At 72.2% G+C, this 115343-nt stretch carries 94 protein-coding genes, 14 tRNA genes, 1 other RNA gene and 1 pseudogene; 61 read left to right on the top strand and 49 right to left on the bottom strand.

Going from position 1 to position 115343, the window contains the following annotated elements; all coding sequences use genetic code 11:
• Positions 1-114: 114 nt before the first annotated feature.
• Positions 115-717: an ATP-binding protein gene (locus IE207_RS19420; protein ID WP_190185512.1), complete on the bottom strand. Its 603-nt coding sequence runs from the start codon at positions 715-717 to the stop codon at positions 115-117.
• Between the two features lie 85 nt (positions 718-802).
• A complete protein-coding gene (locus IE207_RS19415) occupies positions 803-1633 on the bottom strand; it encodes a glycerophosphodiester phosphodiesterase (protein WP_190185511.1) in 831 nt (276 codons plus the stop codon).
• A 204-nt stretch (positions 1634-1837) separates the two neighbouring features.
• Here IE207_RS19415 and IE207_RS19410 point away from each other — a divergent pair, with 204 nt between their 5' ends.
• The 14 genes from IE207_RS19410 to IE207_RS19345 all read left to right on the top strand — a co-directional run bounded on the left by IE207_RS19410 (position 1838) and on the right by IE207_RS19345 (position 16108).
• The gene (locus tag IE207_RS19410; protein ID WP_190185510.1) at positions 1838-3394 is read left to right on the top strand and encodes a S1C family serine protease; all 1557 of its coding nucleotides are present in this window, start codon (positions 1838-1840) and stop codon (positions 3392-3394) included.
• Between the two features lie 214 nt (positions 3395-3608).
• Positions 3609-4514, top strand: a complete 906-nt coding sequence (locus IE207_RS19405; protein WP_190185509.1) for a LysR family transcriptional regulator — start codon at positions 3609-3611, stop codon at positions 4512-4514.
• A gap of 112 nt (positions 4515-4626) precedes the next feature.
• Positions 4627-5181 (top strand): cysteine dioxygenase family protein, encoded by a 555-nt coding sequence (locus tag IE207_RS19400; RefSeq protein WP_190185508.1) that lies wholly within the window; start codon positions 4627-4629, stop codon positions 5179-5181.
• Between the two features lie 32 nt (positions 5182-5213).
• Positions 5214-6251, top strand: coding sequence for a YeiH family protein (locus tag IE207_RS19395; protein WP_190185683.1), 1038 nt, complete (start codon positions 5214-5216; stop codon positions 6249-6251).
• Positions 6252-6421: 170 nt separating this feature from the next.
• A complete protein-coding gene (locus IE207_RS19390; protein WP_190185507.1) occupies positions 6422-7381 on the top strand; it encodes a trypsin-like serine peptidase in 960 nt (319 codons plus the stop codon).
• 45 nt (positions 7382-7426) lie between these two features.
• Positions 7427-7514: transfer RNA gene (locus IE207_RS19385), tRNA-Ser, on the top strand.
• A gap of 234 nt (positions 7515-7748) precedes the next feature.
• A complete protein-coding gene (locus tag IE207_RS19380) occupies positions 7749-8171 on the top strand; it encodes a DUF6344 domain-containing protein (protein ID WP_229873827.1) in 423 nt (140 codons plus the stop codon).
• A gap of 712 nt (positions 8172-8883) precedes the next feature.
• Positions 8884-10044 (top strand): acyl-CoA dehydrogenase family protein, encoded by a 1161-nt coding sequence (locus IE207_RS19375; protein WP_190185506.1) that lies wholly within the window; start codon positions 8884-8886, stop codon positions 10042-10044.
• Positions 10041-10976 carry a bifunctional MaoC family dehydratase N-terminal/OB-fold nucleic acid binding domain-containing protein gene (locus IE207_RS19370; protein ID WP_190185505.1) on the top strand — a complete coding sequence of 312 codons (936 nt, stop codon included), beginning with the start codon at positions 10041-10043 and terminating at the stop codon, positions 10974-10976. The genes IE207_RS19375 and IE207_RS19370 overlap by 4 nt, the downstream gene beginning before the upstream one ends.
• On the top strand, positions 10976-12061 hold the full coding sequence (locus IE207_RS19365; protein WP_190185504.1) for an acyl-CoA dehydrogenase family protein: 1086 nt from the start codon (positions 10976-10978) through the stop codon (positions 12059-12061). The genes IE207_RS19370 and IE207_RS19365 overlap by 1 nt, the downstream gene beginning before the upstream one ends.
• Complete coding sequence (locus tag IE207_RS19360) at positions 12048-12446, top strand: MaoC family dehydratase (protein WP_190185503.1); 399 nt, start codon at positions 12048-12050, stop codon at positions 12444-12446. The genes IE207_RS19365 and IE207_RS19360 overlap by 14 nt, the downstream gene beginning before the upstream one ends.
• On the top strand, positions 12443-13609 hold the full coding sequence (locus IE207_RS19355; protein ID WP_190185502.1) for a lipid-transfer protein: 1167 nt from the start codon (positions 12443-12445) through the stop codon (positions 13607-13609). Before IE207_RS19360 ends, IE207_RS19355 begins: the two co-directional genes overlap by 4 nt.
• A 135-nt stretch (positions 13610-13744) precedes the next feature.
• A complete protein-coding gene (locus tag IE207_RS19350) occupies positions 13745-14278 on the top strand; it encodes a SigE family RNA polymerase sigma factor (RefSeq protein ID WP_190185501.1) in 534 nt (177 codons plus the stop codon).
• A gap of 180 nt (positions 14279-14458) precedes the next feature.
• Positions 14459-16108 (top strand): long-chain fatty acid--CoA ligase, encoded by a 1650-nt coding sequence (locus IE207_RS19345; RefSeq protein ID WP_190185500.1) that lies wholly within the window; start codon positions 14459-14461, stop codon positions 16106-16108.
• A gap of 17 nt (positions 16109-16125) precedes the next feature.
• On the opposite strand, the gene IE207_RS19340 is transcribed toward IE207_RS19345, so the two are convergent.
• The 3 genes from IE207_RS19340 to IE207_RS19330 form a co-directional block, all read right to left on the bottom strand.
• Entirely contained in the window at positions 16126-16701 is a 576-nt protein-coding gene (locus IE207_RS19340) for an antibiotic biosynthesis monooxygenase (protein ID WP_190185499.1), read from the bottom strand.
• Between the two features lie 13 nt (positions 16702-16714).
• Positions 16715-20125 (bottom strand): PAS domain-containing protein, encoded by a 3411-nt coding sequence (locus tag IE207_RS19335; protein WP_190185498.1) that lies wholly within the window; start codon positions 20123-20125, stop codon positions 16715-16717.
• Between the two features lie 119 nt (positions 20126-20244).
• A complete protein-coding gene (locus IE207_RS19330) occupies positions 20245-20670 on the bottom strand; it encodes an SSI family serine proteinase inhibitor (RefSeq protein WP_190185497.1) in 426 nt (141 codons plus the stop codon).
• Between the two features lie 249 nt (positions 20671-20919).
• Between IE207_RS19330 and IE207_RS19325 the strand changes: the two genes are divergently transcribed.
• Positions 20920-21010: transfer RNA gene (locus IE207_RS19325), tRNA-Ser, on the top strand.
• A 231-nt stretch (positions 21011-21241) separates the two neighbouring features.
• Positions 21242-21314, top strand: a tRNA-Arg gene (locus IE207_RS19320).
• Between the two features lie 80 nt (positions 21315-21394).
• On the opposite strand, the pseudogene IE207_RS19315 reads toward IE207_RS19320, so the two are convergent.
• Together IE207_RS19315 and IE207_RS19310 are read right to left on the bottom strand one after the other, a co-directional pair.
• Positions 21395-22302 (bottom strand): annotated as a pseudogene (locus tag IE207_RS19315) (site-specific integrase); the annotation flags it as partial.
• A gap of 125 nt (positions 22303-22427) precedes the next feature.
• A complete protein-coding gene (locus IE207_RS19310) occupies positions 22428-23351 on the bottom strand; it encodes a nuclease-related domain-containing protein (RefSeq protein WP_190185496.1) in 924 nt (307 codons plus the stop codon).
• 668 nt (positions 23352-24019) lie between these two features.
• Between IE207_RS19310 and IE207_RS19305 the strand changes: the two genes are divergently transcribed.
• The 9 genes from IE207_RS19305 (at position 24020) to IE207_RS19265 (ending at position 33437) form a co-directional block, all read left to right on the top strand.
• Positions 24020-24208 (top strand): DUF3117 domain-containing protein, encoded by a 189-nt coding sequence (locus IE207_RS19305; protein ID WP_190185682.1) that lies wholly within the window; start codon positions 24020-24022, stop codon positions 24206-24208.
• 718 nt (positions 24209-24926) lie between these two features.
• Entirely contained in the window at positions 24927-25361 is a 435-nt protein-coding gene (locus tag IE207_RS19300; RefSeq protein WP_190185495.1) for an Lrp/AsnC family transcriptional regulator, read from the top strand.
• Positions 25358-26236, top strand: coding sequence for a DUF2797 domain-containing protein (locus IE207_RS19295; RefSeq protein ID WP_190185494.1), 879 nt, complete (start codon positions 25358-25360; stop codon positions 26234-26236). The genes IE207_RS19300 and IE207_RS19295 overlap by 4 nt, the downstream gene beginning before the upstream one ends.
• A 102-nt stretch (positions 26237-26338) precedes the next feature.
• A complete protein-coding gene (locus IE207_RS19290) occupies positions 26339-26680 on the top strand; it encodes an antibiotic biosynthesis monooxygenase family protein (RefSeq protein ID WP_190185493.1) in 342 nt (113 codons plus the stop codon).
• On the top strand, positions 26661-27596 hold the full coding sequence (locus IE207_RS19285; protein WP_190185492.1) for an amidohydrolase family protein: 936 nt from the start codon (positions 26661-26663) through the stop codon (positions 27594-27596). Before IE207_RS19290 ends, IE207_RS19285 begins: the two co-directional genes overlap by 20 nt.
• A gap of 40 nt (positions 27597-27636) precedes the next feature.
• Positions 27637-28404 carry a response regulator transcription factor gene (locus tag IE207_RS19280; RefSeq protein ID WP_190185491.1) on the top strand — a complete coding sequence of 256 codons (768 nt, stop codon included), beginning with the start codon at positions 27637-27639 and terminating at the stop codon, positions 28402-28404.
• A gap of 95 nt (positions 28405-28499) precedes the next feature.
• Entirely contained in the window at positions 28500-30008 is a 1509-nt protein-coding gene (locus IE207_RS19275) for a sensor histidine kinase (protein ID WP_229873826.1), read from the top strand.
• A 25-nt stretch (positions 30009-30033) separates the two neighbouring features.
• Positions 30034-31308 carry a bifunctional glycosyltransferase family 2/GtrA family protein gene (locus tag IE207_RS19270; protein WP_190185490.1) on the top strand — a complete coding sequence of 425 codons (1275 nt, stop codon included), beginning with the start codon at positions 30034-30036 and terminating at the stop codon, positions 31306-31308.
• Positions 31305-33437, top strand: a complete 2133-nt coding sequence (locus IE207_RS19265) for a glycosyltransferase family 39 protein (protein ID WP_190185489.1) — start codon at positions 31305-31307, stop codon at positions 33435-33437. The genes IE207_RS19270 and IE207_RS19265 overlap by 4 nt, the downstream gene beginning before the upstream one ends.
• A gap of 98 nt (positions 33438-33535) precedes the next feature.
• Here the strand turns inward: IE207_RS19265 and IE207_RS19260 are convergent, their stop codons facing one another.
• Together IE207_RS19260 and IE207_RS19255 are read right to left on the bottom strand one after the other, a co-directional pair.
• On the bottom strand, positions 33536-35164 hold the full coding sequence (locus IE207_RS19260) for an MDR family MFS transporter (RefSeq protein ID WP_190185488.1): 1629 nt from the start codon (positions 35162-35164) through the stop codon (positions 33536-33538).
• 15 nt (positions 35165-35179) lie between these two features.
• The gene (locus IE207_RS19255; protein WP_190185487.1) at positions 35180-35623 is read right to left on the bottom strand and encodes a MarR family winged helix-turn-helix transcriptional regulator; all 444 of its coding nucleotides are present in this window, start codon (positions 35621-35623) and stop codon (positions 35180-35182) included.
• A 117-nt stretch (positions 35624-35740) separates the two neighbouring features.
• On the opposite strand from IE207_RS19255, the gene IE207_RS19250 reads away from it, so the two are divergent.
• Positions 35741-35968 (top strand): hypothetical protein, encoded by a 228-nt coding sequence (locus IE207_RS19250; protein ID WP_190185486.1) that lies wholly within the window; start codon positions 35741-35743, stop codon positions 35966-35968.
• 43 nt (positions 35969-36011) lie between these two features.
• Here the strand turns inward: IE207_RS19250 and IE207_RS19245 are convergent, their stop codons facing one another.
• The 9 genes from IE207_RS19245 to IE207_RS19205 all read right to left on the bottom strand — a co-directional run bounded on the left by IE207_RS19245 (position 36012) and on the right by IE207_RS19205 (position 43274).
• Positions 36012-36758 (bottom strand): hypothetical protein, encoded by a 747-nt coding sequence (locus IE207_RS19245; protein WP_190185485.1) that lies wholly within the window; start codon positions 36756-36758, stop codon positions 36012-36014.
• A gap of 76 nt (positions 36759-36834) precedes the next feature.
• Positions 36835-37674 (bottom strand): RNA polymerase sigma factor SigF, encoded by an 840-nt coding sequence (locus IE207_RS19240; RefSeq protein ID WP_190185484.1) that lies wholly within the window; start codon positions 37672-37674, stop codon positions 36835-36837.
• A gap of 223 nt (positions 37675-37897) precedes the next feature.
• Positions 37898-38923, bottom strand: coding sequence for an RNA polymerase sigma factor SigF (locus IE207_RS19235; RefSeq protein ID WP_229873825.1), 1026 nt, complete (start codon positions 38921-38923; stop codon positions 37898-37900).
• 240 nt (positions 38924-39163) lie between these two features.
• The gene (locus IE207_RS19230) at positions 39164-39325 is read right to left on the bottom strand and encodes a hypothetical protein (protein WP_190185482.1); all 162 of its coding nucleotides are present in this window, start codon (positions 39323-39325) and stop codon (positions 39164-39166) included.
• A 440-nt stretch (positions 39326-39765) separates the two neighbouring features.
• On the bottom strand, positions 39766-40053 hold the full coding sequence (locus IE207_RS19225; protein ID WP_190185481.1) for a hypothetical protein: 288 nt from the start codon (positions 40051-40053) through the stop codon (positions 39766-39768).
• 305 nt (positions 40054-40358) lie between these two features.
• Positions 40359-40445, bottom strand: a tRNA-Ser gene (locus IE207_RS19220).
• Positions 40446-40523: 78 nt separating this feature from the next.
• On the bottom strand, positions 40524-40952 hold the full coding sequence (gene tadA, locus IE207_RS19215; RefSeq protein ID WP_229873838.1) for a tRNA adenosine(34) deaminase TadA: 429 nt from the start codon (positions 40950-40952) through the stop codon (positions 40524-40526).
• A 65-nt stretch (positions 40953-41017) separates the two neighbouring features.
• Positions 41018-41566: a tRNA adenosine deaminase-associated protein gene (locus IE207_RS19210; protein WP_190185479.1), complete on the bottom strand. Its 549-nt coding sequence runs from the start codon at positions 41564-41566 to the stop codon at positions 41018-41020.
• 775 nt (positions 41567-42341) lie between these two features.
• Complete coding sequence (locus IE207_RS19205; RefSeq protein WP_190185478.1) at positions 42342-43274, bottom strand: universal stress protein; 933 nt, start codon at positions 43272-43274, stop codon at positions 42342-42344.
• Between the two features lie 188 nt (positions 43275-43462).
• Here IE207_RS19205 and upp point away from each other — a divergent pair, with 188 nt between their 5' ends.
• Positions 43463-44098 carry a uracil phosphoribosyltransferase gene (upp, locus tag IE207_RS19200; protein ID WP_190185477.1) on the top strand — a complete coding sequence of 212 codons (636 nt, stop codon included), beginning with the start codon at positions 43463-43465 and terminating at the stop codon, positions 44096-44098.
• 36 nt (positions 44099-44134) lie between these two features.
• Here upp and IE207_RS19195 read toward each other — a convergent pair whose 3' ends face one another.
• Both IE207_RS19195 and IE207_RS19190 read right to left on the bottom strand, forming a co-directional pair.
• A complete protein-coding gene (locus tag IE207_RS19195) occupies positions 44135-44779 on the bottom strand; it encodes a LytR C-terminal domain-containing protein (RefSeq protein ID WP_229873823.1) in 645 nt (214 codons plus the stop codon).
• 132 nt (positions 44780-44911) lie between these two features.
• Positions 44912-45208 (bottom strand): type II toxin-antitoxin system VapB family antitoxin, encoded by a 297-nt coding sequence (locus tag IE207_RS19190; protein ID WP_190185476.1) that lies wholly within the window; start codon positions 45206-45208, stop codon positions 44912-44914.
• Positions 45209-45297: 89 nt separating this feature from the next.
• Here IE207_RS19190 and IE207_RS19185 point away from each other — a divergent pair, with 89 nt between their 5' ends.
• The gene (locus tag IE207_RS19185) at positions 45298-46920 is read left to right on the top strand and encodes a helicase HerA-like domain-containing protein (RefSeq protein WP_190185475.1); all 1623 of its coding nucleotides are present in this window, start codon (positions 45298-45300) and stop codon (positions 46918-46920) included.
• A 96-nt stretch (positions 46921-47016) separates the two neighbouring features.
• Positions 47017-47949, top strand: a complete 933-nt coding sequence (gene opcA / locus IE207_RS19180; RefSeq protein ID WP_190185474.1) for a glucose-6-phosphate dehydrogenase assembly protein OpcA — start codon at positions 47017-47019, stop codon at positions 47947-47949.
• Here the strand turns inward: opcA and IE207_RS19175 are convergent.
• Together IE207_RS19175 and IE207_RS19170 are read right to left on the bottom strand one after the other, a co-directional pair.
• A complete protein-coding gene (locus tag IE207_RS19175; RefSeq protein ID WP_190185473.1) occupies positions 47898-48371 on the bottom strand; it encodes a cupin domain-containing protein in 474 nt (157 codons plus the stop codon). The genes opcA and IE207_RS19175 overlap by 52 nt on opposite strands.
• A gap of 110 nt (positions 48372-48481) precedes the next feature.
• The gene (locus tag IE207_RS19170) at positions 48482-49096 is read right to left on the bottom strand and encodes an HhH-GPD-type base excision DNA repair protein (protein ID WP_190185472.1); all 615 of its coding nucleotides are present in this window, start codon (positions 49094-49096) and stop codon (positions 48482-48484) included.
• 111 nt (positions 49097-49207) lie between these two features.
• Here IE207_RS19170 and IE207_RS19165 point away from each other — a divergent pair, with 111 nt between their 5' ends.
• Positions 49208-50020 (top strand): VOC family protein, encoded by an 813-nt coding sequence (locus IE207_RS19165; RefSeq protein ID WP_190185471.1) that lies wholly within the window; start codon positions 49208-49210, stop codon positions 50018-50020.
• A 135-nt stretch (positions 50021-50155) separates the two neighbouring features.
• Here IE207_RS19165 and IE207_RS19160 read toward each other — a convergent pair whose 3' ends face one another.
• From IE207_RS19160 to IE207_RS19145, 4 genes are all read right to left on the bottom strand, one after another.
• Entirely contained in the window at positions 50156-50836 is a 681-nt protein-coding gene (locus tag IE207_RS19160; RefSeq protein WP_190185470.1) for a scabin-related ADP-ribosyltransferase, read from the bottom strand.
• Positions 50837-51003: 167 nt separating this feature from the next.
• Positions 51004-51471, bottom strand: a complete 468-nt coding sequence (locus IE207_RS19155; protein WP_190185469.1) for a hypothetical protein — start codon at positions 51469-51471, stop codon at positions 51004-51006.
• A gap of 244 nt (positions 51472-51715) precedes the next feature.
• Entirely contained in the window at positions 51716-54142 is a 2427-nt protein-coding gene (locus IE207_RS19150; protein WP_190185468.1) for a helicase-associated domain-containing protein, read from the bottom strand.
• 283 nt (positions 54143-54425) lie between these two features.
• Positions 54426-54510: transfer RNA gene (locus tag IE207_RS19145), tRNA-Ser, on the bottom strand.
• A gap of 107 nt (positions 54511-54617) precedes the next feature.
• Here IE207_RS19145 and ffs point away from each other — a divergent pair.
• From ffs to IE207_RS19115, 6 genes are all read left to right on the top strand, one after another.
• Positions 54618-54716: signal recognition particle sRNA small type (gene ffs, locus IE207_RS19140), an RNA gene on the top strand.
• 65 nt (positions 54717-54781) lie between these two features.
• Positions 54782-56905, top strand: a complete 2124-nt coding sequence (locus tag IE207_RS19135) for a DNA polymerase III subunit gamma and tau (protein ID WP_190185467.1) — start codon at positions 54782-54784, stop codon at positions 56903-56905.
• A 60-nt stretch (positions 56906-56965) separates the two neighbouring features.
• Entirely contained in the window at positions 56966-58219 is a 1254-nt protein-coding gene (gene purD, locus IE207_RS19130) for a phosphoribosylamine--glycine ligase (protein ID WP_190185466.1), read from the top strand.
• A gap of 277 nt (positions 58220-58496) precedes the next feature.
• Entirely contained in the window at positions 58497-60092 is a 1596-nt protein-coding gene (locus tag IE207_RS19125; protein ID WP_190185465.1) for a M48 family metalloprotease, read from the top strand.
• A gap of 323 nt (positions 60093-60415) precedes the next feature.
• Entirely contained in the window at positions 60416-61894 is a 1479-nt protein-coding gene (locus tag IE207_RS19120; RefSeq protein ID WP_190185464.1) for a N,N-dimethylformamidase beta subunit family domain-containing protein, read from the top strand.
• A 76-nt stretch (positions 61895-61970) separates the two neighbouring features.
• Positions 61971-62915 (top strand): phosphoribosylaminoimidazolesuccinocarboxamide synthase, encoded by a 945-nt coding sequence (locus IE207_RS19115; RefSeq protein ID WP_190185463.1) that lies wholly within the window; start codon positions 61971-61973, stop codon positions 62913-62915.
• Positions 62916-62960: 45 nt separating this feature from the next.
• On the opposite strand, the gene IE207_RS19110 is transcribed toward IE207_RS19115, so the two are convergent.
• The 6 genes from IE207_RS19110 to IE207_RS19085 all read right to left on the bottom strand — a co-directional run bounded on the left by IE207_RS19110 (position 62961) and on the right by IE207_RS19085 (position 65619).
• A tRNA-Gly gene (locus tag IE207_RS19110) sits at positions 62961-63033 on the bottom strand.
• A 22-nt stretch (positions 63034-63055) separates the two neighbouring features.
• Positions 63056-63667, bottom strand: a complete 612-nt coding sequence (locus IE207_RS19105) for a response regulator transcription factor (RefSeq protein ID WP_190185462.1) — start codon at positions 63665-63667, stop codon at positions 63056-63058.
• On the bottom strand, positions 63664-64920 hold the full coding sequence (locus tag IE207_RS19100; protein WP_190185461.1) for a sensor histidine kinase: 1257 nt from the start codon (positions 64918-64920) through the stop codon (positions 63664-63666). The genes IE207_RS19105 and IE207_RS19100 overlap by 4 nt, the downstream gene beginning before the upstream one ends.
• A gap of 68 nt (positions 64921-64988) precedes the next feature.
• A tRNA-Gly gene (locus tag IE207_RS19095) sits at positions 64989-65061 on the bottom strand.
• Positions 65062-65141: 80 nt separating this feature from the next.
• Positions 65142-65213: transfer RNA gene (locus IE207_RS19090), tRNA-Gly, on the bottom strand.
• A gap of 88 nt (positions 65214-65301) precedes the next feature.
• The gene (locus tag IE207_RS19085) at positions 65302-65619 is read right to left on the bottom strand and encodes a histone-like nucleoid-structuring protein Lsr2 (RefSeq protein WP_190185460.1); all 318 of its coding nucleotides are present in this window, start codon (positions 65617-65619) and stop codon (positions 65302-65304) included.
• 327 nt (positions 65620-65946) lie between these two features.
• Here IE207_RS19085 and purS point away from each other — a divergent pair, with 327 nt between their 5' ends.
• The 5 genes from purS (at position 65947) to IE207_RS19060 (ending at position 70621) form a co-directional block, all read left to right on the top strand.
• Positions 65947-66207 carry a phosphoribosylformylglycinamidine synthase subunit PurS gene (gene purS, locus IE207_RS19080; protein ID WP_190185459.1) on the top strand — a complete coding sequence of 87 codons (261 nt, stop codon included), beginning with the start codon at positions 65947-65949 and terminating at the stop codon, positions 66205-66207.
• Positions 66208-66209: 2 nt separating this feature from the next.
• A complete protein-coding gene (gene purQ / locus IE207_RS19075; protein WP_190185458.1) occupies positions 66210-66890 on the top strand; it encodes a phosphoribosylformylglycinamidine synthase subunit PurQ in 681 nt (226 codons plus the stop codon).
• A complete protein-coding gene (gene purL / locus IE207_RS19070) occupies positions 66887-69136 on the top strand; it encodes a phosphoribosylformylglycinamidine synthase subunit PurL (RefSeq protein WP_190185457.1) in 2250 nt (749 codons plus the stop codon). Before purQ ends, purL begins: the two co-directional genes overlap by 4 nt.
• 92 nt (positions 69137-69228) lie before the next feature.
• Positions 69229-70020, top strand: a complete 792-nt coding sequence (locus tag IE207_RS19065) for a maleylpyruvate isomerase family mycothiol-dependent enzyme (RefSeq protein ID WP_190185456.1) — start codon at positions 69229-69231, stop codon at positions 70018-70020.
• Between the two features lie 46 nt (positions 70021-70066).
• Positions 70067-70621 (top strand): META domain-containing protein, encoded by a 555-nt coding sequence (locus IE207_RS19060; protein WP_190185455.1) that lies wholly within the window; start codon positions 70067-70069, stop codon positions 70619-70621.
• 4 nt (positions 70622-70625) lie between these two features.
• Here the strand turns inward: IE207_RS19060 and IE207_RS19055 are convergent, their stop codons facing one another.
• Both IE207_RS19055 and IE207_RS34110 read right to left on the bottom strand, forming a co-directional pair.
• Complete coding sequence (locus tag IE207_RS19055; protein ID WP_229873822.1) at positions 70626-72047, bottom strand: sulfatase family protein; 1422 nt, start codon at positions 72045-72047, stop codon at positions 70626-70628.
• 152 nt (positions 72048-72199) lie between these two features.
• Positions 72200-72295, bottom strand: a complete 96-nt coding sequence (locus IE207_RS34110; protein ID WP_373304733.1) for a putative leader peptide — start codon at positions 72293-72295, stop codon at positions 72200-72202.
• A 146-nt stretch (positions 72296-72441) separates the two neighbouring features.
• Between IE207_RS34110 and purF the strand changes: the two genes are divergently transcribed.
• Positions 72442-73959 carry an amidophosphoribosyltransferase gene (gene purF, locus IE207_RS19050; protein WP_190185454.1) on the top strand — a complete coding sequence of 506 codons (1518 nt, stop codon included), beginning with the start codon at positions 72442-72444 and terminating at the stop codon, positions 73957-73959.
• Between the two features lie 132 nt (positions 73960-74091).
• Complete coding sequence (gene purM, locus IE207_RS19045) at positions 74092-75162, top strand: phosphoribosylformylglycinamidine cyclo-ligase (protein WP_190185453.1); 1071 nt, start codon at positions 74092-74094, stop codon at positions 75160-75162.
• 93 nt (positions 75163-75255) lie between these two features.
• On the opposite strand, the gene IE207_RS19040 is transcribed toward purM, so the two are convergent.
• Together IE207_RS19040 and IE207_RS19035 are read right to left on the bottom strand one after the other, a co-directional pair.
• Positions 75256-75519, bottom strand: coding sequence for a DUF3073 domain-containing protein (locus tag IE207_RS19040; protein ID WP_136210589.1), 264 nt, complete (start codon positions 75517-75519; stop codon positions 75256-75258).
• 311 nt (positions 75520-75830) lie between these two features.
• Positions 75831-76940, bottom strand: coding sequence for a Leu/Phe/Val dehydrogenase (locus tag IE207_RS19035; RefSeq protein WP_190185452.1), 1110 nt, complete (start codon positions 76938-76940; stop codon positions 75831-75833).
• A 195-nt stretch (positions 76941-77135) separates the two neighbouring features.
• Between IE207_RS19035 and IE207_RS19030 the strand changes: the two genes are divergently transcribed.
• Both IE207_RS19030 and bldC read left to right on the top strand, forming a co-directional pair.
• Positions 77136-77990, top strand: a complete 855-nt coding sequence (locus tag IE207_RS19030; RefSeq protein WP_190185451.1) for a DUF8083 family protein — start codon at positions 77136-77138, stop codon at positions 77988-77990.
• A 614-nt stretch (positions 77991-78604) separates the two neighbouring features.
• The gene (gene bldC, locus IE207_RS19025; protein WP_003949541.1) at positions 78605-78811 is read left to right on the top strand and encodes a developmental transcriptional regulator BldC; all 207 of its coding nucleotides are present in this window, start codon (positions 78605-78607) and stop codon (positions 78809-78811) included.
• Between the two features lie 579 nt (positions 78812-79390).
• Here the strand turns inward: bldC and IE207_RS19020 are convergent.
• Positions 79391-79464: transfer RNA gene (locus tag IE207_RS19020), tRNA-Asp, on the bottom strand.
• A gap of 72 nt (positions 79465-79536) precedes the next feature.
• The gene (hrpA, locus tag IE207_RS19015) at positions 79537-83469 is read right to left on the bottom strand and encodes an ATP-dependent RNA helicase HrpA (RefSeq protein ID WP_190185450.1); all 3933 of its coding nucleotides are present in this window, start codon (positions 83467-83469) and stop codon (positions 79537-79539) included.
• Positions 83470-83587: 118 nt separating this feature from the next.
• Here hrpA and IE207_RS19010 point away from each other — a divergent pair, with 118 nt between their 5' ends.
• The 3 genes from IE207_RS19010 to IE207_RS19000 are packed head-to-tail and all read left to right on the top strand — an operon-like array spanning position 83588 to position 85634.
• Complete coding sequence (locus tag IE207_RS19010) at positions 83588-84028, top strand: hypothetical protein (protein WP_190185449.1); 441 nt, start codon at positions 83588-83590, stop codon at positions 84026-84028.
• 59 nt (positions 84029-84087) lie between these two features.
• Complete coding sequence (locus IE207_RS19005; RefSeq protein ID WP_190185448.1) at positions 84088-84807, top strand: DsbA family protein; 720 nt, start codon at positions 84088-84090, stop codon at positions 84805-84807.
• A complete protein-coding gene (locus IE207_RS19000; protein WP_190185447.1) occupies positions 84804-85634 on the top strand; it encodes a cytochrome c biogenesis CcdA family protein in 831 nt (276 codons plus the stop codon). Before IE207_RS19005 ends, IE207_RS19000 begins: the two co-directional genes overlap by 4 nt.
• A gap of 38 nt (positions 85635-85672) precedes the next feature.
• Here IE207_RS19000 and IE207_RS18995 read toward each other — a convergent pair.
• The 3 genes from IE207_RS18995 to IE207_RS18985 all read right to left on the bottom strand — a co-directional run bounded on the left by IE207_RS18995 (position 85673) and on the right by IE207_RS18985 (position 85956).
• Positions 85673-85749, bottom strand: a tRNA-Phe gene (locus tag IE207_RS18995).
• A 22-nt stretch (positions 85750-85771) separates the two neighbouring features.
• Positions 85772-85845 (bottom strand) — tRNA-Asp (locus IE207_RS18990).
• 38 nt (positions 85846-85883) lie between these two features.
• Positions 85884-85956, bottom strand: a tRNA-Glu gene (locus IE207_RS18985).
• A 111-nt stretch (positions 85957-86067) separates the two neighbouring features.
• Here IE207_RS18985 and IE207_RS18980 point away from each other — a divergent pair.
• From IE207_RS18980 to IE207_RS18960, 5 genes are all read left to right on the top strand, one after another.
• Entirely contained in the window at positions 86068-86418 is a 351-nt protein-coding gene (locus tag IE207_RS18980) for a metallopeptidase family protein (RefSeq protein WP_190185446.1), read from the top strand.
• The gene (locus IE207_RS18975; RefSeq protein ID WP_190185445.1) at positions 86415-86891 is read left to right on the top strand and encodes a FluC/FEX family fluoride channel; all 477 of its coding nucleotides are present in this window, start codon (positions 86415-86417) and stop codon (positions 86889-86891) included. Before IE207_RS18980 ends, IE207_RS18975 begins: the two co-directional genes overlap by 4 nt.
• The gene (gene crcB / locus IE207_RS18970) at positions 86888-87262 is read left to right on the top strand and encodes a fluoride efflux transporter CrcB (protein WP_190185444.1); all 375 of its coding nucleotides are present in this window, start codon (positions 86888-86890) and stop codon (positions 87260-87262) included. Before IE207_RS18975 ends, crcB begins: the two co-directional genes overlap by 4 nt.
• An 89-nt stretch (positions 87263-87351) precedes the next feature.
• Positions 87352-87924, top strand: coding sequence for a hypothetical protein (locus tag IE207_RS18965; RefSeq protein ID WP_190185443.1), 573 nt, complete (start codon positions 87352-87354; stop codon positions 87922-87924).
• A gap of 277 nt (positions 87925-88201) precedes the next feature.
• The gene (locus IE207_RS18960) at positions 88202-90331 is read left to right on the top strand and encodes a DEAD/DEAH box helicase (protein WP_229873821.1); all 2130 of its coding nucleotides are present in this window, start codon (positions 88202-88204) and stop codon (positions 90329-90331) included.
• A gap of 147 nt (positions 90332-90478) precedes the next feature.
• Here the strand turns inward: IE207_RS18960 and IE207_RS18955 are convergent.
• Positions 90479-90551: transfer RNA gene (locus IE207_RS18955), tRNA-Lys, on the bottom strand.
• A 278-nt stretch (positions 90552-90829) separates the two neighbouring features.
• Here IE207_RS18955 and IE207_RS18950 point away from each other — a divergent pair.
• From IE207_RS18950 to IE207_RS18940, 3 genes are all read left to right on the top strand, one after another.
• Positions 90830-90903, top strand: a tRNA-Met gene (locus tag IE207_RS18950).
• Positions 90904-91074: 171 nt separating this feature from the next.
• Positions 91075-92247 carry a PP2C family protein-serine/threonine phosphatase gene (locus IE207_RS18945; protein ID WP_190185441.1) on the top strand — a complete coding sequence of 391 codons (1173 nt, stop codon included), beginning with the start codon at positions 91075-91077 and terminating at the stop codon, positions 92245-92247.
• A gap of 317 nt (positions 92248-92564) precedes the next feature.
• Positions 92565-93626 carry a M23 family metallopeptidase gene (locus IE207_RS18940; protein WP_190185440.1) on the top strand — a complete coding sequence of 354 codons (1062 nt, stop codon included), beginning with the start codon at positions 92565-92567 and terminating at the stop codon, positions 93624-93626.
• Here the strand turns inward: IE207_RS18940 and IE207_RS18935 are convergent.
• The 4 genes from IE207_RS18935 to IE207_RS18920 all read right to left on the bottom strand — a co-directional run bounded on the left by IE207_RS18935 (position 93535) and on the right by IE207_RS18920 (position 99256).
• Positions 93535-94848 carry a PrsW family intramembrane metalloprotease gene (locus IE207_RS18935; protein ID WP_190185678.1) on the bottom strand — a complete coding sequence of 438 codons (1314 nt, stop codon included), beginning with the start codon at positions 94846-94848 and terminating at the stop codon, positions 93535-93537. The two genes, IE207_RS18940 and IE207_RS18935, sit on opposite strands and share 92 nt — an antisense overlap.
• Before the next feature lie 124 nt (positions 94849-94972).
• Positions 94973-95785: a tRNA (guanosine(46)-N7)-methyltransferase TrmB gene (trmB, locus tag IE207_RS18930; protein WP_229873820.1), complete on the bottom strand. Its 813-nt coding sequence runs from the start codon at positions 95783-95785 to the stop codon at positions 94973-94975.
• A 527-nt stretch (positions 95786-96312) separates the two neighbouring features.
• Positions 96313-97515: an L-2-hydroxyglutarate dehydrogenase gene (gene lhgD / locus IE207_RS18925; RefSeq protein WP_190185676.1), complete on the bottom strand. Its 1203-nt coding sequence runs from the start codon at positions 97513-97515 to the stop codon at positions 96313-96315.
• 67 nt (positions 97516-97582) lie between these two features.
• Positions 97583-99256: an NsdA family TPR-like regulatory protein gene (locus IE207_RS18920; RefSeq protein WP_190185439.1), complete on the bottom strand. Its 1674-nt coding sequence runs from the start codon at positions 99254-99256 to the stop codon at positions 97583-97585.
• A 655-nt stretch (positions 99257-99911) separates the two neighbouring features.
• On the opposite strand from IE207_RS18920, the gene IE207_RS18915 reads away from it, so the two are divergent.
• Together IE207_RS18915 and IE207_RS18910 are read left to right on the top strand one after the other, a co-directional pair.
• Positions 99912-102170: an asparagine synthase-related protein gene (locus tag IE207_RS18915; RefSeq protein ID WP_229873819.1), complete on the top strand. Its 2259-nt coding sequence runs from the start codon at positions 99912-99914 to the stop codon at positions 102168-102170.
• Positions 102171-103214: 1044 nt separating this feature from the next.
• Entirely contained in the window at positions 103215-106400 is a 3186-nt protein-coding gene (locus IE207_RS18910; RefSeq protein ID WP_190185437.1) for an ATP-binding protein, read from the top strand.
• On the opposite strand, the gene IE207_RS18905 is transcribed toward IE207_RS18910, so the two are convergent.
• Both IE207_RS18905 and IE207_RS18900 read right to left on the bottom strand, forming a co-directional pair.
• Positions 106387-108312 (bottom strand): sigma-70 family RNA polymerase sigma factor, encoded by a 1926-nt coding sequence (locus tag IE207_RS18905; RefSeq protein WP_190185436.1) that lies wholly within the window; start codon positions 108310-108312, stop codon positions 106387-106389. The genes IE207_RS18910 and IE207_RS18905 overlap by 14 nt on opposite strands.
• A gap of 214 nt (positions 108313-108526) precedes the next feature.
• On the bottom strand, positions 108527-109294 hold the full coding sequence (locus IE207_RS18900) for a TetR/AcrR family transcriptional regulator (protein ID WP_190185435.1): 768 nt from the start codon (positions 109292-109294) through the stop codon (positions 108527-108529).
• 342 nt (positions 109295-109636) lie between these two features.
• On the opposite strand from IE207_RS18900, the gene IE207_RS18895 reads away from it, so the two are divergent.
• Positions 109637-111064 (top strand): NAD(P)/FAD-dependent oxidoreductase, encoded by a 1428-nt coding sequence (locus IE207_RS18895; protein WP_190185434.1) that lies wholly within the window; start codon positions 109637-109639, stop codon positions 111062-111064.
• Between the two features lie 156 nt (positions 111065-111220).
• A complete protein-coding gene (locus tag IE207_RS18890; RefSeq protein ID WP_190185675.1) occupies positions 111221-112951 on the top strand; it encodes an ATP-binding SpoIIE family protein phosphatase in 1731 nt (576 codons plus the stop codon).
• A gap of 99 nt (positions 112952-113050) precedes the next feature.
• Here IE207_RS18890 and IE207_RS18885 read toward each other — a convergent pair whose 3' ends face one another.
• On the bottom strand, positions 113051-114352 hold the full coding sequence (locus IE207_RS18885; protein ID WP_229873835.1) for an MFS transporter: 1302 nt from the start codon (positions 114350-114352) through the stop codon (positions 113051-113053).
• 124 nt (positions 114353-114476) lie between these two features.
• Here IE207_RS18885 and IE207_RS18880 point away from each other — a divergent pair, with 124 nt between their 5' ends.
• Complete coding sequence (locus IE207_RS18880; RefSeq protein ID WP_190185432.1) at positions 114477-115010, top strand: MarR family winged helix-turn-helix transcriptional regulator; 534 nt, start codon at positions 114477-114479, stop codon at positions 115008-115010.
• Positions 115011-115343: the final 333 nt, after the last annotated feature.

The following is a 115343-nucleotide window of genomic DNA, read 5'->3' as shown; positions in this document are numbered from 1 at the left end:
GCGGCGGTACGGCGGGTTCTGGGCGCGAGCCTAGCCGTTGGTACCGCCGGAACCGGTGGGGTGCGGCCGGGAGCACGGTCGGCGTGCGCTCCCGGACGGCCGCCAGCTGCCCTCTCAGGTCTCCAGGTCGTCGAAGGCCGTACTGAAATCGATCGCCGGGGACGCAACGCGCGTAGCGAAATCCTCGTGCCGGGTCCCACAAGCGACGATCACCCATACGGTGACCTCACCGGCCGCACCGTCCCGGACACCCCAGTCCTGGGCCAGGGCGCTGATGATGTTCAGCCCCCGACCGCCCCGTGCGGTGACCGAGGGTGTCGCCGGGACCGGGCGGGTGGGCCCGCCGCCGTCCGTGACTTCGACCGTCAGCCGTCCCGCCTTGTCGACGCCCCATGCGGCGCGTATCTCCCCGTCCCCGATTTCCCGCGCGCCCAGTGGCCGGCCGTGTCGGCAGGCGTTGCTGAGCAGTTCGGAAAGGATCAGTACGGCGTCGTCCACGACCGAATCCGACACCCCGCAGATGCGCAGCTCCTGGCGCATCCGGTGCCTCGCCTCGCCCACGCCCGCAGGGCCATGGCGTACGCCCATGCACGACGACGTGGGCACTTCCTGTGCCATCACCAACGCCACCCCCGGAACCTCCTTAGCCCCACGCCATGATCTGGATGCCCCAATGGCCTGGACCGGAAACCGCCGCGGCCGGGCCCTCTGACGCATTCACAACGGACAGATGCGGAGCGGATGCGCCGGTGCACACCCTGTTACGGAGGGGCCGGGGGAAGCGGATGTGCAAAACGGGACGTCAGCGCCCCAGCTGTGACAGAACCTGGCGGGGTCTGTTCGTGATGATCGCTTCTACGTCCAAATCAGCGCAGAGCTGAACGTCCTCGGGTTCGTTTACGGTCCACACGTGAACGGGGTGTCCCGCGGCTTGAAGCCGGCGGATGTAGCCGGGGTGGTTGCGCACGATCCGCAGCCCCGGTCCCGCGATGCTGACACCGGCCGGCAGCCGCCCGTCCCGCATCCGCGGTGAGATGAACTGCATCAGGTAGACGGTCGGGATCGTCGGGGCGGCCGCCCGGACCCGGTGCAGGGAGCGGGGGGAGAAGCTCATGACCCGGACGGGGTGGGGGCCCTCGGCGGCCGGGGCGTCCAGTCCGAAGCGCTTGAGGAGGAAGAGGAGGCGCTCTTCCACCTGTCCGGCCCAGCGGGTGGGGTGTTTCGTCTCGATCGCCAGCTGCACCGGGCGGCCGGCATCGCAGACCAGCTCCAGCAGCCGTTCCAGGGTCAGCACGGAGGTGCGCTCGGGGTCGGCGTCCCAGTCGGGTGCCTCCTCGCGGTCCTTCCAGGATCCGAAGTCGAGGGCGGCGAGGTCGGCCAGTTCCAGGGCGGAGACGGCGCCCCGGCCGTTGGAGGTGCGGTTGACCCGACGGTCGTGGACGAGCACGAGGTGGCCGTCGGCGGTGAGCCGGACATCGCATTCGAGGCCGTCGGCGCCGTCCTCGATGGCTTTCCGGTAGGCGGCCAGGGTGTGCTCGGGGGCATCCTCCGAGGCGCCGCGGTGGGCGACGACCTGGATGGGGCGCGGCGTTGCGTGGGTCACCGGGTCATGGTGCCACCGCGGAGGCCTCATGCGTCGGGGTGAGTCCTGTCGATGCATGTGAAATGTCGGATATAAAGAATAGTGGAAGATGCACAGGTCCGGCTTACAGTGCTCTGACGGGTCATGGGAAAGGCTCTGTACTGGAACTTGTGCGGCACGTCGAACGTTCAGGCGGACCGGTACCACCAGATGTCCAGCACCAGTAGCCGTGTGTGTGAACGAGGAGAGAGCGCTGTGAGCACCGAGAACGAGGGCACCGCGGCCCCGACGCCCCCCGCGGTCCCGTCCGCACCTCCTGTGCCCGTGGCCCCTTCCACCACCCCCGAGACCGCGTCGGCCACAGAGTCCGGCGTGGCACATGCCGACGCGCCCCCGGTGCACCCTCCGGCGCAGCCGACCGGTACCGCGCCGACCCAGCCGATCCCGGCAGCGGCCCCCGCCGCGCCGCCCGCTGCTGCGGCCTACGGTCAGACGCCCCCGGGGGCGCAGGACGCGTACGGGCAGGCCCAGCAGGGGCAGGCGCCCTACGGGCAGGCACCCGCCCCGGCGGCGCACGGCGCGGAGGGCTGGCCCCCGCCGCCCCCCACCGTCCCGGCGTACGGCGCGGACGGCGGCCACGGCGGTGGCGCCTGGGGAACCCCGCTGACCGCCCACGGTGCCCCGGCCCCCAAGCCCAAGGGCAGGGGCGGCCTGGTCGCCGGCGTGCTCGTCGCGGCCCTCCTCGCCGGTGGCGTCGGCGGTGGCGTCGGCTACTGGGCGGCGGAGCGCGGCAACGACGGAGCCGGCTCGACCACGATCACCGCCAGCACCCCCAAGGACCTCAAGCGCGAACCCGGCTCGGTCGCGGGACTGGCGGCGGGCGCGCTCCCCAGCGTGGTCACCATCGAGGCCTCTGCCGGAGACGGCGAAGGCGGCACCGGCACCGGGTTCGTCTACGACGAAGAGGGCCACATCCTCACCAACAACCACGTCGTCGCCTCCGCCGCCAACGGCGGCAAGCTCACCGCGACCTTCTCCAACGGCAAGAAGTACGACGCCGAGGTGGTCGGCCGGGCGCAGGGCTACGACGTTGCCGTGATCAAGCTCAAGAACGCGCCGGCCGGACTCAAGCCGCTTCCGCTCGGCGACTCCGACAAGGTCGCGGTCGGCGATTCGTCGATCGCGATCGGCGCGCCCTTCGGCCTGTCCAACACCGTCACCACCGGCATCATCAGCGCCAAGAACCGCCCGGTGGCCTCCGGTGACGGCTCGGGGGGCAAGAACTCGTACATGAGCGCGCTCCAGACCGACGCCTCCATCAACCCGGGCAACTCCGGCGGCCCGCTCCTCGACGGTCGCGGCGCGGTCATCGGCATCAACTCGGCGATCCAGTCCGCCGGAAACAGCGGGTTCGGCGGCGGGCAGGCCGGTTCGATCGGCCTCGGCTTCGCCATCCCGATCAACCAGGCGAAGAACGTCGCCCAGTCGCTGATCAAGACGGGCAAGCCGGTCTACCCGATCATCTCGGTCTCGGTGGACCTCCAGGCCAAGGTCGAAGGGGCCAAGATCTCCGAGCAGGGCGCCTCCGCCAACGAGCTGGTCGACCCGAACGGCCCGGCGGGCAAGGCGGGCCTCAAGCCCGGCGACATCATCACCCAGTTCGGCGGCAAGCCGATCGACAGCGGCCCGACGCTGATCAGCGAGATCTGGACGTACAAGCCGGGCGACACGGTGAAGCTCACCTACCTTCGCGACGGCAAGCCGAACACGGTGGACATCACGCTCGGCTCGCGGGTGGGCGACAAGCCCTGACGGGCCCTGACGTGGGGACTCGGCGACCCTGACGCCGGGGCCTCAGCGCCCGTGACGCCGAGGCCTCAGCGCCCGTGACGCCGGGTCGCAGCGCCCCTCACGCGTTCGCAGCACGGGTGGCCGCTCGACACACGCTGGGCGATGGCTTGATGGAGAGGGGCCGTGGGCGGGATTCTGCCTACGGCCCCTCCCAACGTCCGCTTATGCTTCCTTCGTGTTCGATTCTCGGCACATACGGACATTCCACGAAGTAGTCGCCTCCGGGTCCTACTCGGCGGCAGCGCGCGTTCTGGGTTACACCCAGCCCGCGATCACCCAGCAGATGAAGGCGCTGGAACGCGCCGTGGGTACCCCGCTCTTCACCCGGGTCGGCCGGACGATGCAGCTCACCGAGGCCGGTAAGTCCCTGGCCCGGCACGCCGAATACATCCTCGGCAGTCTCTCGGCGGCCGAAGCGCAGCTCAAGGCGTATGCGCGGCTGCGCACCGGACGCGTACGGGTCTGTGGCTTCCCCAGCGCCAATGTCACCCTCGTCCCCGAGGCGCTCAGCGGATTGGCGAAGGAGCATCCGGGCGTCCAGGTCGAGCTGTTGGAGGATGAACCGCCGGAGTCCTTGCGCCGGCTCCAGCGCGGGGAGTGCGACATCACCCTGGCCTTCACCTATCCCGGGCTGCACGAGGAGATTCCGGAGGAGGTCGCCGAGGTCAAGCTACTGGAGGACCAGCTGACGGTGCTCCTGCCGACCGGGCACCCACTGGCCCGGCGCCGGGCCGTCCAGCTGGCCGATCTCTCCGAGGAACGGTGGATCGCGGGGTGCCCCCGCTGCCGGGCCAACCTGCTGCACGAGTGCGCGGAGCTCGGCTTCGTCCCGGACATCCGGTTCGCGACCGACGACAACCTCGTGGTGCAGAGCCTCGTCGCGCAGGGCCTGGGCGTGGCGATGATGCCCGCCCTGGTGCTTCCCTCGCTCTCGCTGACCCGGGTCTGCGGCCGTCCGCTCCAGCCGGCCGCGCGCCGCCACATCGCCGCGTACGTATACCGGGACCACCTGCGGATCCCCGCCACTTCGGTGGTCCTGGACGAGCTGAAACGGGTGGCGGAGAACCGCATCGGCTGCTGACTGCGACGCCCGGCGGCGGCCGGCGGCGGCCGGCCAACCCATAAGCGCAGCTTGGGATTTCGGGTCGGAACTGTCGTTGGACGTGATGGGTGGGCTGCCGGACGCTCCCTGTATGACCACCACCACACCGGCCCGTACGACCACGGGCATGGCCGCCCTCGTCAGTGAGATCCGCGCAGTCGTGGAGCGTGGGCTCGTCCCCGAGCTGACCGCCCACCTCGTCGGTGAGCGGCTCGCCCCGTACCTGCGCGAGGCCGGTCTGCTCACCCATGAGCAGCGTGAGGGGCACGCGGACCGGTACCGGCAGCACGTGCTGCACTCCGAGCCGGACGGCAGCTTCTCGGTGGTGGCGCTGGTGTGGTTACCGGGTCAGGAGACCGCTATCCACGATCACGTGGCGTGGTGTGTGGCGGGCGTCTACGAAGGAGCCGAGAGCGAGCTCCGCTATCGGCTGGCCCCGGCCACCGCGACGGCGGGCGCGCGGCTGGTACCCACCGAGGAGGTGGTCAACGGACCCGGTGACGTCTGCGGTTTCGCCCCGCCCGGCGACATCCACAAGGTCCGCAACTCTTGTCGCGCGACGGCCATATCCATCCACGTCTACGGAGCCGACGTCGCCCGCCTGGGCAGCAGCGTCCGCCGTGTCTACACGATCCCGGCCGGCTGATGGCCCTGCTGAACCGGCCCATCCACCGCCCGATGTGGGACCGGCTACGCCATGTTTCACGTGAAACATCTCCCTCTGCCCCCTCCTCTTGGCCCGGACTGGCACTCGCCGGCTCCGGCGCCTTCCTCGGTTGGTGCGTGCACACGGTGGTGCCGGCCGTGCCGATGCTGACCGCGTCGGTGGTGCTGGGGATCTCCGTTGCGCACCTCCCGGTGACCCGGGCCGTCGTACGTGGTCCCGGGCGCCAGGGACTGTCCCTGGCGGGACGGAGGCTGATGCGGATCGGCATCGTCCTGCTCGGGCTGGGCCTGGGCTTGGACCAGGTGCTCCGCCTGGGCTGGTCGACGGTGGCGATGGTGAGCGGGGTGGTCGCGGCCACCTTCTTCGGCACCCTCTGGCTGGGCCGGCGCCTGGGGCTGCCGGGCGACCAGCCGTTGCTGATCGCCACCGGGTACTCGATCTGCGGGGCCTCGGCGATCGGCGCGGTGAGCGAGGTGTCCGGCAGCGACGAGGAAGACGTGGCCTCCTCCGTTGCGCTGGTCACCCTGTGTGGAACATTGGCCATCGCTGTACTCCCGCTGCTCCAAGGGCCATTAAGCCTCTCCGACCTGGAATTCGGGCGATGGGTGGGTGCGAGCGTCCACGATGTCGGCCAGGTGGTGGCGACCGCGCAGACCGCCGGGCCCGGCGCGCTCGGCGAGGCGGTACTGGTCAAGCTCATGCGCGTCGCGCTGCTGGCCCCGCTCGTAGCGGCAGTGGCGTTCTCCGTACGTGCCGGGCGGCGGGGAGTGCGCACGCCCTCGGGACGACGGCCCGCCCCCGTGCCCCTCTTCGTGGCCGGCTTCCTGCTGGCGGCCGCCGTGCGGGCCACCGGCGTACTGCCCGATGTGGCGCTCGACTGGGCGCACACCGCCCAGGAGGCGCTGTTGGCCGCAGCCCTGTTCGGCCTGGGCACCGCGGTCCACCTGCCCACCCTGGCCCGGACCGGGGGCCGGGCGGCGGTGCTGGGCCTCGGTGCCTGGGTGGTGGTCGCCGGCGTCTCCTACGGGGGCGTGCTGCTCACCGTATGACGGTGCCGCAGAGGGGAGTTGGCCATTTCCTGGCCGGAACCGACCGAACGGTCACTGTGGCCTGACATCTCATCCCGGCCGTGCCACCCTGCACCCGATCCGCACCGACCACTCTTCACCCCCACCCTGCCCGGTTCTTGCCGGACCGGGCACGGCAGAAGGAGTCCTGCGTGAATCGACACCGCCCGGCCGCATCCGTTCTCCTCGCGGCGGCCGCCCTGCTCGCCGGCGCCCTGACGGCCGCCACACCCTCGGCCGCCGTGGAGGCGCCTTCGTCCCCGTCCTCCTTCCGGCAGCAGCAGACGCCGGACTTCTGGACCGCCGAGCGCATGCGGGCGGCCACCCCGCTCGACGTCACGGCGGCGCCGGGAACCGGGACCCGAAGCCCGGCCTCGCACGTGAGTCGCCCCACCTCTGTCCCGCCGACGCCCGCGGCCTCCCCCGCCTCGTTCCCGCAGGCGGGCGGCGCCTGGACGGGCGGCGGCGCGATAGTGAAGACCTCGGGCCGGGTGTTCTTCACCTTCAACGGCCGGACCGCTTCCTGCTCCGGCGACTCCATCACCAGCGCCAACGGCAGCACGGTCATCACGGCCGGGCACTGCGTGAAGTACCAGGGCGCCTGGCACACCAACTGGATCTTCGTTCCGGCGTACGAGAACGGCAACGCGCCGTACGGTCAGTGGTCGGCGACCAAGACTTTCGCGACCACGCAGTGGGCGGCGAGCGAGGACATGAACATGGACGTCGGGCTCGCCGTCGTGGCGCCCCTGAACGGCCGCAATCTCAGCCAGGTCGTCGGCGCCCAGGGCATCCAGTTCAACGGTGGTTACAACAAGAAGATGTACTCCTTCGGCTTCCCGGCGGCCGCGCCGTACGACGGCACCAAGCTGATCTACTGCAGCGCCAACAGCGGCAAGGACTTCCTGCTGACCAAGGACCACAGCGTGGCCTGCAACATGACGGGCGGCTCCAGCGGCGGCCCCTGGCTCCAGGACTTCAACGAGGCCACCGGCCTCGGCACCCAGGTCTCGGTCAACAGCTTCGGCTACAACTTCCTGCCGAACACGATGTTCGGGCCGTACTTCGGCAACGAAGCCAAGGCGGCCTACGACCAGGCCCAGTCCGCCTGAGCCGGCCCCCAGCCACCCCCACCGCCCGGTACTCTGTACCGGCCAGGTGGGTTGCCCGAGCGGCCTAAGGGAACGGTCTTGAAAACCGTCGTGGCGCGAGTCACCGTGGGTTCAAATCCCACACCCACCGCCACAGGTCGGCCAATGCGCTGATCGGAAGGGGCACCCCGGTCCGGGGTGCCCCTTCGTCGTGGGCGGGGTGGGGTCGGGGCGTCGCAGGTGACGCCGATCCTGAGGGCTATTGGTCCCTTTGAGTGGTGTTTGTCGGAAGATCGGCGTGCGTGGTGGGGTTCGTGCGGTTGCGGAACCATCATGACGAATGTATTCAGATCCGCCCTTCGGAACATCGCGAAATGAGGGACCCGTCATGGCTCTCCGCAGCACCGTCACGTCGTTCTGGACCGCCGTCCTCACCGCGGTAGCCGCACTCCTCGCCGCTCTCGGCTTCGACGTGAAGGCCCCCGCCGCCGTCCCCGCCGCCCTGGCCACCCCCGCGGTTCCGTCGGCGGTCCGGCGCCGGCCGGCGATGATGGCGCGGCGGACGTGGCGGGCGATGATGCGCGGAGGGTCCCTCCCGCCCACGATCAAGCAGCGGATCCGCGCCGAGGCGCACGGCAAGACCCCTTCCGTCCGCCGTTCGACCACGGCCCTCGCGGCGGGTGGGCTCGGTGGAGTCGCCGGGCAGCCGACCGCGCTCCCCGCCGTCAGCGGTCCCGCCCGGCAGATCTCCGCCGTCGCCGCCGGTGGGTGCGGCCCGGTCGCCGTCCGGCAACTGGGGCTCGCCGCGTAGGACGGGCGTGCGGGTCGAAGCGGAGCAGCGGGTGCTGGAGCCCGGCCGGTCGCGGCCGCGGATCGCGCCCAAGGCACCCCGGCAGCGGGGCGCGGTGGATTAAGCCCCGGCGGCGCCGGGGCGCACGGGGTCCGCGAAGTGTGGCATCGCAGGGTCGCAGAGCCGGGAGATAGCGGGATTCCCGGATGGCGCGGCCCCTTTTGCATGTCCGGACCGAGCTGATTGACGAAACGATTCTTCTCGCCTGGGGCGGGAGCGGCGCCCGGCGCAAGGGTGCCGCCCTGGGGCCGTGGGGGCGTGAATCAGGTCTACCCGATGTTGCGACGACGGATCGAATGTGAGCGTCGCCAGCGTCATCGGCAGCGGTGCGGGTGGCAACACCACGGCAACTCCTCCACCTCGCAGCAGGTCGCCACGGGTGCCGGCGCGTCCAAGCAGAACAACACCGCGAAGGTCGACAGCTCGGCCTGGACCGCGATCCGGCAGCACAACGCCAACGTGGCGGTGAACTTCCTGCCGTGGCGGTTACCCCACCTGATCGGGTCTGATCGCCGAGGGCGTCCGTGCCACCGGACCGGCTGGGGTCCGGTAGCGCGGGTGCTCCCGTTCGTTGGCGCCGTTCACCGGGCCGCTCGTCGGCCACCTTGACACCGACCTGAAATCTGACGGACAGTCAGGTCTACTCGTCGATGTGAAGCCGGGAGGCCCGCGCGTGCACCTCGCCCCGACCGGAAGCCATTTGAGGCTCCGCTGCGAACTGCGGGAGTACTTCCGCCAGCTCCTTCCTGACGGACCGCCCGAAGACCCCGCCGCCCAGCGGGCAGTGCTGCGGCGCATCGGTGAAGACGGGCTGCTCGGTCTCGGCTGGCCCGTCGAATACGGCGGCCAAGGGCGCGGCGCCGACGAGCAGTTCGTCTTCTTCGACGAGGCCTACCGGGCCGGCGCCCCCGTCTCCATGGTGACCCTCAACACCGTCGGGCCGACCCTGATGAGGTACGGGACGCAGGCGCAGAAGGACAGGTTCCTCCCGGGCATCCTCAAGGGCGAGCTGGTCTTCGCCATCGGCTACTCGGAGCCGGAGGCCGGCACCGACCTCGCCTCGCTGCGCACCAGGGCCGTGCGCCAGGGCGGTCCCGAAGGGGACTGGCTGATCGACGGGCAGAAGATCTTCACCTCCAACGCCCAGAACGCCGACTGGATCTGGCTCGCCTGCCGCACCGATCCGCAGGCCCCCAAACACAAGGGGATCTCGATCATCCTCGTCCCCACCGACGCCCCGGGCTTCGGCTGGACCCCGATCGAGACGGTCGGCGGACTCACCACCACGGCCACCTACTACGACTCCGTCCGCGTGCCCGCCGACCACCTCGTCGGACCCGAACACGGCGGCTGGGGGCTGATCACCAACCAGCTCAACCACGAGCGCGTGGCCCTTGCAGCCATCGGCATGCAGGCCGAGGACTTCTACGAGCGCGCCCTGGCCCACGCCCGGACCCCGGACCCCGTCACCGGCGAGCGCCCGGCGGACGAGGCCTGGGTACGGTCGCGCCTGGCCGAGGCCCATGCGCGGCTGGCCGCCCTACGCCTCCTCAACTGGCGCCTCGTCCAGGACGTCGCCGACGGCACCCTCGCCCCGGGAGACGCGAGCGGCGTCAAGTTCCTGGGTACCGAGTCCACCGTCGAGGTGTACCGGATGTGCCAGGAGGCGGTGGGCGAGGAAGCCCTCGTACGCGGGCCCGCGGGCTTCGCAGGGGGTGAACTGGAGCGGATGAACCGGGCCGCCCAGATCAACACCTTCGGTGGCGGGGTCAGCGAGGTCCAGCGGGAGATCGTCGCCATGATGCGGCTCGGCATGAAGGGGAGGAAGCGATGAGCGCGGACCCGGCCGGGGACGCCGATGAGGCGGCCCGCTTCCACGCGCTGCTGAAAGACTTCGAAGGGCGCCCCGCCGCCTCCGGAGGTCGCGCCAAGGACCTCGTGAACGAACCGATGATCCGGCACTGGTGCGAGGCGATGGGCGACACCAACCCCGCCTACACCGGTCCCGACGCCATCGCCCCGCCCACCATGCTGCAAGCCTGGACGATGGGCGGCCTCTCCGGCCACGGCGACCGCTCCTACGCCTATGACGAACTGTTAGCGCTCCTGGACGGCGCGGGATGCACCTCGGTGGTCGCCACCGACTGCGAGCAGGAGTACCTCCGCCCGTTGCGCCCCGGCGACGCCGTCACCTTCGACGCCGTGATCGAGTCGGTCTCACCGCGCAAGACGACCAAGCTGGGTACCGGCCACTTCGTGACGACCCGGATGGACGTACACGCCAACGGGGAGCCCGCCGGTACCCACCGCTTCCGGATCCTCAAGTTCGCGCCCGCCCAGCGGGCCGCGCAGAAACGACCACCCGCGACGCGCCGCCCGAGGCCCGTGATCAACCGCGACAACCAGGGCTTCTGGGACGGGGTGCGCGAACACAAGCTCCTGATCCAGCGCTGCACCGCCTGCGCCACCCTCCGCTTCCCCTGGCTCCCCGGATGTCACGCCTGCGCCGGTCCCGACTGGGACACCGTCGAGGCGAGCGGAGCCGGCACGGTGTTCAGCTACGTCGTCATGCACCACCCGCCCTTTCCGGCGTTCGACCCTCCTTACGCGGTCGCACTCGTGGAACTCGCCGAAGGAGTCCGGATCATCAGCAACATCACCGGTGTCCCCTACGACAAGGTGCGCATCGGCCTGCCCGTCCGGCTGGAGTTCCTGCGCGTGGACGAGGACCTGGAACTGCCCGTCTTCCGAGGGAGCGAAGGCTGATGGACTTCCGGCCCACCGAGGAGCAGACCGCCGCGGCCGGCCTCGCCGCCCGCATCTTCCGCGACCTCGCCACCCACGAGCGCCTCGCGGCCGCCGGTAGCGGCAGCGACGCCGAACTGTGGAAAGCCCTGACGAGCGCCGGGCTGACCACCGCCGTCGAGGACGTCGGCCTGCTCGGCCTGGTGCTCCTGCTGGAAGAACAGGGCCGTACGACCGCCCAGGTGCCGTACGCCGCGACCTGCGCCTACGGGATCCTCCCCCTGATCCGGCACGGCAGTGCGGACCAGCGCGCCCGGCTGCTGCCGGCCCTCGGGGCGGGCGAGGCGGTGGCCACGGGTGCCTTCCCCGTCCGGGGCAGGATCACCGCCGCACCGGACGGGCGGCTCACGGGAACCGCCCCCGTCGTGCCCTGGCTGCGCGGCGCGACGCATGTCCTGGTGCCGGACGCGGACCGATCCCTGTGGCTCGTACGGACCGACCTGCCCCGTGTCGAGACCTCGGCGGTGGAGACCACCGCGCCGTGGGCGGCAGGCCGGCTGACGCTGACCGGCGCGCGGGGCGAACGGCTCGGGCGGGGCCCGCAGGCATACGAGGACGTCCTCGCCGTTGCCCGTACCGCTTTCGCCGGCCTCCAGGCGGGCGTTTGCGCGGGCTCGCTGGCCCGCGCCGTCGAGTACACCTCCGCCCGCGAACAGTTCGGCCGGCCCCTCTCCACGAACCAGGCCGTCATGCTCCGCGCCGCCGACGCCCACATGGACACGGAGGCGATCCGGGTCACCTCGTACGAGGCGGCCTGGCGCATCGACGAGGGCCTTCCCGCGGGCGAGCACGCGCTGACGGCGGCCTGGTGGGCCTCGGAGGCGGGCAAGCGGGTCGTGCACGCCGGCCAGCACCTGCACGGCGGCTTGGGCGCCGACCTGGACCACCCCGTCCACCGCCACTTCCTCTGGGGGCGCCAGCTGGACGCCTACCTCGGCTGCGGCAGCGAGCTGCTGGCGGAGCTGGGCACGCTCCTGGCCGAGAGCCCAGCGCAGGCGCGGGCAGGCGTGACATCGACCAACGGGAGGCATCGTGAGGGTCGGTGACGCACTGCCGCAGCTGGAGATCCCGGTCACCCGCACGCTCATCGTCGCGGGCGCCATCGCCTCCCGGGACTACCAGGACGTGCACCACGACGCCGAGCTCGCACGCGAGAAGGGCTCCCCGGACATCTTCATGAACATCCTGACCACGAATGGCCTGGTCGGCCGGTACATCACCGACCACCTCGGCCCCACCGCCACCCTGCGCAAGGTGGCCATCCGCCTCGGCGCTCCCAACTACCCCGGCGACACCATGGTCCTCACCGGGACCGTCACCGCCCTCGACGGGGACACCGCCGAGATCGGGGTGGTCGGCGCCAACGGCATCGGGTACCACGTCACCGGCACCGTCACGGTGTCCCTGGATGCGCGGGAGGCGGGAGAGTGAGCGTCCGTACCCGGGACGAACTGGGCGGCCGGGCCGCCATCGTCGGCATCGGCGCGACCGAGTTCTCCAAGGATTCCGGCCGCAGCGAGCTCAAGCTCGCCGTCGAAGCCGTCCATGCAGCCCTCGACGACGCCGGGCTGACCCCCGCCGACGTCGACGGCATGGTCACCTTCACGATGGACACCAGCCCCGAGATCACCGTCGCCCAGGCGGCCGGAATCGGGGAGCTCTCCTTCTTCTCCCGGATCCACTACGGCGGCGGCGCGGCCTGTGCCACCGTCCAGCAGGCCGCCCTGGCCATCGCCACAGGGGTCGCCGAGGTGGTGGTCTGCTACCGCGCCTTCAACGAGCGCTCCGGGCGCCGCTTCGGGTCCGGGGTCCAGCAACGCGAACCTTCCGCGGAAGGCGCGGCCCTCGGCTGGTCACTGCCATGGGGCCTGCTCACCCCGGCGTCCTGGGTCGCCATGGCAGCCCAGCGCTATCTGCACGCCTACCACCTGACTCCCGAGGCCTTCGGGCACGTCGCGGTCACCGGCCGCAAGCACGCGGCGAACAACCCCGCCGCCTACTTCCACGGCAAACCGATCACCCTCGCCGACCACGCCGCATCGCGCTGGATCGTGGAGCCTTTGCGTCTTCTGGACTGCTGCCAGGAGACCGACGGCGGTCAGGCCCTGATCGTCACCAGCACCGAGCGGGCCCGCACCCTGCGGCAGGCGCCCGCCGTGATCACCGCGGCGGCCCAGGGAGCCGGCCGCCGCCAGGAGGCCATGACCTCCTTCTACCGGGACGACCTGACGGGGCTGCCCGAAATGGACGTCGTCGCACGTCAGCTGTGGCGGACCAGCGGACTGCGGCCCTCGGACATCGACGTCGGCATCCTCTACGACCACTTCACCCCGTTCGTCCTCATGCAGCTGGAGGAGTTCGGCTTCTGCGGACCCGGGGAGGCCGCTGACTTCGTGGCCGCCGACGCGCTCCCTCTCAACACCCACGGCGGCCAGCTCGGGGAGGCGTACCTGCACGGCATGAACGGTATTGCCGAGGCTGTCCGGCAACTGCGCGGTACCTCCGTCAACCAAGTCGCGGGCGCCGTCCACAGCCTGGTCACGGCCGGTACGGGCGTACCCACATCCGGCCTGATGCTCAGCGCCGACGCCTGACCCGGGAGCCGGGTGCGGACACCGTCCCTCCACCTACAGGTGGTGCGGCCGGGCCCGGCCCTACAACCTGAGACGGATCCCGCTTCGGCACCTGCGGCCGATCCCAGGGCCGCCCCGCGCTCCTAGCGTTGAGGCATGACCACGCCTGTCTGCACGCTCGCCTCGAACCCGACGTCGTACCCGTCGTTCTCGGCGTACGTCAGGACCCGCGGCACGACCCTGATGCGCACCGCGCGCTCGCTCACCGCCAACCCCTGCGACGCCGAGGACCTGCTGCAGACGGCCCTCGCCAAGACCTACGCCGCCTGGGACCGCATCGAGGACCACCGGGCGCTGGACGGATACGTCAGGCGGGCCCTGGTCAACACCCGCACCTCCCAGTGGCGCAAGCGCAAGGTCGAGGAATTCTGCTGCGAGGAGATCCCGGAGGCCGAGCAGGAGCCGTCCATGGACGCCGCGGAGGCGCAGGCCCTGCGCGACGCGATGTGGCGTGCCGTGACCCGGCTGCCGGACCGGCAGCGGGCGATGGTGGTGTTGCGCTACTACGAAGACCTCAGCGAGGCGCAGACCGCCGAGCTGCTCGGAGTCTCCGTCGGCACGGTCAAGAGCGCCGTCTCCCGCGCCCTCGGAAAGCTCCGCGAGGACCCGGAACTCGCCCCGGTCCGCTGATCCGCCACCCGGACCAGTCCCGGCGTTTCACGTGAAACATCGCGGTACCGGATGTTTCACGTGAAACGTGAGGGATCACGTACGCGGTTTCTACCTCCGGGTAGTGACATACCGCGTGGTACGTGCGCAGAATCCTTGCAATGTCGCGACGGAGCGATAGCGCCCACCGGGAGGACGCCAGTGCTCAGCACCATGCAGGATGTACAGCTCAACATCAGCCGGATTCTGGAGCATGGCCGGAAGGTCCACGGTCGCTCGACCGTGACGACATGGACCGGTGAGGCAGAGCCCCACCGCCGGACGTTCGCCGAGATCGGCGACCGCGCCGCACAGCTCGCCAACGCCCTGCGCGATGAACTGGGTGTCGAGCCCGGAAGTGTTCTGGCCACGCTGATGTGGAACAACGCCGAGCACGTGGAGGCGTACTTCGCGATCCCCTCCATGGGCGCCGTCCTGCACACGCTCAACCTGCGGCTCCCCCCCGAGCAGCTGGTCTTCATCGTCAACCACGCCGCGGACCGGGTCGTGCTCGTCAATGGCACCCTCCTGCCGCTCCTCGCGCCGCTGCTGCCGCAGCTGCCCACCGTCGAGCACGTGGTCGTCTCCGGTGCCGGTGACCGTTCCGTGCTCGACGGCCTCGACGTGCGCGTGCACGACTACGAGGCACTCCTGGCCGGACGCTCCGACCACTACGACTGGCCCGAGCTGGACGAGCGCCAGGCCGCGGCCATGTGCTACACCTCGGGCACCACGGGGGACCCCAAGGGCGTCATCTACTCCCACCGGTCCATCTACCTGCACTCCATGCAGGTCAACATGGCCGAGTCGATGGGTCTGACGGACCGGGACACCTCCCTCGTCGTGGTCCCCCAGTTCCACGTGAACGCCTGGGGCCTGCCCCACGCCACCTTCATGACCGGCATCAACCTGCTGATGCCGGACCGCTTCCTGCAGCCCGCCCCGCTCGCGGAGATGATCGAGCGGGAGAAGCCGACGCACGCCGCGGCCGTCCCCACCATCTGGCAGGGGCTGCTCGCCGAGGTCACCGCGCGCCCCCGCGACCTGACCTCGATGAAGCAGGTCACCATCGGAGGCGCCGCCTGCCCGCCGTCCCTGATGGAGGCGTACGAGAAGCTGGGCGTGCGCCTGTGTCACGCCTGGGGCATGACCGAGACCTCCCCGCTCGGCACGATGGCGCACCCGCCGGCCGGCCTGAGCGCCGAGGAGGAGTGGCCGTACCGGATCACCCAGGGCCGCTTCCCCGCGGGTGTCGAGGCACGCCTGATCGGCCCCGGCGGTGACCGTCTGCCGTGGGACGGCGAGTCGGCGGGCGAGCTGGAGGTACGCGGCACGTGGATCGCGGGCGCCTACTACGGCGGCGCATCCGGCGAACCCCTGCGCCCCGCGGACAAATTCAGCGCGGACGGCTGGCTCAAGACCGGCGACGTGGGCGTGATCAGCGCCGACGGCTATCTGACGCTGACCGACAGGGCCAAGGACGTCATCAAGTCGGGCGGCGAGTGGATCTCCAGCGTGGAGCTGGAGAACGCGTTGATGGCGCACCCGGAGGTGGCCGAGGCGGCGGTGGTCGCCGTACCCGACGACAAATGGGGCGAGCGTCCGCTGGCGACCGTCGTGCTCAAGGACGGTGCGACCGTGGACTACACGGGTCTGCGCACCTTCCTCGGACAGTCGATCGCCAAGTGGCAGCTGCCCGAGCGCTGGACGTTCATCGAGGCCGTGCCGAAGACGAGCGTCGGCAAGTTCGACAAGAAGGTGATCCGCAGGCAGTACGCGGACGGCGTGCTGGACGTGACGAGGCTGGCCTGACCGGCGGCCCGGAAGCCTCAACCACGCGTGAGCCATGGCCGCAGCAGCTTGCTGACGGCGGGCATGGCCACGTAGGTCATCAGGGTGCTGAAGACCACTGTGAAAGCCGCTGTCCGCAGCACGAACGGCAGGTCCACCAGGTACGGACCGAGCACCGCGTTGCCGAGCAGCGAGATCGGGAAGATGGCCAGCCCCGAGCTGATCACCATCTTCCAGCGAGGGGGCGCGGGCCGGGTCGTGCCCGGCTTGGCGAACCACGTCTCCATACCGTGCAGTTCGCGCCGCGCTATCTCGTGGTGGTGGTGACCTTGGCAGTTGGCGAAGAACGCGGCACGCTCCGCGGACTGCTGCCAGGCCTCGAAGGCCGCCTGGTTGCGGAAGCGGTGCACCAGGAACCACGGGGCACCCTCCGCGGCCGGCCGGAAGAGCCCGTATCCGAGGTGGTCGGGGAAGCCCGCTGCGGTCTCCAGGATCCCGCGCGCCCAGGCCTCGAAGTCCTCCTCGTGGCCCGGCTCGACCTGCCGGGCTATGAGGAGGCTCACCTCCCCGTTGTCGGCGGGAACGCTGTGTTCGGTCGTGTCGGTGATGGCCATCGGGCCAGGATGACTAGTTGGTGCCGATCTTGGCCAGCAGGTCCACGATGCGGCCCTGGACGTCGGCGGTCGTGGCCCGCTCGGCGAGGAACAGCACGCTCTCGCCGGAGGCCAGGCGCGGCAGTTCGGCCGGGTCGATCCCGGTGGCCGTGTAGACGACGAGCGGGGTGCGGTTCAGCTGCCCGTTGGCGCGCAGCCAGTCCACGATCCCGGCCCGTCGGCGGCGCACCTGCATCAGGTCCATGACGACGAGGTTGGGCCGCATTCGGGTGGCCAGTTCCACGGCGTCGGTGTCGGCGCCCGCCCGCGCGACCTGCATGCCGCGCCGTTCCAGGGCGGCGGTCAGCGCGGTGGCGATCTCGTCGTGCTCCTCGATCAACAGGACCCGCGAGGGGTGCTGCTCGCTGTCGCGCGGTGCGAGCGCCTTGAGCAGGACGGCCGGGTCGGCGCCGTACGCGGCTTCGCGCGTGGCGTGCCCCAGTCCGGCCGTCACCAGGACGGGTACTTCCGCGGCCACCGCGGCCTGACGCAGCGACTGGAGGGCGGTGCGGGTGATGGGCCCGGTCAGCGGGTCCACGAACAAGGCCGCGGGGAACGCGGCGATCTGTGCGTCCACCTCCTCGCGGGAGTGCACGATCACCGGACGGTACCCGCGGTCGCTCAGCGCCTGCTGGGTCTGGGCGTCGGGCGCGGGCCACACCAGCAGCCGGCGCGGGTTGTCCAGCGGCTCCGGCGGAAGTTCGTCGTCCACGGGCAGCGGTACGGGACGGTTGACCACCTCGACCGCGCCACCGGGCCCGTCGAGCGGCTCGGGCCCCTCGTCGGAGCCCGCCTCGGGCGCCCCTATGGCGAAGGCGCGGCCCTGCGGTGCGGGCTCGGACAGCCGGCGGCGACGGCCGGAGCCGCCCGCCTCGACCGAGATGCCCTGGCCCAGCGTGCCCAGAGCGCGCACGCTGATCGGCTGCGAGGCCTCACCCGGAGCGTCCTGCGGCTGCCTCGCACCGGGTACGGGAGCGGGGCCCGCACCGGGGGCCGCCGCGGGCTCGCCGTCCTCGGTGGCGGTACGGGCCGCGGGCACCGGCCAGGCGGGAACCTCGGGCAGGGCCCGACGCCGACCGGTCGGCGGTACCGGCCCGGGCGCCTCCGGGGCAGCCGCGGGGGCGGCTTCGGGGGCGTCGGCCACGGGGGCGCCGAGCACCCGACGCCCACGGCGGCCACCCGGGGCCTCCGGATCGGCCTCGGCCGGCGCGGGTACCGCACCGGCGGCCTGGGCGGGCGTCGGTCCGGCGGGCAGCGCGAAGCCGCCTTCCGGGGCGATGGGGCGCTGGGGAACGGGAGCTGCGAGCCCGGCCGCCGGAACGGGACCGCCCGGCTGCGCGAACGGACCCGCCGCGGGTGCGGCCGGCGCAGCCGGGCCCAACGCGCGGCGGCGTCCCGCCGGATGCTGGGTCAACGGCACGGGCGGCACCGCGGGCACGGGCGGCAGCGCAGGCATCCCGGTCCCCTGCGGGGGCACGGGCTGCTGCGGCGCGGGGTGAGGGGCGACGGGCTGAGAGGGAACCGGCTGCGGAGGCACGGGCTGCGGTCCGCCGGGGCGCCGGGAAGCGTCCGGGCCGCCGTTGCCCTCCGCACTGCCGTCGCCGTCGCGGCCACGCCGGCGCCCGGTACCCAGCCCGGCCGGGTTCACCGGGGACTGCGCCAGCTCGGGGCCGCCCGCCCCGGCGCCGTCGAGCGTGCCGTCCGCGCGGCGCCGCCCCGAGGACAGCGCGAGCGCACCGCCGCCCTCCCGGGGCACCTTCGTCTCATCGGCGGAGTCGTCCAGGAACGCGTCCACCCCGCGCCTGGCCCGCCGGCCCCCGGACTCTGCCCTGGCACCGGCGCCGTCCTTGGCGTCCGGCTTCGCACCGGCCCCGGCAGCCGGGGGCTCCACCGGCTCCGGCTCCGGCTCGGGCTCGGGCAGCGTCACCGTCCCGGCTCCCGCACCCAGCGGCAGCTCCAGTACGTACGCACCGCCCGGCGCCCCGGGCACGTCGACGGTCTGCAGGACACCGCCGTGCGCGGCGACGACGCCCCGCACGATCGGCTCGTGCACCGGGTTGCCGCCTTCGTACGGCCCGCGCACCTCGATCCGTACGACGTCACCGCGCTGCGCGGCGGCCACGACGATCGTCGAGTCGCTGTAACCGCTGCCCTGACGGGTCTTGCCGGTGGCGTCCACCCCGGCGACGTCGGCGACCAGGTGCGCGAGCGCGGTCGCGATCCGCTCCCCGTCCACCTCGGCCTCGATCGTCGGTGCGTGCACGGCGAACTGCACCCGGCCCGGCCCGATCAGCTCCACCGCGCCGTCGACACCGGCCGCGACGACCTTGTTGATCAGCGTCTTTTCCTTGGCGAGCTTGTCGCTGCCCGCGTCCAGCCGCTGGTAGCCCAGCACGTTGTCCACGAGCGTGGTCATCCGCGAGTAGCCGGCCGCCAGGTGGTGCAGCAGCTGGTTCGCCTCGGGCCACAGCTGGCCCGCGTCATCGGCGGCCAGCGTCGCCAGCTCACCGCGCAGTTCCTCCAGCGGCCCGCGCAGCGACTCGCCGAGGACCGCCAGCAACTGCGCGTGCCGCGCGGCGAGGGCGTCGTAGGGGCGCCGGTCGGTGAAGGTCATGACGGCCCCGACGAGCAGCTCACCGTCCCGTACGGGCGAGGTGGTCAGGTCGACGGAGACCGGCTGCCCGGCCTTGTTCCACAGCACCTGGCTGCGCACCCGGTGCTTGCGGCCGCTGCGCAGGGTGTCGGCGAGCGGGGATTCCTCGAAGGGGAACGGCGAACCGTCCGCGCGCGAGTGCTGGATCAGCCCGTGCAGCTCGCGGTTCCCGAGATCGGTGGCCCGGTAGCCGAGGATCTGCGCGGCGGCCGGGTTGACGAGTACGACCCGGCCGTCGGTGTCCGTGCCCACCACGCCTTCCGCGGCGGCGCGCAGGATCATCTCGGTCTGCCGCTGGGAGCGGGCGAGCTCGGCCTCGGTGTCCACGGTCTGGGAGAGGTCCCGTACGACGAGCATCAGCAGTTCGTCGCCGGTGTACGCGGGCTGCGGCTCGCGGTAGGCGTCGCGGCCGTCGAGGTGGGCTGCGGTGACCTCGACGGGGAACTCGCTCCCGTCGGTCCGCCGGGCCGTCATCCTCTTGGGCTTCGCCCGGCCTTCTTCGTCGTCCCCGGGACGGCGCATCGAGCCGGGGATGAGCTTCGAGTCGAACTCGGGCAGGAGGTCCAGCACTCCGCGGCCGACGAGGCCGGTGCCGGGACTCTCCATGATTTCGAGGGCGATCGAATTGGCGTTCACCACGGTGCCGTTGGCGTTGACGAGCAACAGCGCGTCAGGAAGCGCGTCGAGTATTGCTGCGAGGCGAGCAGCGCCTCGGGATGGCCTGCTGCTCACGACGAGCTTCCTCCCTGACCACGACTACCGGCATGTCACGGGAGGAGTCTAAGGGCACCGCCCCGCGGCGGGATGGCCGATGCGGGGCGGAAAACGCACATCCTTCGCATCCTCCCAGGTCAGGAACGCCCACTCGGAAGCACAGGTTCCAGGGTGTTCCACCGGTCGATCTCGCATCCGTTCTTCCGCCGGAACGTGGTGTCCACCTTCTTGCCGTGCCACGTTCCCTTGATCCGGGCGGTGGCCGGACCGCCGTCCACCATGGTGCAGATCCGGCGATCGGAGACGGGGGCGAAGGGGTCCTTGCCCTGCCGCGCGAGCGTGTCGAGGCGGGCGCAGGCGTCCTCCGCCTTCGGGTGGTTCCCGCCGACGGGGTCGCACTCCAGCCGGTACTCGCCGTCGGTGCGCGGGTTGCCCGTGTCGGACACGTCGATGGTGAGCCGGTCGGGCGTCGACAGCAGCCTCTCCAACGGCAGCGGTGGCAGCGGCCCGGCGGCCGCGGCGGCCAGGGCGGAGGTGACGGCGAAGGCGGCGAGACGCAGCATGGGGCACTCCAGGTCGTCCGTACGTCGTACGCCTGACAAACGACCCGTGCGCCCCGACGTTGCGTGCGGTCCGACGCGTGCGTGTGTACGTGCGCCACATGCGGGACGCTCCGGCCTTGGAACTCGTCCCGGGTGTGCCATTAAGGCTTTGCCCCGGGCCCGCCGTTCCTTGTACCGTGGGAGCGGATTGGTGACCGGCCCCGCGCCTGTGTCATCATCTGCACGCACCTTCGTACGCGAGGGTGTGCTGGAGGCGTCGCCTAGTCCGGTCTATGGCGCCGCACTGCTAATGCGGTTTGGGGCTTACCCCCCATCGAGGGTTCAAATCCCTCCGCCTCCGCACCTCGCCGAAGCCCCGGTCCTCATGGACCGGGGCTTCGGTGCGTTTCGAACGCTTCACGAGGGGTACCGCGCTCGCCGCCGAGAGCCGCGCGAGAACTTCCGGATGATCTCCCTCCGCCCTGTTTTCGCAGGTCAGCAGCGGTGGAGCTAATGGATTTCGCGTCCCGCCGAGGTCCATGTATTGTTGTTCTCGCAAGGCCAACGGGGCGCAAAACCCCGAACAGCCCAAGCACTCGTAGCTTAACGGATAGAGCATCTGACTACGGATCAGAAGGTTGCAGGTTCGAATCCTGCCGAGTGCACAGCAGGCCAGAGGCCCCGGACGACAGTCCGGGGCCTCTGCCGTTTCCTGCCGTACAGCAGCGAAGTACAGCAACCACCCTCAGCCGCTGCCACCCATCGCTTCGGACAGCTTGCCGAGAGCGTCGCGTACGGCTTCCTCGCTCGCTTCGGCGTAGACCTCCATCGTCATGGCGATCTGCGAGTGCCGCAGGATCCGCTGGGCCACCTTCGGGTGGACTTTGAGCGCGACGAGGAGCGCGGCGCAGGTGTGCCGGGTGTTCCGGAGGGGGATCACACGCAGGCCGGTCCGGCGAGCGCGCAGGCCGAACATCCGGGTGAGGTTCCCCGGCTCGATCGGGGTCCCGTACTTCGTCGTGAACACCAGGCCGTGACTGTCCTGCCACAGCTCCCCGGCGGCTTTCCGGTCCCCGAGCTTCTGGGCCCGGCGCATCCGGAGGGCCTTGAGGCAGAGCGCCGGCAGCGGCAGGAAGTCGTCGGAGTCCTCCGTCTTGGTCTCCCGGTGCAGGATCTGCCTCCCGGCCCGCTGGATCTGGTGATCGACGTACAGCTCCCGGCCTCGAAGTCGATCGACTTCCAGGTCAGCCCCAGCACCTCCCCGCGCCGGAGCCCGAGGCACAGCACGAGCATCCACGCGGCGAAGAGGTGATCCTCCCGGGCGACTCCGTCGGCGAGGAACCGACCTGCTTCGACCACGGACCACGGCTTGATCCGCTTGCGGCGGGGCTTGGGCACCTTCACCAGCGAGGCGACGTTCTTGCCGATCTCCTCCTCGGCCACGGCGTGCGTGAGGGCGGCTCGCAGCGCGTCGCGGGAGCCCTGGATCACGCGTCGGGAGGGGTATGCCTCGCAGCACTCCCCGATCGCACAGCACCGACGGCGCGCGGCGGATCGCTTGGCGTCCTTGCCCTGGGCGCAGCACTGGCAGATGGCCACCAGCTTGGTCAGCCACTCCCGGACGTCCCGGACGGTCAGCTTGTCCAGCCGCTTCGTCCTGTTGATCTACCCGGAACAGGGCTTCGTGATCAGCCAGCAGGTGCCGGACGACGTGGTCGCGGCGTACGACGGCTGTGCCGGCGAGGCTTCACAAGCCGCCTCCTGCGAGACGCACGGAGTCAGGCTCGGAGCCAGACGCGCCGGTGACGGGCGACTGTGTACACCTGCTCCACCTGCTCCGGGGTGAGCTTGCCAGTCAACGGCCCCAGAGCCGCTACCTCCCGCTCCTGGTAGACGCGAACGGTGTACTGCGTAGCGGCCCGATTCAGGGCGGTAACGCCCACGAAGACCAGAACCGGTTCGACAGGCACCTCGAAGGCGCAGTACCGCCCCAGCACCCTCCGCACGAAGTCCGCCTCAGCCTGGCTTGCCGCAGCGTACGGGCGTGGCGGTCCCCCGTTGACTTTGGCCATCGAGTCGCCGATCCAGACCGAGGCGTCCCGATGGTTTTTGGTGTTGATGCTGAACACGCCGCCAGGGCCGATCAACAGGTGGTCGATGTCGCCGCCATTGCCCTTCTCGATGCCGTGAAGCACTCGCCAACCGAGTGGGGTGAGGCGTTCCAGCTCACGTCCAACCCGCCGTTCCCCTTCCAGGCCGGCGTACCAGCTGTCCCACTCCGAGGACTGCCGCAGTAACTTCGACTTGAGCCGTTGAACTGTCGACGGGCCCCTCTCGGCGATCACCCCGACGACTCGGGAGCCGGGCCGGTTCCTCGCCAGGTCCTCACTAGGGCTGAGGAGTGGGAGAGAGGCCGGGCGTTCGGGTCGCTTTTTCGGGGTCGCGTGACGGGGTTGCCCTTGCTGCCGCGAAGGGGCCGCGGGGCGCGGCGCGTGGGCAGGCGAAGGGGTGGAGCTGACAGTAAGCCCCTCCCCAAGGTGCCGCCTGAGAAGAGCCAGAGCCTCGTCCTGGTACTTCCGAAGCTTGATCGTCACGGTCTTGGTCGCCCGATCCGCCCAGGCGACAGCCGTTCCGTCCGGCAGGTTCACATAGAGCCGATCCTTGCCATGCTTCTTCCACGGATGCACCGTCAGATCGCTCATCAGCCGCCCCCCTGCGTGCCGTCCCCACCCATATGCCAACAGCTGGTGGCCCGGTCGGCAAGACCGCCAGTTACAGAGCCAGCTGTTACAGGTTTCTCCACCTCATCAAGCACCCGGCTGCGCTCCGCTCCGCCGGGCGGGCTTCCCGGCTCCGGGATGGCGGGGCGCCGTACGCGGGTGCCGGCCCGTGGATGGCTGGGCCGACGGCAGACGGGACGGGAGTTGAGGGGGCACCTGTGGTGAGGTGCTGGGCCTGTCCGCCAGGAGGGCTCACATGGCGGTCCGGTCGACACCCGGTTCGGGGAGGGGGAGCATGGATGGAGTGGCGCCTTTCCGATCAGTCGGGCGCCACAGTGGTGCCGCAGCTGGACATTCGTTGTCGCTGTGGCTGGAGGGCCCAATCCCCGGAGCGCTGGCGTGGCGACTTGCCCCCGTGTCTCCGCGGCGCCCTCCACTCATCGAGAGGGAGGACATCCATCATGGCCCGGTGCATCCGACGCAACGCTGTCATCTCGCTCGTTGCCTCATCGTTCGTTCTGGGGGCGCTCGTCCTAACGCCTGTGGCCACCGCGACACCCGCTTTGGGGACGTACGCAGTCAAGACCGAGGGCAACGGGACGCGGGCACTGTCTTTCAACAACGGTGTCTCCATTCAGCCGGCTGGCAAGATCAGGCCGCGAACGGGTGACGGACCGCTCGAGGCCGTCAAGGAGGGGCAGAACATCGTGATGCGCATACCGCTCGAAGGCGGCGGTCGGCTCGTAGTCGAACTGACCCCGGAGGAGGCCAGTGCCCTCGCCGACGCACTCAACGCACCGGCGGAAGCCGAGACACCAGCGGAAACCGAGCAGCCGTAACAACGCCCAACCCAGCTCCAGCCAATGCGGCCGCCGGGAACAGTCAGAAACTGTCGTACGTGAGCATGATCCCGCTGACCGGGGAGACAGGACTGCCCAGGGCTGGTGCTGGAGGCGGTCCGCCCAACGGGCCGCAGGCCGGGACCGAGTGGAAGCGTCACGCCTACCTGCCACTCTCATGCCAGATGTGTCGGTGAACTACGGTCACGGTCACCGACGGCGCACTCCGAGAACATCTCGGTTCCGCCTTGACGTGCAGGTTCCCTGTCAGAGCTACGGATCAGAAGGTTGCAGGTTCGAATCCTGCCGAGTGCACAGCCGAAGAGGCCCTGCGGTTCGCCGGGGGGCCTCTTGCGTTGTGTGCGTCGGGGTGGTGAAGGCACCACCGCGTTACCCCCGGCGGTCGGCGACGACGGTGGGGGTGCCGTGCGGTGCGGGTGAGGGGCGGGTGCTCCGCTCGCAGGAACATCGAAAGGGTGCCGGTCTTCTCGTCCCGGCGCGGCAAGCGGTCATTGGGGATGTCGCTCCACACCCGATGCCGTCGCGCGGGCAAGTGGAGGGGACCTTCGCCCGGCGAGTCGTCGTAGAGCCGCTCCGGGCGAGCGTCGCCGTAGGCGCAGCGGCCGGTGGGCTCCGAATATTGTTCGGCGTGACGGTGAGATTGCAAGATCAGGTACCGTCTCCGCACGGGGTGTCAGGCGGAAAAGGGGAAGATCGCGTGGACGACATCGATCGGGCGCTGCTCCGGCGGCTCCAGGAGGACGCGGGTCAGTCGTATGCCGCCCTCGGTGCGGCCGTCGGGCTTTCGGCGGGGGCCACGCACGAGCGCGTACGGAAGCTGAGGGAACGCGGAGTCATCCGGCGGAGCACGGTCGATGTGGACCCGGCGGCCGTCGGGAGCGGGGTCCTGGCCTACGTGATGGTCGATTCGAACGCCTGGATGGGGGACTCCGGGGCGGCCTTCGAGGGGATCGCCGAGATCCAGGAGGCGCACGTCATCGCGGGCAGCGCCTCCGTGCTCGTCAAGGTGCGGACCGGCTCGACCGCGCAGCTGCAGGACGTACTGCGCCGCCTCTACGCCATCGACGGCGTCAGCGGGACGCAGGCCACCGTCGTCCTGGAGACCTTCTTCGAGCGGCCGCTCCCGCTGTGACCTGGTGGTGCACCGGCATCCGGTGGCAGGACGGCCGCCCCGGCATCGGCTGGTACGGAGCCGGGCGCGGGGAGCGCGACAGCCTGCTCGGCTACGGGCAGCGGCTGGCCTTCGCCGCCCGGGGAGAGCGGCACTGTCTCGGAGTGCGGCGGGCGGGGAAGCGCACGCCGTGCCCCGCGCACCGGACGGTGCCGGGCCGGACCGGGAGCGCCCAGTGCCCCGAGTGTGGCCGGCTGGACCGGTCCTTTTCGGTGGCCGCCGACACCAACGCCGCCGATCCGCGCCCCTACCGGGTGTACCTCGCCTGGTTCGGACCCGGCATGATCAAGGTCGGGATCACAGCCGAGGAGCGTGGACCGGCCCGGCTGCTGGAACAGGGGGCGGTGACCTGGGCGTGGCTGGGGCGCGGTCCGCTGATGGCCGCGCGGCGCACCGAGGAACTGCTGCGGGCGGCCCTGGGGGTGCCCGACCGGATCGCCTACGCCCGCAAGCGCGCGGTACGGGGCCACCTGCCGCCGCCGGCCGAACGGGCCGGCGAGGTCGCCGAGCTGCACGCCCGGGCCCTGGCGCTGCCGGGGTGGCCGGAGTCGCTGGAGCCGGTGGGGTGCGAAGTCGGCGACCATGCGGCGGCCTTCGGGCTGGAGGCGTTGCCCGCGCCGGCGCGTGTGGTCACCGAGCTGGTGCCGGGCGGAGCCGTGGCCGGGCTGCTGGTCGGCGCGGCCGGGCCGGACCTGCACTTCGCGGACGGGCTCGTGGTGGACACCCGGCTCCTGGCCGGCTGGGAGCTGGTCGCCGCACCGGGGGACGCCGTCACGGACGTGCCGGTGGCCGCGATCGAGCCGCCCGCCGACGCCGGGCAGGGCGGGCTGTTCTGACCGGCCCGCAGCCGTGGACCAAGGTCAAAAGTTGGATCCCTTTCGCCCCGCGGCCCCCTTTCGGGTGGACACGCCAAGGCCAGGACGCGGAGGGTGGTCGCCATGAGCATCCAGCCCGTGCCCCCCTACGAACCGCCTTACGTGATGGCCGTTTTCACCGGTGTCCGCACCTGCGACGACACCGGCTACGCGGAGACCAGCACCCGGATGAACGAGATCGTCCGGGCCAACCCCGGCTTCCTCGGCTACGAGTCCGCGGGCACTCCCGGCGGCCTCGGCATTACCGTCGCCTACTTCCGCGACCACGACTCGCTCACCGCCTGGCGGGACGACCCGGAGCACCAGGCAGCGATGAAGCAAGGCCGCACCCACTGGTACGAGAGCTACTCGCTGCACGTCGCCACGGTCGAACGGAGCCACGGTTTTGTCCGCGACAACGGCTGAGGCGGTCCGCGCCTTCCGCGACCGGCTCGGACTGCCCGGGCTGGTCGACGTCCACACGCACTTCATGCCCGAGCGGGTCCTGGACAAGGTGTGGGACTACTTCGACGCCGTCGGCCCGCTGACCGGCGTCGAGTGGCCCATCACCTACCGGCACGAGGAGGATCAGCGGGTCGCGCTGCTGCGCGAGTTCGGGGTGCTGGCCTTCACCGCCATGCTCTACCCGCACAAGCCGGCCATGGCCGCCTGGCTCAACGCGTGGTCCGCGGAGTTCGCCGCGCGGACCCCCGACTGTCTGCACACCGCGACCTTCTTCCCGGAGGACGGCGTGGCGGAGTACGTCGGCCGGGCCGTGGAGGCCGGAGCCCGGGTCTTCAAGGCGCACCTCCAGGTCGGTGCCTACGACCCGAACGACGAACGGCTCGAACCGGTCTGGGGACTACTGGCCGAGGCCGCCGTCCCGATCGTGATCCACTGCGGCTCGGGGCCGGTCCCGGGCAAGTACACCGGGCCCGAGCCGATCGCCCGCCTGCTCGCCCGGCACCCCGCGCTGCCGTTGATCATCGCCCACATGGGCATGCCCGAGTACACCGACTTTCTCGACCTGGCCGACCGGTACCCCGAGGTCCGCCTCGACACCACCATGGCCTTCACCGACTTCTCCGAACAGTTCAGCGGCTTCCCGGCGCAGGACCTCGGGCGGCTCGCGGACCTCGGCGACCGGATCCTGCTCGGCACCGACTTCCCGAACATCCCCTATCCGTACGAGCACCAGCTGACCGCCCTCGAACGGCTCGGCCTCGGGGACGACTGGCTGCGGGCGGTCTGCCACGACAACGGCGCCCGGCTCTTCCGGCTGGCCCGAGCCCCGAAGGCCGGAGGTCTCCCGCCCGCCGGTTCTCAGGAAATTCACAGGTAGGCGCAAGAACGCTCTCAGAGGTTCCGTCCAGCGTGTACGCATGACTGCGACGACCACCTCCCACGCGTCCACGTCCACCGGCAAGCACACGGCCCTCGTCCGCCCCGACGGCGGCCCCTGCCGGGTGCTCGTCGTCGACGACGAGGCCGCGCTCTCCGAGCTCCTGTGCATGGCCCTGCGCTACGAAGGGTGCGAGGTCCGCAGCGCGGGTGACGGGGCGAGCGCGGTGCGGGCGGCGCGGCAGTTCCGCCCGGACGTGGTGCTCCTCGACATCATGCTCCCGGACATGGACGGCCTCGCCGTGCTCGGCCGGCTGCGCCGCGAGCTGCCGCACGTGCCGGTGCTGTTCCTGACCGCCAAGGACTCCGTCGAGGACCGCATCGCCGGGCTGACGGCGGGTGGGGACGACTACGTCACCAAGCCGTTCAGCCTCGAAGAGGTCGTGGCAAGGCTCCGAGGCCTGGTCCGCCGCTCGGGCGCGGCGCAGGCGGCCCGCGGCGGCTCGGTACTGGCGGTCGGCGACCTGAGGCTCGACGAGGACAGCCACGAGGTGACCCGTGGCGGCCGGGAGATCCACCTGACGGCCACGGAGTTCGAGCTGCTGCGCTACCTGATGCGCAACCCGCGCCGGGTGCTGAGCAAGGCGCAGATCCTTGACCGGGTGTGGTCCTACGACTTCGGCGGCCAAGCCAACGTGGTCGAGCTGTACATCTCCTACCTGAGGCGGAAGCTGGAGAGCGGCCCCGGATGGCCGCCCATGATCCACACCCGGCGGGGCGCCGGTTACTTGATCAAGCCGGCCGAGTAGTGGCCGTACGTCTTCCCGGCCGCGCATCCGGGCGCGGACCCGGGCGCGGACCCGGGCGCGGAACCGGCCGCGAGCCCGGCCGCGGGCGCCGGGTCTTGCGGCCCTGGTCGCTGCGGTCCCGTCTCGTGCTGGCGGCGGTGGCGCTGATCGCCGTCGTCGGCGCGGCCATCGGCGCCGTCACCACCTTTGCGCTGCGCCAGTACCTGGTCGAGCAACTGGACAACCAGCTGCGCGCCTCCATCACGATGGCCACCCGAGGCCCCGGCGCCGGGAAGGCCGCCCGAGAGGGCAGCCTCGGTTTCGTGCTGGCCGGGACCCCGCCGGGCGCGGCCGGGATCCGGCTGGACGAGAACGGCAAGGTCATCGGCACCGCCCGCAACGCCGCGGTGGGCGGCCCCGAACTCGACCACCGCCAGCCCCTCACCGAAGCCCAGGCCGCGGCTCTGGCGAAGGCCGCCCGCAAAGCCGCTCAGAGCCGGCCCCGACCGCTGGACGTGGATCTGCCGGATCTCGGCGGCTACCGGGTGCTCACCGCTCCCGACGGAAGCCTGGTCCTGGGCTTCCGGCTCGGCGAAGTCGACTCCACCGTCCGGACGCTGATCGCGGTCGAGGTCTTCGCCACCCTGGCCGGCCTGATCGCGGCATCCCTCGCCGGACAGGCCCTGGTGGGTGTGGCGCTGCGCCCGTTGCGGCGGGTGGCCGCCACCGCCACCCGGGTCTCCGAACTCCCCCTGCACAGCGGTGAACCCGCTCTGCACGAGCGGGTTCCCGACGCCGAAGCCGACCCCCGGACCGAGATCGGTCAGGTCGGCGCGGCCTTGAACCGGTTGCTGGGCCATGTCTCCTCCGCCCTGACCGCCCGGCAGCAGAGCGAAACCCGGATACGCCAGTTCGTGGCCGACGCCAGCCATGAGTTGCGGACCCCTCTGGCCTCGATCCGGGGCTATGCCGAGCTGACCCGCCGGGGCCACGAGGAGCCGGGCCCAGACACCCGCCACGCCCTGGGCCGCATCGAATCCGAAGCCACCCGGATGACCGGCCTGGTCGAGGACCTGCTGTTGCTTGCCCGGCTGGACGCGGGCCGGCCACTCGCCACCGGCGACACAGCCACCGACCTCGCCCCGCTCGTGGTCGATGCCGTCAGCGACGCCCGGGCCGCCGGGCCGGAGCACCACTGGCGGCTGGAACTCCCGGACGAACCGGCGCCCATCCGGGCCGACCCGGCCCGGATCCAGCAAGTCCTGGTGAACCTCCTCGCCAACGCACGCACCCACACCCCGCCCGGCACCACCGTCACCGCGCATGTTTCACGTGAAACACCGCTCGTTCGCCTCCGGGTCGAAGACGACGGACCAGGTATTCCAGCCGAGTTGGCCCCGCACGTCTTCGAGCGGTTCGCCCGGGGCGATGCCTCCCGGTCCCGAGCTGCCGGTTCCACCGGCCTCGGTCTCGCCATAGTCCAGGCAGTGGTCACCGCCCATGGCGGCCGGGTCGAGGTCCGCAGCCGACCCGGCCGGACCTGCTTCGAGGTTCTCCTCCCCCTCGCACACACCGAGGAGCGGACCGACTCACAGACGGAGCACAGGCTCACCACACAGCGGTGACAGCCCGCCGCCGGAGGCTCGGAGCATGCCAACCGACACCTCTCCCGGCCCCGGAGCCCTCCCGGCGCGCGTGCACTTGGCACCCGTACCGGGTGAGCCCGTACTCGACGCGGTGATACCGGTGTTCAACGAGGAGAAGGACCTCGGCCCCTGCGTGCACCGGCTGCACGAACACCTCACCAAGACGTTCCCTTACCCCTTCCGCATCACCATCGCCGACAACGCCAGCACGGACCGCACCCCCGACGTCGCAGCCGTCCTCGCCACTGCTGTGGAGGAGGTACGCAGCATCCGGCTGGAGGAGAAGGGCCGGGGCCGAGCCCTGCGCACCGTCTGGTCCCGCTCGGAGGCTCCCGTCCTCGCCTACATGGACGTGGACCTCTCCACCGACCTCAACGCCCTGCTGCCCCTGGTCGCCCCGCTGATATCGGGTCACTCCGACCTCGCCATAGGCACCCGGCTCGCACGCTCCTCCCGCGTGGTCCGGGGAGCCAAGCGGGAGTTCGTCTCCCGGGCCTACAACCTGCTGCTGCGCTCCTCCCTCGCCGCCCGCTTCACCGACGCCCAGTGCGGCTTCAAGGCCATCCGGCGCGACGTCGCGGAGCGGCTGTTGCCGCTGGTGGAGGACTCCGGCTGGTTTTTCGACACCGAGCTGCTGGTGCTGGCCGAACGCGCCGGGCTACGGATCCACGAGGTGCCGGTGGACTGGGTGGACGACCCCGACTCCACCGTCCACATCGCACGCACCGCCGCCGAGGACCTCAAGGGCGTCTGGCGGGTCGGCCGGGCGCTCGCCGTCGGCGCGCTGCCCCTCGACCGGCTCGCCCGCCCCTTCGGCGACGACCCGCGGGACCGGACCGCACTGCCCGGGGTCCCGCGCGGGCTGGCCCGCCAACTCCTCGGCTTTTGCGCGGTGGGGTTGCTCAGCACCCTGCTCTACCTGGCGCTGTACTCGGCGTTCCGTACGACGACGGGGCCCCAGGTCGCCAACGCGGCCGCCCTGCTGTTGTCGGCCGTCGCCAATACCGCCGCCAACCGCCGGCTCACCTTCGGGGTGCGGGGCCGCGCCCGCGCCGTTCGCCACCAGGCACAGGGGCTGGTGGTCTTCGCCATCGGGCTGACCCTGACCAGCGGCTCACTCGCCGCCCTGGGCGCGGCTGCCGCCGAGCCGGCCCACAGCACTGAACTCGCCGTGCTGATCACGGCCAACCTCGCTGCCACCGTGCTGCGCTTCCTGCTCTTCCGCGCCTGGGTCTTCCCCGAGCCTCACGGCAACCCCACGAAGGACGACATCCGATGACGACGGCCGCAGTACACCTCTTCCCACCCGCCCCACCGGCCGCCGCCGGTACTCCGGCGGTGACCGGCCGGCCCCGCTGGGAACGTCCCGCCTACGCCGTGCTCCTGCTCCTCACTGCCGTCCTGCTGCTGTGGAACCTGGGCGCCTCGGGCTATGCGAACTCCTTCTACTCGGCAGCGGTCCAGGCGGGCGCCGAGAGCTGGAAGGCCTTCTTCTTCGGCTCCTCCGACGCCGGGAACTCCATCACCGTCGACAAGCCCCCGGCCGCCCTGTGGCCCATGGCCCTGTCGGTGCGACTCTTCGGGCTGGGCGGCTGGCAGATCCTGGTTCCGCAGGCCCTGATGGGCGTCGGCACCACCGCGGTGCTCTACGCCGCCGTACGGCGCCACTTCGGTCCCGTGGCCGCGCTGCTGAGCGGTGCCGTCTTCGCCCTGACGCCCGTCGCGGCCTTGATGTTCCGCTTCAACAACCCCGACGCGCTGCTCGCCCTGCTGATGACCGTCACCGTGTACTGCGTCCTGCGGGCACTGGACGGAGCACGCACCGGCTGGCTCGTAGGGGCCGGAGCCGCGGTCGGATTCGCCTTCCTGACCAAGACCCTCCAGGCCTTCGTCATCCTGCCTCCGCTCGCGATGCTGTACGCGGTCTGCGCTCCCACTCGGCTGCGCAGGCGACTGGGTCAGCTGCTGCTTGCCGGACTCGCGATGGTGGCGGCGGGCGGCTGGTGGGTGGCCGTGGTGGAACTGTGGCCCGCCAAGTCCCGGCCCTACATCGGAGGGTCGCAGAACAACTCCTTCCTGGAACTGACCCTCGGCTACAACGGGCTGGGACGGATCAACGGGAACGAGACCGGCAGCGTCGCAGGCGCCGGGCGCCCCGGCGGGGGCGGCGGCGGAGGCTGGGGAGAGACCGGCATCGACCGGCTGTTCGCGGGCAACATCGGCGGTCAGATCTCCTGGCTGCTTCCGGCGGCCCTGGTCATGCTCCTCGCCGGCCTGGTGATCACTTGGAGGGCCCGCCGGGCCACGGATTCGCTGGAGAGCACGGCCCGCGCCGCCTTCCTGGCCTGGGGCGGCTGTCTTCTGATCACCGGATTGGTCTTCAGCTACATGCAGGGGATCTTCCACGAGTACTACACCGTGGCCCTCGCCCCGTTCCTGGCCGCGCTCGTCGGCATGGGCGTCGCGGTGCTGTGGGAGGAGCGCGGCAGCCGGGCCGCCGTCCTCACCCTCGCCGGCACCCTCGCACTCACCGCGTACTGGGCCTTCGTGCTGCTCGGCCGCGCCACCGGATTCCTGCCGTGGCTGCGCTGGACGGTGCTCGGGGCGGGTATCGGCGCTGCCGTCGCGCTGCCGTTCGCCGCGCGGCTGGGCCGCAGGGCGCTGCTGGCGGTGGCGGGCATCGGCCTGGGCGCTGCGCTGGCGGGGCCGCTCGCGTACTGCCTGACCACGGTGAACACCCCGCACGCGGGCTCCATCGTGACGGCCGGCCCCGCTGTGGCGGGTGGCGGCGGCCCGGGTGGCCGTGGCATGCGCAGGTTCTACCTCCCCGGCGGTGGCCTGCCCCAGGGCGGCCCGGGCGCTGGGCCCGGGATGCGTCCCGGCGGACGGCCTGCCGGGGTCCCCGGCAGCACGAGGCCTGCCGGAGGCGGTCCGCAGGGCGACACGCGGGGCAACGCTCCCGGCGGCGCCGGCGGGCTGCTGAACGGCACGAAGGCGAGCGCGGAGGCCACGGCCGCGCTGCGGGCCGACGCCGGTCGCTACACGTGGGCGGCGGCGGCCATCGGTTCGCAGAACGCGGCGAGCTACCAACTGGCTTCCGGCACGCCGGTCATGCCGATCGGCGGCTTCAACGGCAGCGATCCCTCGCCGACCCTGGAGCAGTTCAAGGCGTACGTCAAGGCCGGCCGTATCCACTGGTTCATCGGCCGGAGCGAGGACCAGGGGCAGGTCCAGCCGCAGCCTCAGGGCGCGGCCGGCGGTGAGTCCACCGGCCTTCGACGCGCGGGCGGCCCGGGCGGTGGCAACAGCAGCGCCATCGAAACCTGGGTGAAGGCCACCTACCGGGCCACCACCCTCGGCGGGGCCGTCTTCTACGACCTCACCGCGCCGGCGACCACGACACCCTGACCGGGCCGGCCCGTCCCCCATCCGCACACGGCAAGGTGCCGCAGACGAGGACTGCGTCTGCGGCACCTTGCCGTTGCGGCCGCCGTACGGGCACCCGGCTACTTCGCCCGGGCGACGGCCGGCGCCTCCTGGACGGCGCTCGCCGCTGCCGGGGCGTGCGACGTCGGCTTCGACTTCAACGCGACCTCCTTGATGAACAGCACCAGCAGCAGGGCGAGCAGCGCGCACGGAGCGGCGTAGAGGAAGACGTCGCCGACTCCGTGCCCGTACGCGGACTCGATGACGGTGCGCAGCGGCGCGGGCAGCTTGTCGAGGTCGGGGATCCCGCCCCCGCCTCCGTGCGCCATGGCCGCCGCCTTCGGACCGAGCGCGGTCAGACCGTCCGTGACGTAGTGCGTGACCCGGTTCGCCATCACCGCGCCGAGCGCCGAGACGCCCATGGCGCCGCCGAGCGAGCGGAAGAAGGTGACGACGGAGCTGGCCGCACCGAGGTCCTGCGGGGCCACCTGGTTCTGCGTGGCGAGGACCAGGTTCTGCATCATCATGCCGAGGCCGAGACCGGTCAGCGCCATGTAGACCGCGATGTGCCAGTACGGGGTGTCGTAGCGCAGCGACCCCAGCAGGCCGAGGCCGGCCGTCAGCAGCACCCCGCCGGCCACCAGCCAGGCCTTCCACCGACCGGTCTTGGTGATCACCTGACCGGAAACGGTGGAGGAGACGAAGAGACCGCCGATCATCGGAATCGTGAGGATTCCGGACATCGTGGGGGACTCGCCGCGGGCGAGCTGGAAGTACTGGCTGAAAAAGACCGTGCCGGAGAACATCGCGATCCCGACGAACAGCGAGGCGGCCGAGGCGAGGGAGATGGTCTTGTTGCGGAACAGGCGCAGCGGGATGATCGGGTCGCTCGCCCGGGACTCGACGAGGAGGAAGAGCAGGCCGAGCACCACGGCGCCGCCGGTCATCGCCAGCGTCGTCCAGGAGATCCAGTCGTACGAGTCCCCGGCCTGGGTGACCCAGATCAGCAGCAACGACACCGCGCCGCTGATCAGGAACGCGCCCAGCCAGTCGACCTTGACGTCCCGCCGGACCACCGGGAGCCGCAGGGTCTTCTGGAGCACGATCAGCGCGATGACGGCGAACGGGACTCCGACGTAGAAGCACCAGCGCCAGCCCAGCCAGTCGGTGTCGGTGATGACGCCGCCGAGCAGCGGGCCGCCGACGGTGGCGACCGCGAACACCGCGCCGAGGTAGCCGCTGTAGCGGCCGCGCTCGCGCGGGGAGATCATCGCCGCCATCACGATCTGGGCGAGGGCGGACAGACCGCCGACGCCGATGCCCTGGACCACGCGGCAGGCGATGAGCATGCCGGTGTTCTGTGACATGCCGGCGACGACGGAGCCGAGGACATAGACGACCAGGGATATCTGGACCAGCAGCTTCTTGCTGAACAGGTCGGACAGCTTTCCCCACAGGGGGGTCGCGGCCGTCATAGAGAGGAGGGCGGCGGTGACGACCCAGGTGTAGGAGGACTGCGTCCCGCCGAGGTCGCTGATGATCTGGGGCAGCGCGTTGGAGACGATCGTGGAGGACAGGATCGCCACGAACATGCCGAGCATCAGCCCGGACAGGGCCTTCATGATCTGCGGGTGAGTCATGGGCGCGCCGTCGGGCGTGGTCCCCGACCGGCCGCCTCCCCGCACACCGGCGGGTGTGGTCGTAGCCATGTGGTTCCTTAGGTACTAGAAGCTGGATCGGAGCCGGGCCAGCAGGGAGTTGAGCGCGTCGATGTCCTCGGCCGACCAGTCGGACAGGGCCCTTTCCAGGGCGTTCGTGTACCGGGTGCTGAGCTCGGCGAGGACGGTGCGTCCGGCCGGGGTGAGGCGCAGGATCCGGCAGCGGCCGTCGCCGGGGTCGAGGACGCGTTCGATCCAGCCGCGGTCGGCGGCGTGGGCGACGTGCCGGCTGCTCACCGAGATGTCGATGGCCATGAACTCGGCGAGCCGGCTCAGCCGCATCTCGCCGTGCCGGTCGAGGACGGTCAGTACGGCGGCGGAGCCGGTCGGGCAGTCCGCGGGCAGGATCCGGGCGAGGTCGCGCTTGACCGCGCCGATGCCGGTGAGCTGGCGGGCCAGCTCCTCGTAGCGGGTGGTCGGCGTGGTGCCGGCGTCCCTGTGCGTGGTCATCCGGCGCCCCCAATCTTGTTGCTTAGGGCAACCATAGAAGAGATTGGTTGCTACAGGCAAATGGATTTTCGAGGTGGGGCGGCAAAGGAATCGGAAAAGCCGCTAGGGTGCGGAGCCATGGCTGCGAACCACAACTCACCCGGCCCCGAGGGCAACTACGACCCGGCGGGCAGCACCCAGATGTTCCGCGCCTTCGTCGAGGAGGCGGAGCCGGTGCGTGCCACCGTGCCGGGAGCCCGTCGGCGGCAGCCGGCGAAGGCGGCCCCGAAGACCGGCCTGTGGGTGGGCCTGGCGCTCGTCGCGCTCGTCGTGATCGCGGCGGTGGCCTGGCTGGCGCTGGGCTAGCCGGTCCCCTTGCCGAGCGCCGGTGTGCCGTGGCGCCGGAACGTCAGCTCCAGGTGGCAGTGACGTTCCGCGTCTCCACGTGCATGCCCAGGGGTACCCGCCAGGACTCGACGCAGACCGTGTAGGTCTGCGTCTTCGACGTGCCTCCCGCGATCGGGGCGGGCAGCGGCTGGGTCGTGGTGATCGTGGCCCAGTCGATGCCGAGCGCGCCGATGATGTGCGTCGCGAAGTTCACCGTGCCCGAACGTGCGGCCGTGGTCCCGGTGTTGGTGAAGGCGACGGTGACCCGCTCGCACCAGCGCTCGCCGGCCGCCGAGCGGAGCGGGGCCCCCAGCGTCAGCCGCGCCGGGGTGGCCGGCGGCGGGGTCCCGGTGCCCGGCCTGCCCGGCGCGGGCGGGGGTGTGGATCCCGGCGGCCCCGGGGGCCCGGGGTCGTGGGGGGTGCCGGGGGTGGTGGCCGGGGCGGGGGCCGGTGGGGTGCCCGGGGCTGCGGAGCCGCCGGGGGAGGTGGGTGTGGGTCCGCCCTGGGCGGAGGCGGCCGGGGTCCTCGCGTCCCTCGCACCGGGCGACGTACCACTCTGAGCCGAAGCCGCGCCGCCGTCCGCGGGCGGGGCTCCGAGTTGCTGGAACTCCACCTGCCCGCGCGGCGGCACGTTGCCGCCCGGGCCGGAGGGCGCTGCTGCCACGGCGACGTAACCGCCGCGGGCCGGGCCGCCGCAGCCGCTGAGGGCCAGGGCGGCGACCGCGCCGCAGAGGGTGAGGGCTGCCGCCCGGCGGGTTCCCGTTCGCATCGCGCCAGTGTTACTGACGATCCGTCACTTGGGAAGCGGGCGGCAGCGGTGGTTGTGGCTGTGGCTGTCCGCCGGGTTACTCGCCGATGAGGCCTACGCGCAGCTGCGCGAGCGTGCGCGTGAGCAGCCGGGAGACGTGCATCTGGGAGATGCCGACCTCCTCGCCGATCTGCGACTGCGTCATGTTGGCGAAGAACCGCAGCATGATGATCTGCCGTTCCCGGGGCGGCAGTTTGGCAAGCAGCGGCTTGAGCGACTCCCGGTACTCGACCCCTTCGAGCGCGCTGTCCTCGTACCCGAGCCGGTCGGCGAGGGAGCCCTCGCCGCCCTCGTCCTCGGGCGAGGGGGAGTCGAGCGAGGAGGCGGTGTACGCGTTACCCACGGCCAGGCCGTCGACCACGTCTTCCTCGGAGACGCCGAGCACGGCGGCCAGCTCGGGCACGGTCGGGGACCGGTCCAGCTTCTGGGCGAGCTCGTCGCTGGCCTTGGTGAGGGCCAGGCGCAGCTCCTGGAGCCGGCGCGGGACGCGCACGGACCAGGAAGTGTCCCTAAAGAATCGTTTGATCTCGCCCACGACCGTCGGCATGGCGAAGGTCGGGAACTCGACACCGCGTTCGCAGTCGAAGCGGTCGATCGCCTTGATGAGCCCGATGGTCCCCACCTGGACGATGTCTTCCATCGGCTCGTTGCGGCTGCGGAAGCGGGCCGCCGCGTAGCGCACGAGGGGGAGGTTCAGCTCGATCAGGGTGTCGCGTACGTACGCGCGTTCGGGGCTGTCCACGTCCAGGGCGGCAAGTCGCTGGAAGAGGGAGCGGGAGAGCGTGCGGGTGTCGATGGCTTCCGAGCGGTTGGACACTGCCGGCAGTTCACGCTTGACGAGCGTGAGCACCTTGGAGCTGCCCTGGTCTACGGACATGCCACCCCCTTGAGGTCGCGGACGGTCGCGCTTCTCTGCGCGCCCGTCGGAGGAACGCAGCCTCCACCTGAATACCGGAGGCGGGGCTGCGGCAAACGCGGTTCCAGCAGAATGTCACATGTCGGCAACACGCTGTAGCGCCATGTCGACATGTATCTCCAGCGACAGAGCGGAATGAGCCCGGTCTGTCGGGAAACAGGCAGGTGATCTACACCCGTTCCGGTTACGCCTCGATCCTGTTTGCGGATCGCAGGCGCGCGAAGCTCCTGGCGAGCAGCCGGGAGACGTGCATCTGGGAAACCCCCAGCTCAGCGCTGATCTGCGACTGCGTCAGGTTGTTGTAGTACCGGAGCAGGAGGATCCGCTGCTCGCGCTCGGGCAGCTGTACGAGGAGGTGCCTGACGAGGTCGCGGTGCTCGACGCCGGCCAGTTCGGGGTCCTCGTAGCCGAGGCGGTCCAGCAGGCCGGGCATTCCGTCGCCCTCCTGGGCGGCTTCGAGCGAGGTTGCGTGGTAGCTCCGGCCGGCTTCGATGCAGGACAGCACCTCGTCCTCGGTGATGCGCAGCCGCTCGGCGATCTCCGGGGTCGTGGGGGTGCGTCCGTGCAGCGTGGTGAGGTCCTCGGTTGCCGCGTTGACCTGGACCCACAGCTCGTGGAGGCGGCGCGGGACGTGGACGGTGCGCACGTTGTCGCGGAAGTATCGTTTGATCTCGCCGACCACCGTGGGCATGGCGAAGGTCGGGAACTGCACTCCGCGATCGGGGTCGAACCGGTCGATCGCGTTGATCAGACCGATCGTTCCGACCTGGACGACGTCCTCCATCGGCTCGTTGCGGCTGCGGAAGCGGGCGGCCGCGTACCGGACGAGGGGGAGGTTGGCCTCGATGAGGGCCCCACGGACCCTGCTGTGGTCGTGGCTGCCCGGCTGGAGGTTCTTGAGCTGTCCGAACAGCACCTGGGTCAGGGCCCGGGTGTCGGCCCCCCGGCTCTGCGGCCTGGGGGCGGGCGGGGACTCGGGCGGGGACCCGGGCGAGGGGTCGTGCGCGGGGTCGGGCTCGGGCTCGGGCTCGGGCCGGGACCCGTGTGAGGGCTCGGTCGGGGGCTCCGGAGGCTGCTGCGGCGAGGGCTCCGGCCGGGGCTCCGACGGGGACTCCTGCTGTAGCGGGACCTGGGGGTCGTGGGGCGGCTCGGCCGGATGCGGGGGTTCCTGCGCGCTCTGGGGGCTCTGCGGGTCCTGCTGGGGTGGCACCTGAGGCGCAGTACTGGCCGGCACGGTCACGCCACCCCTTCAGTCAACTATCCGTCAAAAGCGGTCATAGCATCACAAGAGATGCGCACTGTGTGCAAGCACCTGATATCGCCGTGTTGAGGGCAGATTAGCTAGATTGGGCATATCGGGAAATTCACCCTGAACACGGATAACACAAAAAGCCCCCCACCCGTCGGAGTGGGGGGCCGGGGAGTCCGGAATCCGCTTCAGCGTACGGGTTCAGCGCACCAGTTCGGTCATGAACTCGCCGATCCCGTGGGCGGCATCCGAGATCCCTTGGAAGCCTATTTGGACCATATCGGCGGCTTTGACGGGTTGGGTGATGATCACGAAGAGTACGAAGACGACGAGCGCGCCCATGACGATCTTCTTGGTGTCCATGAGCGGTGTCGGCCTCCCCAACCGGTCCTGCTGAGTCGGGTGAGTCTAACCGGTCAGGTTTGGACACTCACCTGACCTTTAAGGACCAATGACCTGTCGGTACGGGCCTTTTGTCGGTCCGCGGGTGGGAGGTGAAGGCGCAGGATGGGACACGAGCCCACCGGTTCTGGCAGGAAATCGGAGGGTGAGGGAAAGGACCTCGCTGCGGGGTCCGGACCGCGGGCTTCCCCCTGATCGCGGCTCGGGCCGGCAGGTTCCGTCTCATCGGGGGGAGCGGCTTGTCCCCCCGATGCCGCTTCCCCCGTCCACACGTGAAGGTCCCGGCTGCGGCCGGGGCCTTCCGTGCGTTGCGGGCCAAGAGCGTTGCGGACCGCTGGGCTGAGTGGCGGTGAGCGGAGGGCGGCCGGGCTGGGGGCGGCCGGGCCGAGAGGCGGGGCCGGTCAGCCGATGGCGCCGGCCAGGTCCGTGATGGGCTGGACGGGCGCGATCACCGGCGCGAGGTCGTTCGGCAGGTCCGCCAGCCGGTTGAGCTGGTTGAGGGCGTTGAGCTTGGCGCCGATGTCCTGGACGGAGCCGGGCACGGCGCCCTTCGGCATCCCCGGGGCTGCCTGCGGCAGGTCGGGGAGGGTGAGCGGGGCGATCGGCGCGGCGGAGGCGGCGGGTGCGGCGAGGCCCGCGGCGGCCCCCGCGAGGGCGAAGGCGGCGAGCATGCGCTGGGTCTTGGTCATGCCGTGACAACGGCCGAGCGGGCGGCCGGTCACGCGGCGGTCCCCCGGAGGGCGGCCGTACGGCGCTACGAGCGGGGGCGGACGCGGGGCCGGATGGCGGCGCGTCCCGGCGGCCCGGGAGGGCGGGGCGGGCCGCCGAGTCGCCGGTCGGGAGGGCGGGGGCGGGCCGTCGCGGGCGGCCCTGGCCCGCAGTTGTGGCCGTAGCCGTAGCCGTAGCCGTAGCCCGGACCCGGAGCCGTGGGCCGGAGCCGGGGGCCGGAACGACGAGAGCCCCGACCCTTGCGGGGCGGGGCTCTCGATCAGAGCGGTAGCGGTGGGATTTGAACCCACGGATAGCTTGCACCATCACACGCTTTCGAGGCGTGCTCCTTCGGCCGCTCGGACACGCTACCGAGAGAGAGCTTAGCCCAAAGAGAGCCGTGCTCTGAAATCCGTATCCGGGGCCGTGCCACGAGCCGTCCCCGGGGCGGTCAGAGGTCGCGGAAGAAGTCCGTCAGCTGCCGCGCGCACTCGTCCGCCAGCACGCCGCGGATCACCTCCGGCCGGTGGTTGAGCCTGCGGTCCCGTACGAGGTCCCAGAGCGACCCCGCCGCGCCCGCCTTCTCGTCGTCCGCGCCGTAGACGACCCGGGCCACCCGGGACTGCACCAGCGCGCCCGCGCACATGACGCACGGCTCCAAGGTCACCACCAGGGTGCACCCGGTCAGCCGCCACTCCCCGAGCGCGGCGGCCGCCCGGCGCAGCGCGAGCACCTCGGCGTGGGCCGTGGGATCGCCGGCCGCCTCGCGCTCGTTGTGGCCGGTGGCGAGGAGCTCCAGGTCGGGGCCGAGCAGGACGGCGCCGACCGGCACGTCGCCGGCCGGCACCGCCAGGGCGGCCTCCTGGAGCGCCAGGCGCATGGAGTCCCGCCAGGGGTCCCGTACGGGGTCGGGACCGGGTTGGTGCGTGTGGTGCTCGGTGATCACTAGCGGACGGCCTCCAGGACCTCGGTCGCACCGAGCGACTCGGCGATCTCCGAGAGGGCGTCTGCGTCGATGGTCATCAGTTGCTTGTGGCTCACCCCGAGGTCGTCGAGCAGCCGGGGGTCGCCGAGCGGACCGGCCGGTACCGGCTCGGCGCCGCTGCGGACCCCTTCGTCCGCGTCGTCGTCCTCGGCGGTGAAGGCGGCGATGGCCTCCTCCTCGCCGTCCTCGGTGCCGTCCAGGTCGAGTTCGTCGAGTTCGTCGTCCTCCTCCTCGCTGCCCAGCAGCTCTTTGGTCAGCATCGAGCCGTAGGAGCTGCGGTCGGCCGCGGAGGCGTTCGATACGAAGTACCGAGGGTCCTCCTCGCCGTCCACGCGGATGACGCCGAACCAGGCGTCCTCCTGCTCGATGAGGGCGACCACCGTGTCGTCGTCGACAGCGGCGGTCCGGGCGAGATCGATCAGATCACTCAAGGACTCGACGTCGTCGAGTTCCATGTCGCTCGCTTCCCACCCGTCTTCGGTGCGCGCGAGCAGTGCGGCGAAGTACACCGTGACTCTCCCACTGGTCGTAGGCGTGCCGGTTGGAGGTCCCCCCGGCCTGAGGTTGGGGCCGGAACGGCCTTGTGCGAGCCGTTCGTACCCCGCCCCATCGGCATCGTGGCAGAAACGGCGGCTTTGCGAGAGGTCTTCCGCGCTTGCGTCGTCCCGTGCCGTGGGCTCCGCGGGTTGTGCGGGGGCCGCGTTGGGAGGGCGGGACCCGGTCCCGGGGGTGGGCGTGTCACCCCCGGGACGGGCCCGCCGTCAGGGGGCGCCGGGCGGTGGGCGGGCATCCGCGCCGGGTGCGTGGCCTCACCCCGGGCCCGCGCCCCAAACTCCCCCGGCTACCGCTGGGAGGTACCCCACGGGGGCTGGAGTGGCTGCCTCGGGGACGCGCCGAAGCCGCGGCCGGCGCTGGCCCCGCCGGGCTGGTCCCGCGCTGGGGTGGCTGCCCCCGGGCAGGGGACCGAAGGCTCCCCCGGCTACCGCTGGAGGAGGTGCCTCCAGCGGGTCGGGTTACCAGCGGAACGTTCGCATGCGCATCTGTTGTCGCATGCGGGCCGCGCGGGCGCGGCGGGGCTGGACACGGTCGCGCAGTTCGCGCGCCTCGTTCAGGTCGCGGAGGAACTGGGCACGCCGCGCCCGACGCTGCGCCGTACTCTCCGGCTCCCCCGGATCCCCCGGCTCTTTCTCTGGCACCATCGCCACCGCCCCGGCTGTTCTTCTGCGGTTGTCCTACCCACCTTCCCCGGGACCCCCGCGTTGATGCCACCCAGGTCGTCCCAGCTCAGGCGGGTTGGTCATGGGTCGCCGGGACGACCGCCACGGGGCCCTGCGCGTGCTGGAGCACCGCGTTCGCGACGGACCCCATCATCAGGGCCCCCAGGCTCCGCTTCGGGTGGTGGCGGCCGACCACCACCAGCGCCGCCGAGCGCGACGCCTCCACCAGCCGCCCCGCCGCCTCACCGGGTACCGCGGCCTGCTCCACGAGCACCCCCGGGTGCCGCTCGCGGAACGGCGCGAGGCGTTCCTGCTGGGCCCGCAGGGTCTCCCGCTCGGCCGGAGCGAGGTCGTCGCCGCCCGCCAGCTCCTCGGGGGTGATCACCGCGAACGGCGTGTCCAGCGGCATCACCGCCGGGGACGGAGGCGCCGGGTACGCCGAGACCACCTGGACGGCCGTCCCCCGCGCGGCGGCCTCCGCGAAGGCGAAGGCCAGTACGTCGTCGTGCGTCTCGGCGGTGTGCAGCCCCAGGACCACCGCCCCGCCGGCCCCGGACCGCCCCGCCCGCGGCACCACCACCACCGGGCACGGCGCGGTGGTGGCCACGGCCCGGCTGTTCGACCCCAGCAGCAGCGCGGCGAAGCCCCCGCGGCCCCGGGAGCCCATCACCAGCGCCAGCGGCCGCGTCTCGGCCCCGATCACCCGCAGCGCCTCCGGAACCGACCCCTCCAGCGCCTCGTACCGCACCTCGGCCGGCCGCTCCGGAGCCGCCGCCAGGACCTCTCGTACCCGGTCCCGCACCGGATCGGCGTACTCCTCCGGCTCCGAGGCGTCGTGCAGGGCGGCGCGCCGGCCCGCGTACAACTGGGCGCTGTCGGAGAGCACATGGGCGACGAGCAGTCCGGTGCGGTGCCGCAGCGCCGCCAGCCGGGCCCATTCCAGGGCTTCCAGGCTGTGCTCGGATCCGTCGACCGCCGCGATCACCAGTCCGTTGCTCATCAGTCCAGCGTGCTGGGCCCCTGTGCGGCCCGCAATACCGGGGCCGGGGCGCCCGGGGTGCCCCTTCGGACACGGGAGGGTCCGCCCAGCGCGTAGCCTTTTGGGTGTGGGCCGCACATCGCGGCCGTTTTCGCAGGTCGCAGGTCGAAACCCGGCAGCTGGCGGCAGTTGAGGTCTTGGAGGAAGTTGTGCGTTTGCAGGTCGTCGATCACCCCTTGGTGGCGCACAAACTCACCACGCTGCGCGACAAGCGCACCGACTCCCCCACCTTCCGCCGCCTCGCCGACGAGCTGGTGACCCTCCTGGCGTACGAGGCCACCCGCGACGTGCGCACCGAGCAGGCGGACATCGAGACCCCGGTCGCCGCGACCACCGGCGTGAAGCTGTCGCACCCGCGCCCGCTGGTCGTCCCGATCCTGCGCGCCGGTCTCGGCATGCTGGACGGCATGGTGCGGCTGCTGCCGACCGCCGAGGTCGGTTTCCTCGGCATGGTCCGCAACGAGGAGACCCTGGAGGCCTCCACGTACGCCACGCGCATGCCCGAGGACCTCTCGGGCCGCCAGGTCTACGTCGTCGACCCGATGCTGGCCACCGGCGGCACGCTGGTCGCCGCGATCCAGGAGCTCATCAAGCGCGGCGCCGACGACGTCACCGCCGTGGTGCTGCTGGCCGCGCCGGAGGGCGTCGAGGTCATGGAGCGCGAGCTGGCGGGCACGCCGGTGACGGTGGTGACGGCAGCCGTGGACGAGCGGCTCAACGAGCACGGCTACATCGTGCCGGGCCTGGGCGACGCGGGCGACCGCATGTACGGCTCGGCCGAATAACGCTCCGGGCGCGGACCGCTGGTGGTCAGGCGCCGTTCAGCACTTCTTCGCGGCGGGCGCGGGCTCGGGGTTGGCCAGTACGGCCAGCGCCTTGTCGGCGTCCGCCTTCGTGCTGAGCTCCTTGAACGCGTCGCCGAGGATCAGGTCGATGTCCGGGCCCTCGCGGGTGTCGGTGTGCTGCGTCATGCCGGCCAGCTGGGTGCCGAGTACGGCGTACGCCGCCTTGTCGGTCGTCGGCGAGCCGAGCATTATCCCCGTGCCGGGGACCTTCTTGTCGAAGTCGGCGGGGGCGTTGCCGACCTGCCCGATCACGAAGCCGCGTTTCTTCAGCTCGTCCCCGACGGCCTTGGCGAGGCCGGCGCGCGGGGTCGCGTTGTAGACGTTGACCGTGATCTGGCCGGGCTGGGGCAGTACCACCGCGGGTTTCGACGGGGCCGCCGCCGGACCTGCCTTGGGAGCGCCGGTCGGGCAGTCCTTGGCAGCGGCCGTCTTGTGTTTGGTGTCGCCGCGGAAGACGTCGATGAGCTGCAGTGCCCCGTAGCCGAGCAGGGCCAGCACGAGGGCGGAGCCGAACAGGGCGAGGATGATCCGGCGGCGTCGCCGCGGACGGCTCATGCGGGGGAAGGCAGCTCCGGTGACGCGGTACTTTCCGCCCATGCCGGGGGGAGTGAGCATGCTCATGGGCGCAGCGTAGTGCCGTACCGGAACGATGCCTACTAAATGATCTATTGATCGGCAAAGGCCGACCCGAAAGGCGCAATCGGCCGGTCAGGACGGCTCTCGTCACCGATCGGGAGCCGGGGGCAGCTGCTGTCAGTCCATTTCGAGGACGCGCGCGTGCAGCACCTGGCGCTGCTGGAGGGCCGCGCGCACGGCGCGGTGCAGCCCGTCCTCCAGGCACAGGTCGCCCTGCCACTTCACGACGTGCGCGAAGAGGTCCCCGTAGAAGGTGGAGTCCTCGGCGAGCAGTGTCTCGAGGTCCAGCTGTCCCTTGGTCGTCACGAGCTGGTCGAGCCGGACCGGGCGCGGGGCGACGTCCGCCCACTGCCGGGTGGTTTCCCTGCCGTGGTCGGGGTACGGCCGCCCGCTTCCGATGCGCTTGAAGATCACACGGAAAGCCTACCGGGCCGGTGCCTGCGGGCGCAGCATCGTGACGGTGGTGCAAAAGTGGCAGACAGGGCCAATCCGGGAGTGACTTCATGAGCGAGAGCACCGACCCCGTGTCCCCGGCCGACCAGATCGCCGCCGGGTACGCCTTCACAGGACCAGCGCTCGATCTGGGAGCCCTGCTCTGGGACGGCACCTGCCTGCCGGACCGGCAGATCCGCATCCCGCTGGCCATGCTCAACCGGCACGGACTGGTCGCGGGCGCCACCGGCACCGGCAAGACGAAAACCCTGCAGCTGATCGCCGAGCAGCTCTCGGCGGCGGGCGTTCCCGTCTTCCTCGCAGACATCAAAGGCGACGTCTCGGGGATTTCGGCGCCCGGTGTGCCGAACGACCGCATCCGCGAGCGGGCCGGGGAAGTGGCCCAGGAATGGTCGGCGACCGGATATCCGGCCGAGTTCTACTCCCTGGGCGGGATCGGGGCCGGCATTCCGCTCCGGGCCACGGTGACGTCTTTCGGCCCCGTCCTCCTGTCGAAGGTGTTGCAGCTCAACCAGACGCAGGAGCAGTCGCTCGGTCTCATCTTCCATTACGCCGATTCCAAGGGTCTGGAGCTGATCGACCTCAAAGACCTGCGGGCGGTCGTCGCCTTTCTCGTGTCCGATCAGGGAAAGGCCGAGCTCAAAGGCATCGGCGGCCTTTCCACGGTGACCGCCGGGGTGATTTTGCGCTCGCTCACCGCCTTCGAACAGCAGGGCGCCGCGGATTTCTTCGGAGAGCCGGAATTCGACACCTCGGAATTCCTCCGGACGGCCCCCGACGGGCGCGGGATCGTCTCCGTACTCGAACTCCCGGCGGTACAGGACAAACCACAGCTCTTTTCCACCTTCCTGATGTGGCTGCTGGCCGACCTCTATATGGACCTGCCGGAGGTGGGGGACGTGGAGCGGCCGAAACTCGTCTTCTTCTTCGACGAGGCGCACCTGCTGTTCCACGACGCCTCGAAGGCGTTCCTCGAATCCATCACGCAGACCGTCCGGCTCATCCGCTCCAAGGGAATCGGCGTCTTCTTCGTGACGCAGACGCCCAAGGACGTGCCGGCGGACGTGCTGGCGCAGCTCGGCAACCGGGTCCAGCACGCGCTGCGCGCCTTCACCCCCGACGATGCGAAGGCGCTCAGGGCGACCGTGCAGACGTTCCCCCACTCGGCCTACGACCTGGAGGAACTGCTCACCCAGCTCGGGACTGGCGAGGCGGTGATCACCGTGCTGAGCGAGAAGGGCGCGCCCACGCCCGTCGCGGCGACGCGGCTGCGCGCCCCGCAGTCGCTGATGGGGCCGGTCGACGCGGCCGCCCTGAACCGTGCGGTGACCTCCTCGCCCCTGTACGCCCGGTACGCACAGCCGGTCGACCGCGAGTCGGCCTACGAGAAGATCAGCGCCGAGCAGGCCGCGGCCGAGGCCGAGGCGGAACGGGCCGCCTCGGCGGAGGAGGCCGAGAAGGAGCGCAGGCAGGCCGAGAAGGAGGGCAGGCAAGCGGAGAAGGAGGGCAGGCAGGCCGAGAAGGAGGGCCGCGGGGCCACCCGGGCGGAACCGTCGCTCGCGCAGCAGGTGGTAGGGAGCGGGCTCTTCCGCTCGCTGGCCCGGTCCGTCGGCACTCAGCTGGGCCGGGAGATCTCGCGCTCGCTCTTCGGAACGGCCCGCCGCCGACGCTGAACCACTGCATTCGCCCGGACGGCCCAGTCGGGCGGTCCAGGCGCAATCCACTGAACCGGTTGCCATATCCATGGCCTTCGCTGACAGACTCGGATCATGCGGACAGACCTCACCGACACCACGTCCGGAAAGATCGACCGGGCCCTCCTCGAAGCGCGCCGAGCCGTCGGCAGCCCCGCCATGGGGCTGGTGCTCACGCTCGTCGTGGTCACCGACGAGGAGAACGCCTACGACGCCGTACGCGCGGCCTCCGAAGCCTCGCTAGAGCACCCCTCCCGCATCATCGCGGTGATCAAACGGACCGCCCGCGGTCCGCGCAAGCTCCACCGGACCCGCCTGGACGCCGAACTGCGCGTCGGTTCCGACGCCGGGTCGGGCGAGATCGTGCTGCTGCGGCTGTACGGCGAACTGACCGAGCACGCCAGTTCGGTCGTGCTGCCCCTGCTGGCGCCGGACGCGCCGGTGGTGGCGTGGTGGCCGTCCGAGGCCCCCGCCTCGACGGCACACGATCCGCTGGGCGCCCTGGCGCAGCGCCGGATCACCGACGCCCAGGCGACCGCGGACCCGGTGGGCGTACTGCGCGAGCGGGCGGCCTCCTACGCTCCCGGCGACACCGACCTCGCCTGGACCCGGCTGACGCCATGGCGCTCGCTGCTGGCCGGCTCCTTGGACCAGGCGCCGCTGCCGGTGACGGGCGCGGCGGTGGAGAGCGAGGCGGACAACGCGAGCGCCGAGCTGCTGGCGCGCTGGCTGGAGGTCCGGCTGGGGGTGCCGGTGGAGCGGGTGGTCTCGGAGGGGCCGGTGGTGACGCGGGTCCGGCTGGAGACGACCGGGGGCGAGATCCGGGTGGACCGGCCCGACGGGGTGCTGGCCACCCTGTCCCTGCCGGGGTGGCCGGACCGCAAGGTCGCCCTCAAGATCCGCAGCCTCGCCGAGCTGATCGCGGAGGAACTGCGGCGGCTCGACGCCGACGTCGTCTACGCCTCGGCGCTGCGCGGGCGCCCGGCCCAGGCCTCGCTCTCCGCGTAGTGGTTGTCGTAGACGGGCTGGCTGTCGATGATGTCCTGCACGGTCGCCTCGCCCTCGCGCACCCGGCCCAGCAGGCGGTAGTAGTCGAAGCGGGCCATGCCGGGGGTGAAGCCGACGAACACCTCGGCGGTGTGGCCGGCCGCCGGGGCGAAGGCGTGCTTCACGCCGGGCGGGACGCTGAGGAAGTCGCCCTTGCCCAGGGTGTGGACCTCGTCGCCGACGAGTACGTCGAGCCGGCCCTCGGTGACGTGGAAGAACTCGGTCGCCTTGGTGTGGAAGTGCACGGGGGCGCCGGCCGCGCCGACCTCGAAGACGGCCGTGTTGCAGGTGAGTTCGGGGGTGTCGGTGAGCAGCTTTATGATGCTGCCCGGGCCGTCGGAGATGGATTCGGCGGTGGTCGCGCGGGTGAGGTTCGAGGTCATGGGCCGAGCGTAAGGCGCCGGGGACGGTACCCGCGTCCCCGTGGGCGAGCGTTCGTCAACTCGCCACACCCGCACCGACCTGCGCCTCCTCGGCGTGTGCCTCCCCCGCCCTATGCCTCCCCGCCGTGCGCCTTCGCGGCCTTCGCGGCCTTCGCGGCGGCCTTGTGCTCCTGCTTGTACTCCCGCACCTTGGCCAGTGACTCCGGCCCGGTGATGTCCGCCGCCGAGCGGTGGACGCCCGCCTCCCCGTAGCCCCCGGCCGCCTCCCGCCAGCCCTTCGGACGCACCCCGAACCGCTTGCCCAGCAGGGCCAGGAAGATCTGCGCCTTCTGCTCCCCGAAGCCGGGCAGGTCCCTCAGCCGCCGCAGCAGCTCGGCCCCGGATCCCGCGTCCCGCCAGATCCCCTCCGCGTCCCCGTCGTAGTGCTCCACCAGGTACGCGCACAGCTGCTGCACCCGCTTGGCCATGGAGCCCGGGTAGCGGTGCACGGCCGGCTTCTCGGAGAGCAGCGCGGCGAAGGCCTCCGGGTCGTAGGCGGCGATCACGTGGGCGTCGAGGTCGTCCGCGTCCATCCGGCGGGCGATCGTGTACGGCCCCGAGAAGGCCCACTCCATCGGTACCTGCTGGTCGAGCAGCATCCCGACGAGCGCGGCGAGCGGGCTCCGGCCGAGCAGCGCGTCGGCCTCCGGCTGCTGGGCCAGCCGGATGGTGATGTCCTTGTCCATGGCTCCAGCCTCTCCCGTGGCCGTCCTCCGCGCGCGGGCGGCGCACCGGCCGCCTAGCGTGTGAACCGAGACGGGTCACGACGACGTACACGACACGGGAGTCGATCGATCATGACTGAGTACCCGGAAGGCGCTCCTTGCTGGGTGGACGCGATGTTCGCCGACGTGGAGGGGGCCAAGGCCTTCTACGGTGACGTGCTGGGCTGGACGTTCGGCGAAGCGGCGGGCGAGTACGGCAACTACACGCAGGCCTACTCCGACGGCAAGGCCGTCGCCGCCGTCGTGCCGCCGATGCCGGGTGTCGACGCCCCGTCGCAGTGGTGCCTGTACTTCGCCTCACCGGACGCGGCCGCCACGGCGGAGAAGATCAGGTCGGCGGGCGGCGAGGTGGCGATGGGGCCGATGCAGGTCGGCGGCTTCGGCACGATGGTGATCGCCAAGGAGCCGAGCGGCGCGGTGTTCGGCGTCTGGCAGCCGGGCGAACACAAGGGCTTCGAGAAGGCCGGTGAGGCGGGATCGTTCGCCTGGGCGGAGGTCTTCACGCGGGACGTGGCGAAGGTGGACGAGTTCCTGCCGAAGGTGTTCCCGTACCAGGCCCGGCAGATGGACCTGGGCGACGACCCCGAGGCGGCGGGGATGGACTACAAGGTATTCAGCCTGGGCGGCGCGGAGAACCCGGTGCTGGGCCGGATGAACATGGGGGACGAGTTCCCGCCGGAGGTCCCGCCCCACATCCAGGTGTTCTTCGGGGTCCCGGACTGCGACGAGGCGGTGCAGAAGGCGCAGGCACGGGGCGGCCGGCTCCACTTCGGGCCGATGGACAGCCCGTTCGGCCGGTTCGCGGCGCTGACGGACCAGCAGGGAGCGGCGTTCGCGGCGATCGACATGTCGACACGGGTCGGTGAGATGCCGAAGTTCGCGTAGCGCGTCGGGCGAACGGTTCCGCGCCGGCGCGGGCGGACCCGCGCGGGCGGGCCTCCGCCGGTGGACCCGCGCGGGCGGATCCACCGGGAGCCCGGTCGGCGCCGGACGACGGGCCCGGCCGCGGCGCCGCCGCCACTACCGGGCGGTGACGATCTGCTCCAGCGCGGCCGGCGCGAAGCCGTCGTTCTTCTTGCAGCCGAGGTTCTCGAAGGTGCTGACTTTCGTGTCCGGGTCCGTGGAGACCAGGTGGTACTTGCAGGCGCCCTTGATGTAGCGGCCCTCTACCCCGCCCGGGAAGTCGATCTCCTTGTTCCACAGGTACGGCGAGTCGTAGTGGTTCAGGTGCGCGGTGGCGTTCACGTCGATGCCGCCCGGAGCCTCGATCTCGTAGACCCAGCCCGTCTTCGCCGCGCCGTAGGTGGCGAACTTCTGGGCCACCCACTTCTCGCAACTCGTGCTGAGGTGGGCGCTGTTCTGGCCGCCGCCCTTGACGATGTACTCGGCCAGCGGGCTCAGCTCTTGCCCGCGGGGCGTGAATCCCGTCTGGAAGAGCTCGTCGACGGTCTCCCGGGTGTCCCCGCGCCAGAGGGTGTTGGTGTCGTCGCGCCACTGCCAGTTCTCGTCCAGGGCGGTGGCGGCGACGGCTTGGGCGATCATCGGGTTCGTGGTCGTACGCCACCAGTCCGCGGCCCGGTACTCCGTGACGGGACCGCAGGGGGAGGTCAGGTCGGCGGCGGGCGCCGCGGCGGCGGGTGAGACGGCGACGGCGGAGACGACGGAAACGGCGGCGAGTACGCGCAGAGCGGCCTGCAACATGGCGGGGAGCCCATCGGTAGGTCGGTCGAACGGAACGCGCCCTTTATAGGCGCGCACCGACCGCTCCGGGCCGCCCCCGGCCCGCGATCCACCCGCACGGGCGGAACAGTCGTACTGGCGAAAGGATTTACCGCCCCCGCCCCCGCCCCCGCCCGCCCCCGCGGCTGCTAGTACGAGGGGCAGAGGTGCGTGTGCACCGCGTCCAGGATCTTGGCGGCCTTGGCCGGCCCGAATCCGTCCGGGTGGGTGGGCGAGGTGAACCGCTGGTTGGTGAGGTCGGTCTGCTTCTGCTTGTCATTGGGGAAGCCGGCGATCGACTCGCACTGGTTGCGGCCCCGGTCGACCGCCTTGTCCGGCTTGGTGTTGACGATGTCCGGGTCGATGGCGGCCAGGGCGGCGATGTACTTGGCCTGGGTCGCCGCGTCCGGCTTGGGCGGAATCCCCTTGCCGTTGGGCGCCGGGGCGGCGGAGGCCGACGGGCTGCCGGCCGCCGAAGGTACGGCGGCGGTGCTCGGCGCGGCGGCGGGCGGCTTCTTCGCCACCGGCTGGTCGGTGTCCTTGTCGCTGCCGCATGCGGTGAGCCCTGCGGCAGCGATGACGACGGACAGTACGGCGGTTGCGGTGCGGTGGTTCACGGCTCTCCCCTGTGCAGTGGATGTGTGCACAGACATGGATCGCTCACCGAGAACAATGGTTGTACGCGCAGTGGCACCCCGGCCACCGCGCGTGACCCGCGCCGGGCGGCCCCTCCCGGCGTTCTGTGACCCGCTGCGGCGGAGCGTTCTGCCGACCCCCGTACGGACGGCTCCGAACGGGGGAGTGAACGCTCGTCATTCACCAGCGGCACGGGATGTACCGGCTCGGGCCGCGGCCGCGGGGCTATGCCGGCATGACGCTGTGGATGCGGGAGAGGGTGAAGACGCGTGCGTCGCCTCGCAGGTGGCACCAGGCTTCGAGGTAGGGCGGATCGAGTTCCGCGCGGCTGATGGTGCGCAGGGTCCGACCGCCCGAGGTGGCGACGTACTCGATGGTGACGGCCCGATCGGTGTCGATGGCGTGGGCGAGCCGGCGGATGTCGCTGTACGGAAGGCGCTTGGCCCATGCCGCGACGATCTCCTCGGTGTCCGTGGCGAAGGGTGCGCCGCCGTCGAGCGGCGCCGGTTCGGGGGTCGTGGCCGGGGCGGCCCCTAGCCGGGTCGCCAGCGTGCTCGGGTCGACAGCGGTGGATTCTTCCGCCGTGCTCATGGCAGCGATTCGGCCGCCGCCCCTCGCTCGGGAGCCGCGCGGAGCCGGGACGGGAGCGGCCGCCCGCCGAGGTCGGGCATTTTCGATGCGAACCGTTCCCTCGTCGGTCTCGGCGACGGGGGCGTATCCCTCCGCCCGGAGCGCGGCGAGGGTGGTGTCGAGCGGGCTGCGGCTGATCAGCACCGTCGGCGCCAGCTGTAGTAGTCCGAGCCCCGCGAGCCTGCGGTGGGCGGCGAGTTCGGCCAGGAGGGCGGGCTCGTCGCCGTGGAGAACGCAGGCGGCGGGGGCGACGCGTACCCGCCCGTGGCCTCGTGCGGTGTCGGCGATCAGGTACGACAGTGGCTGTGGCAGTGGCCCGGCGGCGACAGCGGCGAGGCCGGCTGTGATGTCCTCGCGGGTACGGCCGGCGTCCAGAGCCCGGCGGACGCTGCCGGCACTGAACCGCCACACCGACGCCGTGCCCCTGGTCTCCCGGTCCGCGACGGAGTCCAGGAGCGAGGCTAGCCGCGCGGACGGCATGCCGGTGACCACGGCGGTGAGGTCGGCGCCCATCCGGGCCGTCGCGGTGGCCGAGGGCAGCAGCCGCCGGCACTCGATGCCCAGCCCCTCCGTATCTCCGGTCCTCAGGTGGATGCCGATGGCGGACAGAGCACCGCGTGCGAGCACGCCGAGGAGTACGGCCTCCCGGATCACGCCGGCGAACGGCGGTCCGTCCGGCGACGAGTCGGCGAGGGGGCGGTCCCAGGCGATCAGTGGCCCCAGGTCCGAAGCGACCCGCACCCCCTGCCGTGCCGGGAGCCGCGCGGCCGCGGCCAGCAGCCCGTGGCGCGCCTGCACGCAGCCGTTGCAGGGCGGTGCGCTGCTGAGAGCGGGGAGCACCTTGTTGTCCTCGTCGCGGGCCCGGGAGGGGGTGAGCGGCAGGTCTCGCCATGCACGGAGCAGTACGGCGAACTGCTCCGGGGGTTCCTGTTCCGCCCAGCCGTCGTAAGCCTCGGTGGGTGCCACGCGATCACCGGCCCGAGCCAGCAGCCCGGCGGCAAACGCGGTCTCCAAGGTGAGGCGTACGACGGCGTCGTCGGCCTGGGCCGCCTTGCCGATCCGGGCCAGTTCACGCGCACCGATCCCGCCGGACCTCAGCCGAACCGGCGCGGTCGCCGAGCAGGCCGACAGCACCGAGGCGGAACCGGCGGCGAACGCCGACGCGGCGGCCGACGCCTCGTGGTCGACCTCCCTCGGGGAGACGGGCGCCAAGCCCACGGAAGGCGGGACAGGCTCGAACGGGGCGCGCCAACCGAGCCCTCGCAGTGCGAGCGTTACCTCGGCGGGCATGCGGGCCGGGCCGTGGTGGTGACGGTCTGGGATCAGCAACCCCCGCTCCAGTGCCCATCCGGCGCCCGGTTCGAGCTCGGGTCCCGGACTCCCGCACATGACGAACCGCGCGGGCCCCGCCGGCCCGGCCCCCGCACGTCCTTCGAGCAGCTTCCGGGCCGCCGCAGGGGCCTTGGCGACCACAGAGAGGATCCGTTCCGGGTCGCTGTGGTGCTCCACCAGCGCGGCCAGCCGCTGCGACTTGCCGCCCGTCGGCTTGACGCCCAGTGCCGTCAGCATGCAGCGCAGCTCGTCGGAGGTCGTGCCCGCGAGCAGTCCCTCCAACGGGGCGTCCAGACCCAGGGGCGCGCCCCACGCCTCTCCCAGCGGGCCGGCCGTGCGGAGCTTCCCGGCACCGTCAGGCCAGACCAGAGCGCGATCGGCCAGAGCTTGCAGCACGCTGCCCAGTCCGCGGGCGGCTTCGTCGTCTTCCGCTCCCAGCAGCTGCGCCAGTGCGTCGCGGGACGCGGGCGCACGCAGCGCCGCCAGCGCTTCGGCGACCTGGAGCTGCGGCAGCGTGAGCTGCTCCAGGGCGAGCGCAACCGATCCCGGGCGCTGAAGACGGTCGGCCAGTTCCCCCACCGAGCGCGGCTCCGGAGCGGCTGCGGCGTCCCTCCGCGTCTCCAGCACGCGTGCCAGGCCGCAGCCGTCGAGGCTGCCCAGCCATGTCGCCAGCGTCGATCGGGACTTCATGCCGTCGCACCTCGCGGGATAGGGACCGTGGCAGCGTGCGGACGCGCCGCAGGCGTCAAGGATGTCCCGCCGCCGGGATCCGCAGACGCCGTACGGGAGAGGAATCCCCCCTTGGTGGGCCCGACATCCGGCGGCCACGGTGATGCGGTGGCAGCAGGGCTGCCCGATTGCGTGGGAGGTCCGAATCGGACGTACGGAAACGCAATGAGAAGTGCAACCACGGAACGACGAAGGACCCGGCCGCTGAGCGGTCGGGTCCTTCGTTTGCCCTGGCGGGCGAGTGCGGAGGATACGAGATTCGAACTCGTGAGGGGTTGCCCCCAACACGCTTTCCAAGCGTGCGCCCTAGGCCACTAGGCGAATCCTCCGCCGCAAACAATACAAGACGTTGAGGGGTGCTCGCGAACGTGATCGTCGGGCGGGGACACCGGAGGGGGGCGGGTCGATTCCGGGGGGTTCCATCCGCTAAGGTGGGGCCAGCCCCTCACGTGGCGCTATCTCACCCAACTCCCCCAGGGCCGGAAGGCAGCAAGGGTAAGTGGGCTCTGGCGGGTGCGTGGGGGGCGCTTTGCGTTCCGGGGCCGGGGTCCGGGGCGCTGTGGGCCGCCGTTGTCGGTGGGCCCGGATAACCTCGTAGACGTGTCGTCCCTTGCGCTGTACCGCCGCTACCGCCCCGAGTCGTTCGCCGAGGTCATCGGGCAGGAGCATGTCACTGCCCCGCTGATGCAGGCCCTGCGGAACAACCGGGTCAATCACGCGTACCTGTTCAGCGGGCCGCGCGGCTGCGGCAAGACCACCAGCGCCCGGATCCTGGCCCGGTGCCTCAACTGTGAGCAAGGTCCCACTCCCGACCCCTGCGGGCAGTGCCAGTCCTGTCGCGACCTCGCGCGCAACGGCCCCGGATCCATCGATGTCATCGAGATCGACGCCGCCTCGCACGGTGGTGTGGACGACGCCCGTGACCTGCGGGAAAAGGCGTTCTTCGGGCCGGCTTCCAGCCGCTACAAGATCTACATCATCGATGAGGCCCACATGGTCACCTCGGCGGGCTTCAACGCCCTGCTGAAGGTGGTCGAGGAGCCCCCGGAGCACCTCAAGTTCATCTTCGCCACCACCGAGCCGGAGAAGGTCATCGGGACGATCCGGTCCCGTACCCACCACTACCCCTTCCGGCTGGTGCCCCCCGGCACCCTGCGCGAGTACCTGGGCGAGGTCTGCGCGCGGGAGGGGGCCACCGTCGAGGACGGTGTGCTGCCGCTCGTGGTGCGGGCGGGCGCCGGGTCGGTGCGTGACTCGATGTCCGTGATGGACCAGCTCCTCGCGGGCGCCGCCGACCAGGGTGTGACGTACGCCATGGCGACCTCCCTGCTCGGCTACACGGACGGCTCGCTGCTGGACTCCGTCATCGACGCCTTCGCAGCCGGGGACGGGGCCGCCGCCTTCGAGGTCGTGGACCGCGTCGTGGAGGGCGGGAACGACCCGCGCCGGTTCGTCGCCGACCTGCTGGAGCGGCTGCGCGACCTGGTGATCCTGGCGGCCGTGCCCGATGCCGGGGAGAAGGGGCTCATCGACGCCCCCGCCGATGTCGTCGAGCGCATGCAGGCCCAGGCCTCCGTGTTCGGCGCGGCCGAGCTGTCGCGGGCCGCCGACCTGGTCAACACCGGGCTCACCGAGATGCGCGGGGCCACCTCGCCCCGGCTCCAGCTGGAGCTGATCTGCGCCCGGGTGCTGCTGCCCGCCGCCTTCGACGACGAGCGGTCCTTCCAGGCGCGGCTCGACCGGCTGGAGCGCGGCGGGTTCACCGCCGCCGCGCCCGTCGCGATGCCGAGCGCTCCCGCCGCTCCCGCCATGGGGTACGTGCCCGGGCCCGAGGCGCACCCGATGGCCCCGGCCGGTCCCGCCGGGGGCGTCGCCGCGGCGCGTGCCGCCGCGCGGGCCCCTGAACCCGAACCGCAGCAGCAGCAACAGCAGCAGCCCGAGCCGCAGCCCGCGGTCCAGGCCCCTCCCGCTCCCGCCCCCGCCCCCGTCTCACCCTCGCCCGCGCCCGGCGCCTGGCCCGGGGCCGCGCGGCCGGGCGGCGCTCCCGCCGCCGGTGCCTGGCCCACCGCGGCGTCCACCGCCGCGCCCACCGCGCCCGCCGCCCCCGCCCCGACCCCGGCGCCCGCACAGCAGCAGCCCGCCGCACCCTCCTCCGGGACCGCCGCCGGCGTCGGCCAGGTGCAGGCGATGTGGCCCGGCGTGCTGGAGGCCGTCAAGAACCGCCGCCGCTTCACCTGGATCCTGCTCAGCCAGAACGCCCAGGTCACCGGCTTCGACGGGACGACCCTCCAGCTCGGCTTCCCCAATGTCGGCGCCCGCGACAACTTCGCGAGCAGCGGCAGCGAAGACGTCCTCAAGGCGGTCCTGGCCGAGCAGTTCCAGGTCCACTGGAAGATCGACGCGGTGGTCGGGGGCGGAGGGGGCCAGCCGACCGGCTCCGGCCCGGGCTCGTACACGCCGCCCGCGGCCCCCGCACCGGCCCCGGCGCAGCAGCAGTCCCCGGCCCCGCCCCGGCAGCAGCCCGCGTACCAGCCGCCCCAGCAGCACCAGCAGGCACCGCCCGCACCGCAGCCCCCCGTGCAGCAGGCGCCCCCGCCGGTCGCGCCCGAGGACGACGTCCCCGAGGAGGACGATCCCGACCTCGTGGAGAGCGCCCTGACGGGACACGACCTGATCGTGCGCGAGCTCGGAGCCACCGTTATAGAGGAATACACGAACGAGTAGAGGCCCGTAATTGGGTGGCCGCACGAAGCGGGCCCGGCCACCCGGGCTAGGCTGCATGGCGTGAAGGTCCTCGTCATCGGCGGCGGCGCCCGCGAACACGCCCTGTGCCGCTCTCTGTCCCTCGACTCCGACGTCAACGCTCTGTACTGCGCTCCCGGCAACGCCGGCATCTCCGAGGTGGCCGAGCTGCGCCCGGTCGACGCCCTCGACGGTGAGGCCGTGGCCCGCCTGGCCACCGAGCTCGGCGCCGATCTGGTCGTCATCGGCCCGGAGGCCCCGCTGGTCGCCGGAGTGGCCGACGCCGTGCGCGCCGTTGGCATCCCCGTTTTCGGCCCGTCCGCCGAGGCGGCGCAGCTGGAGGGCTCCAAGGCCTTCGCCAAGGACGTGATGGCGGCGGCAGGGGTCCCGACCGCGCGCAGCTACGTCTGCACCACCCCGGAAGAGGTGGACGCCGCCCTCGACGCCTTCGGCGCGCCGTACGTCGTCAAGGACGACGGCCTCGCGGCGGGCAAGGGCGTCGTGGTCACCGAGGACCGGGCCGCGGCCCGCGCGCACGCGCTCGCCTGCGACCGCGTCGTCATCGAGGAGTTCCTCGACGGCCCCGAGGTGTCCCTCTTCGCCATCACCGACGGCGTGACCGTACTGCCGCTCCAGCCCGCGCAGGACTTCAAGCGCGCGCTCGACGGCGACGAGGGTCCCAACACCGGGGGCATGGGCGCGTACTCCCCGCTGCCCTGGGCCGACCCGAAGCTGGTCGACGAGGTCATGGAGAGCGTCCTCCAGCCGACCGTCGACGAGCTGCGCCACCGCGGCACGCCCTTCTCCGGGCTCCTCTACGCCGGACTCGCGATCACCTCGCGCGGCGTGCGGGTCATCGAGTTCAACGCCCGGTTCGGCGACCCCGAGACCCAGGTGGTGCTGGCCCGGCTGCGCACCCCGCTGGCGAGCGTGCTGCTGAACGCCGCCCAGGGCACCCTGCACGCGGAGCCCCCGCTGAGCTGGCGCGAGGACGCGGCCGTCACGGTCGTCATCGCCTCGCACAACTACCCCGACACCCCGCGCACCGGTGACCCCATCGAGGGCCTGGCGGAGGTGGCCGCCGAGGACGCCCCCGAGGCCTACGTCCTGCACGCCGGGACCCGGCGCGAGGGCGAAGCGGTCGTCAGCGCGGGCGGTCGGGTGCTGTCGGTGACGGCGACCGGTTCCGATCTGGCGCAGGCGCGCGAGCGGGCGTATAAGGCCGTCGCACGGATCAGGCTCGACGGCTCGCAGCACCGCACGGACATCGCGGCCAAGGCTGCCGAAGGCCGCTGACCAGCGGCTCCACGCCCTCCGCGGGCCCGGGTGCGCACGGCGCGCCCGGGCCCGCGCGTGCGAATGCATCCGGCCGCGTTCGAAGGCGGCCAGCTTTACCCAAAGCCATTCCATCGGGTGATCGTGTCGCGGTCTGCCTGACGCCCGGCCCCGCCCCAACTAGGGTGCGGCGCAAGCATTCCGGCACATGGCCCACCGGCATTGCGATGTCAGTGGCGGGTGTCACAGTGGGGGAGTGAGCAAAGCCGCCGCAGGGCAGAGGGGGTGAGGTCCGGCCGTGTCCGGAATCGGTTCGATCGCTGATGTGGGTGTGCCGTCCGCGCGTTCCCGCGCCCTCGCCGTGCTGCGCGTGCGCAGCAGGGCGCTGGCCGTCGTGCTGCTGCCGGCCGCCGTCGCCGTGGTGCTCGTGGCCGCCCGGATGACGGGCCGGCTGACCGGGGAGCCCTGGGCGGTCGTGACCCTGCTCGTCTGCCTGGCCGCCGTGCTGGTGCTGCTCGTCGGCGGGACCTTCGCCGCGGTGGTGCTGCGCGCGGGCCCGGCCCTGACGCCGACGGTGCCGCTGGCGGAGGCTGCCGCTCCAGATCTCTACCGGCTCGTGCGGGACCTCGCCGACCGGATGGACGTTCCCGCGCCCTCCGCGATAGCCCTGACCCCGGACTGCGACAGCTGGCTGGAGGACCGTACGCACCCGGCCCACCGCCGGTCCGGTATCGCGGGGGGCCGGCCGGAGTCGGAGCCCGGGGCGGCCCCCGTGCTGGTGATCGGCTCGCCGTTCCTGTGGTGGATGCGGGTCGCGGAGCTCCGCGCCGTGCTCGCGCCCGTCATCGCCGGTACGGGCCCTTCCGCGCACCCCGACATAGCCGACGCGCGCGGTTTCGTCCGGGGGCTGGACGCCGCGGTCGACGTGGGTTCCAGACGCTGGCTCGGCTGGATCGCCCGGCCGGCCCGACTGCTGCTGCGGCTGTGCCGGGTGGACGCGGCGGAGATGGAGCGCGGGGTGGCGGCCGCCGCCTCCGACCGCGCCCAGGACGTGGATTACGGGCTGCGCATCATGGCCCAGGAGCAGGTCGGACTCGCCTACGCGGGCTGGGACCGGCTGCTCACGCGGGTCGCGCTGCCCGCCTGGCGGATGGGGCGGTGGCCGGCGCGGCTCGATGCCGGGGTGGTCTCCGCGCTGACGGAGCTGTCGCGGCGGGACCGGCTGGCCGAGGGGTTCACCTCCCGGCTGGGCGAGCGGCCCGCCTGTGACCTGCTGGAGCAGCCGGGCGCGGTGGACGAGGCCGCTTCGCTGCTGGCCGCGCGGCTCTTCCACGGCGGTCCGGCCGAAGCCGGGCCGCAGTGGTCGCCCGTGGACTGGGCGGAGTACCCGGAGCAGGTCGTGGACCGCAAGTGGCGCCTGGAGGCGGCCCGGCTGCACGCGGCCCTCGACGCCCTGGCCGTCCCGGCGGGGCCCCCGGTGGAGCGGGTCCTCGGCTTCCTCACCGACACCGGAGGACAGGGCGCCGCCGGGGAGTCCCTGGCCGGGTACCTGGCAGCGGAGGAACGGTCCGCCGGGTGCGGTCCGGAGCCCGCCGGGGGCAAGGCGCGTACCGCGGACGCGGTGCCGCTGTTCCCGCTCCAGGCGCCGAGGAGCGGGCGGGACCTGCTGGCCGACCACGTGACGGCGCTGGTGTGCTGCGCGGCGGTGGACTCCGCCGGCGCCGAGCCCGGCCTGGACTGGCTGGACGGTCCGGTGCTGCGGGTGGCGGGCGAGCGCCGCTCGGACCTCGCACCGAGCGTGCTGTGCCTGGTGGAGGACGGCGACCCCGAGCCCCTGCGGGCCTGGCTCGCGGCCATCGGCGTACGCCCGGAGAAGCCGGTCCGGCTGGTCTGAGCCCCTTTCCGGGCGACAGCCGCGGACTCGCGGCCGCGGACCCTCGAAGACCCCCCGACGGAACCCGGCGGCCTCCCGTTCCGCCGCGCGAGCGCCCCCGGCCGCGTTGGGCTTCGCCCCCGGCCGCGCCGGGCTTCGCAGCCCCCGCGCCCCGCGCCGGGCGCCGGTGAACCTGATGTGCGGCCCCCGCCCAGCCCGGTTCCCTCCCAAGTTGGTCTCGGAGAGGTCTTTTCGCGACGAACGGTGACGGAGTGCGTGCGTTATGTGATGTGCTGGAGAACCGTGTATGTGCGTTCGGGGGAGCGAGGGAGGGGAGCAGCGATATGGCTACGGACCAGATCCGGCGGTGGGAGTCGGGTGCGCTCGCGCACGCGGTGACCGATCCCTTCGGCCAGGGCCCGCTGCCCTGGTTCCGGGGCAGCGAGCTGTACTTCGACGACACCGGCCACGTCGTGCCCTGGTACGTCGACCCGGCCCTCGCCCCCGGCCAGATCCCCCGCGCCCGCAGCAACGGCGGCCCCCGCACCGCCGATGACGTGCACCGGCAGATCAAGGGCTTCGCCTCCACCGGAGCCGTCGCCCCCGGCGAGGCCATCGACTTCCACATCACCGTCGACCCGCCCCAGCAGTTCTCCGTGGACATCTACCGCATCGGCCACTACGGCGGCGACGGCGCCAGCAAGATCCATTCGAGCCCCCGGCTCTCCGGCATCGTCCAGCCGGCCCCCCTCGCCGCCGACCGCACGGTCTCCTGCCACCACTGGTGGCTGTCGTGGCGGCTCCAAGTGCCCTCGTACTGGAGCCTCGGCGCGTACGTCGCCGTCCTCACCACCCTGGACGGCTACCGGTCCCACATCCCCTTCACGGTCCGCGACGACCACCGCGCCGACCTGCTCCTGCTCCTCCCGGACATCACCTGGCAGGCCTACAACCTCTACCCGGAGGACGGCCGCACCGGCGCGAGCCTCTACCACGCCTGGGACGAGAAGGGCCGGCTGCTGGGCGAGCAGGACGCGGCGACGACCGTGTCCTTCGACCGCCCGTACGCGGGCGCGGGCCTGCCCCTGCACGTGGGCCACGCCTACGACTTCATCCGCTGGGCGGAGCGCTACGGCTACGACCTCGCCTACGCGGACACCCGCGACCTCCACGCCGGCCGCGTCGACCCGACCCGCTACCGGGGCCTGGTCTTCCCCGGCCACGACGAGTACTGGTCGGTCCCCATGCGCCGCACCGTCGAGCGGGCCCGCGATCACGGCACGTCCCTGGTGTTCCTGTCCGCCAACACCATGTACTGGCAGGTCGAGCTGGGCCCCTCCCCCTCCGGGGTCCCCGACCGGCTCCTCACCTGCCGAAAACGCCGTGGCCCGGGCCGCCCCAGCCTCTGGCGGGAGGTCGACCGCCCGGAGCAGCAGCTGCTCGGCATCCAGTACGCGGGCCGGGTACCGGAACCCGCGCCCCTGATCGTCCGCAACGCCGGCCACTGGCTGTGGGACTCCACCGGCGCCGCCGAGAACGACGAACTCGACGGCCTGGTCGCCGGCGAGGCCGACCGGTACTTCCCGCGCACCCAACTGCCGGTGCACCAGGACCGGATCCTCCTCGCGCACTCCCCGTACCTCGACAGCGAGGGCGCCAAGCGACACCAGGAGACGTCCCTCTACCGGGCGCCCAGCGGAGCCCTCGTCTTCGCCTCCGGAACCTTCGCCTGGTCCCCCGCCCTGGACCGCCCGGGTCACGTCGACGAGCGCGTACAGCGGGCCACCGCCAATCTCCTCGACCGGATCTGCAAGCGGGACTGACCGGCCCCCCAGTCGGGCCGCCGCGCCCAGTACGGGACAATGGAGGCGCGCTCGTACAGAACCACAGGGAGACCCCGTGTCCGGATTCGTCGAAAAGCCCGAGCCGGTTCAGGTGCCCGGCCTCGTCCACCTCCACACCGGGAAGGTGCGCGACCTCTACCGCAACGAGGACGGCAACCTCGTCATGGTCGCCAGCGACCGGATGTCCGCCTTCGACTGGGTGCTGCCGACCGTCATCCCGGACAAGGGGCGCGTCCTCACCCAGCTCTCCCTGTGGTGGTTCGACCAGCTCGCCGACCTCGTCCCGAACCACGTGATCAGCACCGAGCTGCCCGCCGGCGCTCCCGCCGACTGGGCCGGCCGCACGATGGTCTGCCGGAACCTCGACATGGTGCCCGTCGAGTGCGTGGCGCGCGGCTACCTCACCGGCTCCGGGCTCGCCGAGTACCGCCAGACCCGTACCGTCTGCGGACTGGCGCTCCCCGAGGGGCTCGTGGACGGCTCCGAGCTGCCCGCCCCGATCTTCACCCCGGCCGCCAAGGCGGAGGTCGGCGAGCACGACGAGAACGTCTCCTACGAGGAGGTCGCGCGGACCGTCGGCGCCGATACGGCGGCGGCGCTGCGCCAGCTCACCCTGGCCGTCTACAGCCGCGCCCGGGACATCGCCCGGGACCGCGGGATCATCCTCGCCGACACCAAGTTCGAGTTCGGTCACGCGGCGGACGGCACGCTCGTCGCCGCCGACGAGGTCCTGACCCCGGACTCCTCGCGCTTCTGGCCGGCCGACCAGTGGCAGCCGGGCCGCACCCAGTTCTCCTACGACAAGCAGTACGTGCGGAACTGGCTGAACTCCCCCGAATCCGGCTGGGACCCCAAGGGCGAGCTCCCGCCGCCGGCGCTGCCGCCCGAGGTGGTCGAGCAGACCCGCGCGAAGTACATCGAGGCCTACGAGCGGCTCACGGGCCTCAGCTGGGCCGCCCAGCACGGCGCTCCTGCGCAGTCCGCGACCCCCGAGTCCTGAACACGAAGAAGCCCCCGGTCCGAGGACCGGGGGCTTCTCACGCTGAGCGGACAACGCGACTCGAACGCGCGACATCCACCTTGGCAAGGTGGTGCTCTACCAACTGAGCTATGTCCGCATGCGCCGTAACGCGAGACCTACTATACCCAACCCCGCTCCCGTGCGAGACGCACTGCCGTGTGCCGGTTCTCCGCCCCCAGCTTCGTCGTCGCCGAGGACAGGTAGTTGCGTACCGTCCCCGGCGACAGGTGCGCCCGCTCCGCGATCTCCGCGATCGGCGCCCCGTCCCCGGCGAGTTCCAGGACCTCCGCCTCGCGCGCGGTCAGCGGTGAATCCCCGGCGCTGATCGCGTCGGCCGCCAACTCCGGGTCCACGTACCGTCCTCCGGCGTGCACGGTCCGGATCAGTTCGGCCAGCCGCTGCGCCGAGACGGTCTTCGGCGCGAAGGCCCGCACCCCCACCGCCAGGGCCCGCTTGAGGTGGCCGGGACGGCCGTGGCTCGTCACGATCATGACCTTGCAGTCGGGGAGTTCGGACCGCAGCGATGTGGCGACACTCACACCGTCCGCCCCCGGCATCTGGAGGTCCAGGACGGCCACGTCCGGCCGGTGGGTCCGGGCCATCGCGAGCGCCTCCGGCCCCGAGGCCGCCTCCGCGACGACCAACAGGTCGTCCTCCAGGGCCAGCAGCGCGGCCAGCGCCCCTCGGATCAGGTGCTCGTCGTCGGCCAGCAGTACGCGTACGGGGTTCACGCACCCACCTCCGCCGCCCGCGTCCACGGGCCCGGGACCTGCGCGACCAGCCGGAACCGGCCGCCTTCCACGGGCCCGGCCCGCAGGGCGCCGTCCACGACCGCGAGCCGCTCGCGCAGCCCGGCGAGCCCCGACCCGGGCGGCCCGTCGGGAACCCCGTCCGGGGCGCCGTCGTTCTCCACCAGCAGCGTCAGCGCGCCGTCCGGCCCCTCCCCGGCCGTCAACCGGATCAGGCAGTTGCGGGCGTCGCCGTGCCGCAGGACGTTGGTGGTCGCCTCCCGGACCACCCAGCCCAGCGCGGACTGCACCTCGGGCGGCAGTGCGCGCCCGGCCTCGTACTCGACCCGGCAGTCCATCCCGGCCGCGCTCAGCACCCCGCGGGCGCCCTCCAGTTCCACCGCCAGGTCCGCTTCCCGGTAGCCGCGGACGACGTCGCGCACCTCCCGCTGGGACTCGCGCGCGATCCGCTGCACCTCGATCATCTGCTCCACCGCCTCGGGACGTCCGCGCCGCGCCAGCTGCACGGCGAGCTCGCTCTTGAGCGCGATCACCGCCAGGTTGCGGCCCATGACGTCGTGCAGGTCCCGCCCGAACCGCAGCCGCTCCTCCGCCACCGCCAGGCGCGCCTGGTACTCCCGTGAGCGGTCCAGCTCGTGCACGGTCTGCAGCAGCCACGCGGAGAACCGGCAGGTGAAGCAGAGGAAGAGACCGGTGACCAGCACCCCGATGACGTACCCGAGCGCGTCGCCCGCCGGGAAACCGAGGACGGCCACCGCCGCCCCCGTGAAGGCCGCCGCGGCTGCCGGCGGGTAGATCGTCTGCCGGACCCGCCTGACGCACAGGGCGAACGATCCGCAGGCGAAGCCGGCCATGCCGAGCACCGGGGGCGGGGCCACGGCCGCGTCCACCTGCCCGGTCCTCACCAGGGCGAGGGTGGTCAGGCAGGCCAAGACGGTGAAGACGGCCGTGACGACCGCGAGCCGTACGGGGCGTTCGCGGCGTTCCGTGAGCCAGTCCAGGGCCCGGGAGGAGAGGAACCCGACGAGGGCGGACTGGACGCACACGAGAAGGAACAGTGCGAGGGCGACGGCCCAGGAGGACCGCGTGGGATCGTCTCCGGCGGCGGACGCGAGCGCCCCGAGGCCGAACGAGGCGATTTCGATCACCACGAAGAAGTGGAACGACCAGCGGGTGTACAGCTCGACCTTGCCCGCGGTGCCGCGGCTGCGCCACCATCCGGTCATCTTCGGCACGTCTGGGCCCCCGACTTGCTGGACGAACGACGAAGGCCCTGATCGATGATCAGGGCCTTCGTCTTCTGAGCGGACGACGCGACTCGAACGCGCGACATCCACCTTGGCAAGGTGGTGCTCTACCAACTGAGCTACGTCCGCATGCTCGCTCAGGCACATGTGCCGTTGCGGTGCGTGCATCACTCTACCCGATCCACGACAGTGGCCGGTAAAGCGTGCAGAGCGGGTGACAGGGATCGCACACTGCGCCTCCCCCCTGGAAGGGGGGTGTTCTGCTACTGAACTACACCCGCACGACCTTCGGGGCTTTGACCTGCGGTCTGGCCCCTCGGCGTGATCCACACACTAGCCGATCAGAGGGGGTGGATGGCAAATCCGGGGTCAGTGGGCAGCGTTGTAGGCCTCGTAGACCCGCTTCGGGATCCGGCCGCGCGGCGGCACGTCGTGCTCGTTGGACCGGGCCCAGGCGCGTACGACGGCCGGGTCGGGGGCGATGCTGGTGTGCCGGTACGCCTTCCCCGAGCGGGCCTGCCGGCGGCCTGCGGCCACGTAAGGCGCCAGGCTCTTCCGCAGTTTCTTTGCGTTGGCCGGATTGAGGTCGATCTCGTACGACTTACCGTCCAGGGCGAACGAGACCGTTTCCGCCGCTTCCCCGCCGTCGATGTCATCGGAGAGCGTGACTACTACGCGCTGCGCCACGGATATCGGTCCCTTCGTGCGAGGTCACCACGTACTGACGTGCGGTGATGTCGCCTGTGTGGATGTTTCGGAGCAATGCGTCAATCGACCGGAATCCCGGCTGATTCCTTTGTACCGCGATTCCCTTTGAATTGCGAAGCCCAGTTAATTGTCTCCGCGTGTCCGGCCGCAATGGCGGGCGAGTGGTTTTCCGGTGGATTTTGCGAAGCGTTGGTGAAGCCGAAACGGCACCCCTGTGGCGGCCCCGGGATATCTACCCGCGTAGAAATTTCGGGCGGGTACGCTGGAGGAACCGCCTTCGCACCAACCACCACACGGGAGTGCCCGATGGCACGCGTCGTAGTCGACGTCATGCTCAAGCCGGAGATCCTCGACCCCCAGGGCCAGGCGGTGCAGCGTGCACTGCCGCGCCTGGGATTCGACGGGATCGCCGACGTCCGCCAGGGGAAGCGCTTCGAACTGGAAGTGGAGGGCCCGGTCGACCAGGCCGCCCTCGACCGCATCCACAAGATGGCCGAAACGTTCCTCGCCAACACCGTCATCGAAGACTTCACCGTGTGCCTCGAGACCGAGAAGGCCGAGGCCTGACGGTGACCACTCGCATCGGAGTCGTCACGTTCCCGGGAACGCTCGACGACCGTGACTCACTGCGCGCCGTGCGCCTCGCCGGAGCCGAGCCCGTCTCGCTGTGGCACCGCGACAAGGACCTCCACCAGGTCGACGCGGTCGTCCTCGCGGGCGGCTTCTCCTACGGGGACTACCTGCGCGCCGGGGCCATCTCCCGGTTCTCGCCGGTGATGGAGACCATCATCGAGCAGGCCAAGGGCGGCATGCCCGTCCTCGGCATCTGCAACGGCTTCCAGGTCCTGACCGAAGCCCACCTGCTGCCGGGGGCGATGCTCCGCAACAACCACCTGCACTTCATCTGCCGCGAGCAGAAGCTGCGCGTGGAGAACGCGGGAGGTGCGTGGACCGGCGACTACGAAGCCGGCCAGGAGATCTCCATCCCGCTCAAGAACATGGACGGCCGCTACACCGCCGACGAGCGCACGCTCGACGAACTGGAGGCCGAAGGCCGAGTGGCCTTCCGGTACCTCGACGGGAACCCGAACGGCTCGCTGCGCGACATCGCCGGCATCACCAACGCCGCCGGCAACGTCCTCGGCCTCATGCCGCACCCCGAGCACGCGGTCGAGCCGCTGATCGGGACGGGCCGCACCGACGGCCTCCCGTTCTTCACGTCGGTCCTGAAGAAGCTGGTCAGCGCATGAGCCTCGACACCATCAAGAACGCCACCGAGACCCCCGACGCGGCGCAGCCCTGGAAGGAACTCGGCCTCAAGGAGGACGAGTACGCCCGTATCCGGGAGATCCTCGGCCGCCGCCCCACGGGCGCCGAGCTCGCCATGTACTCCGTCATGTGGTCCGAGCACTGCTCCTACAAGAGCAGCAAGGTCCACTTGAAGCAGTTCGGCGACAAGGCCCCCGAGAACACGGCCATGCTCGTCGGCATCGGCGAGAACGCCGGCGTCGTCGACGTCGGCCAGGGCTACGCGGTCACCTTCAAGGTCGAGTCGCACAACCACCCCTCGTACATCGAGCCCTACCAGGGTGCCGCCACCGGCGTCGGCGGCATCGTCCGCGACATCCTCGCCATGGGCGCCCGCCCCGTCGCCGTCGTGGACCCGCTGCGCTTCGGCGCCGCCGACCACCCCGACACCAAGCGCGTCCTTCCGGGCGTCGTCGCGGGCATCGGCGGCTACGGCAACTGCCTGGGCCTGCCGAACATCGGCGGCGAGGTCGTCTTCGACGCCTGCTACCAGGGCAACCCGCTGGTCAACGCCGGCTGCATCGGCGTGATGAAGCACGAGGACATCCACCTCGCCAAGGCGTCCGGCCCCGGCAACAAGGTCGTCCTCTACGGTGCGCGCACCGGGGGCGACGGCATCGGCGGCGTGTCCGTGCTGGCCTCGGAGACCTTCGACGACAGCAAGCCCACCAAGCGCCCCGCGGTCCAGGTCGGCGACCCCTTCCAGGAGAAGCTCCTCATCGAGTGCACCCTGGAGATCTTCAAGGAGAAGCTGGTCGCCGGCATCCAGGACCTCGGCGGCGCCGGGCTGTCCTGCGCCACGAGCGAGCTGGCCTCCGCCGGTTCCGGCGGCATGCGCGTCGAGCTGGACACCGTCCCGCTGCGCGACGCGACCCTCTCGCCCGAGGAAATCCTCATGAGCGAGTCGCAGGAACGCATGTGCGCGATCGTCGAGCCCCAGCACGTCGACCGCTTCATGGAGATCTGCGAGAAGTGGGACGTCATCGCCACCGTCATCGGTGAAGTCACCGACGGCGAGCGCCTGGAGATCTTCTGGCACGGCGAGCAGATCGTGGACGTGCCCCCGGGCACCGTCGCCCACGAGGGACCCGTCTACCACCGCCCCTACGCCCGCCCCGAGTGGCAGGACGCGCTCCAGGCGGACGACGCGGGCAAGCTGCCGCGGCCGGCGACCTCCGAGGAGCTGCGCGCGCAGGTCCTGGCGCTGGTGTCGTCGCCGAACCAGGCGTCGAAGTCCTGGGTCACCGACCAGTACGACCGTTTCGTACAGGGCAACACGGTGCTCGCGCAGCCCGAGGACGCCGGCATGGTCCGCATCGACGAGGAGACCGGCCTCGGCGTCGCCATGGCCACCGACGGCAACGGCCGCTTCGCGAAGCTCGACCCGTACACGGGTGCGCAGCTCGCGCTGGCGGAGGCGTACCGCAACGTCGCCGCGACCGGCGCCAAGCCGCTCGCGATCTCCGACTGCCTGAACTTCGGCTCCCCCGAGGACCCGGGCGTCATGTGGCAGTTCGCGGAGGCCACCCGCGGTCTCGCCGACGGCTGCCTGGAGCTGGGCACCCCGGTGACCGGCGGCAACGTCTCGCTGTACAACCAGACCGGTGACATCGCGATCCACCCGACCCCGGTCGTGGCGGTCCTCGGTGTGATCGACGACGTCAACCGCCGCACGCCGATGGCGTTCTCGGAGGCCGGCCAGCTGCTGTACCTGCTCGGCGACACGGCCGAGGAGTTCGGTGGCTCGGCGTGGTCCGAGGTCGTGCACCAGCACCTCGGCGGCATGCCGCCCAAGGTGGACCTCGCCCGCGAGAAGCTGCTCGGCGAGATCCTGATCTCGGCCTCGCGCGACGGCATGGTCGACGCCGCGCACGACCTGTCGGACGGTGGCGTGATCCAGGCGCTCACCGAGTCCTGCCTGCGCGGCGGCAACGGCGCGCGGGTCGTGGTCCCGGAAGGCCTGGACGCCTTCACCTTCCTGTTCTCCGAGTCCGCGGGCCGCGCCATCGTGGCGGTCCCGCGCAGCGAGGAACTCCGCTTCACCGACATGTGCGGTGCGCGGGGTCTGCCGGCCACCCGTATCGGCGTGGTCGACGGCGAGGAGATCGAGGTCCAGGGCGAGTTCACGATCCCGCTCGCGGAACTGCGTACCGCCCACGAGGCGACGATCCCGGCGCTCCTCGCCTGATCCTGCGCCCGGACCCGCTGCGTCACACGAGCCCCTGCCCGCGTCCTGCGGGCAGGGGCTCGTGCGCCGGACCGCCCGAGTAGGGTCGGGCCATGCCGCCCGCCAAGAGGAAAACGCGCACCTACGACTCCGCCAAGATCCGCGCCGCCGTCATGGCCCAGTTCGGCCATGTCGCGGGCGCCGTAGGGGAGTTGACCCCCGAACAGCTGGCCCGGCCGGCCGGGCTCGGCCGGTGGACGGTCGGGGACCTGGCCGCGCACGTCGCGTGGATCGCGGACTCGCTGGCCGCCGGTCTGGCCCGGCCGCCCGCCGCCGTGCCGGAATTGACCGCCGTCGAATGGCCCTCCGCCACCGCGTCGCTGGCCGGGAAGATCGCCGAGGCGGCGAAGGAGACCCTGGCCGGCGCGCCGCTGCCCGAGCTGTACGAGCGCGCAGGGGCGCGGCTGGCCGAGGCCCTCGCAGCGAACCCGGACCGCCGGGTGCTCAGCCTGTGGGTCGGGGCCATGACCCTCGGGGACTTCCTGGTCACCCGGACCGTCGAACTCGTGGTGCACACCGATGACCTGAACCGGGCGGCCGGGCTGGACGTCCCGATCGAGCGGCAGGCCCTCGCCGCCTGCACCCGGCTGCTCGCCGACGCCCTCGCCGTCAGCGCGCCCGGTGGCTCGGTCGAGGTCCGGATCCCGCCCTTCGCGGTGGTCCAGTGCGTCGAGGGGCCCCGCCACACCCGGGGCACCCCGCCGAACGTGGTCGAGACCGACCCGCTGACCTGGCTGCGGCTGGCGACGGGCCGGACCGGCTGGGCCGAGGCGGTGCGCGAAGCCCACGTACGGGCCAGCGGTGAGCGGGCCGACCTGTCGGCGCTGCTGCCGCTGATGAGCTGATGAGCTGACCGGGGAACCGGCCGGGCCGGCCGGCCGTCACAGGCACATGCGTACGCAACGTCCCGCGCTCCCCGCCGCCGTGCCCGCCGCCGTCCTGGCCGCCCTCCTCGCGCTCGCCGGAACCACCGCCTGCGGTGCCCAGGACGGCGCGCCCCGGCCCGTCCACTCGGGGACCGTCGACGGCAAGCCCTCCCCGGAGCCCCCTGCCGACGCGCCGCTGACCGACACCGAGTGGACCGTCACCGCCCTGGCGCAGGGCGGGACGGCCTCCGCCGTGCCCGCCGATGCCACCGGGAAGGCGCGTTTCACCATCACCCACGACGGCTCGGTGAGCGGTGGCCTCGGCTGCAACCGCTTCACGGCCAGGGCCACCGTCGTCGGCGCCTCGCTCGGCTTCGGGCCGCTCGCCACCACCCGGATGGCCTGCACGGGCCCGGCCGGCGAGGTCGAACGGGCCCTGACCACGCTGTTCGCCAGGGGCCCGCTCGGCTGGAAGGTCGAGGGCCGGACGCTGACCCTGACCGGCGGGGCCGACGGCGCCGACGCGGGCGCTGCGGGCGCTGCGGGCCTGACCGCCGAGGCGGCCTCCGCGGCGGAGTGAGCCCTCACCCCGGGTACGGCAGCAGCCCCGCGTCCGTCTTCTCCCAAGCCGCCCGCAGCCGCGCCAGCCGGGCCGGTTCCACGGCCGCCTTGTCGGCCTGCTCGCGGGGGTCCGCGGCCAGGTCGAAGAGCTGGTCCCGGCCGCTCTTGCCCTGGTAGTACTTCCAGTTGCCGCGGCGCAGCGCCCGCTCCCCGCGCACCCTCCAGAACAGGTCCCGCTCCGCGGGCTCCTCCCCGCGCAGCAAGTACCCGGCGAGGCTCACCCCGTCCAGGGGGAAGGCCGGGTGCGGCCGGGCGCCGGCCACTTCCAGCAGCGTCGCCGTCCAGTCGGGACTGAACACCGGGACGTGGCTGACCTGGCCACCGTCCAGCCGGGCGGGCCAGCGCGCGATCGTCGGCACCCTGATGCCGCCCTCCTGGAGGGAGGCTTTGTTGCCCGAGAGCGGCCAGTTGTAGGAGAAGCGCTCACCTCCGTTGTCGCTCGCGAAGACGACCAGGGTGTCCTCCTCCTGGCCCGAACGCTCGAGGGCTTCCAGCACCGCGCCGACCGACCGGTCCAGGTCCTCCACCATCTGCTTGTACTTCTCGACCGACCCGCCGTCCTGGTGCCACAGCGCCCGTGCGTCACCGGCCTTGATCCGCCGGACGATCTCCGCGCTCTGCGCCGTGTCCCCGTCCGCGATCCACGGCCAGTGCGGGGTGGTGAAGTTGAGGTTCAGCAGCCAGGGCTTGCCGCGGTGGTCGCGCGAGACGTACTCGACCGCCCGCTCCGTGATGATCCGCGTGTAGTAGCGCAGGTCCTTGTACTCGGCGTCGCCCTCGTAGAGGTCGTACTCGCCGCCGAGGCCCAGCTTGGAGTAGTACTCCAGCGCCCCGCCGAAGTTGCCGAAGAACTCGTCCCATCCGGAGCGGGTCGGGCTGTAGTCCGGCAGGTAGCCGCAGTGCCACTTGCCGATCAGCGCCGTCGCGTAGCCGCGGTCGCGCAGCAGGGAGGCCAGCGTCGGGTGCGTCGGGTCGAGTCCGGCCGACTTGTCGGCGATCGGCTCCGCCAGGCCGCCCCGCGTACGGCCCGGGTAGCGGCCCGTGTACAGGCTGAACCGGGTCGGGGAGCAGGTCGCGGAGCCCGAGTAGGCGTCGGTGAAGCGGACGCCCTCGCGGGCCAGCCGGTCCAGGTTCGGGGTCTTGATGTGCGGGGCGCCGTAGGAGGACAGGTCCGCCCAGCCGAGGTCGTCGCCGAGGACGAACAGGACGTTGGGGCGCCGGGACCGGCGTCCCGGCGCGGCCCGGAACTCCCGCTCGGCGGGGCCGGTCTGCCGGGCCTGGGCGGCGGCGGGCGCCGAGCCCAGCCCCACCGCGGCGGCGGCCGCGCTCACGCCGACGGCGCCGCCGAACGCACGGCGGGACAGGGGGGATCCGTACGAGGTCACAGGTACTCCAAGGCATGGCCCGCCGGCCCGGCTCCGGGCGGCGCGGGACGGCGCACGGCACGGCGAGCGGGCTCAGGCGGGGCGAAGGGGAAGAAAGCGCAAAAGGGCAGCGGCAAGCGAAGCCGGTGGCGCGGAGGGGAAGCGGCGTACGACTACGCGGGGCAGCGACAGATGGCGCTCGCGACACGGACCAGGTCCACGTGCCGGCGCTCGACGAGGGTGACGGTGCGGTCACCGAGGGGCTGCATGGGGCGAGAGCCTGTCGAATGCGCGCGGACCTGTCAACAAAGAGCTCGGATACCGAGACGGGAAGGTTCCGTCACCCTCTGTGCTGTGAGATTTCCCGGCCGTCCCCAATTCGGACCAGTGGTCGATCTCGCCTACACTCGGAAGCGTGCCTCGTGGTGATGGACGACTCAACCACGACCTGCTCCCCGGCGAAAAGGGCCCCCAGGACGCTTGCGGCGTCTTCGGTGTCTGGGCTCCGGGTGAAGAGGTCGCCAAGCTCACCTACTTCGGACTGTATGCACTACAGCACCGCGGACAAGAGTCCGCGGGAATCGCTGTGAGCAACGGTTCCCAGATCCTCGTCTTCAAAGACATGGGCCTCGTTTCCCAAGTCTTCGACGAAACCTCTCTCGGCTCGCTCCAGGGTCATATCGCGGTCGGTCACGCCCGCTATTCGACCACCGGCGCTTCCGTCTGGGAGAACGCGCAGCCCACTTTCCGCGCGACCGCCCACGGCTCGATCGCCCTGGGTCACAACGGCAACCTGGTGAACACCGCCGAGCTCGCCGAGATGGTCGCCGACCTCCCCCGTCAGGACGGCCGTGCCACCCAGGTGGCGGCCACCAACGACACCGACCTGGTCACCGCCCTGCTGGCCGGCCAGACCGACGACGACGGCAAGCCCCTGACCATCGAGGAGTCGGCCGCCAAGGTCCTCCCGCAGGTCAAGGGCGCGTTCTCGCTGGTCTTCATGGACGAGGGAACCCTCTACACCGCCCGTGACCCGCAGGGCATCCGCCCGCTGGTCCTCGGCCGCCTTGAGCGCGGCTGGGTGGTCGCGAGCGAGACCGCAGCCCTCGACATCTGCGGCGCCAGCTTCGTCCGCGAGGTCGAGCCGGGCGAGCTCATCGCGATCGACGAGAACGGCCTGCGGACATCCCGATTCGCGGAAGCGAAGCCCAAGGGCTGTGTCTTCGAGTACGTCTACCTGGCGCGCCCGGACACCGACATCGCCGGCCGCAACGTCTATCTCTCGCGTGTCGAGATGGGCCGTCGCCTGGCGGAGGAAGCCCCGGTCGAAGCGGACCTGGTCATAGCGACGCCGGAGTCCGGCACGCCCGCCGCGGTCGGCTACGCCGAGGCCAGCGGCATCCCGTACGGATCCGGCCTGGTCAAGAACGCCTACGTGGGACGGACCTTCATCCAGCCCTCGCAGACGATCCGCCAGCTCGGCATCCGGCTCAAGCTCAACCCCCTCAAGGAAGTCATCCGGGGCAAGCGCCTGGTGGTCGTGGACGACTCGATCGTCCGCGGCAACACCCAGCGGGCCCTGGTCAAGATGCTCCGCGAGGCCGGTGCGGCCGAGGTCCACATCCGGATCTCCTCGCCGCCGGTGAAGTGGCCGTGCTTCTTCGGCATCGACTTCGCCACCCGGGCCGAGCTGATCGCCAACGGCATGACGGTCGACGAGATCGCCACGTCGCTCGGCGCCGACTCGCTCTCGTACATCTCGCTCGACGCGATGGTCGAGGCGACCACCATCCAGAAGCCCAACCTCTGCCGTGCCTGCTTCGACGGCGAGTACCCGATGGAGCTGCCCGACCCGCAGCTGCTCGGCAAGCAGCTCCTGGAGTCCGAGCTCGCGGGCGGCACCGACGCCGCCGACGCGCTCCGGCGCCCGTAGGACGCGCCGGACCCGTCCCCCGGACGGGTCCCGCCCGCCCCATCCCGTTCAACCTGCGCCCGGCCCTGTCTTTCAGGCTTTTCCCAGGGCCGTGCACCACCCGCAGTAACGACACGAAAGCTCTCTCCTGTCATGACAGAGAAGACCACCGGTGCCAGCTACGCAGCAGCAGGTGTCGACATCGAAGCGGGAGACCGCGCCGTCGAACTCATGAAGGAGTGGGTGAAGAAGACGCAGCGCCCCGAGGTCCTCGGCGGCCTCGGCGGGTTCGCCGGCCTCTTCGACGCCTCCGCCCTCAAGCGGTACGAGCGCCCCCTGCTCGCCTCCGCCACCGACGGTGTCGGCACCAAGGTGGACGTCGCCCGCCGGCTCGGCGTGTACGACACCATCGGCCACGACCTGGTCGCCATGGTCATGGACGACATCGTCGTCTGCGGAGCCGAGCCGCTCTTCATGACCGACTACATCTGCGTCGGCAAGGTGCACCCCGAGCGTGTCGCGGCCATCGTCAAGGGCATCGCCGAGGGCTGTGTCCTCGCCGGCTGCGCCCTGGTGGGCGGCGAGACCGCCGAGCACCCGGGTCTGCTGGGCCCGGACGACTTCGATGTGGCGGGCGCGGGCACCGGTGTGGTCGAGTACGACCGGCTCCTGGGCGCGGATCGCATCCGTACGGGTGACGCCGTCATCGCCATGGCATCGTCCGGCCTTCACTCGAACGGGTACTCGCTGGTCCGTCACGTCCTGCTCGACCAGGCGGGGATGGCCCTGGAGCAGCACGTCGACGACCTCGGCCGGACCCTCGGCGAGGAGCTGCTGGAGCCGACCAAGATCTACTCGCTGGACTGCATGGCCCTCACCCGTACGGCCGAGGTCCACGCGTACTCGCACATCACGGGCGGCGGCCTCGCGGCCAACCTCGCCCGGGTGATCCCGGACCACCTGCACGCCACGGTCGACCGCTCGACCTGGGCCCCCGGCGCCATCTTCGACCTGGTCGGCCGGACCGGCCGGGTGGAGCAGCTGGAGCTGGAGAAGACGCTGAACATGGGCGTCGGCATGATGGCCGTCGTCCCGCAGGAGTCGGTGGACGTGGCCCTGACCGCGCTGGCCGACCGGGGCGTGGACGCCTGGGTCGCGGGCGAGATCCTGGACCGTGGCGACCACACCGAGGGCGCGACCCTCACCGGTTCCTACGCGAGCTGAGCAGCACTGAAACCCGGTCCGGGGCGATGCCCTGGACCGGGTTTCACTACTTCGAGTCGCTCAAGACTCTGAGCGTGGCGGACGCGGTGTGCGTCAAGCGCCGCGACGGTGCGCCGACGGACCGGACTCTTCGTCCTCGTCCTCGTCGTCATCGCTGTTGTACAGCTCCGCGTACTTGGCGTACGGGTCGTCGTCGTCCAGATCGTCATCGACTTCGACCGGCGCGCTGATAGGCAGCGGCTCCGTCGGCGATGCGCCCAGCTCATTGGCCAGACGCGAGAGGTCAGTCCCGCCGCTGTTGTACTTCAGCTGGCGGGCGACCTTTGTCTGCTTGGCCTTGGCCCGGCCGCGCCCCATGGCTCGACCCCCTCGGTGACGGGGCTCGACGGCCCCAGAGTCTGACACGCGTTCATGGTTCGGAGCGGGCTCTCCGCGAAGAGACCGTCCGTAGGGGTTCAACGGTACCTGCTTCCGCGGCCATACGGTACGCCGCCCGCATGACGCGCCCCGGTGCAGGACCAACGAGACACCCCGTACTCGCTGGTCAGCTGCGATTTTAGCCCTTTCCTGGCGCGCGACCCGCCGAAGCGCAGTGAGTTCCGTCTCCCCCGTGGCCCGGGGGACCCTTCCGGCGGCAGCGGCGGGTCCCCCGGGCACCCGGGGACGGATCAGAGCGCTCGGCCCGCGCGGGCGTCCGACATCCGCTGTTCGGCGATCCGGTCGGCCGCGGCGGCCGGCGGAATGCCGTCCGCCTTCGCACGTGCGAATATGGCCAGCGTGGTGTCGAAGATCTTCGCCGCCTTGGCCTTGCAGCGGTCGAAGTCGAAGCCGTGCAGCTCGTCCGCGACCTGGATGACACCGCCCGCGTTCACCACGTAGTCGGGGGCGTAGAGGATCCCGCGGTCCGCGAGGTCCTTCTCCACGCCCGGGTGCGCGAGCTGGTTGTTCGCGGCGCCGCACACGACCTTGGCGGTCAGGGCCGGCACCGACTCGTCGTTCAGCGCACCGCCGAGCGCGCAGGGGGCGTAGATGTCCAGGCCCTCCACGCGGATCAGCGCGTCCGTGCCGGCGACGGCGGTGACCTTGCCCGCGTACTTGCCGGTGGCGTGCTTGTCGAGGACGGCCTGCACCGACTCCTGGCGGACGTCGGTGATCACGACCTCGGCGCCGTCCTCCAGCAGGTGTTCGACCAGGTGCTTGCCGACCTTGCCGACACCGGCGACGGCGACCTTGCGGCCGCGCAGCGTCGGGTCGCCCCACAGGTGCTGGGCGCTCGCGCGCATGCCCTGGAACACGCCGAAGGAGGTGAGCACCGAGGAGTCGCCGGCGCCGCCGTTCTCGGGGGAGCGGCCGGTCGCCCAGCGGGTCGTACGGGCGACCACGTCCATGTCCGCGACGTACGTGCCGACGTCGCAGGCGGTCACGTAGCGGCCGCCGAGGGAGTCCACGAACCGGCCGTAGGCCAGCAGCAGTTCCTCGCTCTTGAGGCTGTCGGGGTCACCGATGATGACGGCCTTGCCGCCGCCGTGGTCGAGACCGGCGAGGGCGTTCTTGTACGACATGCCGCGCGAGAGGTTCAGCGCGTCACGGACGGCTTCCTCGTCCGAGGCGTACGCGTGGAAGCGCGTGCCGCCGAGGGCCGGGCCCAGGGCGGTGGAGTGGATCGCGATGACGGCCTTGAGGCCCGTGGCCCGGTCCTGGCACAGCACGACTTGCTCGTGGCCCCCCTGCTCCGTACGGAACAAGGTGTGCAGGACGCCGTCGGTCATTTCGGTCACGGTGGTGACTCCCATGGAAGAGATTCGGCGGAAAGACGCCCGCCCTGCGGGTGGGGGAGGGCGCGCTGGGAGCAGCGTAAGACCTGGGAGGCGGAAGGGAACGCCCTGTCCGTAGATCGGAACACTCCAGGGTTACCGGTGACCTGGGGACCCTCGTGCGGAGTACCGCCGGGCAGGTCGGGGGAGTACGAGAGCGTGAGCGAATCCCCCGAACGCCGACTGCCCTCCGCGCGCACCGGCCCGACCGTGCCGTACGCGTCCTACCTGCGCGTCTACGAGCCCCTGGCGGCCTTTCCCGAGGCCGAGCGGGCGCACTGGTCCGGCTACGCCCGGCGCGGGGACGCCCCGACCGCCCAGGACGAACTGCGCAGGTCGCTCGCGGACTTGGTCCGGGTGCCGGTGGTCGGGGTCCCGGCGCACGAGAGCGGGGACGCGTTCACGGCCGAGCGGGACGGGGTGCTGCTGGTCTGCCCGTGGCGGACCAGGCTGCGCGGCTGGCTGGCGCTCCAGGAACTGGAGGCGGAGTTCCCCCGTCCGGTGCTGGACGCGGCGCTGCCGCCGACGGCCCGGCGCCGGGCGGCCGAGGCGTACGAGGCCTGGCGCGAGCGGAACCCCGACGGGCGGCCGTGGATCCGCACCGCCGTGTGGCAGGTCCCGCTGCGCTGGTTCGTGCTGGTGGCGGACGAGGAGCGGGAGTACCTGCCGGGCGAGCGGCTGCGCTACCGGACGCCGATGGTGCAGGCCCGGCGGCGCCTGGCGCGCGGGCTGCGGACGCTGCGGGCCGCGGAGGGCTACGGGGTGCTCGCGGAGGGGCTGGTGGAGGTCGGGAGCTGGCTGGAGGAGTTCCACCCGCGCTCGATGGTGGAGCTGGACTACGGAGGGCTGCTGCACGCGCTGCCGGAGGCCGCCCTGGCCGCCGACCGCTCGGCCCGCGACCTGGCGGTGGGCATCGCGGCGCTGCGGGCGGGGGACACGCAGGGCGCGATCGACGCGTACACGGACCTGGCGGAACGCTGGAAGGCGGTCCGGGAGCGACTGTTCGCTAACTAGCGCGGGGTCGGTGAGGGCCCGTACGCACCCTCCGGACCTGCCTGCGGGGGCGGCATCGGCCGAACCGGCCCGGAATGTCCCTAGCGGAGGCCGCCGGGTCACCCGTATCGTCCGATCGGCCATAAAACGCAGATCAGCGGCTTGATCGCGGCATTTGGGTCTTTGTTCCAGGACCTACGTCCCGATCCGGGCCATTGACTCAAGCGTGACGGACCGCACTAACCACACCCTTGCGCCCTTCCCCTACCCTCGTGCCAAAATAGGACAAGGAGTCCGGGGAGGGTTCCTTCCACCCAACTTTGGGCGGAATGCTCGGTATTGCACTCTACGGGGGGTCTGACGACTCCTGATCGCTCTGTGACTGATCGTCACAGTGGGGTGACTGTCCGTTATGGGACGGTCCATCGGCTTCCGCCGCTGATGAACACCTCGGAGGGCAATTCCATCGGTTTGGCCGTCAAGGCTGGACAGATGGTGTAGTTGTAGTGCCGAGGACAAGCCGTTCGTCCTATAACCGACTCGGCCTGCGTGTGTCCATTTCGGGCAACGTGGGCCAAGGTGCAGAATTTAGAGGAAAGAACCGAGATGGTTCGGTTCTCCCGAGGAGGCCGCTCATGACCGCTCGCACCCCTGATGCCGAGCCGCTGCTGACCCCGGCTGAGGTTGCCACGATGTTCCGCGTGGACCCGAAGACGGTCACCCGCTGGGCCAAGGCTGGCAAGCTCACGTCCATCCGCACCCTGGGTGGACACCGCCGTTATCGCGAGGCTGAGGTCCGCGCACTGCTCGCGGGAATTCCGCAGCAGCGCAGCGAGGCCTGAGGCTCGCAGCACCACCCCATTTCTCTGGGGACAGCTCCCGGCTGACGGCCGGGGGAGGGCATGAAACGGATCCCCCAATCCGATGAAACCCACAAGGCTTCAAACGACGGGACCTGCCCCAACAGGTTTCGCCGTTCGATCGCGCTGGACTCCGCCGGGTCCAGCGCGATCTTTTTTATGCCCGGAAGGTGCGCGTCCGGGGCCCCGTATCGCCGGCGTTCGCGAGACCCGGCCTCGCAGGTGCCATTGCACATATTAAATTGAGTCGGCATATGGGTGCGATAAAAGTGCGACCCCCAAAAACTCATGTGGTGACACCCGTCACACGAAGGGGTGATTCGGGAGCGCGGCGCCGCCCGTCCGCCCCCGGGTGCACGACGGGCGCCCTCGCGGGGCGGGCGCCTCGCGAGGGCTGTACTGCGCTCCGGGCGCAGGAAGATCCCCACGCGCCCTCCCGGGGGCGCTCAGGCACGCTCAGGGGCCGCTCCGGCGCTGCGACAGGAGCCGCAGCGCCGCGCACCGGCCCGACAACGCGTCAGGGCCCGCATCCCCTGGGGGATGCGGGCCCTGACGTTTCTGCGAACCTGACGGGACTTGAACCCGCGACCTCCACCTTGACAGGGTGGCGAGCTAACCAACTGCTCCACAGGTCCTCGATGCGCGCTGCCCAGTGGGCGGCTGCGAATCAGACTGTACAGCAGCTCAGGGGGTGCAGTCGAACCCGCTCAGGGGGCAGCGGCATCCACCGCCTTGACGATCCGCTTGTCGGAGATCGGGTAGGCCGTGCCGAGCGCGTGCGCGAAGTAACTGACGCGCAGTTCCTCGATCATCCAGCGGATCTCGGTGACCGCCTCCGGCACGGGACGGCCCTTCGGCAGCTGCTCCAGCAGCCACAGGTACTCGTCCCGCATCTCGTGGACCTTCTCCATGCGGGTCGTGTCCCGCTGGACGGCCGTGGGCATCTGCTGGAGCCGCCGGTCGATCGCCACCAGGTACCGCATCAGGTCCGGCAGCCTCCGCAGCCCCGTCAGCGTCACGAAGCCGGCCGGCATCAGCGCCGCCAGCTGCGCCTTCACGTCCTGGACGTTCGCCATCAGCGCCAGGCTGCTGGTGGACTTCACGCGCCGCTCACAGGCCTGCCAGGCCGCCAGGATCTGCTGCACCTGCCCGACGGTGCGCACGGTCGTGTCCACCAGATCGGCCCGTACGGCGTCGAACAGCTTCCGGAAGCCGGCCTCGTCCCAGGCCGGCCCGCCGTGGTCGGCGATCAGCTTGTCCGTCGCCGCGGTCGCGCAGTCGTCGAACAGCGCCTGCACCGAGCCGTGCGGGTTGCGCGAGAGAGCCAGCTTCTGCTGGTTGGTCAGCTTGTCCGAGGCGAACTTGGCCGGGTTGACCGGGATCCCCAGGAGGATCAGCTTCCGGGTGCCGAGCCACATCGCCCGCTGCTGCTCGGCCTCGGTGTCGAAGAGCCGTACGGACACGCTCTCGCCGGCGTCCACCAGCGCCGGGTAGGCCTTCACCGGCTGCCCCGCGCGCCGGGTCTCGAAGACCTTGTCCAGCGTCCCGATCGTCCAGTCCGTCAGCCCGGTCCGCTCCACCGACGTCCCGCCCGCCCGCTCGGCGGTCGCCGCGGCGGCCTGGGACAGCGCCTGACGGGCCTTCGGCCTCAGCTGGAGGCGCAACGCCTCCAGGTCCTTGGCCTCGGCCAGCTTCTTGCGCCGCTCGTCGACGATCCGGAAGGTGATCTTCAAGTGGTCCGGGATGCGGCCCAGGTCGAAGTCGTCGGCCGAGACCGGCACCCCGACCATCCGGTGCAGCTCGCGCGCCAGCGTCACGTGCAGCGGCTCTTGGAGGGGCCGCGCCGTCGCGAGGAAACGGGCCGCGAAGTTCGGCGCGGGTACGTAGTGCCGCCTGACCGGCTTGGGCAGCGAGCGGATCAGCTCGGTGACGACCTCTTCCCGCAGACCCGGGATCTGCCAGTCGAAGCCCTCGTCGGTGACCTGGTTCAGCACCTGGAGCGGGATGTGCACGGTCACGCCGTCCGCGTCCGCACCCGGTTCGAACTGGTACGTCACCCGGAAGCTCAGCTGCCCCTGCCGCCAGGTGTCCGGGTAGTCGGCCTTGGTGACCCCGGCGGCCTTCTCCGTCAGCAGCATCTCGCGCTCGAAGTCGAGGAGTTCGGGCTCCTCGCGCTTCTTGTGCTTCCACCAGGAGTCGAAGTGCGCCCCCGACACCACGTGCTCGGGGATGCGCTGGTCGTAGAAGTCGAACAGGGTCTCGTCGTCCACGACGATGTCCCGGCGCCGGGCCCGGTTCTCCAGCTCCTCCACCTCGGTGAGGAGCTTGCGGTTGTCGGCGTAGAACTTGTGGTGGGTCCGCCAGTCACCCTCGACCAGCGCGTTGCGGATGAACAGCTCCCGCGAGACCTCGGGGTCGATGCGGCCGTAGTTGATCTTCCGCTGGGCGACGATCGGTACGCCGTAGAGCGTGACCTTCTCGTACGCCATCACGGCGGCCTGGTCCTTCTCCCAGTGCGGCTCGCTGTACGTGCGCTTGATCAGGTGCTGGGCGAGCGGCTCCACCCACTCCGGTTCCACCTTGGCGTTCACCCGGGCCCAGAGCCGCGAGGTCTCCACCAGTTCCGCGGACATCAGGAACTTCGGCTGCTTCTTGAACAGCGCCGAACCCGGGAAGACCGCGAACTTGGCGCCCCGGGCGCCGAGGTACTCGTTCTTGTCGGTGTCCTTGAGCCCGATGTGCGACAGCAGACCGGCCAGCAGCGAGACGTGGACGCTGTGCTCGGGGGCGTCGGCCTCGTTGACGTGGATGCCCATCGTCTTGGCGACCGTGCGCAGCTGCGAGTAGATGTCCTGCCACTCGCGGATCCGCAGGAAGTTCAGGTACTCCTGCTTGCACATCCGGCGGAAGGAGGAGGAGCCGCGCTCCTTCTGCTGCTCGCGGATGTAGCGCCACATGTTCAGGAACGACAGGAAGTCGCTCGTCTCGTCCTTGAAGCGGGCGTGGTTCTGGTCGGCCTGCGTCTGCTTGTCCGAGGGCCGCTCGCGGGGGTCCTGGATGGACAGGGCCGCCGCGATGACCATGACCTCGCGGACGCAGTTGTTCTTGTCCGCCTCGACGACCATGCGGGCCAGCCGCGGGTCGACCGGCAGCTGGGAGAGCTGGCGGCCCATCGGCGTGAGCCGCTTGCGCGCGTCCTTCTCGGACGGGTCGAGCGCGCCGAGCTCCTGGAGCAGCTGGACGCCGTCGCGGATGTTGCGGTGGTCCGGCGGGTCGATGAAGGGGAACTTCTCGATCTCGCCGAGTCCGGCCGCGGTCATCTGCAGGATGACGGAGGCCAGGTTGGTGCGCAGGATCTCGGCGTCGGTGAACTCCGGGCGGGCGTGGAAGTCGTCCTCGGAGTACAGCCGGATGCAGATGCCGTCCGAGGTGCGGCCGCAGCGGCCCTTGCGCTGGTTGGCGCTGGCCTGCGAGATCCGCTCGATGGGCAGCCTCTGGACCTTGGTGCGGTGGCTGTAGCGGGAGATCCGGGCGGTGCCCGGGTCGATCACGTACTTGATGCCGGGCACGGTCAGCGAGGTCTCTGCGACGTTCGTCGCGAGGACGATCCGGCGACCGGTGTGCTGCTGGAAGACGCGGTGCTGTTCGGCGTGGGAGAGGCGGGCGTACAGGGGCAGGACCTCGGTGAACCTTAGGTTCCGCTTGTTCAGCGCGTCCGCCGTGTCGCGGATCTCGCGCTCGCCGGAGAGGAACACGAGGATGTCGCCGGGGCCCTCGGCCTGGAGCTCGTCGACGGCCTCGCAGATCGCGGTGATCTGGTCCCGGTCGGAATCCGCTGCGTCCTCATCGGCCCCCTCCAGAAGGGGCCGGTAGCGCACCTCCACCGGGTACGTACGGCCGCTGACCTCCACGATCGGCGCGTCCCCGAAGTGGCGGGAGAAGCGCTGCGGGTCGATGGTCGCCGAGGTGATCACGACCTTGAGGTCGGGACGCTTCGGCAGCAGCTGCGAGAGGTAGCCCAGCAGGAAGTCGATGTTCAGGGACCGCTCGTGCGCCTCGTCGATGATGATCGTGTCGTAGGCGCGCAGCTCGCGGTCCGTCTGGATCTCGGCGAGCAGGATGCCGTCCGTCATCAGCTTCACGAAGGTGGCGTCCTGGTCCACCTGGTCGGTGAAGCGGACCTTCCAGCCGACGGTCTGCCCGATCTCGGACCTCAGCTCCTCGGCGATGCGCTCCGCGACCGTACGGGCGGCGATGCGGCGCGGCTGGGTGTGGCCGATCATGCCCCGGACACCGCGGCCGAGCTCCATGCAGATCTTGGGGATCTGGGTGGTCTTGCCGGAGCCGGTCTCGCCCGCGACGATCACGACCTGGTGGTCGCGTATCGCCTCGGCGATCTCGTCCTTCTTCTGGCTGACGGGCAGGTTCTCGGGATACGTGACCGTAGGTCTGCGCGAGGCACGGCCGGCCAGACGCGCGGCGGCCTTCTCGGCCTCCGCGGCGATCTCGTCGAGCACGGCCTGCTTGGCCTCGGGCTTGCGGATGCGGCGGGCGCCTTCGAGGCGGCGGCCGAGGCGGTGCGCGTCACGGAGGGGAATCTCACCGAGAAGCGTCTGCAGGGCGGCGAAGGAAGTAGACATACCTGATCGAGGATCTCACCCGGGAGGGTCGGGTGGCGAACGCATTTGTCGCACCTACCCGTACCATTTCGGGACGAGATCACCTTAAACCCACCGTCCCGCGAGTGAGAGGCCCGCCATGTCCCGCGCCCGTGGAGTGTGGTGGCTGCTCGGCGCCGTCCTCGCGGTGCTGCTGGCGGCGACGGTCCCGGGAGCTTCGGCGGGTCCCGAGGGCTCCCCGGCCTCTGCGGGCCCGGGGCCGGGCCCGCGCCTCGCGGTTCCTGCGGCCCGTACCGCTTCCGGCGCGTCGGTGGCCCGTACCCCGTCCGCCCTCGCCGAGGCCGCCGCGGTGGCGTACGAGGGCCAGGGCCAGGGCCCGGCTTGCGCTCCCGGCGCCGGGGACCACGGCCGCGCCCCGGCCGTGCCGCCGCGCGACGGGCGCGACCACGCCTGCGCCCCGGCGGTCCGGCTCCCGGCCGGGCCGGACACCGGCGGCCGGGCGCTGCCGGCCGGGGTGCGCGTGCGCGGACCGGACCGCCCCGCGCCGGGACCGGTGGAGCTGTCCGTGATGCGGGTGTAGCGGACCGGCCCTCCCGCCGGTCCCGCCCATCACCCGTACCACCGCTCCGGAGCACCCGTATGCCTTCCGCCCCCTCCCGCAAGCCCCTGATGTACTCCGCCGCCACCGCCCTCGCCGCGATCACCCTCGGGGTCGTGTCCTGGCAGGCCACCGCGGACCGGGACGCGCCCGCCGCCCCCGCTGCGGCCGCCGCGCCCGAGGCCGCAGAGGCCCCCGACCCGCTGGCGGCGCTCGCCCGCCGCGACCCCGGCGACAAGCTGGCCGCCGGGCGCGCCGACGCCCCCGTGGTGCTGATCGAGTACTCCGACTTCAAGTGCGGCTACTGCGGCAAGTTCGCCCGCGACACCGAACCCGCGCTGATGCGCAAGTACGTGGATGACGGCACCCTGCGCATCGAGTGGCGCAACTTCCCGATCTTCGGTGCCGAATCCGAGGCCGCTGCGAAAGCCGCCTGGGCCGCGGGCCGGCAGGACCGGTTCGCCCAGTTCCACGCGGCCGCGTACGCCGAAGGGGCCAAGGAGAAGGGCTTCGGCGAGGAACGCCTGACCGAGCTGGCACGGGCCGCCGGGGTACCCGACCTCGACCGGTTCCGGCAGGACATGGCCGGCGCGGACGCCCTGGCCGCCCTGCGCAAGGACCAGGAGGAGGGCTACCGCATCGGGGTCGCCTCCACCCCGTCGTTCCTGGTCAACGGACAACCCCTGGCCGGCGCCCAGCCGCTCGGCGCCTTCGAAGCCGCCATCGCCCGCGCCAAGGCCCGGGCCCAGGCCTCGAAGTGAACGGCATCGGATACCTCGCCGCCCTCCTGGGCGGCCTGCTGGCGCTGCTCAGCCCGTGCAGTGCGCTGCTGCTGCCCGCCTTCTTCGCGTACTCGATCGACTCCGCCTCCCGGCTGCTGGCCCGGACCGGGATCTTCTACGCGGGCCTCGCGAGCACCCTCGTACCGCTGGGCGCCGCCGGTTCGTACGCGGGCCGGTTCTTCCACGGCCACCGCGACGGACTCGTCCTGGCGGGCGGCTGGCTGATCATCGCGCTCGGCCTGGCCCAGATCCTGGGCCTCGGCTTCGCCTCCAAGCGGGCCGCGGAACTCTCGGGGCGGATCCGTCCGACCACCGCCCTGTCGGTGTACGCGCTGGGCGCTCTCTACGGGCTGGCCGGGTTCTGCGCCGGGCCGATCCTGGGCAGCGTGCTGACGGTGGCGGCGGTCAGCGGCAGCCCCGTCTACGGCGGGCTGCTGCTGGCGGTGTACGCGCTGGGGATGGCCGTACCGCTGTTCCTGCTGGCGCTGCTGTGGGAGCGCTTCGACTTGGGCCGGCGGCGCTGGCTGCGCGGGCGGACCGTCCGGGCCGGCCGGCTCCGGCTGCACACCACCTCGCTGCTGTCCGGGCTGTTCTTCATCACCCTGGGCGCGCTGTTCCTGCTGTACGACGGGGCGAGCGCGCTGCCCGGGCTGCTGGACGTGGACGACTCGTTCGCCGTCGAGCGGTGGGTCCAGTCGGTGGCGCGGGCCGTACCGGACTGGGCGGTGCTGGCGCTGGTCGCCGTAGCGGCACCGGCGGCCGCGTTGGCGCGGTGGCACCGCAAGGCCCGGGAAACGGCCGGGTGACGCAGGAAGGCCCCGTCCGATGGACGGGGCCTTCCGTGTGGTGGCTGGGGCCGGGGTCGAACCGGCGACCTATCGCTTTTCAGGCGATCGCTCGTACCAACTGAGCTACCCAGCCACGAGACTGTTTCCAGCCTCAGCGATCCTGACGGGACTTGAACCCGCGACCTCCACCTTGACAGGGTGGCGAGCTAACCAACTGCTCCACAGGACCTGGTTTGTGCAAGAACAAGTCTTGCACATGGTGTTGCGTACCCCCAACGGGATTCGAACCCGTGCTACCGCCTTGAAAGGGCGGCGTCCTGGGCCACTAGACGATGAGGGCTAAAGGCCCGCCGGGCACTTTTCAGCGCGTCGGGGACGTGAGAAGCATATGGGATGTCGGGACCTATCGCCAAAACGGTTTCCGCGGGTGTCCCGGAGGGACAATGACCTGGTGCTGGAGATGACGCGCGAGGAGTTCGAGGAACTCGTCGCAGAGGCCCTGGACCGGATCCCTCCCGAGCTCACCCGACTGATGGACAACGTGGCGGTCTTCGTGGAGGACGAGCCGCCCGCGCAGGACCCGGAGCTGCTCGGTCTCTACGAGGGCACCCCCCTGACCGACCGCGGCGAGTGGTACGCCGGGGTCCTCCCGGACCGGATCACCATCTACCGCAACCCCACCTTGCGCATGTGCGAGGACCGGGAGAGCGTGGTGGCGGAGACGGAGGTCACGGTCGTGCACGAGATCGCCCACCACTTCGGGATCGACGACGAGCGGCTCCACGACCTGGGCTACGGATGACCCGGCCGGTCCCCGGCGCCGAGGCGATCGACCCGGATGTCGACCTCCATGTGCCGGAGCAGCGCACCGAGCCGCAGGGGCGGGTGCTCGCGGCCGTGGCGGCGGGCGGGGCCGTGGGCGCCTCGGCGCGCTACGGGCTCTCCCTGCTGTGGCCGGCCGGCCACGGCGCCTTCCCGTGGGCGACCTTCTGGACCAACGTGGCGGGCTGCGCGCTGATCGGCGTGCTGATGGTGCTGATCGGCGAGGGCGGCCGGACGGCGCCGCACCCGTTGGTACGGCCCTTCGCGGGGGCGGGCGTGCTGGGCGGCTTCACCACCTTCTCCACCTACGCGGCCGACTTCTCGCGGCTGCTGGACGAGGGGGAGGCGCCCGCCGCGCTCGGGTACGCCGTATTGACGGTGGCCGCCGCGCTGGGAGCGGTCTGGGCGGCGGCGTCCGTGACCCGGCTGGCGCTGCGGCGGCGGTGCGGGTGAACTGGCTGCTCGTGATCGCGGGAGCGGTGGTCGGGGCGCCGCTGCGGTACCTGACCGACCGGGCGGTGCAGGCCCGGCACGACTCCCTCTTCCCCTGGGGCACCTTCGTCGTGAACGCCGCCGCCTGTCTGGCGCTTGGGCTGCTGACCGGGGCCCTGCTGGCCGGGGCGGCCTCCTCGCGGCTCGGCCTGCTGTTCGGGACGGGGCTGTGCGGGGCGCTCAGCACGTACTCGACGTTCTCCTACGAGACGCTGCGGCTGGCCGAGCGCGGCCGGAAGTTCCAGGCCGCCGCGAACGTGGTGGCCTCGGTGCTGCTCGGGCTGGGCTCCGTACATCTTGGGACGCATGTCGCGCGAGCGCTGTTCGCCTGAGGGCGTGTCTCTTACGGGGTAAAGGGAGTTGGGCACATTGACCCGCCAGGTGCGGGCCGTGCTCCCCGTCCCCTTACGGAGGTGCCCCCGTGCGCCAGTTGTCCGCTTCCCTCCGACTGGCCGCCGCCGCGCTCGCGGTCGCGGCGTCGGCCGGCTGCATGAGCGTCGGCGAGGACGCCGCCAAGCCCGGTCCCTCCTCCTCGGTGGGCGGCAAGGGCGCCGCCGCAGTCGGGGGCGCCACCACCGGGCGGGGCTCAGGGGTGCACAGCGACGGCCACGGCACGAAGGACGCGGCCGGCAACGCGCCGGGCAAGCCCGGGGAGCCGGGGAAGGCGGCCGGCGGGGCCGGGGCCTCCCCGAGCCCGGGCGCGCCGGCGGGCCGGCCCGGGGTCCCCTCGCCGTCGGCCGGGCCGGGTGGCGGAGCGGGCGGCCAGGGCTCGCAGGTGCCGTCGGGGGGCGGGTCGGGTGCCGGCGGCGGTTCCGGTACGGGCGGCTCGGGGTCGGGGTCCGGTTCGGGGTCCGGTTCCGGATCCGGGTCGGGCTCCGGCGGGCCCGTCGTCACGCCGCCCACGCCGTCGCCCAGCTCCCCGCCTGTGACGGAACCCACTCCGACGCCCCCGAGCTCCCCGCAGCCCGAGCCGAGCCCGCCGACGGCGCAGTAGCCCGGCCGACAGCACTCAGCCCCAGGGCATCGCCGCAGGTCAGAACCTTTCTGCGGGAGAAACTTGCCAGACCCCGGGGAGGGTGCGTATGGTTATAGATCGTTTGATCCCATTGCCCGGCGCCGAATCCGAAGAGCGCCGTGTGGCGCGTACTCTCCCTAGCCGTGGCTGACCGCATTGAGGCGGTCGATTTGCGATTCACGGAGTTTGGGCGCGTGCCGAGACTCCGGAAGGTTTCGCATTTCGCATGTCCATTTCCAGTTCTGACCGTGCCGTCATGCCCGAGAACGACTCCAACGAGATCGTCGACGCCGTTGAGGCCCTTGTGGTCACCGAGGCCATCGAGGCCGCCGAGGCGAACGACATCATCGAGGCTCTTGAGGCTGATGTGACGACCGACCAGTCCACCGACACCGCCTCCGACGAGGCCGACGCCGAGCCCGGCATCACCTTCGGCGACCTCGGTCTGCCCGAGGGCATCGTGCGCAAGCTCGCCCAGAACGGTGTCACCGCCCCCTTCCCGATCCAGGCCGCGACCATCCCGGACGCCCTGGCCGGCAAGGACATCCTCGGCCGTGGCCGCACCGGCTCCGGCAAGACCCTCTCCTTCGGTCTGCCGACCCTGGCCTCGCTGGCCGGCGGGCACACCGAGAAGAAGAAGCCCCGCGCGATCATCCTCACGCCGACGCGTGAGCTCGCGATGCAGGTCGCGGACGCCCTCCAGCCCTACGGCGACGTCCTCGGCCTCAAGATGAAGGTCGTCTGTGGCGGTACCTCCATGGGCAACCAGATCTACGCCCTGGAGCGCGGTGTCGACGTCCTCGTCGCCACGCCCGGCCGTCTGCGCGACATCATCAACCGCGGCGCCTGCTCCCTGGAGAACGTCAAGATCGCGGTCCTCGACGAGGCCGACCAGATGGCCGACCTGGGCTTCCTGCCCGAGGTCACCGAGCTGCTCGACCAGATCCCCGGCGGCGGCCAGCGCATGCTCTTCTCCGCCACCATGGAGAACGAGATCGGCACCCTGGTCAAGCGCTACCTGTCCAACCCCGTCACGCACGAGGTCGACAGCGCCCAGGGCAACGTCACGACCATGACGCACCACGTACTCGTCGTGAAGCCGAAGGACAAGGCGCCGGTCACGGCCGCCATCGCCGCCCGCAAGGGCCGCACCATCATCTTCGTCCGCACCCAGCTGGGCGCCGACCGCATCGCCGAGCAGCTCATCGAGTCCGGCGTGAAGGCCGACGCGCTGCACGGCGGCATGACGCAGGGCGCCCGTACCCGCGTCCTCGCCGACTTCAAGGACGGCTACGTCAACGCGCTCGTCGCCACCGACGTCGCCGCCCGCGGCATCCACGTCGACGGCATCGACCTGGTCCTGAACGTGGACCCGGCCGGTGACCACAAGGACTACCTGCACCGCTCGGGCCGTACCGCCCGCGCCGGCAAGTCCGGTGTCGTCGTGTCGCTGGCGCTCCCGCACCAGCGCCGCCAGATCTTCCGCCTGATGGAGGACGCGGGCGTCGACGCCTCGCGCCACATCGTCCAGGGCGTCGGTGCCTTCGACCCCGAGGTCGCCGAGATCACCGGTGCGCGTTCGCTGACGCAGGTCCAGGCCGACTCCGCGAACAACGCTGCCAAGCAGGCCGAGCGCGAGGTCGCCGACCTCACCAAGCAGCTGGAGCGCGCGACCCGTCGCGCCGCCGAGCTGCGCGAGGAGGCCGACCGCCTCGTCGCCCGTTCCGCCCGTGAGCGCGGCGAGGACCCGGAGGCTGCTGTCGCCGAGGTGGCCGAGGCCGCCGTCGCCGAGGTCGCGGCCGCCGTCGCGGCCGAGCCGGTCGTCGAGGAGCGCCCGGCGTTCCAGAGCCGTGACGAGCGTGGCAACTACGAGCGCCGCGACAACCGTCGCGACGACCGCGGTGGCGAGCGTGGCGGTGACCGTGGTGGCTTCCGCCGCGACGACCGCCCGTCGGGTGGCTTCCGCTCTGGTGGTGACCGTCCGTCCGGTGGTTTCCGCCGCGACGACCGTCCCTCCGGTGGCTTCAACCGTGACGACCGCGGTGGCGACCGTGGCGGTGACCGTGGTGGCTTCCGTCGTGATGACCGTCCGTCGGGTGGCTTCCGTTCCGGTGGTGACCGTCCGTCCGGTGGTTTCCGCCGCGACGACCGTCCCTCCGGTGGCTTCAACCGTGACGACCGCGGTGGCGACCGTGGCGGCTTCCGCCGCGACGACCGTCCGTCCGGTGGTTTCCGTCGTGACGACCGTCCCTCCGGTGGCTTCCGCTCCGGTGGTGGCGACCGCCCCTACGGCCGCCGCGACGACAACCGCCCCTCCGGCTCCGGTTCCACCGGTTCCTTCGGCGGCCGTCGTGACGACAAGCCCCGCTGGAAGCGCAACGGCTAAGGCCTGACGGCCCGCTGACCCCGGCTCGGCCCCCGCAGCACCTCCCGGTGCCGCGGGGGCCGAGCCCGTTCCCGGGCCCCTGTACGCGCCTGGAAACGACGCAGCGCCCCGACCGGTGTGAACCGGACGGGGCGCTGCGTCGAGCAGTAGGCCATGTCGGACTCGAACCGACAACCAACGGATTAAAAGTCCGCTGCTCTGCCAATTGAGCTAATGGCCCTCGGCGTGCTCACCCCAGAGCATAGCCGGAGAGGGGCGCAAGGCCGATCGGGTATCGACCGGAGTGGCCCCGACGGTTTCCCGCCAAGGGCGGCGAGGGGGTGTGGGAGGTGGGGAGTTGTGGCCGGCGGGGCGCTGCCCGGGGTCCCGCGCAGCGGCGACCGTCGCGCTGGAACCTTTCTACAGGGCTGTGACCTGCGGTGATAGGTGGTTGAGGGGGGCTCCCGGAGCTAATTGGCGGGAGGCGTCCCCCGAATGACGTAGAGTTGTGTTTACCGACGCGGGGTGGAGCAGCTCGGTAGCTCGCTGGGCTCATAACCCAGAGGTCGTAGGTTCAAATCCTGCCCCCGCTACTCAGTACGAAGGCCCGGTTCCCCTTGGGGAGCCGGGCCTTCGTCGTTCCCGGTCGCCGTCACCCGGACGGTCCGGCCGGGTCGCCGTACCGGGGTGCCAGGCGGGAGCCTTGAGGGGCGAGGCGGCAGTGGGCCCGCGCCCCGCGAGGGACCGGGCGGCAGGAGAGCGACGTGGCGGGGCGGAGCCGGCAGGACAGCGACGGGCTCGTGACGGGCTCGGGTGCCGGTGTGGCCCGGCGGGTGGTCCGGACGCTGCCGTTCGTGCTGATCGTCCTCGGGTTCGTCTTCGACCTGGTCTCGCCGCCGAGCTACACGGGCTCGCCGTTCTTCTCCGCCGCCCCGCTGATCGCGGCTCCGCTGTACTCGTTCCGGACGACCGCGCTGGTGGGATGCGCCGCCTCGCTCGCGGTGGCCGTGCTGCGGGGCCACGCCGTCACCGGCTGGCGGGCCGAGGCGCTGACCGAGCTGGCGACCGTGATCACCGTGTCCGGGATGGCGTTGCTGATCAACCGGGTCGTGCGGCGCAGCGGCGAGCGGCTCGCCTCGGCGCGTGAGATCGCCGAGGCCGCCCAACGGGCCGTGCTGCCCACGCCGGCCGAGCGGATCGGGGGGTTGCAGGTCGCCGCCCGGTACGAGGCCGCGCAGGCCGACGCCTTCATCGGCGGGGACCTCTACGCCGTGCAGGACACCCCGTACGGGGTTCGGCTGGTGGTGGGTGACGTGCGGGGGAAGGGGCTGGAGGCGGTGGAGGCCGTCGCGGTGGTGCTCGGCGCCTTCCGGGAGGCGGCGGAGACCGAGCCGACGCTGGAGGCGCTCGCGCAGCGGCTGGAGCGGTCCCTGGCGCGGGAGGGCGTGCGGCGCGACAGCCTCGACGCCGTGGAAGGGTTCACGACGGGCGTGCTCGGGGAGGTTCCGCCGGACGCGGGAGTGCTACGGACCGTCAACCGTGGGCACCCCGAGCCGCTGCTGCTGTATCCGGACGGCCGTCTCTTGGTGCTCGCGCCGAGCGAGCCCGCGCTGCCGCTGGGGATGGGGGAGCTGGGCGGCTGGCCGGACCGGACCGACGAGTGGCCCTTCCCGGCGGGCAGCACGCTGCTGCTGTACACGGACGGGCTGACGGAGGCCCGTGACGCGGCGGGCGAGTTCTACGACCCGGCGGCCCGGCTGTGCGGTCGGGTCTTCCCGGGGCCGGACGAGCTGCTGGACGCGTTGGCCGGCGATGTACACCGGCACACGGGGGGCAGGGCCACGGACGACATGGCACTGATGGCCCTGGGCCGCCCGGAGGGGGGCCAGCCGGAGCGCCGGCGCACGGTGCCGGTGGTTCCGCGCGGCGGTGCGTAGACCTGCCGCCCGAACCGGCGTGCTCGCTCTGGGTATTGGACCGGCGTCCTTGTGTGAGTGTCTGGCGGGGGGCGCCGTTCGGCCGGTGTGGCGTGAAGTAACGGGTCCCGAGCCGATATTTGCCCGAGATGGTCAGCATTGGCCTCAATGTCCGGGCCAAGGCTGTGCAGGGGGTGGCCGATTGGGGTTAACGATCAATCGCTACAGCTTGGAATCACTCCCCCGCGTCTATTACCGTTCGATAACGCAGCGCGGTCGTCCCAGCCGTCGCAAGAGACGGCGCCGTGCGCGTTCCCGCTCATGAGGAGTGTGCCCCCGTGGCCTCCAACTCGCCTGCCCACGAAGGCACCGACATCCAGGAGACGCCCACCGCCGGCGCCTGGGGCGAGTGGAACCCGACCGAGGACTCGGCCCGCCCGGTCCGCGGCAAGCACCGGGTGGCCAAGCCGCGGGGTGGTCTGGCCCGCAGTTCGACCGTGCTCGGCGTCGGCGTCATAGCGGCGGTCGGCGCGGGCGGCATGGCCACGGCTCAGGACCGGCCCCAAGCCGCCGTGTCCCTGCCCTCGTTCCCGGATCTGCTGGGCGGCGGCGGTGCGGACCAGGAAGCCGGTCACGTCGCCGTGGCGGACGCGCCGGCCGGGGAGCAGGGCCTCGGGCACGCCGACGCCGGCGAGGCGCTGCGTCACCGGATCCTCCAGCAGGCCGAGTCGCAGCACGACGCCGCCGAGAGCCGGGCCCGGGCGGACGCCGAGCGGGTGGCCCGCGAAGCAGCCGCCCAAGAGGCCAAGGCGCAGCGGGAGGCGGCCCAGAAGGCGGCCGATGAGGCCCGGGCGGCGGCGGAAGCGCGGGCGGCCGCCGAGAAGGAGGCCGCGGAGAAGTCGGCGGCGCACAAGGCGGCCGCGGACAAGGAGGCCGCCGCGCAGGAGGCGGCCAGCGGCGAAGCCGGGGCGGCCCGTGCGGGAGGCGCGGCGGCGCAGGCTGCCGGGGGTTACGCCCTGCCGACCTCCGCCTACACCCTCACCTCCCACTACGGCGACTCCGGCTCCATGTGGTCCTCCGGCCACCACACCGGCCTCGACTTCGCCGCACCGACCGGCACCCCCGTCAAGGCGGTGGGCGACGGGACCGTCATCTCGGCGGGCTGGTCCGGCGCGTACGGCTACCGGATCGTGCTCCGCCTCGATGACGGCACGGAGGTCTGGTACTGCCACCTGTCCTCGATGTCGGTGACCTCCGGCCCGGTCGGAGCGGGGGACACCATCGGCCGGGTCGGCGCGACCGGCAACGTCACCGGCGCCCATCTCCACCTGGAAGTACGCCGGGGCGGCTCCACCATGGACCCGCTGGCATGGCTGACGTCCAAGGGCCTGAACGTCTAGACCGCGCCCCGGCGTCCGGAGTGCCGGCGCCCGAGGACCTGGCCTGCGCCGGCCTGGGGCTCGGTACGACGCCCGGACGGGCCGGTACCGGGACGGGGTCGAACCACGGCGGCAGGAGCTCCTCCATCACCGCCGCGCGGGAGAGGGCGGGCCCCGCGGTCGCCCGGCGCAGCCACAGGCCGCGCAGCAACTCCCGCTCGTGCAGGGCGAAGTCCCGCTCCCGGACCGGGCCGCCGCGGCGGGCGCGGTGACGCAGCAGGGCCAGGGCGGCCGCATCCGCCTCGTACAGGGCGACGGCTCTGCCCGCGGCCCGGCCACCGGTACGCCGGGCCAGGGAACGCGCCAGCGAGCGGGCCGGCATCGAAGCCAGGGCCGGGACCTCCGCCGGACCGAGCCAGCCCGCGGCGGCGTACACCGCCAGCTCGGCGGCGACGGCCCGCAGACGGCGCTGCCTTATCCGTACGGCCAGCCACAGCATCAGGCCGAACGCCGGGACCATCACGCAGCTGTAGACCACGTAGAACCCGTACTCCCCGTAGCGCGAGGAGCTGTTCCACAGCGCGTGCAGGCCCATGGCGGCGGCCAGTCCGAGCAGCGGCAGGCCGATCCGGCCGCGCCGGCGCCGGCTGAGCGCGGCCAGACCGAAACCGAGTCCGGTGAGCACCGTGAACAGCGGGTGCGCGAACGGGGACAGCACCAGCCGTACGAAGAAGGTCGCCGCCGTGACGGAGTCGAGCACGCCGGTACCGTCGGCCACGTCCTCGTCGAAGGCGTTGCCCAGGTAGAGGATGTTCTCGGTGAAGGCGAAGCCGGTGGCGGTGAACCCGGCCATGACGAAGCCGTCGGCGGGCGCGGCCAGCCGTCGTCTTCGGAACACGAACACCAGCAGCAGCGCCGCCGCTTTGGCGCTTTCCTCGACCACGGGGGCGATCACCACCGAGCCGAGCCGATCGGCATCGGAGGGGTCGGCGGTGGCCCCGGCTATCCACTGGGTGGCGAAGCTGTTGGCCAGTATGGCTATCAGCGCCGCGGCGCAGGCCCCCCAGCCGCAGCAGAGCAGCAACTGCCGCCAGGGGCCGGGGGCGGCCCGACCGAGCCACCGGAACGCCGCCATGAGCGGCGGCACCGGCAGCACGGCCAGTCCGAGGCCGACACAGAAGCCGGCCGTGCCGGTCTGCTCCCGTACGAGTTCGAGGATCGCGACGCCGGGCGCGGCGAGCATGACGACGAGCACGCGCGTACGGACCGGGTCCGACGGACGTGCGAGCACACCTGAGAGCGCTCGGTACCCCACGTCATCACCCTAGCGAGCCGGTCTGACACGCGGAGTGACGTTGCCCGTTCTGTCAGCTGTCCGTGCGACGGAAGAGCAAGTCGTGTACGACGTGCCCCTTGTCGAGACCCTGGCCCTCGAAGCGGGTGAGGGGGCGGAAGTCGGGGCGGGGCGCGAAACCGCCGTCGGCCCGGGTGTTCTCGAACCGGGGGTGGGCGGTGAGCACTTCGAGCATCTGCTCGGCGTACGGTTCCCAGTCGGTCGCGCAGTGCAGGATCGCGCCGGGGGCCAGGCGCGTGGCGGCCAGGTCGAGGAACTCCGGCTGGATCAGGCGCCGCTTGTGGTGGCGGGCCTTGGGCCAGGGGTCGGGGAAGTAGACGCGCAGCCCGGCGAGGGAGTCCGGCGGCAGCATCTCGCGGAGCAGGATGATGGCGTCGCCGTTGGCCACGCGGACGTTGGTCAGGCCGCCCCGCTCGGCGAGCGCGAGGAGGTTGCCCTGGCCGGGGGTGTGCACGTCGACGGCGAGGATGCCGGTCCCGGGGTCGGCGGCGGCCATCTGGGCGGTGGCCTCGCCCATGCCGAAGCCGATCTCCAGGACGACCGGGAGGCCGTCGAACATGGCCTTGAGGTCGATGACCCGGTGCCCGTCGATGTCCAGGCCCCAGGTGCCCCAGAGCCGCTTCAGGGCTTCGCCCTGCCCGGTGGTCACCCGGCTGCGCCGCGGCTGGAAGCTGCGGATGCGGCGCTCGTGGTGCGAGCCGGCCGGGTCGGGGGCGGGCCCGTCGGGGAAGCGGGGCTCGGTGCGCCACTTCGGGGGCGTGTACGAGGCGGCGCCCTCTGCGGGGGCGCTGGCGCTCGGCGGCTGGGGGTTCAGGGACTCAGACACAATGTGCCGATTCTACGACTCGGGCACCGCACGGCCCTCCCGCTCCGCGGCGGGCGGCCGGGGATGCGGGGGCCGGCCGGGCCGCGGGGGCGCGGTGGGGGCTTCCGTGGGCCGGCCGGCCGGGCACGCGGCACTGCCGACCCTGGCTGCGGACGTGTGGGGCGCCGTCCTGTCAGCCGCCCGCGGACCGGCTCGGGCGTCGGGGTCTGCGACGCGGGTCGCGGGGGCAGGGTGGACAACGGGCGGCCCGCAGGCGCCGCCCGCCCGCCCAGGCCGCCCGCGTGACCGGACCCGGCGGCGGCCACCCCGTCCGGCGGAGGGCCACGTCGACGCGGGTCACGGCCGTGGGGACGGTTGCGACGTGACAGGCCGGTCTGCGGCGGTAGGGCGGTTTCCTTCGCCGGGCGGTGGTCACCCCTGCCGGGCGGTGGCGCCGTCGTGGCGGTGACAGCTCGACGGGTGATGCCGGGCGGGGGGTCGGTTCGCAGTCGCAGACAGGGCGGCTCGCGGGCCGCCGGGGATGCGGGTCAGGCTGACGCGAGCGCTGCCAGGGCACGGCGGGCTACCTCGCGGCCGATCGGCAAGGACGCGGTCGCCGCCGGCGAAGGGGCGTTCAGGACGTGCACCGTACGGGGCGCCTCCCGGATCAGGAAGTCGTCCACCAGCGTCCCGTCCCGCAGGACGGCCTGCGCCCGCACCCCGGCCGCCGCCGGGACCAGGTCCGTCGACGAGACCTCCGGCAGCAGGCGCCGCACCGCCTCGGTGAAGGCCCGCTTCGACAGCGAACGCCGGATCTCGCCCGCCCCGTACCGCCAGTGCCGCGAGGCCATCCGCCACGCCCCCGGCCAGGCCAGCTCGTCGGCGAGGTCCCGCGGCGAGGCCGTGCCCCAGCCGTACCCCTCCCGCGCGAGGGCGGGCACCGCGTTCGGCCCGACGTGGACCCCGCCCCCGATGCCCCGCGTCAGATGCACACCGAGGAAGGGGAACGCCGGGTCCGGCACCGGGTAGACCAGCCCGCGCACCAGCGACGGCCGCGCCAGGTCGTAGTACTCACCCCGGAAAGGGATGATCCGCATCCCCGGCTCGTCACCGGCCAGCCGGGCGATCCGATCGCACTGCAGGCCCGCGCAGTTCACCAGCACCCGGGAGCGCACCACCGCGCCCGCCGTCGTGCGGACCGCGACCCCGGCCGGGCGGCGCGAGATCAGGTCCACCGCCCCGCCGTAGACGATCTCCGCACCGGAGGACTCCGCCAGCTGCGCCGCGACCTGCCCGTAGTCCACGATCCCGGTCGTACCGACATGGATCGCGGCCAGCCCCCGCACCTCCGGCTCGTACTCCGCGATCTGCGCCGGGCCCAGCTCCCGCACCGGAATGCCGTTCTCGCGGCCCCGCTGCACCAGCGCGTGCAGCCGCGGCAGCTCCTCCCGCTCCGTGGCGACGATCAGCTTCCCGGTCACCTCGTGCGCGATGCCGTACTCCGCGCAGAACTTGACCATCTCGGCCGCCCCGCGCACCGCGGACCGCGCCTTCAACGAGCCCGGGCGGTAGTAGATGCCGCTGTGGATCACCCCGCTGTTGCGGCCCGTCTGGTGGCGGGCGGGGCCGTCCTCCTTCTCCAGGACGGTCACCCGCGTGCCCGGAGCCAGGCGCGACAGGGCATGCGCTGTCGACAGACCGACGATCCCGCCGCCGATCACCACAACGTCACAGTCCACGCCCACGCCCATGCCCACGCCGCCGCCCAAGCCGACACCTCCCACCCCTGCATACTGCACCCCGCCACCGACAGCGCGGCTACGCGGGTGTCACCAGCAGCGGCCGGGCCCGTTCGCGCAGCTCCGCGACGCGCGGTTCGTCCCCGTACGGTTCCAGCCGGTGCAGCAGGTCCCGTACGTACTCGTTCGTCCGGGCAGAGGAGATCCGGCCCGCGACCTCCACCGCCCGGGTGCCCGCCGCGCACGCCGCGTCGAGGTTGCCCGACTCCAGCTCGGCGACCGCGCTCACCACCAGGCGCAGCCCGTGCGAGCGCACGTACTCCTCCGTGGGGCGGGACAGGGCCTGCTCGGTGAAGCGGCGTACCTGCCGGGGGAGTTTGAGGTCCCGGTAGCATTCCGCCGCATCAGCGGCGAAACGGTCATACGAGTAGAAACCCAGCCAGGTGGGGTCCGGATCGCCGTCCCGGGCGCGTTCGAGCCAGCCCTCCGCCGCCCGCAACGCCGAGCCGGCGGCCGCCGAATCGCCCGCCTTCGCGTGCGCCCGGGCCTCCACGAGCCGGAAGAAGCTCATGGTGCGGGCGGTGGCAAGGCCGCGGTTGCGTTCCACGGCGGCCTGGGCGAGGTCCACGCCCTCGTCGGGGTGGTCCCGGTAGGTGGCCTGGAGGGACATCGAGGCCAGCACGTACCCGCCGAGCGGCACGTCGGCGGCCGCGCGGGCGAGCCGGAGCGCCTGGATGTAGTAGCGCTGGGCGGCCTCCTGCTGGCCGGTGTCGAACGCCATCCACCCGGCCAGCCGGGTCAGCTCGGCGGTCGCACCGAACAGCGCGCGGCCCACCTCGTCCGTGTAGGAACCCAGCAGCAGCGGCGCCGCGTCCACCCGCAGGCACTCCGGCACCATCGAGGAACGCCAGTCGCCGCCGCCGTACTTGGAGTCCCAGCGGCGGGCGTCCTCAGCGGCCTCGCGCAGCTTGGTCACGTCGCTGTGCCCGACGCGCTGCGGGGAGACGTCCGAGATGCCGCCGCCGGCCGTTGCCAGGTTCGGCGCTGCGGTGGGAGGCGTCGCGGTGGGAGGCGTCGCGGTGCCCGGGGCTCCCGCGCCCGCCGAGTTGCCTGCCCCGCTTCCCGTCGCGGTGCCTGCCGCAGTGCCTGCCGGGCTGCCCGCCGCGGCGCCCGGTTCGCGCGGGGAGTGTGCGGTGCGCTGGCTCTGCCGGGCCGGCGCCGAAGGGCCGGCCGCCACGACGGGCTCCGCCGCCTCCCGTACCGCTGCCGCGCCGCCCGGCTCGCGCGCCACCGAACCGTCGGCGGGCGATATCAGCCAGCGCGAGGCGGGCGTCGCGTACGCCGACACGGCGAACGAACCGGCCAGCGACTGCCAGATCCCGCCGCCCCCGCGCCGCCCCACCAGGTCCAGCCGGTACAGATCGGTGGCCGACCGCACCGCCGCCCCCACGTCGCGCGGGAACGACAGCCCGACCTCCGGCGCCGGATCCGCGTCCGCCAGGCCGATCTCGTGCAACGGCACCGGACGCCCAAGCTTCGCCCCGATGGCCGCGGCGATCAGATGCGGCGCCGCACCCTGCGGCACCATCCCCTTCGACACCCACCGGGCCACCGACGTCTTGTCGTACCGGAGCGTCAGGCCGCGCTGCGCGCCGAGGTCGTTCACCCGCCGGGCCAGCCCGGCGTTGCTGATGCCCGCCAGGGCGAGCACGGCGCCGAGCTTCTCATTGGGCTCGCGGAGCTCCCTGGACATGCGCCACCCCTCGTCACACGCGGAACGCAGACGCCGCCGGGGCATAGGCGCCCGGCATTTCGTAAACCCAGCGTAGTTCCCCGCCTCCCAAGCGTTAAGGCCCCGACTTCCGTATGGCGAGATTGTTGTCCGTACGCACAGTCGGGAGGGGGCCCGCGCCCGGGGCGCACGTGCCATGGCGTGCTCCGCCCGTGGTGCCGTGCGCCCGGCCGTGCGCTCTGGCCGCCCGCCGGGCCCGGCGATTCGATGTGCGGTGCGTGGGTCGGCCCGCCGCGCGGATCCCGTGGGAACCGGGCGGGCCGGGGGATGCCGCTGCCTCAATCCCCGCGGGTGGCGGAACGGTCCGGGGGGCGGTCGCCGCCCCTCGGGCCGCGCCCCGCCGACGGCCCTGGGGGGCTGTCGCGGGCCGTCACCGGCCCTCAGTACGGCCGAAGAATGGCTGAAAGCGACCTATGGGGCGGTGGGAACGGAACGCCAAATACCGTGTGCTGGGGGCGTGTTCGTTTGCATGTGCGCCCCCCGAACCCCTCTCGCATGCCCTCTCTCGTGGCAGCATGGACCCCGAGCCACCCGGGGTCCCGGACGGTCGCGCCCGCACGCCGGCCGCGCTGCCCGTGCCCCGGTCATTTGCCCACAGGCTGGGGAGGCGGCGGCGGTGCGCTGGTTGGTCGGGTGGAGCAGTATCGCCGCGAGCTTCGGCACGGCCGGAAGGGTCTCCGGCCAGGGTGTTTCCGGCTCCGCGTACGAATACGGGGCCGCGGGCGGGTCCTCGTACGAATCGGCGGCCCACGCGTCCACCGCGTACGGAACCACCGCCGGGACCCCTTACCCGGACACCCCCCGGGGCGGCCTCGCGGACGCCGCCTACCCCGACGACCCGGCCGCCCAGGACGCGGAGCGCACCGTGCACCCCGTCGGGGCGCAACTCCTGTGGGGCGACCCCGACCCGCTGTGGGCCGTCGGCGACTGGCGCCCCGACGAGATCCGCACCATCACCGCCGACCCCGCCGACCCGTTCACCAGGCTCGCCGTCCTCGGCTGCTGCGGCGCCACCGACGCCGAACTGCGCCGCGCCCTGTACGCCGCCCGCGGCGGGGCGCTGCGCCACCTCACCCAGTGGTCCGGCAGCTACACCGCCGTCGTCCAGGCCGGGCGCCGGATCACCGTCCTCGGCGACCTCGCCGGCGCCCGGCCCGTCTTCTACACGCCCTGGGCGGGCGGCACCGCGTACGCAACCGCCGCACTCCCGCTCGCCGACCTCATCGAGGCGCAGCTCGACATCGGCCATCTCGCCGCCCTCCTGGCCTGCCCCGACAGCCCGGAAGCACTGGGCGACGGCACACCGTACGTCGGCGTCCGGCGCATCCCGCCCGGCCATACGCTGATCCTGCGCGAGGGCTCCCGGGAGATCACCGGCTACGAACCGGTCGCCTCGCTCGCGGTCGCCGCCCCCGAAGCCGACCCCGAGCGCGCGGTGGAGGGCGTACGGGAAGCATTGGTCGACGCGGTGCGCGCCCGGCTCACGGCCCCCCGGCATGCCCCCGACGCCCTGGCACCCGACCCCGGGCCGGTACCCGGAATGGGCCCCGCCGACCGGCGTGCGGCGCGCGGAGCCCCCGCCCCGGTGCCCGGAGTGGGCGCCGACCTCTCCGGCGGCAGCGCCTCCGCGACGCTGGCCCTGCTCGCGGCCGGCCTGCCCGGCGTACCGGGGACCCTGCCCGGATCCGGCTCACGGCTCCTCGCCGTCACCTTCAACGACCTCGCCACACCGCGGGGGCGCGAGGCCGAACTGGAACGCGCCCACGCCATCGCGACCGATCCCCGGCTGCACCACGTCGTCGTGGCCGCCGCCGAGGAAGCGCTCCCGTACGCGGAACTCGACGGGCCGCTGACCGACGAACCCGGCCCCTCCCTCGTGTTCGCCGCGCGCGAGCGGCGCCGCCTGGCGGCCGGCTCCGCCGACCACTTCACCGGGCACGGAGCCCGCCAGGTCCTCGACGCGCACCCCGCCCGGCTGGCCGACCTCCTCATGGACCGCCGCAGACGCCACCTGCTGCGCCCGGTGGCCGCGCTGGCGCGGACGGCCTCCGCGGACTCCCACTCCCTGCTGGTGCCGCTGACCGTGTACGCGGCGGCCCGACGGCTCGCCCGCACGTCGTACCGCGCGGGCATGGAGGCCGCCGCGGCCCGGCTGCGCGAAGGGGCGGTCGCGGCGGCCGCCACCGGGCCGGTCGACGCCTCGCTGGCCGCCCTGACCTGGTCCCGGCCGGGCCCGGCCGCGGGCTGGCTGACCGGCGAGGCCCTGGCGGAAGTATCGATCCGGCTGGCCACCGCGGCCGGCCGGCCCCCGGTGTCCCTGCGCCCCGGCGAGGCCCGCGCCCGCGCCGCCCTGACCCGGCACGCCGCCGACCACCGCGTCTTCGAGCAGGCCGTGGAGGTCCGCAGCCAGCGCCTGCACGCCCCGTTCCTGGACAACCAGGTCGTACGGGCCGCGCGGGCCCTGCCGGAGTCCCTGCGGGTGCAGCCCGGGGCCCGCGCGGCGATCCTGCGCAGCGTGCTGTCGGCCTCCGGGGTACGGGAACTGCCGCCGGGCTGGGGGGTGAGCTCCCCCGAGCCCAACGAGACGGCGACCCGTCTGGGGCTGCGCGCGGCCCTGACCTCCCTGCTGTCCCTGTTCACCGCACCGCTGCTGGCCGACGCCGGACTGATCGAGGCCCGGGTGGTGCGCCAGGCGCTGCTCGACGCGGCGGACGGGCGGCCGGTGCCGCTGGACGGGCTGGCGGAACTCGTCTCGATGGAACTGTGGCTCCGCCGCCTCCTGGCCCGCCGCGGCACCTGCTGGACGGGCACCTCCACTCCCCGCCGCCGCGCCGTCCCCACGGGTCTCCCCCACCGCCGCCCGGCCCTGTCCTGACCCCCGCCGACCTCCTCCGGGGCGCGGGTCCCGGCGCAACCAGGAACGGCGCGCACCCGCAACCCGGGGCACAGCGGTACCACGCGCCACGTACGGCCCCTCGCAGCGGTAGCCGGGAGTTCCAAGACCGGAGTCCCAGAAGCCCCGCCGCAGCCCGGGTCCGCTCCGCCCAACGGCTCCGCACCGGCCGGCACACCCGCCACATCGAGCCCGGTGGCGTGCTTCCCAGTGGTGCCTGGGCGAGTTGGACCGCGGGTCCTGGGCGGAGCCCCGGAAGGTCCGGCGTAGCCGGAGCCGCTCCGCGCCACGGCGCCGTACCGGACCGGCACAGTCGTGGCACCCGCCACAATCAGCCCGATGGGGCGTTTCCCGGTGGTGGCTACGGGAGTTGGGGCGACAGTCCTGAGCGGGGCCCGGAGCGGCCCAGGGAGGCGGGGCCGCTTCGTGCAGCGCCGCCGCCCCGCGGTCCGAGCGCAGGCGCCCGCCCCGCCGCATCGAGCCCGGTGGGGGTACGTCTGACCGGCAGCAGGGGAGTTGGGGCGCGGGGCCCGGCGCAGGCCGGGGTCGCTTCGCGCGGCGGCGCCGCACTGGATTCCGTGGCCCCGGGAAGGCCCGGGCGCAGGGCGGGGGCCGCTCCGTGCCCCGGCGTCGTACTGGACTGGACTGGCACAGGCGTGCCGCCCCGCCACATCGAGCCCGTCGGGGCGCTTCCCAGTGGTAGCTGGGCGAGTGGGGCGCGGGTCCTGGACTCCGTGGCCCCGGGAGGTCCGGCGTAGCCGGGGTCGCTTCGCGCCACGGCGCCGTACCGGGCTCCGTGGCCCCGGGAAGGCCGGCGCAGGCGGGTCGCTTCGTACAACGGCGCCGCGCCGGCCGGGACGGGCGTGCCGCCCCGCCGCATCGAGCCCGGTGGGGGTACGTCTGACCGGCAGCGGGGGAGTTGGGCGCGGGGTCCTGGCGGCACCCCGGAAGGCGCGGCGCGGCCGGGGGCCCGGGGGCGCCCGAAAACCCGTAACCACCCGGCCAGGGTCAAGGCAGAATTGCCCGGTGCGGTACCTCATCCTCGGCCCCAGCGAGGCACGCGACGCGACCGGCGCCCCCCTCCCCATCGGCGGCGCCCGCCTGCGCGCGCTCCTCACCGCCCTCGCCCTGCGCGCCGGCGCCCCCGCCGCCGCCACGGTCGCCGACCTCGTCGACGAGGTCTGGGGCGACGACCCGCCCCAGGACGCCCCCGCCGCCCTCCAGGCCCTCGTCTCCCGGCTCCGCCGCGCCCTCGGCTCCCGCGACGCCGTCCTCGCCGACCCGACCGGCGGCTACCGCCTCGGCGCCACCCGCGACGACGTCGACCTCCACCGCTTCACCCGCCTCGCCCGCGAAGCCGCCCGCCACCAGGACCCCGCCGCGACCCTCCGCTCCGCCCTCGCCCTCTGGCGCGGCCCCGCCCTCGCCGACCTCCCCGAACCCGCCCGCACCGCCCACGCCGCCGCCCCCGAGGCCCTCCGCTCCGCCACCCTCCGCGCCCGGATCGCCGCCGAGCTCACCGCCGGCACCCCCGCCCCGGCCACGCTCCTCCCGGAACTGGAGGCGCTGATCCACGAGAACCCGTACGACGAACCCCTCCACGCCCTGCACCTGCGCGCCCTGCGCGCCGCCGGCCGCCCCGCCGAAGCCCTCGCCGCCTACGAGGCCACCCGCCGCGCCCTCGCCGAAGGCCTCGGCGCCGACCCCGGCCCGGAACTGCGCGCCCTGCACGCCGAACTCCTGCGCCCACCCCCGCCCGAGCAGCGGCGCCCCACCGGCAACCTCCGCCCCCGCCTCACCTCCTTCGTCGGCCGCGAACCCGAACTCGCCGCGCTCCGCACCGACCTGGCCCGCTCCCGCCTCGTCACCCTCACCGGACCCGGCGGCTCCGGAAAGACCCGCCTCGCCGAACACGCCGCCGCCGCCCACCCCGAACCCGGCTGGCTCGTCGAACTCGCCCGACTCGACCACCCCGCCGCCGTACCCGGCGCCGTCCTCAGCGCCCTCGGCCTGCGCGAGAACGCCCTGGTCGCCCACGACACGGGTACCGCCTCCGCCGACCCCGCCACCCTCCTCGTGGAGCACTGCGCCGACCGCCGCATGCTCCTCGTCCTCGACAACTGCGAACACGTCATCGACGCCGCCGCCGAACTCGCCGACCGGCTCCTCACCCACTGCCCCGGCCTGCGCATCCTCGCCACCAGCCGCGAACCCCTCGGCGTCCCCGGCGAGGCCCTGCGCCCCGTCGAACCCCTGCCGCCCGCCCCCGCCCACCGCCTCTTCACGGACCGGGCCACCGCCGCCCGCCCCGGCTTCGACCCCGCCGACGACCCGGACGCCGTCACCGAGATCTGCGCCCGCCTCGACGGCCTCCCGCTCGCCATCGAACTCGCCGCCGCCCGCCTGCGCCTGCTCACCCCGCGCCAGATCGCCGACCGCCTCGACGACCGCTTCCGCCTCCTGACCGGCGGCAGCCGCACCCTCCTGCCCCGCCAGCAGACCCTGCGTGCCGTCGTCGACTGGTCCTGGGAACTCCTCACCGAGCCCGAGCGCACCGTCCTGCGCCGCCTGTCCGTCTTCTCCGGCGGCTGCGACCTCGCCGCGGCCGAGGCCGTCTGCGCCGGGCCCGGCCTGGACGTGGCCGACGCCCTCGGCTCCCTCGTCGACAAGTCCCTCGTGCTGGCCGAACCCGGCCCCGACGGCATGCGCTACCGCATGCTCGAAACCATCCGCGAGTACGCCGCGGAACGCGCCCTCACCGCCCCCGCCGACGCCGAGGCCACCGCCCGCCGCCACACCGCCCGCTTCCTCGCCCTCGCCGAAGAAGCCGAACCCCACCTCCGCTCCGCCACCCAGATCCCCTGGATCCGGCGGATCGAGACCGAACTCGACAACCTGCGCGCCGCGTTCGAACACGCCGTCGACGCCGCCGACACCGACACCGCACAGCGCCTCACCTTCGCCCTCGGCTGGTTCTGGTGGCTGCGCCACTACCGCACCGAAGGCGCCGAATGGGCCGCAAGGGTCCTCGCACTCACCCCCGACGCCCCAGCCCCCGACGCCCCCGCCCCCGAGGGCTCACCCGCCTACCGCGCCCGGGCCCGCCTGGAAATGCTCCACCTGTTCCTGACCTCAGAAAGCCAGCCGCCGCAGGAGTTCCACACCCCGGAATACGCCGACCGCGCCGCCCGCATCACGGGCGTCCTGCGGGGCGGCGGACCGGAGTCCACCCGTTTCCCCAACATGCTCTGGCCCATGACGGCCCACTTCGCCGCCCCCACCGCCGAATTCCTGCGCAATCTCGACGAGAGCGTGCAGAACTGCCGACGCCACGGCACACCCTGGGAACTGGGCGTCACCCTCCTGGTCCGCGCCCATTTCGCCATGGACACCACGGGCGGCCTGCCCACCGTCGAGACCGACCTCGCCGAACTCCGCGACCTCGCCCGCCGCGTCGGCGACCGTTGGACCCGGTCCCAGGTGGCGGGCGTCATCGGTGAGTTCGCGATCTCACGGGGTCAGTACGGCCTCGCCCGCACCGCGTACGAGGAGTGCCTGGACCTCGCCCGCGAGGCCGGGGCGGACAGCGAAGTGCCCTTCGTCCTGACCCGGCTCGCCGAATGCGACTTCTGTGCCGGTGACTTCGAGAGGGCCGAGCGCACGCTGACCGAAGCCGACCGCGAGGCCGAGCAGTACGGAGCGATGCACGACGTACGGGCCTACAGCCACCTTCTCACCGCCCTGATCGCCCTCTTCCGCGGCCAGGAGGACCACGCCCGGACCCGGATCGACCTGGCCCGCGCCGAGGCCGCGAAGACCTCTGCGCCCCCGCAGCTCACCACCGGGCTCGACAACGTCGACGCCGTCCTGACCGGCCGCGAGCACGGCCCGCGCGCCGGACTGGACCGGATCGGTCCGGCCCTGGAGGCGGCCGTCACCGCCCACTGCGCCGAACGCGTCCTGGCCTCGCTCGCCGAGACCGCGGCCGTCATGCTCGCCCCGGCCGGGCGCCACGCCGAATCCGTACGGGTCCTCGCGGCCGCCACCGCCTGGCGCGCCGGATACCCGCGGTCGGTCCCCGAGACCGCCGCCCTGCACGCGCTCCCGGGTCAGAACCTCGCAGTACTCGGCCCGGCCCGCTACGCCGAGGAGGAGACGGCGGGCGCCGCGCTGACCCCGCACGAGGTCGCGGGGCTGCTCACCCGCAGCTGACCACCGCGTCGGCCCAGCTCGCGAGCGCCGGCAGCCGCCCCTCCCCGGCCCGCTCCACCACCAGCCGCAGCGTCGTCTGCCCGGCCAGGGACACGTCGACCCGCACCGGGGCGTCGTCGTGCCCGAGGGCGTCCGACTTCCACAGCCGCCGACCGTCCCCGTAGACGGAGAACCGCACCTCGGCGTCGGTCATCAGGGACATGCCGTCCACCCCGACCCGCGCCGAGAAGGCCCCGCACCGTCGGTTGAGGCCGACCTCCACCGACGAACGGGAGTTCACGGTGATCCCCTGCCCGAACCGCTGCCCGCCCACCACCAGTCCCCAGCGCTGCCACACCCAGCTGCTGCGCCAGGTCTCCAGTTCGGGACCGGTGTGCTCCCCGTACACGGAGTGCTCCAGCCGGGCCAGCTGGAACCCCTGCGACGGCTTCGGCGCCGGCTTCGGGGGCCGGGACGCGGCCGGCGGCCTCGAAACCGAAGGTGACGGGGAAGCGGGACGCACGGTGACCGGAGTCCGGGACGGCGCGGCACTGCGCCGCGGGGGTACGGGTACGGGTGCCTCGGCTACCGGCGGATTCGCCCGCGGCGGCCCCGGCTCCGCGACGGGCGGCGCGGCGGACCCGGGGGCCGGCCGTACCGGCGCCACCGTCTGCGGCACCGGCTTCGCCCCGGCCTGCTGCTCGCCACCGTCCCCGACGAGGGCGAACACCACCCCGGCGGCCGCCGCGACCGCGAGTCCGGCGGCGATGGCGGCCTTGGCGGGCATCCCCAGTGCCTCGGACGCCACCGCGCCCCCGGCCCCGCCCCCCGCCCCGCCCGCAGTCCCGGCAGCCCCCGCCGCTCCGGCACCCGCCGAACCGGCACCCGCACCCGTCCCCCCGGCCGCCGCGGCTGCGGCCCCGGCCCCGCCGGCAGCGAAAGCCCCGCCGGCCACCACACCCGCCGCCTTCGCCGCGTACCCGGCGGCGAACCACCCGATGACCGCGACCGGCAGCAGCGCGGGAATCCCCGCGTTGACGTCCTTGAGCTCCCGCACGACCAGCCGGCACTTGGCGCACTCCTCCAAGTGCCCCCGCAGCCCCCGCTCAGCCCGCACCCGCAGCCCGCCCCGCGCGTACGCGCCCAGCCGGTCCGCGTAGCGGGCGCAGTCACCGCCCTCGCTCAGCGCCGAGCTCACATGCGCCTGGAGGTAGGCCTGCTTGAGCCCCTCACGGGCCCGGCCGGCCAGCACCGCGGTCGCGTTGGCGCTCAGCCCGAACAGCGGGGCGATAGCGCTCGGCGTCGACTCCTCCACGGTGGTGTGCCAGAGCACGGCCTGCCACCGCTCGGGCAGGCTGCGGAACGCCTGCATCGCCAGCGACTGCTCCGCCTCGTGCATGGCCCGCACGTCGGCGCCCAGCTCCAGGGTGTCGTCCCCCGACAGCCCGCCCAGCCCGCCGCCGCTGTCCGCCCCGGCGGCCGCCTGCTCCGCGAACACCGCGAAGTCCTCGACCAGCTGCTCCCGCCTGGCCGTCTTCGCCCAGGCGGCGGCGACCCGCCGCACGGTCGTCAGCAGGTACGCCCGCACCGAGTGGTCCGGCCCGGCCCCGCCCCGTACCGCCTGCAGCGTCCGCGCGAACACCTCGGCCGTCAGGTCGTCGGCGGTGTGCGCGTCCCGGCAGCAGGTGCGCGCGTAGCGCCGGACGGCATCGGCGTGCCGGCGGAACAGCTCCTCGTAGGCGCTGTCGTTCCCGCCCCGCATCCGGGCGACCAAGTCGGCGTCCGATGGTGGCAGTTCCCCGGCGGACATGCCCGCGGAGGCCTGCCGGGTGCCGGGATCGCGCTGCGCCGGTACCTGCCGGGCGTGCAGCCCGCTCACCTCGGCCTTGCCACCGGCGTCACCGAGTGACTCGCCCCGACCGTCAACGCCCATCGCGGAAGCCCCCGCACGCCACACTCAACCGGTACACCGATCCAGCGTGGCACACGGCGCGTACGCCCCGGGCCGCTCTGCGCCCCATCCACTCATCCGGGCATGATCCGGCGAATCGCTGTACCGTTCGCCACCCGTTCGAGCGGCGACCGTTCGAGTGACCGGCGCACGAGCAGCCGCCGCACGGGCAGCCGCCGCACGAGCGGCCGACGTCTCACGCGGTCCGCGAGCGCAGCCCCTCCAGCAGGATGTCGAGCAGCCGTGAGGAAGCGGCGGCCTGGTGCGCCGGGTCCGGGAGCGCCGGAGCGGCGGTCGCTATCACCAGCAGCACATCGGCCACCGTGACATCGGTCCGCAGCTCACCCGCCTCCCGGGCGCGGTCCACGAGCTGGCCCACGACCTCCAGCAGCGCACCCGCCCCGGAGTCCTCGGACGGCTCGTCGTGGGCGGCACGTGACCCCACCACACGCAGGTCCGGGCCACCGGTCCCGACGGCCTGGCGCTGATGCGGCACGCGGACGGCCGCCTCCGCCTCCTCGGCCTCGTCCTCCTCGGCGGGGCCGACCCGCAGCACCTGCGGCGGCAGCAGCCGCCCCGCGCCCGAAGCCACCGAGGTGCGCAGGAAACGGGAGAGGGCCTGCCACGGCTCCTCCTCCTGGCCCAGCGCCGCCTTCGCCTGGTCGGTCAGCCGGGCGGTCTCCTCCTCGGCTATCCGCCGGACCAGCACGTCCTTGCTCGGGAAACGCCGGTACACGGTGCCGACGCCGACCCGCGCCCGTCGCGCCACGTCTTCCATCGGCGCCCCGTAGCCCAGCTCGCCGAACACCTCGCGCGCCGCGCGCAGGACGTGTTCGAGGTTGCGCTGGGCGTCGACGCGCAGGGGCGTGGAACGACCCACACCGTGCGTCGTCGCGCCGGTCATCACGCGGCCGCTGTCAGTCGACAGAGCGGTCGCAGAACCATGGAAATCGGACATGTTCATATGTTTCCCCCGGTGATCATTTGTCTCCCCCCGGAGACACTCCCCGCCTTCGTGCCGAGGGTGGGCCACGGTCAGTGGGCCCCGGTCCTGCTCCTCGACGAGATACGAACATAGTTGAGCCAGAGTCAATTCAGAAGAGGCAGCCCCCCATGGAGCGCCGCCCGATCGGAGCATTCACCCCCACTTTTCCGCCACAAGCCTCCGGAATCACCCCCTCCGCACCCCCTGACCTGCGGCGCTCCACCCGGATCCGGACACCTCGACAGCCCCGCCCCACCCCTCTCCCCGGTCACACAATTTGCTGAGCCTGTGGACAAACTCCCAGCCACGTTGCGTCATGGGATGGTGAAGGCTGCTAACACCCCGGGCACGGCACCCGGCACCCCGCCCCGCACGCGCATCCTCGTCGTCGGCGGCGGCTACGTCGGCATGTACACGGCTCTCCGGCTCCAGCAGAAGCTGAGACCGGGCGAGGCCGAGGTCACGGTGGTCACGCCGGACCCGTACATGACGTACCAGCCCTTCCTCCCCGAGGCGGCGGCCGGCGCCATCTCCCCGCGCCACGTCGTCGTCCCGCTGCGCCGCGTCCTCGACAAGTGCCGCATCGTCATCGGCGAGGCCGAGCACATCGACCACGCCAAGCGCACCGCGACCGTCTCCACCCTCGCCACCGCCGACGAGGGAACCGGCCCGAGGCAGATCGAGTACGACGAACTCGTCCTCGCGCCCGGCTCCATCTCCCGCACGCTCCCCATCCCGGGACTCGCCGACTACGGCATCGGCTTCAAGAGCGTCGAAGAGGCCATCGGCCTGCGCAACCACGTCATCGAACAGATGGACATCGCCTCCTCCACCCGCGATCCCGCCATCCGCGACGCCGCCCTCACCTTCCTCTTCGTCGGCGGCGGCTACGCGGGCGTCGAGGCCCTCGGCGAACTGGAGGACATGGCCCGCTACGCGGCCCGGTACTACCACAACATCAAGCCCGAGGACATGAAGTGGGTGCTGGTCGAGGCCAGCAACCGGATCCTCCCCGAAGTCGGCCCGGAGATGGGCGTCTACACCGTCCGTGAACTGCGCAGACGCAACATCGACGTCCGCCTCGAAACCCGCCTCGAATCCTGCGAGAACCGCGTTGCCGTCCTCAGCGACGGCTCCCGCTTCCCCACCCGGACCGTCGTGTGGACCGCCGGCGTCAAACCGCACCCGATCCTCGACGCCACCGACCTCCCCAAGAACGAACGCGGCCGACTCGCCTGCACCGCCTTCCTCACCGTCGAAGGAGTCGAGAACGCCTGGTCCGCCGGCGACGCGGCCGCCGTCCCCGACATCACCGCCGGCGAGCACAGCCGCGAATGCGCCCCCAACGCCCAGCACGCCGTCCGCCAGGCGAAGGCCCTCGCCGACAACCTCACCGCCTCACTGCGCGGTGAAGTCCTCACCGAGTACGCGCACAAGTACGTCGGCTCCGTCGCCTCCCTCGGCCTCCACAAAGGCGTCGCCTTCGTCTACGGCCGCAAGCTCAAGGGCTACCCCGCCTGGTTCATGCACCGCGCCTACCACCTCAGCCGGGTCCCCACCTTCAACCGCAAGATGCGCGTCCTCGCCGAATGGACCCTCTCCGGCCTGTTCAAACGCGAGATCGTCTCCCTCGGCTCCCTGGAACACCCCCGCGCGGAATTCGAACTCGCCGCAGGTGGCACCCCCACGGGCCGGCACGCGCCTCCGCCCGGGCCGGCCTCCAACCCCCCGAAGGACAAAGGGGACTGACTCTGTCAGTGCGCTCGGCCACACTGGACGTGTGACCATAGGTGGGCTCACACCTGCACAGAGTGACACCGTCCAACGCTCGACCCTGGGGGAAGCCCCCGGCCCTTGCCGGGGCAGACACAGCGACCACTTGCGACACCACGAGGCTTGAACGCAGTGAACTTCACGCGCTGGAGCGCACGGTTCCCCGGAACGCAGCGCCGCGCCGCCGCCCGGACCGAACATGCCGCCGCCCAGGCCAAACGGGGTGAGGGCTCCGTCCCGGCGGCCCGCGGCGCGGCCGCCCACCCCCCGGCACCCCCGGACGGTGCCCCCGCCGAACCCACCGTCCGCGGTACCGGCACCGGCCCCCTCACCGCCGTGCCGTCCCTGGACGAACTCTCCGCGCGGGAAGTCCTCGGTCTGCTCCCCGCCCTCGTCGCGCTCGTCCACGGCCCCGAACACCGCGTCGCCTACGTCAACGACGCCTACACCGCCGGCTTCGGCGACCGCACCACCGGCGCCCCGGCCCACCTCGCCCTCCCCGAACTCGGCGAGCTCGGCCTGCTCCCCCTCCTCGACCAGGTCCAGCGCAGCGGCAAGCCCCGTACCGCCAAGAACCGCTCCGCACCCGGCGGCGCCAGCTCGTACACCGTCACCTGCACCCCCGTCGCCTTCCCCAAAGCCGGCACCGACGGCGAGAGCGACCCCCACCACACCGGTGTCCTGGTCCACCTCGCCGACGTCACCGACCACGCCGAAGCCGCAGAACGCCTGCGCGCCAGCGAGCGGCGCCAGCGCGAGGCCGCCGTCACCCTCCAGCGCTCCCTCCTGCCGCAGGAACTGGAACAGCCCGACGACCTCCGCATCGCCGCCACCTACCAGCCCGGCGGAACCGAAGCCGCCGTCGGCGGCGACTGGTACGACGTCATCACCCTCGGCGCCGGCCGCACGGCCCTCGTCATCGGCGACGTCATGGGCCGCGGAGTGCGCGCCGCAGCCGTCATGGGCCAGCTGCGCACCGCGGTCCGCGCCTACGCCCGCCTCGACCTCCCGCCCCACGAGGTGCTCCAGCTCCTCGACGGCCTCGCCGCCGAGATCGACGCCAGCCAGATCGCCACCTGCGTCTACGCCGTCCACGACCCCAACGAAGGCCTGCTCGCCTACGCCTCCGCCGGCCACCTCCCCATCCTGGTCCGCGACGAGGACGGCACCGTGCGCCGCGCCGCCGACCCCACCGGCCCGCCGCTCGGCACCGGCGGCTGGCTCCACACCTCCGGCACGATCGCCCTCGGCCCCGGCTCCACCGCGGTCCTCTACACCGACGGCCTCGTCGAACGCCGCGGCGAGGACATCGACGAAGGCGTCGCCGCCCTCGAACGCGCCCTCTCCGGCGCCCAGGGCACCCCGGCCGTCATCTGCGACCGCCTGATGCGCGCCCTCGGCGTCGACGCCGACCACGACGACGACGTCGCCGTCATGGTCCTCCAGCAGCCCGCCCGCACCGGCGCCGACGCCGAGCTCTTCCACAACGCCGCCCTCGAACTCCTCGGCGGGGTCGAAGCGGCCCCGCGCGCCCGCGCCTTCGCCCAGGGCGTCCTGGCCTCCTGGCGCTTCCCCGTCGAGCTGTGCGACCTCGGGGTCCTGGCCGCGAGCGAACTCGTGGCCAACTCCCTCCAGCACGGAACCCCGCCCATGCGACTGCGGCTGCGCCGCACCGACCGCCGCCTGATCGTCGAGGTCACCGACGGCGACGACCACCTCCCGCGCCGCCGCCGCGCCGAACCGGGCGACGAGACCGGCCGCGGCATCTCCATCGTCGCGACCATCGCCTCCAGCTGGGGCACCCGCCGCACCCCCGGCGGCGGCAAGGCCGTCTGGTGCGAATTCGCCCTGCCGGACAAATAACCGGGACGCCCGAACGACAAGGGGCCCGGTCCTTCCCGGACCGGGCCCTTCGTCCACACCTACACGCTCACCTCTATGACGCCCTGCACGTCTGACCTCCTACGCGGCCACTCGCTCGGAGACCTGCTCCGACGCCCGCTTGGACGCCTCCACGGCGACCGGCTCGGCCGGCACAGCGGCCTTGGCCAGCGACGGGTTGTCCTGCACCGCGGTCAGCTGCTTGCCGATCCGCAGCGCCAGCCACGCGATCCCGAGCGACACGGCGATGAAGACCCCGATGTACAACATCGGAACGCCCGCACCCAGCGGCACACCCAGCGGCCCGAGCGCCAGCGCCATCTGCTTGACCAGCGCGAACGCCGAGTTGTACTGACCCACCGAACCCTCCGGCGCCAGATCCGCCACCAGCGGGGCGAGCGTCGGCGACAGCATCGCCTCACCGATGCCGAAGAGCGCGTACGTCGTGATGAACGCACCGGCGGCCATCAGCGCACTGCCGTGCCCCAGCCCCGAGAACCCGGCGATGACCCATGCCCCGGTCCAGATCAGTCCGACCAGCGCGATGACACGGGAACGACGGCGCTTCTCGACCAGCTTGAGCACCACGAACTGCGCGACGACGATCGCCCCCGTGTTGGCGGCGAGCGCGAAGCCCAGGGTGGACGGGGAGATACCGGCGGCCTCGGTCCCGAAGGCGGCGAGCCCGGACTCGAACTGCCCGTAGCAGGCGAAGAAGATCACGAAGCCCAGCACCAGCAGCTTGACCATGGCCCTGTGCCGCAGCATCCGCTTCCAGGCACCCCCGGCCCCCGGGTCCTTCGGCACGGCGTCCTTGATGCTCGGCGCGTGCGGCATCCGAACGGTGGCGATCACACCGGCCAGCACCAGGAACATCACGGCCTCGATGCCGAAGAGCAGGGTGAAGCTGCCCGGGTGGCCGACGTCCACGATCTGGCCGCCGATGAGACCACCGATGCCCAGCCCCAGGTTCTGCATGAAGAACTGGAGGGCGAAGGCCCGCGTCCGGGTGGACGGGGTCGAGCACCACACGATCATCGTGGCCAGCGCGGGCTGCATCACGGCCTGCCCGGCGCCGAGCGCCAGAGCCGACAGCAGGATCGGCACGACGCCGGTGGACAGCCCCAGCGACAAGGCACCGGCCGACGCGGCCACCGCCGCGCCCATCACGACAGGGACCGGCCCACGCTGGTCGATGACGCGACCGGTGAAGGGCAGCGCGATCAGAGCACCCAGAGCAAAGGCCACGAACGCGCTCGTGGCGGCCATGGAGCCCAGACCCCGCACCTGCGCCACATAGATGTAGAGGAACGGAACCGTGAAGCCGATGCCGAACGCGGTCAACGCGTTGCCGGCCTGGATCCGCCGCATCGCAGCACCCATCACCTTGGTCACTTCTCACCTGCCTCGATAACTGAAGCCTCAAGACTTCATGCCTAAAGTTCGATGCTTAACTCTACACATCGAAGGAGTTAGATGCCAACGAGCTCGTGCGATACTTCGGGGCATGGGTGAAACCGACGGCACCAGCCCCGTCCACGAGCCGAGCCTCGACGAGCAGATCGCCGTCTACCAGCGCGAGTTCCAGGACCTCGACCCCCAGGTCGAGAAGGTGGTCTCGGCACTGAGCCGGCTGAACCGCCGTATGAACGTCGCGTACGGACGCCAGACCGCGGCCCTCGGCATCAGCAACGCGGAGTGGGAGGTCCTCAAGGCGCTCGTCATCTCCGGAGCCCCGTACCGGATGGGCCCGAGCGAGCTCGCGAAGCAGCTGGGCCTGACTCCGGCGGCGATGACCCACCGGATCGACCGCATGACGGCGGAGGGGCTGGTCACCCGGGAGCGGGACGAATCGAACCGCGTCCGCGTGATCGTGGAGCTGACGGACGAGGGCCGCAGCAAGTGGCTCGACGCCATGCGGGCCGCCACGGTCTTCGAGGAGGACCTCCTCCAGGACCTCTCCACGGCGGAACGCGGCGTCCTGGGCGACATGCTCACCCGCCTGCTGGACCGCGTAGAGGACCTCCAAGCCCGGGGTTGACACGCCTCGCCCGGATCCGTAAGGTTCTTCGAGTTGTCCCAGGACCGGAAGGTTCTGCGACGGCACATCCCGCCGCCTCGTTGCGGCACCCAACTCAGCACGATCACCCACTGGGAACGATTTCGGCATGCCCGAATGAATTCCCGAAGGCGGATTATGAATCGCCGGGGAAATCCACTAGAGTTCTGGGAGTCGGAAGGGCCCAACAGCCCGGAAGACAAACCCCGCTGACTGGGGGTCAGGCCCGAAAGGATCTGATAGAGTCGGAAATGCAAGAACAAAACGAAGAACAAAGGAAGCGCCCGGAGGAAAGCCCGAGAGGGTGAGTACGAA

The sequence above is a fragment of the Streptomyces cirratus genome, from assembly GCF_014650775.1.
Lineage (GTDB): Bacteria > Actinomycetota > Actinomycetes > Streptomycetales > Streptomycetaceae > Streptomyces > Streptomyces cirratus.
Note: the sequence above shows the minus strand (reverse complement) of the source record. Positions and strands in the feature narration are given on the sequence as shown.

Coding starts and splice junctions, on each gene's coding strand:
- IE207_RS19420 (WP_190185512.1), bottom strand. CDS start 717: ATGCGTCAGAGGGCCCGGCCGCGGCGGTTTCCGGTCCAGGCCATTGGG.
- IE207_RS19415 (WP_190185511.1), bottom strand. CDS start 1,633: ATGAGGCCTCCGCGGTGGCACCATGACCCGGTGACCCACGCAACGCCG.
- IE207_RS19400 (WP_190185508.1), top strand. CDS start 4,627: ATGACCACCACCACACCGGCCCGTACGACCACGGGCATGGCCGCCCTC.
- IE207_RS19395 (WP_190185683.1), top strand. CDS start 5,214: ATGTGGGACCGGCTACGCCATGTTTCACGTGAAACATCTCCCTCTGCC.
- IE207_RS19380 (WP_229873827.1), top strand. CDS start 7,749: ATGGCTCTCCGCAGCACCGTCACGTCGTTCTGGACCGCCGTCCTCACC.
- IE207_RS19370 (WP_190185505.1), top strand. CDS start 10,041: ATGAGCGCGGACCCGGCCGGGGACGCCGATGAGGCGGCCCGCTTCCAC.
- IE207_RS19365 (WP_190185504.1), top strand. CDS start 10,976: ATGGACTTCCGGCCCACCGAGGAGCAGACCGCCGCGGCCGGCCTCGCC.
- IE207_RS19350 (WP_190185501.1), top strand. CDS start 13,745: ATGACCACGCCTGTCTGCACGCTCGCCTCGAACCCGACGTCGTACCCG.
- IE207_RS19340 (WP_190185499.1), bottom strand. CDS start 16,701: ATGGCCATCACCGACACGACCGAACACAGCGTTCCCGCCGACAACGGG.
- IE207_RS19330 (WP_190185497.1), bottom strand. CDS start 20,670: ATGCTGCGTCTCGCCGCCTTCGCCGTCACCTCCGCCCTGGCCGCCGCG.
- IE207_RS19310 (WP_190185496.1), bottom strand. CDS start 23,351: ATGAGCGATCTGACGGTGCATCCGTGGAAGAAGCATGGCAAGGATCGG.
- IE207_RS19290 (WP_190185493.1), top strand. CDS start 26,339: ATGAGCATCCAGCCCGTGCCCCCCTACGAACCGCCTTACGTGATGGCC.
- IE207_RS19280 (WP_190185491.1), top strand. CDS start 27,637: ATGACTGCGACGACCACCTCCCACGCGTCCACGTCCACCGGCAAGCAC.
- IE207_RS19270 (WP_190185490.1), top strand. CDS start 30,034: ATGCCAACCGACACCTCTCCCGGCCCCGGAGCCCTCCCGGCGCGCGTG.
- IE207_RS19265 (WP_190185489.1), top strand. CDS start 31,305: ATGACGACGGCCGCAGTACACCTCTTCCCACCCGCCCCACCGGCCGCC.
- IE207_RS19260 (WP_190185488.1), bottom strand. CDS start 35,164: ATGGCTACGACCACACCCGCCGGTGTGCGGGGAGGCGGCCGGTCGGGG.
- IE207_RS19255 (WP_190185487.1), bottom strand. CDS start 35,623: ATGACCACGCACAGGGACGCCGGCACCACGCCGACCACCCGCTACGAG.
- IE207_RS19250 (WP_190185486.1), top strand. CDS start 35,741: ATGGCTGCGAACCACAACTCACCCGGCCCCGAGGGCAACTACGACCCG.
- IE207_RS19245 (WP_190185485.1), bottom strand. CDS start 36,758: ATGCGAACGGGAACCCGCCGGGCGGCAGCCCTCACCCTCTGCGGCGCG.
- IE207_RS19240 (WP_190185484.1), bottom strand. CDS start 37,674: ATGTCCGTAGACCAGGGCAGCTCCAAGGTGCTCACGCTCGTCAAGCGT.
- IE207_RS19230 (WP_190185482.1), bottom strand. CDS start 39,325: ATGGACACCAAGAAGATCGTCATGGGCGCGCTCGTCGTCTTCGTACTC.
- IE207_RS19225 (WP_190185481.1), bottom strand. CDS start 40,053: ATGACCAAGACCCAGCGCATGCTCGCCGCCTTCGCCCTCGCGGGGGCC.
- tadA (WP_229873838.1), bottom strand. CDS start 40,952: ATGCGCCTGGCGCTCCAGGAGGCCGCCCTGGCGGTGCCGGCCGGCGAC.
- IE207_RS19205 (WP_190185478.1), bottom strand. CDS start 43,274: ATGAGCAACGGACTGGTGATCGCGGCGGTCGACGGATCCGAGCACAGC.
- IE207_RS19195 (WP_229873823.1), bottom strand. CDS start 44,779: ATGAGCATGCTCACTCCCCCCGGCATGGGCGGAAAGTACCGCGTCACC.
- IE207_RS19185 (WP_190185475.1), top strand. CDS start 45,298: ATGAGCGAGAGCACCGACCCCGTGTCCCCGGCCGACCAGATCGCCGCC.
- opcA (WP_190185474.1), top strand. CDS start 47,017: ATGCGGACAGACCTCACCGACACCACGTCCGGAAAGATCGACCGGGCC.
- IE207_RS19175 (WP_190185473.1), bottom strand. CDS start 48,371: ATGACCTCGAACCTCACCCGCGCGACCACCGCCGAATCCATCTCCGAC.
- IE207_RS19170 (WP_190185472.1), bottom strand. CDS start 49,096: ATGGACAAGGACATCACCATCCGGCTGGCCCAGCAGCCGGAGGCCGAC.
- IE207_RS19165 (WP_190185471.1), top strand. CDS start 49,208: ATGACTGAGTACCCGGAAGGCGCTCCTTGCTGGGTGGACGCGATGTTC.
- IE207_RS19160 (WP_190185470.1), bottom strand. CDS start 50,836: ATGTTGCAGGCCGCTCTGCGCGTACTCGCCGCCGTTTCCGTCGTCTCC.
- IE207_RS19150 (WP_190185468.1), bottom strand. CDS start 54,142: ATGAAGTCCCGATCGACGCTGGCGACATGGCTGGGCAGCCTCGACGGC.
- IE207_RS19120 (WP_190185464.1), top strand. CDS start 60,416: ATGGCTACGGACCAGATCCGGCGGTGGGAGTCGGGTGCGCTCGCGCAC.
- purS (WP_190185459.1), top strand. CDS start 65,947: ATGGCACGCGTCGTAGTCGACGTCATGCTCAAGCCGGAGATCCTCGAC.
- purL (WP_190185457.1), top strand. CDS start 66,887: ATGAGCCTCGACACCATCAAGAACGCCACCGAGACCCCCGACGCGGCG.
- IE207_RS19065 (WP_190185456.1), top strand. CDS start 69,229: ATGCCGCCCGCCAAGAGGAAAACGCGCACCTACGACTCCGCCAAGATC.
- IE207_RS19060 (WP_190185455.1), top strand. CDS start 70,067: ATGCGTACGCAACGTCCCGCGCTCCCCGCCGCCGTGCCCGCCGCCGTC.
- IE207_RS34110 (WP_373304733.1), bottom strand. CDS start 72,295: ATGCAGCCCCTCGGTGACCGCACCGTCACCCTCGTCGAGCGCCGGCAC.
- purM (WP_190185453.1), top strand. CDS start 74,092: ATGACAGAGAAGACCACCGGTGCCAGCTACGCAGCAGCAGGTGTCGAC.
- IE207_RS19040 (WP_136210589.1), bottom strand. CDS start 75,519: ATGGGGCGCGGCCGGGCCAAGGCCAAGCAGACAAAGGTCGCCCGCCAG.
- bldC (WP_003949541.1), top strand. CDS start 78,605: ATGACCGCTCGCACCCCTGATGCCGAGCCGCTGCTGACCCCGGCTGAG.
- hrpA (WP_190185450.1), bottom strand. CDS start 83,469: ATGTCTACTTCCTTCGCCGCCCTGCAGACGCTTCTCGGTGAGATTCCC.
- IE207_RS19010 (WP_190185449.1), top strand. CDS start 83,588: ATGTCCCGCGCCCGTGGAGTGTGGTGGCTGCTCGGCGCCGTCCTCGCG.
- IE207_RS19005 (WP_190185448.1), top strand. CDS start 84,088: ATGCCTTCCGCCCCCTCCCGCAAGCCCCTGATGTACTCCGCCGCCACC.
- IE207_RS18975 (WP_190185445.1), top strand. CDS start 86,415: ATGACCCGGCCGGTCCCCGGCGCCGAGGCGATCGACCCGGATGTCGAC.
- IE207_RS18960 (WP_229873821.1), top strand. CDS start 88,202: ATGCCCGAGAACGACTCCAACGAGATCGTCGACGCCGTTGAGGCCCTT.
- IE207_RS18935 (WP_190185678.1), bottom strand. CDS start 94,848: ATGCTCGCCGCGCCCGGCGTCGCGATCCTCGAACTCGTACGGGAGCAG.
- lhgD (WP_190185676.1), bottom strand. CDS start 97,515: ATGGGCGTGGGCGTGGACTGTGACGTTGTGGTGATCGGCGGCGGGATC.
- IE207_RS18920 (WP_190185439.1), bottom strand. CDS start 99,256: ATGTCCAGGGAGCTCCGCGAGCCCAATGAGAAGCTCGGCGCCGTGCTC.
- IE207_RS18905 (WP_190185436.1), bottom strand. CDS start 108,312: ATGGGCGTTGACGGTCGGGGCGAGTCACTCGGTGACGCCGGTGGCAAG.
- IE207_RS18900 (WP_190185435.1), bottom strand. CDS start 109,294: ATGAACATGTCCGATTTCCATGGTTCTGCGACCGCTCTGTCGACTGAC.
- IE207_RS18895 (WP_190185434.1), top strand. CDS start 109,637: ATGGTGAAGGCTGCTAACACCCCGGGCACGGCACCCGGCACCCCGCCC.
- IE207_RS18885 (WP_229873835.1), bottom strand. CDS start 114,352: ATGGGTGCTGCGATGCGGCGGATCCAGGCCGGCAACGCGTTGACCGCG.
- IE207_RS18880 (WP_190185432.1), top strand. CDS start 114,477: ATGGGTGAAACCGACGGCACCAGCCCCGTCCACGAGCCGAGCCTCGAC.